The sequence below is a fragment of the Proteus sp. GOKU genome (assembly GCF_015475555.1).
In the GTDB taxonomy this organism is placed as follows: Bacteria; Pseudomonadota; Gammaproteobacteria; order Enterobacterales; family Enterobacteriaceae; genus Proteus; species Proteus mirabilis_B.
Genome location: NZ_CP034105.1, coordinates 807,400 through 922,742, shown reverse-complemented (window position 1 = coordinate 922,742; position 115,343 = coordinate 807,400). Strand labels below are relative to the sequence as shown.

Here is a 115,343-nt window from a genome sequence, read left to right as displayed (position 1 = left end):
TTTCATTAGTGTGTGTCGCTTTTAATTGGCGTATGGCATCCATCTCCATAACACCACGCACTAAGCTCCAAATAGCATCACCAAAGTGTTCAGTAATAATTTCCTGATCAATAAGATTTTCTTCAGCAAGTGGGAAAAGAAGCGCTGCCCTCATGCTGTCTTTATCCATGCTTAGTGTCGAAAGAAGCTCAACCATTTCAACACCACGCCACAATAACAGTTCGGCATCTTCACGCCCTTGAACAGTACGATGGCAGTATTCCCAGGTTTGCATGATTTCACTACCCGCATTGACATGGGTTAAGTTCAAGCTATTGACCCATTTATCAACAGCAAACTCTCCTGCAGGTGTTAAGTGAGCACTTCTTACTGCAACCATATTCTCTCCCTACACGGTATAAATCTTATTTGCGACTTATTTACTGGCTAACTGTTTATTTTCGACTAAACAGCGCCATTGATTCCAGATGACCCGTTTGTGGAAACATATCCAACATTTTTAAACCGGTTAGCTGATATCCAGAATCTAATAATATCTTACTATCTCTGGCTAACGTGGTCGGATTACAGGAGACATACACGATTTTTTCTGCGGATAACTTCACAATATGTGACATTACCTCCAAAGCGCCTGCTCTCGCGGGATCTAACAACACTTTGTTAAACCCTTCTTTCGACCACGACATCGCAGAAAAATCAGCCGATAAATCTGCATGCCAAAAATGCGCATTACCTAGTTGGTTTAGTTCTGCATTCTTTTTCGCCATTTCAACTAGCGCAGGTACACCTTCGATACCCACTACTTCACTGACATGTTTTGCGATAGGTAAAGTGAAGTTACCCATACCACAAAACAGATCTAACACGCGATCTTCTGGCGATAAATCAAGCCATTCAATAGCTTGAGCAACCATCTTAGGATTTATTTCATCGTTTACTTGAATAAAATCAGTAGGTGCAAAACGTAAATTTAGACCTTCTATTTGATAGAAGGGTTCCTTCTCAATTGAAGTTAATCGTGCTATCTCGCTATTATCACCTGCAAGATACATCGTAACTTGATGAGTTTGAGAGAAATCACGCAAACTCTGTTTATCACTCTCTGACAATGGTGATAAATGACGTAAAATCACCAACGGCCCATTATCAGCGAGCACCATTTCAACATGCCCTAAATCACGTACTGATGTTAATTGTTTAAGACATGTCCAAAGAGGAGACAATAAATCATTTAACTGAGGTTTTAATACTGGGCATTTTTTTATCATGACCAAATCATTAGAGCGTTCTTGGCGAAATCCCATTACCAACCCCTTTTCAGGCTGATAACGCAAACCCAATCTTGCTCTACGACGATAACCATATTCAGCCCCAGCAATAACAGGCTCCGCTGAAATTACCACACCCGTTTCACGTTTAATAAGATGTGATAACACACTTGCTTTTGTTGTACGTTGTAGCGCAATCGGCACATGTTGCTGCTGACAACCACCACAACGCCCATAATATTCACAATGAGGCGTTATACGCTGTTCACTGGTAGTTAAACGCTTAATAACCTCGCCTTTAGCAAACTGGCGCTTTTCTTCTGTTAAACGAATACGAGCAGTTTCTTGTGGGAGTAATCCTTTTACAAAAATCGTTTTGCCCTCAGCATGAGCAATACCTTGACCATTTGCATCCAATGCACTGGCGGTCACTTCCAGAGTTGTCGCCTGTTTTTTCACAGAGCGTTTTTTAGGGGAATAAAACTGCACCATAGTATTAAATTAAGTATCAATGACGGATTAACAGTGAAATGACATCGTTTTAGAATACGCTGTATGTTTTTCAGCGTTACATGAATGACTATGCATTTCAGAAGAAAACATGGGAAGAGTATAACATCGAACAAGTTATTTACTTAACTGATATAAGCAATATTTTTGTTAAATTGAGAAAACTTTTAATGATAACAACCTAAGACACTCGTTTTATGGATTTTATATTGTTCTATAACTAACAAATATTATATATAACTTTTATATTGAATATATTTACAATTAATAACATCTATTTTCTGTTATTTTAATAAATCTTTATTATCTCTAAGAAAAGTCTAAAAATTATCACCAATCAATTAGATAGCATTTTTCTTAATGATTACAAATTAATCACAAACCATTAATTTTCTATATTCTTCATAAGCATAATGATCAGTCATTCCACTGATATAATCTTGAATTAATCTGGTACGATAATAAAACTCTAAAATTTTTCCTCTTTCAGTATTTATATCATTTAGCTTTTCTAACATTTCGTTATAAGCCAGTTTATGTTTAACAGAAAGTTTATGATATAACCGCGTCTCAATGACATATTTAGGATGTTCGTTATATTTATGCAATCTTAAAAAATCTTCAGTTGATAATAAAAGCAAGGGCTTATAGATATCGAGTAATCCACTGATCACGCGATATCCTTTCATTTCAAGCTCTTCAACTTCAGGATGGCTAAACACCCATTTTTTAGCGACACTTTTTAAGGTTGTTAATAAACGATGCTCAGCACTATTCCCTTCCAATAATGCATGGTTAAAACTTCCTTCATAAACTTGAGGAAGATTTTTTATAAATCGATGTGCCGTATAAGGGACTAATTTCCCTGTAATATAAACTCGTAAATACATAAAAAACTGATCTTGCATACTACGTTTGGCTTCATTTTGATCAACTTTTTTATAAGCACGATTCACAGTAATATCGAATAAATCGCCTTCGGTCACATCACCATTTTCACGCCACGCATCTCGTAAAAGCTGAACAAGTCGGTTGATATCAAAAATCCCCTTTTCTACTGCATCATCTAAATCTGCAATGCAATACGAAATGTCGTCAGCAGCTTCCATAATATATGTGAGAGGAAAGCGACAGAACTCACCCATATTTAGTTTTTCTTGTACTTCTTTTACGAATGCTAATTCAGACCAGTAATACCCCGGTTTCTTCATTAAATAGCTATATTCTTTAGGGACTTCACCTTGCCAATAAGCGGGACGGGTATATTTTAATACACAGCCAATTTGAGCATAGGTTAAATTCAATTTAAGAAGATGATGCGCCATTCGAATAGCTTGAGCATTACCTTCAAATTGACATAAATCTTGGCGTAAAGTTTGTCGCAATTCATTTAATTGCACTTTAACTGAATACTGCATAGGGATAAACGGGCAACTATCGAATTCGGCTGTCGCCTCTGGTGATAATATTTTTTGAAACCAATGTTTAATCGCAGCTTCGCCAAAATGACCAAAAGGTGGATTACCAATATCGTGCATTAAGCAAGCCATCTCAATTAAACTTTCAAGACTATCGATGCGATCAATTAAGCCATACACTTCAAGCTTATTTTGTTTTTTTAATTCACTGATAATTTGTTTAGCGATATAACGGCCAATTTGCTGAACTTCAAGAGAATGAGTAAGACGGCTGCGTACTGCGGAATTTTGCTCTAAAGGAAAGACTTGTGTTTTTTGTTGTAAACGTCGAATGGCTGCTGAATTAATAATACGGCCACGATCACTTTCAAATTGACGAGAAACCTGTATTTCATCGTTAATATCGATATCACTGCTGTTATATTTGCGTTGATAATTTAACTTCAGCTTAAAATCGATCATTTCTGTCCTCTTTCTGGTTTCGATGAAACGAATTCTCTATTCTTTGTGTTATATCGTGTTTTTCCGATAGATGTTAAACTCTATTTAAATTTCTATTTATTATTAACCTACAAGTGAGTATGACACAATGAGAGTTGGCGTAATAGGTGCAATGGAGCAAGAAGTCACACTTCTGCGTGAGAAAATTGAAGATTGCCAAATCTTATCGCGTGGCGGTTGTGAAATTTATACAGGCACAATCAACGGTGTTGATGTTGCATTATTAAAATCAGGTATTGGTAAAGTTGCGGCTGCGATTGGCACAACTTTATTGCTTGAGCATTTTCGCCCTGATGTCGTTATCAATACTGGCTCTGCGGGTGGTTTAGACTCGAGATTAAATGTCGGTGATATCGTTGTTTCAACAGAAGTTCGCTATCACGATGCAGATGTGACTGCGTTTGGTTATGAACCAGGTCAAATGGCACAATGCCCTCCTGCTTTTATTGCAGATCCTAGACTTATTAGCATCGCAGAAGAGTGTATTGAATCGCTAAAATTAAATGCTGTTCGTGGTTTAATTTGTAGTGGTGATGCATTTATTAATGGTGCAGAGCCTTTAGCGCGTATTCGTCGTACATTCCCAGATGTTGCTGCCGTAGAAATGGAATCCACCGCAATTGGTCATGTTTGCCATCAATTCAACACACCATTTGTTGTGGTTCGTGCTATTTCTGATGTGGCTGATAAAGAATCGCATTTAAGCTTTGATGAGTTTTTATCTGTTGCTGCAGAACAATCGAGCTTAATGGTGACCGCGATGTTGGATAAATTAAAAGACTAATTAAGTCGAGATAATCCTAATATCATTTTATCAATACCCCACCTTTATTTTTTGTTTATTCTAAGATAAAAAATAGGTGGGTATTTCTTATTATCGGAAAAGTAATGCGTTTATTTATCAATCTTGGATTATTACTCTGTTCATTATTTGGGCTAAGCTTTGCCATTGCTATCACACCTGCTGATCGTGTTATTACGTTATCGCCATCAGCCACTGAAATGGCTTACGCCGCAGGTATGGGGGATAATATTGTCGGAGTTAGTGCTTACTCTGATTATCCAGAGGCTGCTAAAAATATTGAACAAGTCGCTAATTGGCAGGGTATTAATATCGAACGCATTCTATTATTAAAACCTGATCTAGTGATTGCATGGCAAGGCGGTAATCCACAACGTCCATTAGATCAGTTAAAAGCTTTGGGTATTCCTATCATTTATTCTGATCCACAAAGTATTGAAGAAATCGCAGACGATCTCGTTACTCTTTCCAGTTATAGCCATCATTCTGATATTGCAATAAAAAATGCCCAACAATTGCGTCAACAATATCAAGTGTTACAACAGCAATATGCATCAACTATATCGAATCACTCCAAGAAAAAAGTATTTATTCAATTTGGGATGCAGCCGTTATTTACTACATCAAACTGTACATTACAAAGCCATATTACTGAACTTTGTGGCGGTGAAAATATCTTCGCTAATAGCCCTGTGGCATGGCCTCAAGTAAGTCGTGAGCAAGTACTTACAAAGCAACCTGATTTAATTATATTCAGTGGTAAAGCAGATCAAATACCTACAGTACGAGCATTTTGGCAACCTCAGCTCACAGTACCCGTTATTGCTATTGATGAAGACAGTTTTAGCCGACCTGCACCGCGTATTATTAATGCAACACAGCAAATTTGTGAAGCAATAGCAACGAACCATTAGCAAAATAATTAATTACTCAATAGCCACTAATATACAACCTTTTAAACAACCGCATTGCACTTTATGCCCTTCTAACGCGACGGGAGTATTGCTTATTTTCATCATGGAATCCCCTTCTATTATCTTGCCTTTTTGCTGACAAGCAGGGCAATAGACGTCATCGCCTAAACAGGCAATTTCATGCGTTTGTTTTGCTAATAAAGAACCGCTTAATACGGTTCCTTTAGTATTGGTGGTATCATTTTTTAAAATGATTCTTCGTCCTTGGATTGTGCTACGCATGTTTATATATCCTTTTATAAATTATTAACAGCAAACTTAGCTAAAAAATCTAAATAGAATGCTTAATTGCTTCCGATAATTTATCTTCTATTTCTTTACAAGGTGGTAGCTCTTTATCAACCAAAACAACTTGTTGTTCTATTTGTCTATCAAGATCTTTGGGAATAGGCGCTTCTCTAAAAATAGAATATTTTTTTCTTGTGTACTTGCCTTCAATCAAAGGAGCTAATCCATAAAATAAATATTTGGTAATATATCCTAACCCCCATGCTTTATCATTGCTGCTTCCGCCGCCTAAAAAACTAAACATCGTTAAGTTGGGATAATATTTATGTTCTATTAATTTTTGATTTTCATCAACGCGATATAAAATAAGTGCTAATGTCGGCTTAATATCTGCAAAATTGACATGAGAATATTTAGCAACATAAACATTCATTTTCATATCCCAAGTATAAAATAATTGTTTTTCTCGGTCACATATTAGATAAGGTCGATTTCTTGCAATAAAACCAAAATAGATCATTGGTAATGAACATAATAGAGGGGCTAAAGATAAGAATAATTCAAGAGCAATACTTTTTTTGTATAGAAAGTCATTGTTATAGTAATTATAATGCCAAAAATCAAAAAAAGAGAGGTGGCCATTTTTTATATAAATATCTTCATAAGACTCTTTTATTTCTCTTTTTTTTGAAATAAAAAACTGCTCGCTTATTAAACTTCTTTTATATTCTAAACTATTTAGAAATCTTTTTTCAGTTTGCTTCCAGGGTTCAATATAAATTGTTTTAACGCCATAGCTGAAAGCCCAAAGTAAACCGATAACAAAAGGGATAGCTAACATAGTCCTTCCATTAGAAAAAGCATGGCGTATTACCAAACGAAAATTGTCTATTTTTTCCACAAAATCAAGCGCACCTGCTTGATATTGAGTCATTTTGGGTGTTTCTGTTTGTAATAGTGATTCACAATGATCACTGAGTTTGTGTTTTTGTTCCATCATGGATATCAATCTATATTAATCATCAATAAAGAACCGCTTAATACGGTTCCTTTAGTATTGGTGGTATCATTTTTTAAAATGATTTTTCGTCCTTGGATTGTGCTACGCATTTTTTACTTTCTTTTTATCGATTTCGGCTAAAATACGACTTATTTGTTGTTCAAAATCAGCAGGGAGTGGGTTTTTATTAAACCAAACAAGCGGTTTTCTTCGACTATAATTAGTCTGGCTAATTGCATCTCGACCTTCTTTCATGAATGTATTGATAAAAGTCACAAAATGCTTATTTTCAGCCGTTCTACTCACTAAAAGACCTGTTGAGTATGAAATATTGGGTTTAAAATAACCTTCTATTAATTTTCCTGTTTTTTTATCAAGACAATAAAGTTTTAAGAACATTAATGTACCTGCATAACCAAATTCAGCATCACAATAACGTGTTACTAATAACTGTCTGGAATTCCAGACATAAAGAATTTGCCGTTTTCTATCTACTTTTAATACCACCCAAGGCATATAAAAGATAATTAGCCCCATTAATATTATTCCAATTAATGGCATAGAAAATAATGCGATATCTTGATAGATGGCATTTTTAGTTCCTTGATAAAAGTTACCAGAATAATACGCTTTTAAGTAATCAAAATAATTAATTTTCTGGTTAAAATAGGGAGAATATTTATCATAAATTCTCTTCCAACTATTAGAGGCCTTATCATATTCTTTATCATAATTTTTCTCATATATTTTTACTCTTTCTTCAAATCTTATTGTCCCATAATGAATTTTTTCATATTTATCATGTAATAAATAAACAAAACTAAAAAAAAGCACAATAAAAATAGGTACAGCTATATTATTGATAATATTTCGATTAGGAGAATCAACTTCACATTCATCTTCTGTTAATTTATTTAGAAATTCAAAGTCTTTTAACTTAACATTTGGATTATAATTATCATTATCTTCCTTAAAAAAATTCATTTCTATTTTATGAGGATGATTTGTACCACTAAATAAATTTGTCATTATCTTCCCATAAAAATAATTAGTTATTCAATAGCCACTAATATACAACCCTTTAAACAACCGCATTGCACTTTATGCCCTTCTAATGCGACGGGAATATTGCTTATTTTCATCATGGTATCTCCCTCAATAATTTTGCCTTTTTGCTGACAAGCAGGGCAATAAACTTCATCGCCTAAACAGGCAATTTCATGTTTTTGTTTTGCGAATAAAGAACCGCTTAATACGCTTCCTTTAGTATTGGTAGTATCATTTTTTAAAATGGTTTTTCGTCCTTGGATTGAGCTACGCATTTTTTCTATTTTTAATTTTAAAAATTATTCTTTAATTAAGGAAAGTAATTTTTTATAGTCTGGCTTTCCATCTCTATTTGATGTTTTTGTACCGTCTGGGTAATAATATATTTTACTAACACCTTCAGTTTTACGCTCTGCTGGATATTCCGAGTAAACGACTATATCGGTATGAATAATGGGTTTCCAAGTGATTTTTTGAGCATTGCGGGATTTATAATAAAGATCAAGCTCTTCGCCATATAACCATAAGTTAACATTATTACTATTTTTAAATGAATTACTTACCCAAGGAAAATAATTTTTGACAATATCGATATCTCCTTTTTTATCAATAGGTTTATGGCCAGTTTGTTGAGGCTGGTTATTATCAAATATAACAATTATTCCAGCTCCCACTATACCAGTAATATTTTTTGAAAAATATTCATGATTCTTTAAATTTAGATTTAAAGTAATGTTACTTAATTGCCAATCACATTTCCCACCTCCTCTATAAGGGATTTCTGCACTATATAATGAGCTATTACCTTCTTTTTCTAACAAAACCATTTCACTATTAAAACCAGAAACAGTATATGTAGGCACTTCATTATTATTATACGTTTTTCGACAAAGGTTTGAACGATACATAACCTTCATTGGTGAAAGCTCAGCGACATCGGGTACGTCGACGGTAATTTTTACTGTTCTACCATTTTAAGGAGGGGAGAATGTCCTGTCTATTTGGGGCATTAATATATTGCACCCAGTTAAAAATAAACTCACAATAGAGATAGACAAAAGAAATAGTTTATTGACGGGGTATTTATTCATTATTCTATCGCCACTAATACACAGCCCTTTAAACAGCCGCATTGCACTTTATGCCCTTCTAATGCGACGGGAATATTGCTTATTTTCATCATGGTATCTCCCTCAATAATTTTGCCTTTTTGCTGACAAGCAGGGCAATAGACTTCATCGCCTAAACAAACAATTTCATGTGTTTGCTTTGCTAATAAAGAACCGCTTAATACGGTTCCTTTAGTATTGGTAGTATCATTTTTTAAAATGATTTTTCGTCCTTGAATTGTGCTACGCATGTTTTCAACATTTTAATTTATAGAATCATGATTGAATTAGAGATAATAACTTTTTATAATTTGGTTTTGACTCATTATTAACTTCTTTTGTACTATCAGAGTAATAAAATGTTCGTTGGATACCTTTTGTTTTACGCTCTGCAGGATATTCAGAATAAACGGTCACATCAGTATGTATAATTGGTCTCCAAGTAATTTCTTTAGCACCACGTGATTTATAATAAAAATATAGTTTTTCTCCATATAGCCACAAAATATTTCCTTTATCATTTTCATATTGTTTATTGACCCAAGGAAAATAATGAGAAGAAATATAAAAATCACCTTCTTTATTAATAGGTTTTTCGCCTATTCTTTGAGGCTGATTATTATCAAATATAATAATAACTCCAGCACCTACTACATCAATGATACTATTAGAAAAATATTCATTGTTTTTTAAATTTAGATTTAAAGTAATGTTACTTAATTGCCAATCACATTTCCCACCTCCTCTATAAGGGATTACTGCACTATATAATGAACTATTACCTTCTTTTTCTAACAAAACCATTTCACTATTAAAACCAGAAACAGTATATGTAGGTACTTCATTATTATTATATGTTTTTCGGCAAAGGTTTGAACGATACATAACCTTCATTGGTGAAAGCTCAGCGACATCGGGTACGTCGACGGTAATTTTTACTGTTCTACCATTTTCAGGAGGGGAGAATGTCCTGTCTATTTGGGGCGTTAATATATTACATCCAGTTAAAAATAGTACTGCAACGCCGAAGATAAAAATAGGATATTTATTGATTAAATATTTCATGTGTTTGTTCCTTAAATTGCATTAGCATATCCATTTCTTTAGGATTTGATTGCATTGGAATAAGAGAATTATTCATACTTTGTTGTAAATCTAAAAAATATAAATTACGTTGCCTATCTATTTCTAAAGTTCGCTTTTTATAAGGATTTGGATTGATAATATCAACCTTTTTATCTAAAGCAATTTTAAATAATTCTCGTGATTGTAAACGTTGTGGTGTTTTAGCACTATCTACTAATTCTAAAAGTTGATCATGCAAGAAAGGTAAATAACCTCTTCCCATATAATGATCTGTTACACTGGTTCCACCATTACTTTCTGGATTTTTTTGTTCAGGGAAAAGATTATTTTTATCATTTTCATTTAAGTTACTCATAATTTCTTGTTGTAGATTCATTGAGTCATTCAGCGCCAATTTATCTATCTCAGGAACAATATAAAGCTTGGTACTATTATTTTTAGAATAACTGAACCGCCATGTATTTGTAGCGGTAGGTACCTTTTCTTCATAATTTTCAATTAAGTTATATGCTTCATAAAAAAGAATAGGATTACCATGATGTAAATAATATTCTCCATATTGAGTGATAGCTTTCTGTCCCAATAAATCAATAATTGATGTAATACCACCTATGATATTGCCCAAATACCCATAGATATTAAATAACCAATTATCTAGACTTGCCTCTGGTGGTACCCTAGGCACAATATCATTATTATTTATATGGCGATAATGAGTAAACTTAGGTAACTGCTCAAGCGCAGAAATCGTAAATAATCTAGGAGCACCATAAGTATAAAGCAACGGTATATTTTTATGTAATTCAGTAGCATGTGCTAAAGCTAATGCTCCACCTAAACTATGACCACAGATAAATAATTTTTTATTTAATTTTCCTGATTCATCATTAATATTTTTAAATTCATTGGTAAAAAATTTTTTCCCTAATTGATAAGCCCCTAAAAAACCTTTATGCATTTTGCCATTTAGATTAAATTCTGGAGCGTGGGTTTTAATATCTTTCGCTCGATAGGTAAAATCATCAACCCAATCAGTTCCCTCCTGAGATCCTCTCCAAGCAACAATAAATTGTTCTTTATTTTGGACATAAAACAGTTGAGTACTACCATCAGCATCAGAACCATGCTGTCTTTCATCTTCAGTATCTAAAAAAACCACTTTGTCATAACGTTCTTCAAAAGGCACATCGATAACAATAGCGGGGTATTGAGCATTAATTTCTTTCTCCCTGACGACAGGATAACGACTTAAATCCAAGCATTGTCGTTCAAAAAAACAACTTATTGAGTTGGCATTACCAATATTATTATCTTTATAGGAAAGTTGGCTTAAAATCCCTAAATTATAAGCATTAATCATAGAATATTGTTCAGTATGATGAAGAATCAAAGACCAAGCCCTAAATGGGCAAATTTCAATTACTGTTGTGGTATTAAACTTAGAAATCGGGATCCCTTGGAACGCTTCATCTTTAGGAAAATGATAAAAAGGATATTCATCCTGATACCCTTTATTATCAATATCAATTTGATCTCTGCATAAAGCACCAATTGTTGTATAGTGGTAAGTATATTTTTTTGCCTTTGCTTCCGCTTTAATAATGGAATTATCTTCTCCTCTAAGTAATCTTAACTTTCGTGTACTCATCTCCTTTATTAAAGCTTGAGTATCTAATTTTAAGACAATAGGGAAACCAGCCAATCCCTCTTCCCTAATGATCCCATTTGCTTTTACTATTCCTTTTCTTGGTTTTTTCATCGGACCAAAAGCCTGATATAATTCATATTCAATATTCAATATGGGGTTATTAAGCTCATCCACAAGATGAATTTCAATCCATTTTTCCCCACAGGCAATACAATCCGTTTTATCCGTCATTTATAGTTCTTCCTTGTTAATTAATTTTATATTTAATAAATGATTTAATAAATTTTTATCAGTCAAATAAGCGATATCTGTATTTTTTAACTTCTCATTAGAAACCCATTTGTAGATAATGTCCCTTATATTATTCTCTCTCGAAAAAAGTGAATAAGCGAGATCACCATTTTCCTCCCAAAAATCAAGAATAAGGTTCTCAACAACTAAATTAGTTGCATATAGTGAATTACGCCAAGCCTCTAGTAAATAGAAAGGAAGTATGTATTTTAATGGGAAATTGTGTTTTTTGCTTTTTAATATATCGTTAGGACATTCAAAAAATAAGCTCTCTTTATTAACTGGAATAAAGATATCATTAATGGGATACATTAATGATAGCCAATCTTCTTTTTTTAGGTTAGGCAACAATATTTCAGCAATGCGAGGATCAAAAATCCTAAAATGTACCGACTCATTATCCACTGTAACCATTTGATAATATTTCCAATGCTTAATTTGTTCTTTCCAATTTAAGTGACTGTGATATGCCCATCCCCAATGCCTATCTTCCAATGGGCATTCATCTAGCTCTTTTGCTAAATGATAAAGGGATATTGATTTAATTTTAACTAACCAAGGACTTATTTCCGTTAAATGATCAAGCCCTGTCCCCCGATATAAAGGAATAGCTTCTTCTACCCAATTATGACTATAAAACCGTTTAATAGAATCGGATGTAGGTGGTGTATTAATAAAAAAATATACATCTCCTTTTGAAAAATCATTCACCCATTGCGTCCATGTTAAGGATGTCATTATTCTTCTTCCTTAGGTGGCTTTATTAATAAGCTACCTGTTTCGTTTGCAGTTAAAGCACAATACTTCTTAATTGCATAAGGGGGTTGCTCGAAAGGTATAACACCATCTGGAAGTTGAATAATTGGAGATTGCCCATTCCCCGGACCACTAGAGCCGATATCTAAATTACCAGAAGTAAAAATTGCACTTGGAGTAAGACGGATAAAGCTACTTCCTACTTTTAGTGTGATTTCTGTTCCTGCTTCAAGAATAATTTTTCCACCACTTTTAAAGCTCGTTTCCATACCACTTTCAACAATTAATTCATCATCAATTTTGCTATGTTTAGCACCTTTAATTTGTAATGAAACATCACCTTCAATTAATGATTTCTGTGTTCCTTTCATAATAAGGTGATCATCACCTAAAATTTCAGTAAAACGTTGATTATCAATGCGATGCTTGAAATCATGTTGAGTATGCCAATGACTATCATGTTGCACATGAATATTTAAATCTCTCTGCGCATGTAAATACACCTCTTCGCGTCCGCCGGCATCCTCAAATCGCAGTTCATTAAACCCTGTGCCTTTATGTGTCTTGGTACGAAATGTGGTTCGGGTTTTTTCTTTGGGTAAATCCAGTGGTGGGGCATTACGGCCGTTATAGGTGCAACCGGTGATAATTGGTCTATCAATATCGCCATTTAAATAAGACACAATCACCTCTTGCCCAATGCGAGGGATCGCCATAAATCCGAAGCTATCACCATTCCAACCCTGTGCCACTCGCAACCAACACGAACCACTATGATCAGGTTTTCCGCGTCTATCCCAATGAAAATAAACTTTTACCGCGCCCTGTTCATTGGTGTAAATCTCCTCACCTTCTGGACCAACGACTGTCGCCAACTCATCACCATCCGCCAGCGGTTTATAATGAAAAGGCGGTCGCCATTCCTGCGTGCCGGGAATAAAAGTGACATTATTTGAAAGTTGAGTTCCCTCACCGCCACCGTTATCCGCAGAGGGTTGTACGCCATGATGTGAAACGCTGATCACTTGCCAACGCGAATTCATTTTCGCGCTTGGGTGATTGGTTAAGGTAAACACTTTGCCCGGTATTAACGCAAAACAGTTAGTGTTTGCTGAGCCTGTTTGACGATAATTTTGAGATTGCTCATAGCGTAATTGATTTAGCGGCTGCGCTTCTGCCTCTTCTTGAAAACGGCCATAGCTTTCAAAAACAGGGTGTTGTTGATGGACGTCACCCGTTGTGTTTTGTGATAACGGGTAAGAAGGACGTATTGGGTTATAATCTTTGTCAATACGCACATCACTGCATAAACGTTCGGTATAGCGCCATGTGGTGGCAGTGGTATCCGTAATATCGGTTTCTGCTTGTGGGTTATAGGTTAGCGTGATCCCCGCGGTCATACCTAAATGATTGTCGCTATAAAACAGTTTTGGCCCTTCTTCAAACCAAAAATTGATCCCTTCTTCAAACGCTAAACGACACCAGAATGCATAAGCGGATTCACGCTTTTGCGTGATATAACGACGAGTTTGGTGCAGTTCGGGTTGATAGAACTGGTTGTCATATTTGATATGCGCTTCATCTAGTAATTGCTGAAGAATTTGAGGTACCGTTTTATGTTGGAAAATACGGCTATCTTGATTAAGCGTCATCACCCACATTTCAGGGCGAATAACAAATTGATACCACGTTTTAACGCCGTCGGTGTTGCCTTGTTCAGCACTCGCCAGTAAGCCTTGAACCGTGCGGATTGTTTTACCGTCACGACTGACAGTTAATGATGAAGCCACACCTAATTGGTTGGCAAAATCAATATCACGTTGCTCACTCACCGCGTGTATCGAAAGCGTGAAAAGCTCTGATAATCCTTCGGTTAAATCAAACTGAGTGACTTGAAAAGTGCTTTTAGGTAAATCGCCAATTTGGCAAGTAAACACTAACCCTGTATGAAGTAATCCCTTTCCTAGCGTTTCGAGTAATTCGCTGTATTTTTTAATGCGAGCTTGTTGTTCAGAGAATGTCATCCCTATTTCAAAAGGGCGAGATGATGCGGGATCATCTAATACCAAACGGGGTTTAGGGGTGTTGTTAGCGTCATTCGTTGACATAAAATCTCCCATTTAAATGTGACAAACACGCAATAAAAAAGACAAAAAATGCAGAGAACAATGGGCCCATGACAGAGCCCATAAATAAAGTGTGAAGAATTAACCTTCGAGTGGCGCACGCCAGTCATCAGAGCCTGATGTTCCTGCAACGGTGTGTTCCCAATCAATTTTGCGATAAGAAAGAGACACTTCGATCAGTTGAGTGAAGTCAGACTTAGTCGGATCTTGGCAGTGTGGCATTTGGCAATCGATATTCACGATGGTGGCATCAGTTAATGTGGTGGTGAAGAAATGCTCTTGCTTCCCTTCAACCGAGGTGCGATACCATTTTAATGTGATTTTTGGCAACATTTCGCCCGAGGCTAATGCGTTATACAGCAGAGGAACCGCTTTGTTTAACGCCACCGTAAAACGGAAAGGTTTATGCGCACGTTGACCTGAAGGCTGACCTGATTGTGGATCAGTGGGCACAGTCACTACATGAGAGAATGCTTGCACCAGCATTTCATCTTCGTGGCCTTGAACATAAATATTTCCTACTGATTCAGCCGTAAATGCACCCGCAGTAATATTGCCTTGGGTTTTTCCTTCAATGGAGATATAGCATGGAGTTGGCATGGCAAGTCCTTAATTAACTATCAGTTATTGTTTCTCAACAAAACTATTATTGTTGATGTCCTTTTCAAAAAATCAGCCAGTGCGCACCGCGATTTGATTAGAGTAGCTTAAGTAATTTTAAGGGGAAGTAAAGGGAGTGACGGAAAAGAAGGACGTTGTATCCTCGTAGGATAAGTGACTTAGCGTAAAATAATTGTTCAGACGTTATTTACTGCTTTCGTTTCTTAAAATAAGTGCATTTACTTATATCATTCTCTTTCGTAAATGTCCGAAATCTCGCTAAAGCCAGTCAGTTCTAATGTACATGGATTTTTAATATGTAACAAAATGTGTATTTTATTTCAAATTGTAACAATGTTGATTTATAAGGAAAAAATAACCCTATTTTCAAAATAATAAGCAAACTACGATTTTTATTCTCAAAGGACAAAAAATCCGCACCTAAAATTTAGCGTATCGCAGAAGATCTATTTAAATAGAGACAGAAATATCACCCACAGAGTGATTTTATGAAATAAGCTCAGAAAGAATAAATAACGAAAAGAAGAGAAGAGAAGAAAAAAGAAGAGAAGAGAAGAGAAGAGAAGAGAAGAAAAAAGAAAAGAGTAACCAATAAACTCTCACAAACAAAAGTCGTGAGCGAGCAAGCAGTGCAACAAGGCAGACAGCGCACAGTAAGCGGAGCATACATTAGTATGTGAGCATTACGAGCACTGCTCTAACGCCGTGGCACTACTGCACAGCCACGACGCCAAAGAAGGATCAGATACTGAAAGAGGAACCGCAACCACACGTACTCTTAGCATTAGGATTCGTCACAATAAAACGCGCCCCCTCCAATCCCTCAGTATAATCCACACAGCCGCCCACTAAATACTGCAAACTCATCGGATCAACCACTAAGGCAACGCCTTGTTTTTCTATGGTCATATCGCCTTCATTCATTGCATCATCAAAGGTAAAACCATACTGGAATCCGCTACAACCGCCGCCCGTGATATAAACACGTAAACGCAGATTTGGATTTTCTTCATCCGCAATCAAATCTTTTACTTTATTTGCAGCCGCGTCAGTAAATTGTAACGGCAGAGCCATATCATCACTCATTGTTCACTCCAGACTGGGTATTCCAGCAAAAAAACAGCCAGCAAAAATTTATATTTCTTGCTGATATAATGTGATGATTATCTAATACCTGCTCATAACCTTCAAGTTTGTTGTGGACAAAATACACTTTTTGCTACCTATCGCTTTTTACGATAAATCACGCACCCACAATAACAGTGATAAATCAAAATGTTGTTGTCGTGTATTTGGCTTCATCTGCGTGGTGCTTTAGAATACGCCTTAATCTTACGCTCACCCATCATTAGGAGTCTGACATGAGCAAGTCTGAAACGCTTTATAATCTCGCACAACAAGTGATCCCCGGCGGTGTCAACTCACCTGTTAGAGCATTTAACGGTGTAGGTGGAACCCCTCTTTTTATTGAACGTGCTAATGGTGCGTATATTTATGATGTTGATGGACGAGCTTACCTTGACTATGTCGGCTCATGGGGACCAATGGTTTTAGGCCACAACCACCCTTCCATTCGCCATGCTGTTACTGACGCGGTACAAAAAGGCCTCAGTTTTGGCGCACCAACTGCGGCTGAAGTCGAAATGGCAAACCTAGTTACTGAACTTGTGCCTTCAATGGACATGGTTCGCATGGTGAACTCAGGTACAGAAGCGACAATGAGCGCTATTCGCCTTGCTCGTGGTTACACTGGTCGCGACAAAATCATTAAATTCGAAGGTTGCTACCACGGTCATGCAGATTGCCTATTAGTAAAAGCAGGCTCTGGCGCATTAACGATGGGACAACCAAATTCACCGGGTGTACCCGCTGATTTTGTAAAACACACTTTAACCTGTACTTACAACGATTTAAATTCCGTACGCCAAGCATTTGAAAACTACCCTGAAGAAGTCGCTTGTATCATTGTTGAGCCTGTTGCGGGCAATATGAACTGCGTACCACCAAAAGCTGACTTTTTACCGGGCTTGCGTGCATTATGTGATGAGTTTGGTGCATTGCTGATTATTGATGAAGTTATGACTGGCTTTCGCGTGGCATTAGGTGGCGCACAAGCTTATTACGATGTTGATCCTGACTTAACATGCTTAGGTAAAATCATTGGTGGCGGTATGCCAGTAGGTGCATTTGGTGGACATATGGAAGTGATGTCTAAACTCGCACCAATTGGTCCTGTTTATCAAGCTGGTACTTTATCTGGCAACCCAATTGCGATGGCGGCAGGCCTCGCGTGTTTACACGAAGTATCACAACCCGGTGTTCATCAAACATTAAATGAACTAACAACAATGTTAGCTGATGGTTTACTTGAAAAAGCACAACAAGCGGGCATCCCAATGGTTATCAATCATGTAGGCGGGATGTTTGGTTTATTCTTTACGGATGCAAAAGAAGTCACTTGCTATCAAGATGTGATGAACTGCGATGTTGAACGCTTTAAACAATTCTTCCATTTAATGCTAGAAAAACGCGTCTACCTTGCACCTTCTGCATTTGAAGCCGGCTTTATGTCTATTGCTCATACTAAAGAAGATATTCAACGCACTATTGATGCAGCGGAATATGCTTTTTCTCAGATGAAGAGCTAAGATCCCATTAATTTTTTGATATAAACTTTCTATTGTGAATGCCATTCAATTTTTTGAATGGCATTTTTGTATGTTTCACCACCCTGCCACCTCCTAATATCATAAGTATCAAATTTGATACTTTTGTATTAAAAATACTCAAATAATACATTTTTCTTTTAAAAATAAAAACAGAAGTATCAAGTTTGATACTAATTAAGTAAAATAGCTCAAAATACAAACTAAATTTCACTCGCTGAATAAAAAGTATCAAATATGAACCTTTATGAAATCCTGAACCTTATTCGTAAGCTACCTGATGAAGAGCAAGCTATTGTATTTTCAGATTTAGAATATCATTTGAAACTAAATAATATTAAATCTAACCAATTGAAATTAGATAACAAAAAAATAAAACTTTCTGATTTAAACACACTCGAATTAAAAAAAATAATTACTGCTGAATTAAAACTGCAATGTGTTACTTATGAAGAGATGGCAATGCAAATCGGAGTTTCTATCGCAACATTTAAAAGAATGATAGCCAATCCATTAATGGCAAAGTCTGTCAATCTTCATACCCTACTTAAAGAATTAGGATTTAAATTATGCCTAGAAAAGTAGAAGTCTGGCTTTATGACATAGCGGTCGGTGTTTTAAGTGAAGAAAAAGAGGGTTTTGTTTTTTGTTATTATGAAAATTATATTGGTTGTGCAATTTCTCTAAGTATGAAAGTTAGAAAAGAGCCTTACTGGAGCAAAGAGTTACACCCTTTTTTCAAAGGATTAGCACCAGAGGGTTGGTTACTCAAACGATATTCTGAAATACAGAAAATAGATGATAAAGATTTATTTGGACTATTAATAAACAATGGCAACGACTTGCTTGGTGCTATAATACTAAAAGAGATAACCAATGAATTCAAAACGTTGTTTAATTAATTTATCTGAATTAAAAAAATCAGAAATAAATACAGGATATTCCTTAGAAGGGATCAAATATCTTTTTGATAACATTGATGTCTCCCTTGAACTACCTTTTACTCGAAGTCAATTTATCCAAGAACTACCTGAACGCCAAAAAGGGATGAGCATTTCAGGTTATCAGCCAAAGCTCTCTCTATGCATAAAAAATAACACTCTACAAGTTGTTAATAATAATGGTACTTATATTCTCAAGCCTTCACCTGAAGCATACCCTTACCTTGCTGAAAATGAACATGCAACTATGATGGTGATGCAACGGCTAAAGTTTAATATTCCTCCTTTTGGTCTTTTTCGTTTTAAACAAGAAAATGATAACCCAAAAGAACTTGTTTTTGTTGTCAGACGTTACGATCGACTGGGATCTGACGCAAATCGATTACATCAAGAACAATTGGATGGAGCGATGGGAATACATGATAAATATGGACTTTCTGAAGGTAAAAAAGCTATTAGTTATGAATCCGCGGCAAAATATTTAATTACTAATATAGATAATAGTCTTAAAAGCAAACGAGATATTTTTCTACGTATAGTTTATGCCTATGTTTTAGGAAACAATGATTATCACTTAAGAAATATGGGTATCATTTTACCTAATGACGCGCCTCCATCAGTAGCTCCTATCTATGATTTTGTCAGCGTTGTTCCTTATCCATCTGCATTTACAGAATACCTTGCTCTCCCATTACTAGCATTAGAAGAACATGATGCAGGTATAGCACCAGGCCTAGACTCAGAGTATGGCGAATATTTGGGCCTTGATTTCATCCTACTCGCAGAAAATATTGGTATTAACCTTAAACTAGCCCAGAAATTAATACATGACGTCATAAAAAGTTATCAACTCATTATTGATACATATAATGAAAGCCATATGCCTGAAGAACAAAAAAAGTTAGTCTTAGATTATGTTGCTAGAAGAATAAATTTACTAAAAATAACCACATTATAGTCAATAAAAACGGCACTTATGTGCCGTTTTTATTTTAGCTAATCTATGTGATTACTTACTCAGAAAACAGATCTTGTAACCACTTAGGTGCGTCATTTTCATTAGTGTCTTGCTGAACAGGTGTGCATAATCCATCTGGATTTGCTGTCCATACAGGTAAAGTACGAACACCACCGCCATAACAAGCAAAGTTACCTTGAGCATCGACAGACATCTCTGCGATATCTTCTGGTGCTGGTGGATTTAATTTCAACGGTGCCTGATTTTCTAAATAATTACGGTACAGTAACAATGCCCCGGTTGAACCCGTTAAGTTCGTTGGGCCATTATTATCGCGTCCCATCCACGAAATCGTCACTTCTTTGCCATCTATTCCCGCAAACCAACTATCACGGAGATCGTTAGTGGTACCGGTTTTACCTGCAAGGTTGTAATTACCAAATTTTGGTTTTAATACGCGCCATGCTGTTCCCGAATTCACCACTTGTTGCATACCAAATAGCGTCATATAAGCAGCTTGAGGTGAAACAGTTGTTTCAGCTTGAGGATAACTTTGGTAAAGCACTGTACCATCTTGGGCAATCACAGAACGCAATGATGATAATTTTGCACGATTACCTAAACTACCAATTGTTTGGAAGGTTTGAGCCACTTCCATTGGCGTTAAGTTTAATGCACCTAATAACATCGCTGGCACTTTTTCTAGATTTTCCGCTGGTGCACCTAAGTTGATCCATGTTTTGATCACTTGGTCTAATCCCACTTCTAAACCAAGATTTACTGTAGGTATATTACGTGAGGTTGCTAACGCATCCACCAGCATTAATTTACCTTTATAACCACGATCGTAGTTACGAGGTTGCCAAGGTTTCCCCCCCGGAATAGGCACTGAAATCGGTTCATCAGCAAGCCATGTATTTAAACGAAAACGCTCTGGTTCACTTAATGCGGTTAAATAGGTCGCGGGTTTTGCCAAAGAGCCGATTGAACGACGGGCTGATAATGCACGGTTAAAACCTGCATATTGTGGTTGAGATCCCCCCACTAAAGCTCTTACTTCACCACTTAAGCGATCCACAACAACCATCGCCCCTTCAAGATCGTCAATTTTACGAACTTTACGGATATCCGCGACACCCACTTCAACCGCTTTTTCAGCTGCATCTTGTGAGACAGGATCTAATGTGGTGAAAATTTTTGTACCTGATAAATCTTTAACTTTATCGCCCAAAGTTGTTTGTAACTCTTGGCGCACCAGTTGCATAAACGCAGGTTGAGGCGTTAACGCTTCGCTACGTGGCTTCACACCTAAAGGACGCGCACTAAGCACATTATAAAGCTCTTGGTCGATTATCTCTTGGGTTTGCAGTAGTTTTAATACCACATTACGACGTTCTAACGCTGCTTTAGGGTTACGCCAAGGATTATAAGCAGATGCACCTTTAACCATACCCACTAAAAGTGCTTGCTGATCAAGGCTTAATTCATCAACCGGACGACCAAAATAATAAAGGCTAGCTAAAGGGAAGCCTCGAATTTGCTCATCACCACTTTGCCCTAAAAAAACCTCATTAAGATACAGCTCTAAAATGCGATCTTTGCTATAACTCGCATCCATAATAATCGCCATATAGGCTTCATTAAGCTTTCTTTTTAACGTTCTTTCATTAGTTAAAAATAGGTTTTTCACTAGCTGTTGCGTTAAGGTACTTCCGCCTTGAACCGCTTTACCCGCGGTAAAGTTCGCTAATACAGCACGGCCAATAGAATAAAGGCTGATACCGTCGTGCTCATAGAAACGACGATCTTCCGTTGCAATTAACGTATCCACTAATAATTGTGGAAATTTATCTCTTGCTAAGAATAAGCGTTGTTCACCATTTGCAGATTGCATCATGGTAATTAATTTAGGATCAAGACGGAAAAAGCCAAATTGCCGTTGATTATCCATGTTAGTAATACTAACCAAGGAATTTTGCTCAAAGGCTAATTTAGCTAAAATTTGTTCTTCACGACCATCAGGAAAATCGAAAGGTCGGCGCAACATTTCAATCGTGTTGCCTCTTACCACAAATTCGCCGGGACGAGTGATTTTGTTAACATTGCGGTATTGCATACCCTCAAGTAAGCTCACCATCTCTTTTTGGCTATAATTCATGCCCGGTTCTAAGTTAACGGTACGTCCGTAAACCGCGGCAGGTAATTCCCAAACATTGCCATCAAGGCGCTCTTTAATTTGAGAATGTAAATAAACACCATAAATGCCCATTAAAACCGCAACCACAATGGCGATTTTGACAAATAACCAAAACCAAGAACGACCTCTTTTGGTTTGTTTCGCTGGTCTTTTCTTTCTACTCATGAACTGTATCTCTCATTAAAACCCCTTTATCACGGGATAAAGAAGCCTAACATTGTCGCTATTTTTCTGTGTGATCCCACAAGAAAGCTCTCAAATACGAATAAAACTAGGGTAAAACTAATATTCATTTATTGGCTATATTTTTTTACTCGTCGTGTAGGTGCGGTATCTGCGGGTGAGTCAGGCCATAAATGTTTGGGATAACGCCCTTTCATCTCTTTTTGCACCTCTTTATAACTTCCTGCCCAAAATGTCGCCAAATCTTGTGTTTTCTGAATAGGTCGATGAGCTGGTGATAATAACTCCATCACAACGGGTAATTGACCATTCGCCACAATAGGGCTTTGCTGTTCGCCATAAACCTCTTGAATGCGGATAGCGATCACAGGAGGTAACTCCAAATCATAGTTGATAATCACTTTTGTGCCTGTTGGCGCAAAATAATGCGTCGGAAATAAGCTTTGAAGCAACTGATTTTCATGCCATGTTAATTGGTTTTTTATAATCGTATTAATATCAATTTGTTGTAATGCTTTTAATGTCTGAACTTCTCCCAGTTCAGGCAATAACCATGTTTCTAACGTTTCAAGTAACACCGTTTCTTCTAAATCAGGTAATAAGGCTTCTGGGCACCATTTTTTCGCCAAAGAAAGGCGTATAAAAAGCTGTTGAGTTTCTTCATTCAGTGCTAAAGCATTTAAACCGTTATCTCTCAGCCAATTCAATAATGCTTGCTGCATTTGCTGTTTATTGGGTTTGTCTAATTGGCGCTGGCTTAAGGTTAATCGCCCTAATTGGCGTTGTTGCCATGCGACCAACGTACCGCGTTTTTCATCCCATTCAACAGTCGTATTATTTTCAATAAGCTCTGGAAAAGTAGCTGATATTTCATCGATATCAATCGGTAGTGCTAATAAAATGCGGACATCAGCATAATGCACATTTTGTAGTAATAATGGTGCTAAGATCCACGGTGTATCACTTATTGAGTGCGAATGTTCCATCATGGCACCTTGCCCATTCGCTAAACGAAAACGACCTTGATTATCTCGATTTTTAGCAATCCTATCAGGAAATCCAACCGCTAATAATAAACCTAACAATTCAGGGCAAAACGTCCCTTTCCGGTGTTGAGAAAGCTGTTTTTCACGTCGCGTCCAGAAGGTGTTTTTTTGTTGAGCAATCCACTCCAGATTAATTTCTTGTCCTCGGGGTGGCTCTTCTAAGATTGCACATAAGCGTGCTGCCGTCGCGAGATGATTATCACTTTGCTCACTTGCATAATCTAATATCGCAGCGAGTCGAGGCTCTATGCCCCATTGAGCCATGCGCGAGCCTCGTGCGGTTAATCCACCTTGTTTATCTATTGCACCTAAACGATACAATAAATCTTGAGCGGCATGTAATGCTTGAGGAGTTGGCTTATCCAACCAATTCAACTGATTAATGTCGCGACAACCCCACTGCAAAACAGAAAGCCATAACGACGATAAATCACTACTTAAAATTTCAGGTATTTGGTGAGAAGCAACACGCTCAGCCTGCTCTTGGCTTATTAAATGCCAGCAAATACCAGCCTCAAGACGTCCTGCTCGTCCAGTTCTTTGTGTCTGTGATGATTGGCTAATTCTTTGGCGCAATAAACTAGTGACACCGCTTTTCAAATCAAATTGAGCTCGTTTTTCAATAGCACTATCAAGAACCAAGCGAATACCTTCAATAGTCAGGCTGGTTTCTGCAATATTGGTGGCAAGGACGACTTTTCGATAGCCTTTTTCTGTCGGCTCAATCGCTTTTTGTTGTTCTGCTAATGAAAGCGCACCATAAAGCGGAAATAGCAAAACATTGTTATCTACTTTATCTTTTAGTATTTCTGCAACACGCACTATCTCTGCACTACCCGGCAAGAATATCAACATAGAACCGGTTTCTTGTGCTAATAATCGCAACGCCATTGTGGCAATTTCTTGTTCAAAAGGTTGATGCGTACTGATAGGAGAATACACTCTTTCGACAGGGTAACTGCGCCCTTGAGCACTGATCATGGGGGCATCTGGTAATAGTGAAGTGAGTTTTTGGTTATCTAAGGTTGCAGACATAATCAAAACACGCAAATCATCACGTAACCCTATCTGCACATCAAGCAATAGAGCCAGTGCTAAATCTGCCTGCAAACTACGTTCATGAAATTCATCTAAAATCACTAGGCTTACGCCAGCCAACTCCGGATCTTGCTGTAACATCCGGTTTAGTACTCCTTCTGTTACCACTTCAAGTCGAGTTTGTGAGCTGACTTTGCTTTCCGCCTTCATTCGATAGCCTACCGTATTTCCAACATCTTCATTTAATTGACTGGCTAAACGGTAAGCAATACTTTTAGCGGCAATTCGTCTTGGCTCTAATAAAATAATTTTGCCATCAAAGCAATTTTGCTCCAGCAAATAGAGCGGAAGCGCCGTGGATTTACCTGCACCAGTGGGTGCATGAAGCAAAACTTGTGGGGATTGTTTTAATGCAGTAACGATTTTTTCTGTTACATCAAAGATTGGCAATAAATGCACACAGGCTCCATGGCTCATTAACTTTCTTGGCTAGGCATTGTAGCATTAGCGCTTTATTAAAGGTCGTATTTTCATCGGAGTCGTCATGAAATTTGAGCAACCACTACAATCTGCCACTTTACTAAAACGATATAAGCGTTTTTTAGCAGACGTTGTTACCCCAAATGGGGAAGAATTCACGCTCCATTGCGCCAACACAGGTGCAATGACGGGATGTGCGACACCCGGTGATACCGTTTGGTACTCCACCTCTTCAAATGCAAAAAGAAAATATCCGCATAGTTGGGAACTGACTCAAACTCAAACCGATGATTGGATTTGTGTAAATACCTTAAGAGCGAATGGAATTATTGCTGATGCTATTGAGGCGGGTGACATTCCAGAATTATCTGAGTATGACGAGATAAAACGAGAAGTGAAATACGGTAGTGAGAACAGCCGTATTGACATTTTACTTAAATCAAATCATAAAGTTGACTGTTATATTGAAGTGAAGTCAGTCACCTTGCTAGACAACGGTATGGGCTATTTCCCTGATGCAAAGACAGAACGCGGTCAGAAACATCTTCGAGAGTTGACGGCTATCGCAAAATTGGGTTTAAGGGCTGTCTTATTCTACGCAGTTCCCCATACTGGGATTACGGAAGTGACTGTTGCTAAAGAGATTGACCCAGCCTATGCTTCACTGCTAAAAGAAGCCAGTGATGCAGGGGTTGAAATCTTGTGTTATCGCATCAATATTAGTGAATACAATTTAACAATTGGACAGCAATTACCTTTTATTTCAAATAGTTAATTTGAAACCGTGGTATTAGTTAAGCATTTTTTAACTAAAAAGGGACATTTACTTGCGTGCCTTCACACCATGAGAAAACTTATTGAAGGAATAATTGCTATCCTCGCGGGCATCTGCTATTTATAGCGCCCTATTTTTTCCCCTTCCTGTTTTGAAGGTGGGGATTATTCAGAAATGCGTATGTAGGAGAAGCATTATGCAAGAAGGGCAAAAGCGTAAAACATCGTCCATGAGCATTCTCGCTATTGCTGGCGTTGAGCCATATCAGGAAAAAGCGGGCGAAGAGTACATGAACGAAGCCCAATTAGCGCATTTTAAGCTAATACTTGAATCTTGGCGCAATCAGCTCAGGGATGAAGTCAACCGCACCGTTACTCATATGCAAGATGAGGCGGCAAACTTCCCCGATCCCGTTGACCGTGCTGCACAAGAAGAAGAATTCAGTCTTGAGCTGCGTAACCGTGATCGTGAACGTAAACTCATTAAGAAAATCGAGAAAACACTGAAAAAAGTCGAAGATGATGACTTTGGTTTCTGTGAATCTTGTGGAGTGGAAATCGGTATTCGCCGTTTAGAAGCTCGTCCTACAGCCGATTTATGTATCGACTGTAAAACATTAGCTGAAATCCGTGAAAAGCAGATGGCTGGCTAATAATGAGCAAACGCCTCGACCTAATACGTTGAGGCGTTAATCTGAATCTTTCGATGCACGAGATTACAGACTATATTGGGCGCTTTGCGCCATCGCCAACGGGTCAACTTCATTTTGGCTCATTGGTTACTGCACTTGGCAGTTATCTTCAAGCTCGCGCACACCACGGGCGTTGGCTTCTGCGCATCGATGATATCGACCCTCTTAGAGAACCTCCCGGCACTGCATCCCTAATTATTCGTACATTAGAACATTATGGTTTGTTCTGGGATAAAGAGATCCTCTATCAATCGCAACGCCATGATGCTTACCGTGAAATTTTACACACACTTTGGAAAGAAGGTGTTTGCTACCACTGTCATTGTAACCGTCATCGTTTACATGACTTAGGGGGCGTGTATGATAACCACTGTCGTCATCGTGAGCCGCTCACCAATAATGTGACACCTTTTGATAAAGAGAGTGCATGGAGGTTGATCCAACAGCATCCTGTTTATCATTTTGAAGATGTTATTCAAGGTACATATTATTCAAAGAGTACGTCTATCGTGTTAGAAGATATGATTATTCACAGAAAAGATAACTTATTTGCGTATAATCTAGTGACGGTGATTGATGATAGTTATCAGGGTGTGACCGAAGTTGTTAGAGGTGCCGATCTACTTGATCCTACGTTGCGACAAATCAGTTTACATAAACAACTGAATTTACCTATTCCGCGTTATGCTCATTTACCTTTAGCAATAAATCATGACGGTAATAAATTATCGAAACAAAATCACGCGCACGCGTTGCCAGATACTGATCCAAGACCCGTCATTATCGATGCGTTACAGTTTCTTAATCAGCCTATTATTGTGGGTTGGCAAGATTATTCGTTAGCATCATTGTTAGAGATTGCGACTGCGCAGTGGTCACCTTCTGAGATTTTAAAACAAAATCATCAGCAACAAGGGTATGAATAAACCACACAAAGCATTCTCAAAAAATGTTCAGTAGGCTATGATTAGCCGCTTAATTTTTTTAATTATTAGAATTTATTATTCGAGGTGTCATATTTTTAATCGAGTAGCACATTTCTGCCGTAATCTGCTAGGGCGACAAACAACGTCATCAGACACACAACCGGTAGCAAGTGAAAGGCCAGTCACTGCATCTGACCGACCAATACAAGAAACACAGAAACCTGTGCGTCGGCGTCCTGCTATATCCGCAGACCGTCCCCGTAAAAAAAAGAGTAATAAAGAAAAGGCGAACGGGAGTGATTTGCCAATGACTGTGATCCCAAGAGATCAACACCCAATTTCACGTAAAGACATCAGTGATAATGCATTAAAAGTGCTTTATCGCCTCAACAACTCAGGCTTTCAGGCTTATTTAGTGGGTGGTGGTGTCCGTGACTTATTACTGGGAAAAAAACCAAAAGATTTTGATATTGCCACTAATGCAACACCTGAAGATGTACGTCGATTATTCCGCAACAGCCGTTTAGTCGGTCGTCGTTTCCGTCTTGCTCATATTATGTTTGGCCCTGAAGTGATCGAGGTTGCGACTTTCCGCGGCTCTCATGAAGATCATGAGGTTTCAGACAATAACCAATCTCAGCAAGCACAAAGCGGCATGTTACTGCGCGACAATATTTTTGGCTCAATTGAAGAAGATGCCATTCGTCGTGACTTTACATTAAACAGCCTTTATTACGGTGTTGATGATTTTGCTGTACGTGATTACGTTGGCGGTTTAGCGGATCTAAAAGCGGGTATTATTCGCTTAATTGGCGATCCTGAAACGCGCTATCGCGAAGATCCCGTCAGAATGCTTAGAGCCATTCGCTTTGCCAGCAAATTGGATATGCAAATTGCGCCTGAAACCGCAGAGCCAATTGGCAGACTCGCCCCTTTATTACGTAATATTCCATCGGCTCGCCTTTTTGAAGAGTCACTAAAATTATTACAAACAGGGCAAGGCTACAAAACTTACAAGTTAATGTGCCGCCATCAATTACTTGAGCCACTGTTTCCGCTGATTGCTTCTAAAATGACGGAGCAACATGATACGCCGATGGAGAGAATGTTAGATCAAGTTCTCAAAAATACAGACTATCGCATTAATAAAGAGATGCGAGTCAATCCGGCGTTCTTATTTGCGGCAATGTTGTGGTATCCATTAATTGAACATGCTGAAAAGTTAGTCCAAGAAAGTGGTCTTTCTTACTATGACTCTTTCTCTATGGCGATGAACGATATTTTAGATGAGCAATGCCGTACTATTGCGATACCAAAACGTATTACCACAACAATGCGTGATATCTGGCAATTACAGCAACGTTTACCTAAACGCCAAGGTCGTCGTGCGAATAAATTACTTGAGCACCCTAAATTCCGTGCAGCGTTCGATTTACTGGAATTACGTGCCAATGTACAACACAATCCAGAGCTTGAAGCGTTAGCAAGTTGGTGGGCTGATTTCCAAGCGTCTAACAATACGCAACAGCGCTCAATGGTATCTGAATTAGGTCAAGCACCCGTTCGCAGACGTCCGCGTCCACGTAAACGCCCTCGTCATCCAAGTGCAAAACCGGCATCTAGACAAGAGAGCACCAATGAATAAACAGAAGAAACGTGTTTATATCATTCTGGGAAGTAATTTGAATTCACCTGACGATCAGGTGAATTCAGCGATTAAGGCAATCAGTGAGATCCCACAAACAACATTGATTGCACAATCATCTTGGTATCGTACCCGTCCAATGGGGCCACAAGATCAGCCTGATTACCTTAATGTCGCTGTTGCGGTTGATACAACATTAGCGCCAGAAGCGTTACTTGATAACACTCAAGCTATTGAATTAGCGCAAGGTCGTGTTAGAAAAGAAGGTAATCGTTGGGGACCAAGAACGCTTGATCTTGATATTATGTTATTTGGTGATGACGTGATCCAAACCGAGCGATTAACCGTACCTCATTACGGACTTAAAGTACGTGAATTTATGCTTTATCCATTAGCTGAATTAGCACCTGACCTTCGCTTTCCTGATGGTGAGTTATTAGCAGATAGACTGGCGTTAGTGCCTGAAAATGGCATGGAAAAGTGGTAACTTCACACTAATACGCTCTTAATGCTAAAGGTTGATACTGCAAAAAACATAAACAGTATCAGCCTATCTCTTCTCTTTGGCTTTCCCTCAATTTTTCAAACGCACCTCACTGCCTCAATCTCTAAACTCTTTTATATTTATTTTTTACATATAACCAATTGATGAATATAAATAAAAATTATCATTTGTTATTTTTTATTACTCATTTAGTTACTTTTTCTTCGTTTTTAGTCCTTAAATGCTACAATCGAAAGCGGCTTTATTTTGATAATCCAATATTTTCTTTAATAAACAAACAATTATGTGAAGTAATTAATTTTATCTACACACAAAAAAACGACAATGATGGAGTTTGTTACAATGAAACCCACTACGCTTTCAACGCTAAATCGCTATAAGCAAGAAAAGAAAAAATTCGCCACCATCACCGCTTATGATTCAAGTTTTGCTCGCCTTTTTGAACAAGAAGGTATTCAAGCCATGCTGATTGGTGATTCGTTAGGAATGACACTACAAGGTCATAACAGCACGCTACCCGTTACTGTTGAACAAATTGCCTATCACACCCGCTGTGTAAGAGCTGGCGCACCTAATGCCTTCTTAATTGCTGATATGCCCTTTATGTCTTACTCAACACCTGAACAAGCTTGCCTTAATGCCGGCATTTTGATGCAAGCGGGTGCTAATATGGTGAAGATTGAAGGTGGAAGTTGGTTAATTCCTACCGTGAAAATGCTGGCTGAGCGTGCAGTTCCTGTCTGCATCCATTTAGGATTAACGCCCCAGTCAGTTAATGTTTTCGGGGGTTATAAAGTCCAAGGCAGAGAGCACGATGAAGCCGAACAATTAAAACAAGATGCTATCGCTCTTGAAAATGCAGGTGCTCAATTGGCGGTATTGGAATGTGTTCCGGTTACTCTAGCGAAAACAATTACAGACGCATTAACAATGCCCGTTATTGGTATTGGCGCGGGTAATGTCACTGATGGGCAAATTCTTGTGATGCATGACTTATTGGGCTTAACTCCTCAAGCACCTAAGTTCTCAAAAGATTTTTTACAAGAAGCAGGTTCATTAAAAGGTGCGGTCAGCCTTTATGTTCAACAAGTTGAACAAGGCCTGTTTCCCGAAGAAAAACATTCATTTAACTAATTTATTATCTTAATTATCAATATCGTTTAAAGGAGTCACGCCATGCTAATTATTGAAACTACGCTTATCTTACGCAGAGAAATCAAGCGATTAAAGCAAGAAGGTAAACGCATTGCATTGGTTCCAACAATGGGTAATCTTCATGAAGGTCACCTAAAATTAATTGAAGAAGCCCGTATTCACGCGGATGTCGTGATAGCTTCTATATTTGTGAATCCACTTCAATTTGATAGAGAAGCGGATTTAGCAAACTACCCGCGCACGTTGCAAGAAGATTGCGAATTACTGCGAGATAAGCATGTCGATATTATCTTTGCACCGTCAGCGAAAGAGATGTATCCACACGGTATGGAAAATCAAACCACCGTTGATGTGCCTGTATTGTCTACCGTATTAGAAGGTGCAAACCGTCCTGGTCATTTCCGTGGTGTTACAACGGTTGTTAGTAAGCTTTTTAATCTAGTACAACCTGATGTTGCGATGTTTGGAGAAAAAGATTTCCAACAGCTGCAAATTATCAAAAAGATGGTAAGCGATTTATGTATGGATATCAGCATCGTTCCTGTTGCTATCGTACGTGACAAAAATGGTTTAGCGCTCAGTTCACGCAATCGCCTATTATCTGATAGCGAAAAACAACAAGCCCCTGCACTTTATCAAGCGATGCAAGAAATCGCAGAACAATTAAAGTCGGGTGATTATGATGTTAATCAGTTACTGCAAACTGCAAAAAACACCTTAGAGCAACAAGGTTTTCGTGCCGATGAGTGCTTTATTTGTGATGCAGATACACTCACACCATTAAATGAAGAAAGCCGTCGAGCGGTTGTTTTAATGGCGGCATGGCTGGGTAATACGCGTCTTATCGATAACCAGCAAGTTAATCTTGTGTAATTCATTATTAGAATATAGGAAACACAACAATGCTACGCACTATGTTACAAGGCAAACTTCATCGCGTAAAAGTGACACAAGCCGATCTTCATTATGAAGGCTCTTGTGCAATCGATCAGGATTTTATGGATGCTGCTGGCATTCTTGAAAATGAAGCTATCGATATTTATAACGTTGATAATGGCGAACGTTTTTCAACTTATGCCATTTGTGCAGAAAGAGGTTCACGAATTATTTCTGTCAACGGTGCAGCCGCTCGTCGTGCCGCTGTTGGCGATCGCTTAATTATTTGCTCTTATGTACAAATTCCTGATAGCGACGCGCGTAGCCATAAGCCAAACATTGCGTATTTTGAAGACAACAATGAAATGAAGCGCATTGCCAAAGCGGTGCCTGTTCAAGTTGCTTAATCAATAAAATATTGCCCACTTCCCATAGGCAGAGGTTCCCTGCTTATGGGAAATAATAACAAGAACAATAAATAACCTATTGTTATTACTTGCTTGTCACGATTCACCTTGATAAAAACGAGATATAAGGTTCAAAACCGGGTTTCTTCTCCATTTTTCCTCGCTTATCTTTCTGTAGCTTGTTATAAATCATATAAGTATTGTCTGACTACTCTCTGACTAATAAAAAATTATGATAAAAGTTGCTTTAGTAGATGATCACATTGTTGTGCGTTCTGGTTTTGCACAACTCTTAATGCTAGAACCCGATATTCACATCGTGGGTGAATATTCTAATGGGCAAGAAGCATGGCCTTATTTAGCACATGACGATATTGATGTTGCCGTTATGGATCTCTCTATGCCCGGCGAAAGCGGTCTACAACTCCAAAGCCGTTTAAAACAAAAACGCCCTGATTTCCGAACGATTATTTTAAGTATCTATGACACTCCAGCCTTTGTTCAAAGTGCACTAGACTCTGGTGCTCGCGGTTATTTAACCAAACGTTGTGGCCCTGAAGAGTTAGTACAAGCGGTACGCGCTGTACATCAAGGTGGCTGTTATCTCTGTTCTGATGCCATGAAAGCATTGCGACAAACACCTGAAAAAGAAGATGCACTACATACCTTAACACCGCGTGAAAGAGAGATTTTTAATCTGTTAGTTCAAGGTGTTAATGTCAAAACTATTGCCGTACAGCTTAATCTTAGCCATAAAACCGTACACGTTCATCGAGCCAATGTACTAGGCAAATTAGGCTGTGAAACCACCATCGATTTAGTTCATTTCGCCTTAAAGAATCAGTTGATCACAGGCTCGCTGTAATATGAAACGGGGACTACGTTTTCTTCTTCAATCCCTCTTTTTATTACTCACCTACTCTCTACTTTGGCTATCACTTTGGGTAATTGGCTTCTATTTAAGTAAAAATGGGCAACAAGCCGCCCTTTTCTTACCCCAAGGTCTGCGATTAGCCCTGATAATTTTACTCTGGCGTCGCTTTTGGCTTCCGATGTTATTTGCAGAATGGGGGCTTTATTACTGGTTGGCGCAAGAGCAATTAATTACCCACACCATTATTTATCTGTCTCCAATACTAAGCCTCGTTGTTGCGCTAGAAGTTCAGCGTATTTGGTGGCGATATCCTCTTTATTGGCAACGCTTAACCCTATTAATTGGTGCCGTAGGTTTTAATAGCCTACTACAAGCCTTTATTCTCGGTTTCTTTATTAATACCACCAGCGGGATTTTCCTCACATCGGTAACGGGCGGCATATTACTCGCGCCTTTTGTCTTTTTACTTTATGAATATCTTCGTGAATTACAAAGTCGCGCCTTAGTCTCTGATGGTACTCCCGATCCTCCGTTAAGAACGTCCTTGCTGATGTGGGGATTTCTATTTTGCCTGATCGGGTTAAGTGCTCAATTTTTCTTAACCCCTGAAATAGAGCGCTTATTAGTTATCCTTGTATTTATTCCTAATGTCTTTATGGCTTACCGTTATGGCTGGCAAGGTGGTGTTTTATCCGCACTGTTAGGCAGTTTGATTATTACTTTTGCTCGCCAAGTTAATGGCGCTTTTAATGATTTGCGTGAGTTAGAAATGTTCTTAACCACACAAGCCATTATCGGTATTGGCTTAGGGATCGCGATCAGTCGCCAACAGCAACTTGCTCATAATTTACGTCATTACCGTTTACGCCTAGAACAAGAGTTACAAGCTCGCCGTGACTTAATGGAAAAACTGGTTCATACCGAAGAGGATGTTAAAAAAGCCATTGCTCGCGAATTGCATGATGAAATTGGGCAAAATATTACAGCGATCCAAATTCAATCGATGCTAATCAAAAGAACTGCGGATAACGACAAAACACGCCAAACCGGAGAGCAAATCGAACGACTCGCCCTACAAATTCATCAATCTACACGTCAACTACTCCGACAATTACGCCCTCCTGTTTTGGAGGAGATGTCGCTTGAAAAAGCCCTTCATCATTTAATCAATGAGTTTGCTTTTGATGACAATGGCATTACCTGTAATTTTAATTACTCGTTAGATAAAGAGCCTGAAAACGAAACTATTATTTTTACCCTCTACCGTTTGGTGCAAGAGCTGTTAAACAACATTAGTAAACATGCTAACGCAACCTATATCCAAGTCTCACTGACTCAAAATCAAAACCGTTTACGGCTAATTATTAGTGATAATGGCGTTGGTATGTTGCCGACATCATTATCAGCACAACAAAGCAGTGGCTTTGGATTACGCGGCATAGAAGAACGCATTCGCGCTTTAGGCGGAGAATGGGAAGTGATTAACCATCACGGTACGAAAATAATTGTTAACTTACCCACAAATTCAAAAGAAAACAGTGAAAACTAAGAATAAGTCTTAGTCATCTACAACCTTATCTCATTCTTTTTCGCGACATTTTTTTTACATTTGCAACATCAAAGAGGATGTTATGTCAGGTAAAAATTCGGCATCAATTAATAAGACCTATAACTTTTGGCGCAAAAATTTAATGCTGTCGATGATTATCGGTTATGCCACTTTCTATCTCACACGTAAAAGCGTCAACTTTGTGATGCCCGTTATGCAGGTTGAATTGAATTTAGATAAAGGGGATATCGGTTGGATAGCCAGCCTTTTTTATCTCACTTACGGTTTATCTAAATTTGTTTCCGGTATTTTCCATGACAAATGGGGATACCGCTGGTTTATGGGTGTGGGATTAGTCATGACAGGCATTATGAATATTATTTTTGCCTATTGTCTTTCGTTTCCCGCACTGCTTTTGGTCTGGGCACTAAATGGTTTCTTTCAAGGCTTTGGCTGGCCTCCTTGTGCAAGGTTGTTAACACACTGGTATTCACGCAATGAACGCGGTTTCTGGTGGGGATTATGGAATATCTCAATCAACCTTGGTGGGATGAGTCTTCCCATTTTAACTGCGTGGCTAGCGACGCATTATAGTTGGCAAGTCGCACTGCTTGTTCCCGGTATTATCGGCATCATCATCGGGTTGTGGTTGTGTGTACGATTAAAAGGTACTCCCGCAGAGGAAGGGCTTCCTACTGTGGGTGTGTGGCGGCGCGATGTTTTTGAATTACGTCAAGAGCAGTCATCTCCCCCTAAACCTATGCTAACTATTTTGAAAGAGACCATTTTATTTAACCGAATGATTTGGTTACTGGGTTTTTCCTATATTTTGGTTTATCTCATACGTATGGCGATTAACGATTGGGGAAATATCTGGTTATCAGAAACACATGGCGCCAACTTATTGAGTGCTAATGCCATTCTCTCTTTGTTTGAAGTGGGTGGCTTACTCGGGGCGTTATGTTCAGGCTGGGGCTCGGATTTATTATTCCGTGGCCAACGAGCACCAATGATATTGCTGTTTTCACTCGGACTTTTTACCGCAGTAACAGCACTTTGGTTAATTCCAATTCATCATTATGCTTTGCTCGCAGCTTGTTTTTTTAGTATCGGTTTTTTTGTGTTTGGACCACAGATGTTAATCGGGCTTGCTGCAACAGAATATTGCCATAAAAACGCAGCAGGCACGGTAACTGGCTACTTGGGATTGTTTGCCTATTTAGGGGCGGCAATGGCAGGTTGGCCATTAAGTCAGGTCATGGCGCATTATGGTTGGACTGGGATGTTTGCGTTATTAACCAGTGCTGCGGCCTTAATGGGACTCTTACTAATGCCGTTGTTGATTGCTGATGTTAGCAAACAAGAGCATTTAGTTGGCCCACTTTCATTTTCCGATGACGACACATTTAAAAGGTTCTGAACATGAAATTGAAAACCCTCTCTACACTCGTTGCTGCTGGTCTGGCTCTTTCTGCGGTTAGCTTATCAACAAATGCAGCTGGTCGCTTAGTAGTTTACTGTAGTGCGACAAATGCAATGTGTGAAGCTGAAACAAAAGCTTTTGCCGAAAAGTATGATGTTAAAACGACCTTTGTTCGTAATGGTTCAGGAAGTACTTTAGCTAAAATCGAAGCTGAAAAACGTAATCCACAAGCTGACGTTTGGTATGGCGGTACAATGGATCCTCACTCACAAGCGGGTGAAATGGATCTGCTAGAGCCTTATGTTTCTCCTAATCTTGATCAAATCATGCCACAATTTCGTGATCCGGCTAAACGCAAAGGTAACTACTCTTCTGCGGTTTATGTCGGTATTTTAGGTTTTGGCGTTAATAAAGATCGCTTAAAAGAAAAAGGCATCGCCATTCCAACGTGCTGGAAAGATTTAATTAAACCTGAATATAAAGGTGAAATTCAAATCGCTGATCCACAAAGCTCAGGTACAGCTTACACTGCACTGGCAACCTTTGACCAATTATGGGGCACTGAACAAGCCTTTGATTATCTTAAGAAAATCAATACCAACATTTCTCAATACACCAAATCAGGTATTGCTCCAGCACGAAATGCAGCTCGTGGTGAAGCCGCTATTGGTATTGGTTTCTTACATGACTACTCATTAGAAGTTGAAAATGGCGCTCCACTTGAATTGATTTCACCTTGTGAAGGTACAGGCTATGAAATCGGTGGTGTGAGTATCATTAAAAATGCCCGTAATATGGATAACGCAAAATTATTCGTAGATTGGACACTCTCAAAAGAAGCTCAGGAAATTAGCTGGAAAGAAGGTAAATCTTACCAAATTCTAACCAATACCTCGGCTGAATCTTCACCAATGGCGCTGAAATTATCAGACTTAAAACTCATTAACTACGACATGGATAAATATGGCGATAGTGAAGTGCGTAAAGAGCTGATTAATAAGTGGGTTACCGAAGTAAAAATGGGTAAATAGCTCATTAATAGAGCGAGATAACCTCTCGCTCTCTTTTTCTCATAATAATAAATACATTTACTCTCGGGGGATTTATGTCTCACACACTCGCTTTACCTGAAAAAAAGAGGCGGGATCCCATATTTTTATGGATCCTAATTGCATGGATGGCATTTGCTTTACTGCCGTCATGGAGCCTTGATTACGGTCTTTTAGATTCTACCGCAGATGAATTACTCACCTCTTACGGCTGGAGTAGCGTTAATATCAGTTGGCTCTGGTTTTTATTACCAAGTTTACTGTTATTTCGCCCATTAACTGCCCCTAAGCGTGAAAATCGCTCTCGCCACTATTTTGATGCAGGTTTTGCGCTGTTTTGTGCATTTATTGCAATCGTTAGTGCAACCCTCGAAGGACGTGGTTTAGGTTATTCTGCGATCATCCTCTTTATTTCCCTGGGAATGATCATGAAAACCGCCTTAACGCGCCTTGAATGGCTGGGTGGTGATAGCTTTGTTATTGGCTCTTTAATCGCCGTTGTGGCACTGATTGGTGCCTTTATCATCTTCCCAAGTATCGCTATTTTTATTCCGATGTTTAAAGATAGCGCGGGCAATTTTGCACCTTTTGAATTTATCGCTATTTTAAGCCAAGCTCATATTGTGCAAGTGATGCTCAACTCTATTGTGCTCTCTATCGCAGTGGGTATCGGTTGTACTTTCTTTGGTTTAATTCTGGCAATTTATACGTCTCGTATTGCGGTACGTTCTGCCATTATTGGTCGTGTATTTTCTATCTTGCCTATCGTAACGCCTCCTTTTGTTGTCGGTTTGGGCGTGACATTAATGATGGGACGCTCTGGCTATGTGACAGAGTTTCTCGCCACTTACGCAGGACTTGAAAATACCAACTGGTTATATGGTTTTACAGGGATTTGGTTAGCTCAAGTGCTCGCCTTTACCCCAATGTCATTTATGATTTTAGATGGTGCGATTAAAACCATTCATCCTTCATTAGAAGAAGCGTCTTACACCTTAAGAGCCAACCGCTATCAAACTTTCTTTAACGTCTTTATGCCGTTACTTAAGCCCGCGTTAGCCAATGCGTTTTTAATTGTAATTGTGCAATCTCTGGCTGACTTTAGTAACCCGCTAGTTTTAGGGGGTAACTTTGACGTTATCGCCACACAAATTTACTTCTATATCACGGGCTCTCAACTGGATTATCAATCAGCCAGTACATTAGGTGCGTCACTGTTAGTTTTCTCACTATTAGTGTTCTGTGTGCAGTATATGTGGATTGGTAAACGCTCTTACGTCACGGTATCTGGTAAATCTTATCGCGGTGACGTTCAACCTCTTCCATCTTCACTGATTGCATTTGTGACGACCGTTTTAGGTATTTGGGTTGTCTTTAATATCCTGCTCTATGGCAGTATTTTCTACGGCAGTTTCACCGTTAACTGGGGGGTTGATTACACCTTAACACTCGATAACTTTATCAAACTATTTGGTCAAGGAATGAGTGACGGTGCATGGCCTTCGTTGTTAGATACCTTGTTATATGCAGGTATTGCAGCACCGATTACAGCCATTCTAGGACTATTAATTGCCTATATCGTGGTACGCCAAGACTTTAAAGGTAAGAAAAGTATCGAGTTCACGACAATGCTTTGTTTTGCTGTACCGGGAACCGTCGCAGGTGTCTCTTATATTCTTGCGTTTAACGACTCGCCTTTCTATTTAACGGGAACAGCTGCAATTGTCATTATCTCTATGACAATGCGTAACGTGCCTGTGGGGATACGTGCGGGTATTGCGGGATTAGGGCAAATTGATAAATCTCTTGATGAAGCCTCTCTAAGTTTAAGAGCGAACTCAATGAGAACCATTTTCTATGTGCTATTACCGTTATTGCGCCCTGCTATTTTATCTGCGCTGATTTATAGCTTTGTGCGTGCCATTACCACAGTCAGTGCCATCGTTTTCCTTGTTACACCAGATACACGCGTTGCCACTGCTTATATTTTGAACCGTGTTGAAGATGGTGAATACGGCGTCGCAATTGCCTATGGCTCGATTTTAATCGTTGTGATGTTGGCAATTATTTTCTTATTTGACTATTTGATTGGCGAAGCCCGTGTTTCACGCTCTAAAGCCAAAAATGCACAGTAATACGGAGTATAAATCATGACACAACAACATTTCGTTGAACTGAAAAATGTAATTAAGCGTTTTGGCTCTAACACGGTAATTGAAGATCTCAGTTTGTCTATTCCACAAGGCAAAATGGTTTCATTATTAGGGCCTTCAGGTTGTGGTAAAACCACCGTATTACGTTTAGTTGCAGGATTAGAAAAACCGACAGAAGGTAAGATTTTTATTGATGGTGAGGATGTTACTGACCGTTCAATCCAGCAACGTGATATTTGTATGGTGTTTCAGTCTTACGCCCTTTTCCCTCATATGTCTTTGGGGGAAAACATTGGCTATGGCTTAAAAATGCTAGGACGTCCTAAAGCTGAAATTAAACAACGTGTTTCTGAAGCTTTAGAGCTGGTGGATTTAGATGGTTTTGAAGACCGTTTTGTTGACCAAATATCTGGCGGGCAACAGCAACGTGTCGCCTTAGCGCGTGCGTTAATTTTAAAACCTAAAGTACTGCTTTTTGATGAACCATTGAGTAACCTTGATGCGAACTTACGTCGTAGTATGAGAGAAAAAATTCGTGAATTACAACAACAGTTTAATATCACCTCTCTTTACGTAACCCATGACCAAAGTGAAGCATTTGCGGTTTCTGATATGGTTTTAGTAATGAATAAAGGGAAGATAATGCAATTAGGCTCACCGCAAAATCTTTATCGCCAACCCGCATCTGAATTTATGGCAAGCTTTATGGGGGATGCCAACTTATTCCCAGCCACATTGGGCACAGATTATGTTGATATCTTCCAATATCGTTTACCAAAACCAGATACGTTTAATACGACTAAAACAGAAGTGAGAGTGGGAGTTAGACCTGAAGCGATCACCTTATCTCAACAAGGCGATGCCTGTCAGCAATGCAAAATTGTCCATGTCGCTTATATGGGACCTCAATATGAAGTCACTGTGGAATGGCAAAATCAAACCTTGCTATTACAAGTCAATGCCACACAGCTTCAACCTAATGTAGGCGATAACTACTATCTGCAAATCCATCCTTATGGCATGTTTATTTTAGAATAAGCATCTTTAGCCTATTTTCTTATTTATCTTCAAGGCGCCATTATGGCGCCTTTTTATCTCTTCTTTTTTACATCCTTTCTTTTATTTTTTTATTATTAAATTACAAAAACTTATAGTGTTTTTATTATTTTAAAAAAATCATCACTTGCTAATGATAATTATATTTACTTACAATATTTACAAAATGTTATGTTATAACATTATAAACAAAGGAGGATGAATGGTATGAAGAAATCTATTTTTAACTACACAACACTTTTTATTTCAATAAGTTACTCTTTATTTGCAAATGCAGCCCCTGCAACAAAGTCAAAAGAAAGTCAGAATAATGAGGTATTAAAGGTCTATTCAACACCTTTACAGACACCACAAGAGAAAATGGCAATCCCCGTTGCCGTTCTGACTCAAGAAGATCTACGCTCTAATCGGAGTGCATCTATTGCAGAAACGTTAACATCCTTACCGGGTTTTCATGCTAGTTTTTTTGGCGGTGGTTCGGTACACCCTGTTATTCGTGGAATGTCAGGAAATAGAGTCAAGGTATTACACAGTGGTAGTGATCTTATGGATGTTTCATCTATTGGCGCAGATCATGCTATCACTAGTGAACCCTTTTTAAGCCAGCGTATTGAAGTATTAAAAGGGCCTGCAACATTACTTTATGGAGGGGGAACAATTGGTGGTGCAATAAATGTTATTGATAGCAAAATACCTATGTCAGTACCTAAAAAAGGTTACGAGGGTGAATTACAGTATCAATACGATTCTGTTTCTAAAGGAAATACAGGATCAGCCGGATTAACATTAGGGCAAGATAATTTAGCGCTACGTATTGAAGGCACTAAACGTTATCAAAGCGATTACAAACAACCAGAATCTTTACATCAAGGAGAGCCTAGCCGTTTAGCCGGTTCTTATCAAGATAACCAATCGGCAAATATCGGTACATCTTGGATCTTCGATGATGGTTATATTGGTATTGGTTATGGCCAGCAACATCGTCGATATGGGTTACCTGGTCATACTCATTTTCACGATCACGATGAAGATCACACTCACTCACCTATTACCCCGCCTTTATCTGGTCATCATCATCACGATCACAATCATGAATACCCTGATGAACAACATGAACATGGTATTCCTTATATTGTTATGGAGAGTAAACGATGGGATCTTCGTGGTGAAAAAAACAATCCATTTGCCGGTATTGAATCTGTACGTTTCAGTGCAGCCAGAACCGATTATCATCATGATGAAAAAGAAGGCCATGAAGTCAGCACCCAATTTAAAAATAAAGGAGATGAATTAAGGTTTTCTTTTACACATCAACCAATTTTAGACTGGCATGGCGTTATTGGTGGGCAATTTAATCAACGTGATTTTAGTGCTGACGGAGAAGAAGCCTATGTTCCCGCAACAAAAACAAAAAATCACTCACTCTTTTTATTAGAAGAATATCAATTAGGTGATTTTCGCTATGAATTAGGATTTCGCCAAGAGTGGCAATCACTGTTAAATAGAGAAACTCAAAAAAACAATAAACAAAGTGCATCTTCTGTTTCTGCCGGATTAGCGTGGAATTTGACACAAGACTATTTTTTAAATCTATCACTATCACACACAAAAAGATTACCCGTTGCAGAAGAGTTATACGCGAATGGTGTTCATGCAGCAAATCGGACTATTGAAAAAGGTGATCCTAATTTAACTGCAGAGACTGCAAATAATATTGATATTGGAATAACGAAAGTAACTGGAGATACTCAATTCAATATTAGTGCCTATTACAACCGTATAAATAATTATATTTATGGCCAATTTACTGGAGCTGAATTAAATAATGGCTATCGTTCATTACAATATGTTCAACATGATGCACAATTTAAAGGTGTAGAAGGAAATATTGATTATTACTATAACCAAGACAGCTTAATTGGTATTTCTGGTGATTATGTCAGAGCAAATTTACTGCATAACAAAGGAAATATACCAAGAATACCAACTTATCGATTAAGTACTTATATTAAACATAGTTTTTCAGAAAACTTAACAGGACAAATCCGTGTTGACCATTTTGGAAAACAGAATAAAACAGCCGAGTATGAAACACCTACGGATGCTTATAACACAGTTAGCTTAGGCAGTGAATATATTGGTTATTTAGATAACACTGATTATACCTTGTATGCCAAGATTAATAATCTCTTTGATGCGAAAGGAAAAGATAGCACTTCTTATATTAAAGATGAAATGTATTTACCAGGTCGTAATATTATCTTAGGCGCTACTCTTACATTCTAATATAAATATCATGAAAAAAAGTAAACTCTCTATTATCTTACTTATGCTTTTGTCATCTCCTTTATATGGAAAAGAGAGTCATGAAGATAAAAGTAAAGAAAAAGAAATCCCAAACGATGTAATAAAAGTTAAAGGTACACTAATAAAAAATAAAGAGACCTTCTCTTCTTTACTACTTAATAATCGAGAAGAAATAAAAGGAAAACAACTTGATCAAATAAAAACGAATACTATTGGTAATACCGTTGCAAAAGTTGCTGGAGTACAAACTGAAGGTTTTGGCCCTAATGCTGCAAGACCAGTTATCCGAAGTTTATCAGGAAACCGTGTCGGCATTTTAGTCAATAATCTACCAATTAATGATATTTCATTTATTAGTGGAAATATGCCTATACCCATTGATATGAATAGAATTAATGAAATATCGATCAGTAAAAATTCTGAAGCCCTCTTTTATGGTGGTGGCACAAGCGGTGGTGCTATTCATTTATGGGATGACAGAATAATGACACAGTTACCAGAAAAAGCGATTTCAGGTACGGTGACATTTAATGGCAGCACTAATAACGGTAATGGTGGCTCTGCAAATATTAAATTCAGTGATGAACAAAATTGGATTTTTAATCTTTCTGGTGCATCAAAGCGTGTCTCTAGATATAAAATTCCAACACATTCTAAAGCGGGGGCTTGTTACAGCTTTCAGCAACTCAAAGAACACTTTGCATTACGAGATCAATGCCAAGTGGATATGAAAGTTTTTACCAGTCGTAATCCTGAAGCTTATCCTTATATTAGTGAATTTTGGAAAAAATATAAGATTGAATATGAGTTAAGTGAAGACGATAAATATACCTTTAAAGATAAAGATTATTTTTCAGGTATTGGCTATGTAGATAACGAAGCTAATTCACAATATAAACCCGGAAGTCCTACATCTATTGAACATGTTACTCCCCCTAAACATTATGTTGAAAATAATAATAAAGAGATCCCAAATAGTTTCCTAAAAAGCCAAAGTGGTAATGCATCTCTTTCTTATATTCGGGATGAAGGCTATATAGGTTTATCTGTTACTGACTTTCAGACGTCTTACGGTGTACCGGGATATGCTTATCTCACCACAAAAACCAGCCGAGAAATGTATAAACCTGTTTCGGTTTCAAACCATAATCGGCGGATAGATATACAAGGAAAACATGAACACTTAACGCCTTTTTTAAGGGACAGTGCTTTTTATTACTCTTATTCTGAATCTAAAGACGAAGAATTAGTGGGTCAAATCGCATCATCAGTCTTTGAGACTAAAAATCACCAATTAGCATTGGAAACTGCGCATGTGCCACTTTTCAATCGATTGAATGGCGCTATTGGCGTTAATGGTAATTATCGTGATCTAAAAACCTCTGGTTATGATGCTTATTTACCGAATGTATTAACCAAAGAATACGGCATATATTGGGTTGAATCTCTAACTTTATCTCCTTTTGAAATCACCGCGGGATACCGTAAAGGTCATACTCAGCACCATCTTAATATTCCAGATAATTATAATAGCGGTAGAGGACAAGGTTCGAATTTACAAAACCGTGATTTTGATACGAGTGCAAATACATTAGCATTATCTTTTACACCGATTGATGAATGGACATTAAAGCTACAACAGAATATTTCTTATCGAGCACCAGAAATTAATGAGCTTTATACACATGGACCTCATTATGCTTATCTGATTGAAGAACAAGGTAATAGTCAATTTAATACAGAGAAAAGTAAAAGTATTGAATTATCATCTGTTATTGAGATTGGTAATTTCTCTAATAAACTTAATTTATATAAAACTGACTACAGTGATTTTAAATTTAGGCGATTAACGGGTGTCAGCCGTGGTGGTGTTACCGTTATGGAATGGGATGAAACTGATCTCGAAACTAAAGGGCTAGAATACGAATTTAAATATTTATATGAAATACCTCACGAGCATAATCTTACATTTACACTATTCGGTGATTTTGTCGAAAATAAGAGTAAAAGAAAGCTGTTTATTGCCGGTAATTACTTACCAAACTTACCTAATGAAAAACATGGTATTAGTATTAATTATCAACATGATGAATTAACAGCATTTAGTAGCGCAACTTACTATAAAAAACAGAAAGAGAGTGGTGGATTAATGTATGGTGGAGATATTACTTTTCCTTCCTATACTTTAGTCGATGCAGGTATTGGTAAAAAATATCACCTTGATAATCTAGATGTTTCGGTTGATTTTATTATTAATAATCTCACCAATACTGAAGCAAGGCCCGCATCTTCTCAATTAAAATACTTAGCCCCATTACCGGGTCGAAATTATGGGGTAAATGTCAAAATTGATTTTTAATCTATACAGATCCAACAAGAGATAAAGTAAGCGAGGCACCCAATGGGTGCCTCTTTTTTATAATAATACTACGACATTTTCCCCTGGTGTGACATCCTGGTGTGAATGTTTGATGTAACACTTGGTGTAACACATTGCTACGCTATTATTGTTTTAGATACTAATTAGAGATACTTGTACTACTCCCTTTATTTTTTAAGATGCTATCAGAACAAAAGCTGATAGCACCCGTTCTACGCTCTATTTTCCTTGAGCGAGATATTTTTGCATTTCATCCGCAGGAACCATACCACCGCCAGTCGCCCATACTAAATGCGTTGCATTTTGCATTTTCTGACTGTCTAGTGATAAACCTTGCAGATAATCTTTAGCTTGAGTGACATGAACAGCACCTGTCATTCCTGCTAAAGCCGAAGGTTCTAACTTAATCCCTTCTTCTTTATTTAATAAACTGAGTAAGTCATAAAGCTCTTGGTCATCAATAGTGTAATAACCATCAATTAAGCGCTCCATTGCACGACCTACAAAGCCTGATGCACGACCAACGGCAAGACCATCAGCGGCAGTGACGTTATCAATACCAATTTCTTGTACTGAGATGCCTTCATGTAATTGGGTATAAACGCCCAATAACATACAAGGTGAGTGCGTTGGCTCTGCAAATAAGCAGTGTACTGCGTCACCAAATGCCAGTTTTAGTCCAAAAGCAACACCACCAGGACCACCACCAACACCACAAGGCAGATAAACAAACAGAGGATGTTCACTATCAACACGAACACCTTGTTCTTCAAATTGGTGTTTTAAACGTAATCCCGCTACCGCATAACCCAAGAATAATGTTTTTGAGTTTTCATCATCGATAAAGAAACAGTTAGGATCTTTCTCTGCTTCTTTACGACCTTCTTCTACTGCGATACTGTAATCTTGTTCATATTCAACAACATTCACGCCATGTGAGCGTAATTTATCTTTCTTCCACTGACGTGCATCAGCAGACATATGAACACTCACGCTAAAACCTAATTTCGCACTCATGATCCCAATAGACATACCTAAGTTGCCTGTTGAACCTACCGCGATACTATATTGGCTAAAGAATTCACGGAATTTATCAGAAAATAATTTTTCATAATTATCATCTGTATTTAATAATCCCGCGTTAATCGCCAATTTCTCAGCATGAGTCAGTACTTCATAAATTCCACCACGTGCTTTAATTGAACCTGAAATAGGCAGATGACTGTCCTTTTTCAAACGCAATTGACCGCTAATAGAGGTGTTATAACGCTTTTCAAGAGCAACTTTCATCTTAGGAATATCAATCACTTCTGATTCGATGATCCCTTTAGTAACCGCTGTTTCTGGAAATGCTTTAGCTAAATAAGGTGCAAAACGTTGTAACCGTGCTTGTGCGTCAATTACGTCATCTTGTGTTAAACCAACATATGGAAGTCCCTGGTCAGTGGTGGTCACTTTTGGGTTAAACCAAACCACTTCTTTTAAGTCCACTAAGTCATTAACTAGTGGAAAATTACTTTTTAATTTATTTATATCTATATGGCTCATAGTCGTTCTCTTTTATATGACAAAAGAAAGCATAAATGTACCGCCTAATGCGACAAAGGAGGCAATAAAGGTCGCGACACTGTAAAAACGAAAAGTTTCACTTAAAGTTGCATTACAATACTGTTTCACTAACCAAAACAGTGAGTCTGTGACGATAGTACAACCAATAGCACCTGAACCAATTGCTAATGTAATAATTTCAGGGCTAATGTCTGGGTATAAAGGCATGAGTGGTGCAACAATTGCAGTAGCGCCCATCATTGCAACAGTTGCAGAACCAACGGCAGCATGAAGGATAATGGCGACTAACCAAGCCAATAAAATTGGATGCATATCTAAGTTAGAAAGAATTAACGCTAAAGATTCACTTAAACCACTACCTTTTAAAATGCCGTTAAAAGCACCACCCGCACCAATAATTAATAAGATGTTGGCAATAGAGCTAAAGCTATCTTCTGTTTTCTTTAATAAAGTATTCATGCCCATATTACGGCGAATACCTAACACATAATAAGCAACAAAGGCAGCAATAAACATCGCAGTAATTGGGTTACCAATAAACTGTAATGCAGTATAAACCGATGTACCTTTCGTCATATTTAATTCTGCTGCCGTTTTTATCAGCATCAGAACAATCGGTAATAAAACAGTAAACAGAGTCGCACCTAATGAAGGTAAATCTTTTTCTTCACGAATTTCCATATCAGAAAATTCTTCAGGTACGGTTTTAAATGGTAAGCGCTCGCCTAATATTTTTAAGAATAAAGGACCACCAACTAAAGATGCGGCTAAGCCCACTGCAAGACCCGCAACAATAACGGTTCCCATATCTGCCCCTAATTCATTAGTCACGAACAGAGCGGCAGGATGAGGAGGAACAATACAGTGAACAGCCATTAATGCTGTACATAATGGGATAGCTAATTTTAATAATGATGTATTTGTTTTTTTCGCAATTGAGAAAGCAAGAGGAATAAGTAATACCACACCCACTTCAACAAAGAGTGTAATACCACAAATAAGACCAACCAATACCATAATAACGTCTGGAGATAACCAACGGCATTTTTGCAATGTAATACCGATGCGTTCTGCGGCACCTGATATTTCCATCATCTTACCAAGAATAGTACCTAGACCGATAATTGCTGCTAAAAATCCTAACGTACCACCAATACCATTTTCAATCGCATTTACCATTTCTAAAGGGTTCATCTTCATTGCAGTACCCACAAAGAAGCTTGCCAATAGTAAGGCTAAAAACGGGTGAAACTTAAGTTTTATTATAGTAAAAACAATGAGCAAGATACTAATTATAAGAGTACCTAGCACCCATAACGTTGAATCCATATATCCATCCCAAATATTTTATTTATTGTTAATCATATTGAATATTAATCATTCGGCACTTACAAATGATGAAAATTTACACTAAGATGAACTCAATTAACTCAAATAAGTGATCTTAACCACAAATAATCACATTTGGATGAGTGGTGGCATGGTATTTCATCTTAACATTACCTTGATTGTTAACTAACGTTACTATCAATAATAAAATGAGAATAAAAGAATGTTTGAATCTTCTAGCGTGATTTTAAGAAATAAACGATTATCCAGTTATCAATTAGCAAGACTTCACACTTTTGAAGCGACAGGTCGTCACCTTTCATTTGCTTTAGCAGCAGAAGAATTGTCATTAACTCCCAGTGCGATTAGCCATCGTATTAATACACTAGAAGAAGAGTTAGGCATTAAGCTATTTAACCGCTTTCATCGCCGAATTGAACTAACAGAAGAAGGTGAACGTATTTATTGGGCACTTAAAAAAACACTAGAAGATATTAACCAAGAGATTTTGGATATTCATAATCAAGAAGTCTCTGGTGTACTTACCGTTTATTCACGTCCTTCCATTGCGCAATGCTGGTTAGTGCCTCGTATTTCAGATTTTACTGAACGTTACCCATCCATTGAATTAAATCTACTCACAGGAAATGATGATATTAACTTTCGAGGTTATGGTATCGACCTCGCAATCTATTTTGATGATAAGCAACTGCAAAATCTTTATTGTGAAGATTTAATTTCAGAATCTATTATTCCTGTATGCAGTCCCGAATACGCGAAAAGACATGAGCTTATCGGCAATATTCATCATCTTTCTAATTGCACTTTGCTACATGATAGACAAGCGTGGAGTAATAACTCTGATTTTGATGAATGGCAAGCTTGGAGTGAATATATGGGGCTTTCACTTTTTCCTAATCGCAGTAACATCTGTTTTGACCGTTCTGATCTTGCTGTTATTGCTGCAGTGAACCACTCAGGGGTGGCAATGGGGAGAAAACGTTTAGTACAGAAACAACTGGCTAATAAAGAATTAATTATTCCTTTTGATAATAGTGAGCTGTTTTGTGCTCAGCGTTACTACCTTGTCACTAGAAATGAAAAAAATAACGCTAAAGTACAGCTTTTCATTCAGTGGCTAAAAAAACAAATCAAGGAAAGTATGTAATTTCTTAAGGAAAATCCGATGAAAGAGATGACCTTTTCAACACAACAAATTATTGCGATTGCAGAATATGCAGGACTAACTGTCAGTAATAAAGAAAATATCACAGAAAATAAACGCTATATCCTAGTTGATTTACTGGATGTAAAAACAGATGAAGGGCTTTATTACGGGGCTGCGGTGCTGGATTTTAGTAACGTTTATCGCAAAGCGCGTATTTTAGAATTTGGCGACGAAGGCTATCAACGTGCCCAAACTCGAGAGAAACAAATTCAAGACTATAAAAATAATCGAAAAGCCCAAGAGCCTGATACTTACCAGCCTTCTATTCATCGATATAGTCACTATACGGATTTTCAAATAAACCTAACCGCTATTTATCGTCGTTATGGTTATGAAATCGAATTTGATGCAGAAACCGAAAAAGTTTGGAGCTCTTTAGATCCCGATGGTGCGTCATTCGATTTACTCAAAAATGCCGATGATGCGCTTTCTTTATTAGAAGATTGTGAAATGACATGCTCTTATCATCAAGAAAACAAAGTATGGTCTGTCACTTCAGTAGAAAAAGACACTGTTGAACATAAATCACTCAACCGTGCTATTGCCGAATGCTTTTTATTAATGACTGATCATTATGCCGATGATTGGCCTAATATTGAAAATATTCTTTATTAAAACAAAAAATCATAAATAAAATCATTAATTATCAAGTCATTATAGTTAATGATTTTAGATTTTATTACTAAGAATAGAATCTAACTCAAACACCGAAAGGCATCATTCTCACGGTAATAGTTAATTTCTTCAACTACCCACTGCAAGTTTTTTTGTTGAGCTTGCTGGGTTTGATAAAATAACGCTAAATCACAAACGACCATCCAGCCTCGTAAATTTTTATCTTCAACAATTTTGGGCATTTCCAGATCTTCATCATCAAGGTAAATCTCATCATCAGGTAATTCTTGAAGATAATCCCAAGGAATATAATAAAAAATCGCCTGATTAGGATCACTATTCCAAGTTGCAATTTCCGTATAAATCCACTCATTAGATTCAAGTGTTGAAAGCGATGCTAATAACTCACTAAGCGTTTCAAATTTTTGTATCATTCTATTTCTCACTAAGTATTCTGGTTATTTTTAAAATAAACCCGCCAATTAGGCGGGTCTATTATTTCTTAATTCTAAACACCTATGATTTTATTTAGTTAAAAAGTGTTTATCTTCAATCACTATTAAAGGCTCAATATCACTCTCTTTTTTAATCACCAAAGTTGGATCTGAACGTAAACAGCAACCACCATAATGCCCGCCAACAGTAAAGGTGCAAACTTGGATATAACGATTTGCCACTTTTGGTAAGCACCATAGTTCTTGGTAAATATTTTCTTGATGATCAAACTGGCCATTGGTTTCATCTAAGATATTCTCTTTATGATCCACTAAACCAATGTTACTACCACAACGTCCCGCAATAGGTTTAATTGCATAACCACGTTGTGCAAGACGAGGAGTCACCGTGAAATCAGTATCTAATAAATAAGGGTTATCAGGGAACAATTGCCATAAAACCGGTAAAATGGCTTTATTACTAGGAATTAGTGTCCAAAGAGGCTCAAAAACTGTAATTTCAGGACGTAAAAGCACATCTACTAAACGTACTTCATCTTCAGGATGTCCTGTACGAATAGGGATCAAAGCTTGTTGTTCACTCTCTTCTCTTAGTTGGTCTAACGCCGTTTCCCAAGCCCATGTTTTCCAGACACATTCAACAACACGTTTGTCTGCATCAATTAATTGACCACGACTATTCCAATGAAGCTCGCCTAATCCACGTAGAATTTTACTGTTATAACCTGCTTGAGTCAGTGATTGTTGCATAAAGAGAGCATGATAATCTTCTTCACTATCATCATCTTGAAGAATATGCACAAAAGGTTTCGCATCACTGTGTTTCCAAGCATCGGCTAATGCATCAAGTAAGCGTTCACCTGGGTTAAAACCGTCTTTAATACCGCCTTTCTGTGCCCATTTTTCAATAATTAAGCCCGCTTCTGTATGGCAAGAGGCAGAGTCAGCATTATATTCATAAACTTTGACACCGCGTTCATCCATGCAAAAATCCAATCGTCCGGTGATCATTTGATGGCGTCTGTTTTGCCATGATAAACGGATACGAGGCCACAACACTTCAGGGATATCGAATAAACGCAGTAACTTATCGTCTTTCAACACTTTTTCTGTTGCATGTAGATACATCAAATGCATTTCATTACTTGCGCGAATAAGCTCCTGCTCTGCACTTTCTGAAATGGTGAAATATTCATAGCTATCTTGATTGATAATGTGACCGTGTTGTGCAAGGACATAGGCTTTTTCTAGAGGTGAGCTTTCATCTAACCACTTGCCATCTAATTGACCTTTATTATCAAGCTGTTCTGCATGAATATTTAACAATTCTGGCGCAATTTTAGGTTGAGGAAGGCTGTAAGCATTTGGCTCTGTTTGGATCATCCAACCTAATAGGGTGGTATTATCAAAGGTATCTTGAATAAAGTAGCCGTTATCCGTCACTTTAAGAGGTAATTCTCTTGTCCATTGTTGCCCTGCGGGTAATCGAGTGTGGATAACATTTTGTTCTGCAATACGAATTTTATCTTCAAGAACTTCAGTAACAACAGCAACATGCCCAGTTACTTTAAACTCACCACCTTCTTGCCAAATCAGCAAAGCACCGACTGCTGGAGGTTGTTTACTACCATTTGCAAAGGCTTGTAATGGCAATATATCGTCATCTATGGTTTTACGTAGAAAACGCAGTGAGAAGATCTCATAAGCCATTCCCACATCAGTAAATACAGCCCCATAATGTAAATAGAGAAAACGGCGAGCGAATTCAACACACTGCCACTTGTGCCCCATATATTCATTACCAATATAACTACGGAATGAATCATTAGCGGCATAGTCTTCTTTATCAATACTGCTGTAATCTGAAGAGTAAATCGCGACACCACCAGGCGCATAACCTAGCAATGTTCCAAATGGTTCATGACGAATGATATCTTTTACATTCATAATCTCGACCTTGACGATAAATAGATAATTACCCTGCAACACTTATAATCTTGCCTAAGTATTATAGTTAACAATCTTAACGCCGTAGCCTATTAGATGTGAATGTAATTTTATAAATTTCAATAAAGTGAGGATAGTTGTTTGAATTTAACACGAGTTTAAGAAAGGAAATCTCGACGATATAAAAAAAAACTCAAAAATAACCCATTATAAAAAAGCATAAAAGGCATTTTCGAGTATAAACACAGTCAAAGAGGGCTTTATCTTTTTTGTTATAGCCTCATTATTTACTCTTTATTAATCATAAATGCGAGCACAAATAACAGATAAAATGGCGTTTGGGCAATATATAGCACTGTTTATCAAAAAATTCTCGATTATCCTGCTAGAAAAAATAAGGATATCAAAATAGTTTAATGAAAATTAATATCATCTTATAACATGACGGGTATAAATAATTCATCCAATTAACCGATAACACATTAGTATGGATTTTACTCATTCAAGTCGGAGTGCTTGTTTATTTTGAAGATCCATCACGGAAACTTGATATTCAATTTATTGGATATTATTGGTGGTTGATAGGAAGAATGAGGTCACTAATGTCAAAGATTTATCCCATTTCTCAAATTATTGGGCATAAAATTCGTAAGCAACGCCAGCAACTTCGCTTGTCAGCAAAGGTTGTCGCTGAACGAGTCGGTATTAGCCAGCAACAATTTTCACGTTATGAGAATGGGCTATGTAAGATTGATGTTGATATGCTCTTTCATATTGCACAAGAGCTAAAAGTCACCCCTGCATTTTTCCTACCGCCAAATGAAGAACAAGTTTCTGCTGTGGCATTGACACAATCCAAACAGTTTTGGAGTGCTCAAAGTCAAATTTAATATTCTTGGTATGGAAATCTTCTGTTTTATCTTCTCATTAAGATAAATAAGATTTCCATATATCATTCTTAATTAGATGATTTCATTGAGCATTATTACCTAGAATTATTAATTCCTTTCATATATTTCTTTTAGAACAACAAATTTTTTTCTTTTATAAAATAGAATGTTAACGCTATTTTCACTGATTTTCCTGCCAACTTAAGCGATATTTTTCGTATAGATTATCTCCTATTTCTAATACAAATTATGCTAACCTTATTAAGAATAATAACAATTATCATTCAATAATAAGGGTTAAACATGAAATATCGCTATACACTCTCTCTCACTGCACTCTCATTTCTTTCTGCATCTGCATTAGCTGTTGAGTATCCAGTTGGTCACCCTATTCTTAAAAATGGTATGGAAATTCAAGGGGTTTACCTCCAACCTATCACCATGGATACTGAAGAAGGTCATCATGCGATGAATCACTTAGCTGCCGATAAAGCAGATATCCATTTAGAAGCAGATATTCATGCCACAGAAGATAATCCGAATGGGTTTGCTGAAGGCGATTGGATCCCCTACCTCACCATTGAATACACCGTAACAAAATCTGATGCACCAGCGAAAAAACAGCAAGGCACATTTATGGCAATGGTTGCCAATGATGGTCCTCATTATGGTGAAAACTTGAAGCTGGACGGAAATGGTCAATATAACGTGACCTATAAGATTTATCCGCCTTCATATAACAAAGATATCGCTTTTGGTCGCCATATCGATAAAGAAACTGGCGTTGCACCTTGGTTTGAACCCTTTGAAGTGTCATGGGATTTCACCTATAGCGGTACAGGCCGTAAAGGTAGTTACTAATTAGCTTGATAACGGATAAATCCAATCATTTGGATTTGTCCTTTTTCTCTTTTTTAAGTGAAACGCTGATGATCAAAACTCTCTCTAAATACACATTATTACTACTCCTAATGGTGACATCCTCTGTTTTTGCAGCAGAGAAATACACTGTTGAATTAGAAATGAAAGATGGCGAACTTATCCCGCAAGTACTTGAAGTACCTGCCAAAACACCGATACGAATAAAAATTCGTAATACAGGTACTAGCCCTGTTGAATTTGAAAGTACACAGCTACGAAAAGAAAAAGTATTAGCGCCGGGCGCAAATTCTGTCGTTGTAATCGCACCACTAAAACCGGGTCGTTACACCTTCTTTGATGATTTTCACCTTTCTCATCCTCAAGGTGAAATTGTTGCAACTGAAAAGGCAGAGTAAATATGGGACAAGTTCTGTTTGTTGTTTGGCGAGAAAGTTTTGAAGCACTATTAGTGGTAGGCATTATTTATGCGTGGATAAAACGTTCACCAACACCACAACAAGGTATGAAATACTTGTGGGGTGGCGTGATATTTGGGCTATTTCTTGCCGTTATTCTAGCCCTGAGTATTTATGGTGTATTTAGCTCGCTAGAAGATATGTGGCAATCTCTATTTATGATCACAATGGAAATCCTCGCCTGTGTGCTTATTGTGCAGATGGTCTATTGGATGAATGGGCAAGGAAAATCATTAAAAGCAAATATAGAAAATGAACTCACCCAAAAAACACAACAACAAAGTGCATGGGGTATTTTACTAATTATTGCCATTGCGATTGCCAGAGAAGGCAGTGAAGTGGTGGTATTCCTCTCTAGCCATATCATGGCTCTCAATACACAAACAGCACTGCCTTTCTTTATTGAAGTCTTTATTGGCTTACTGGTTGCGGCATTCACACTATGGCTATTTTTGCTGACTTCAAAAGTTATTTCATGGCGCTATTTCTTTACCGTAACAGGTTTTTTATTACTATTCCTTGCTGTTTCTCTGTTATTAAAAGCCGTAGAAGAAATTGCAAATCTACTGATTGAAATGGATTTTGAATTACCTGATTTCTTTATTTACCCACTTTGGGATATTAGCCATATTCTTGATGATTCCAGTATCTTTGGTAATTTTCTAGTTTCATTTTTCGCTTATCGTTCTCAACCTATTGGCTTAAGCGTGGTGACATTTATTGTCTATTGGGTGATTGTTGCACTGTTATTTAAGCGAGGTTCACGCCATGCTAAATAATGCAAAATCAAAAAGTAAAAAGATCACCACTTTTCTAGTTATCTTGTTATTTTCTTTTCCTGTTTATGCCGAAAAAATTATTCAGGGCATTATTCAAGATAGTGAAAACATCGTTATTGCCAAAGGGGATATCCCTACTCCCAAAAAATTCGAAACTGATATTTTAAATTATCGAGAAAAAGCGGTTGAACAATTAACGCTAGTTGAAAAATCGCTCGATAAATTAATCGAGAATAGTGAAAAAAATCAGCTTATTAATGCGCAAAATGCTTATCAACAAGCGCATTATCATTATGAGGTTATTCGCCCTATTATCGCCCTTTTTGGGTCAAGTGAACGTTTATTAAATAATCGGGCTGATTTCTTTCTTGAAAGAGAAAACTCACCTCGTTTTTCAGGATTTCATTTAGTTGAATATCAACTGTTTAAATTAAAAGATCTTCAAAAAGCCACAGAGTCGGCAAAAGCCCTTTTAAGAGACATTAGTGACTTAAAAAAACGTGTTGCGATTGAAGATATCCCTATTCCTAAATTGGTTCAATCTGCGGGTGATAGCCTAGAGTTTATTTTGACTGACAAACTCGCTGGTATTGAAAATCAATATTCAAACAGCGATCTGGGTGATAGTTATGCCAATTTATCTGGATCACGCCTAATCGTAGAGATCTTATCGAACCACATTCCAACGGCTGAATATCAATCTCTTATCAAACAATATGACGATATTGGTGCTCTACTTTTAAAATATCAGCGTAATGAAGGTTTATTCCAGCCTTTAACGGCGCTTCCTGAAACAGAAAAAAGTTGGCTTTTTTCTCAAGTGACACAATTAGCAGAGCAAGTAGCGAACTTACGTAGCACGCTCAATATTGATGTCTACTATCACTATAAAGAAGCAAGTGATGAAAAATAAAACTCTCTTTAAATCGCTATCAAAAAATCCTGTTAACCTCAATAAGCGTACAACGTTAAAGTGGCTAGGAGGAAGCTTATTACTCGCCAGTATGGGAGCTAAAGCAATAGAAAAACAAGAAACTTCATCAACTCCGCGTTATCAACGCGCTATTGCTTATTTAGGTCAACATCAAGCGGGCGTTATTACGCCAGAACAAAAACATGCCTCATTTATTGCACTTAATCTGACAGTAACAAGCGCCGAGGATGTAAAAAGAATATTCACAATACTGACACAACGAATTGCATTTTTAACTCAACCCAGAGAACTTCAACAAAGAGCTAATCCACACCTTCCTCCTGCTGAATCGGGTATTTTAGGAACACAATTACACCCCGATGAATTAACCGTCACCGTCGCTTTAGGCGATAGTTTTTTTGATAGTCGTTTTGGTTTTCATGCTAAAAAACCTAAGCGCTTAGAGCCAATGAAACCCTTTCCTAATGACCGACTCGATCCTAAATGGTGTGGTGGTGATGTATTACTGCAACTGTGTGCAAATAGCCAAGAAAGCGTGATTTATGCATTAAGAGATATTCTAAAACACCTGTCTGGTAAGGTTTATGCTGTATGGAAAATTGACGGTTTTCTTCCTGCTCGTGACATCGATAATCGACAGACACCAATTAATCTTTTTGGCTTTAAAGATGGCTCAGGTAACGCGCCTTCCTCTGATAATAGTTTGATGGACTCTCTTGTTTGGATCACTGAGAAACAAAAAGAGCCGCAGTGGTGTTTAGGTGGAAGTTATCAAGCGGTTCGCCTTATTCGTTTTGCTTTGGAATTTTGGGATAGAACGCCTCTAGAAGATCAAGAAAATAACTTTGGTCGTCATCGCTCAACAGGTGCGCCAATAGGTATGAAGCAAGAGATGGACGATCCTCAATTTGAAAAAGATCCTCACGGTGACAGAGTGCTATTTGATTCTCATATGCGACGAGCCGAACCAAGAAATCCAGAGCGTTACAGTGCAAAACTACGCCGACGTAGTTATAGCTACTCGTTAGGATTAACACCTTCAGGTCAACTAGATATGGGGCTGATTTTTATTTCGTTTCAAAATAACCTTAAAAAGGGCTTTATTGATACGCAAAAACGTTTAGACGGTGAACCTTTAGAGCGTTATATCAAACCTTTTGGTGGTGGATATTACTTCGTGTTACCCGGTATATCTCAAGAGGGTGATATTCTGGCAAAAGGGCTATTTGATTAATCAACGCACGATTTTAGGCACTTTGCTTTTTCTGCAAAAGTGCCTAAATAACGCCTTTAGCAAATTAGCGGGAGAAATGTGCCATTTTTGCTTTTAATGCATTGCCCAGTTCCATTTGCCTTTCTGGTTCAATAAATCCCATCGTCAATACTGCCGCCACCATTTCCCCTTTTTTATTAAGTACAGGGCATGAAATAGATTGTGCGCCCGGGATACCTTCTGCTGGTTCATGACGAATAGCAAAACCTTGTTGGCGAATTGTGTTTTGCTGCTTTTGTGATAAATCAGCTTCAATCTTTAAATCACTAAAGGTGGCAAAAACAGCCCCTGCGGCACTGACTTTATGAGGAACAGGAGTATCAGGTAAAAAATCGATATCAACATGTTTGAAGCTACGGTTATAGCGTGTTAAAAACAGCTGATTACCATGAGAAATTACCAATCCCGTAGACATATTATGTTCGTCTCTAAACTCACATAATAACTGATTAATCTCATCCACAAAGGATTGTGGCTTTGGCGTCGCCTGTGCTAAAAAAAGAATTTTACTGCCCAAACAATACTGGCTTCCTTCACTCTCTTGGTACAGCATTTCAGAGCGACAAAGTGAAACTAAATACTTATGTAAGCGACTTTTTGAAAGCGAACAGGCTTTTGCAATATCTGACGATCGGGCAATACCTCCATTCGAAGCAATAAATTCAAGAATGGTAATAGCGATATCAACCGAGTTAACTCCTTGAGAATTCTGCATTTATTTTTCCCACACCTATTCGTTATTTACTTTGTTTTATGACGATATCCCATTATTCTTTTTTTGTCATTTTTACTAGTTTATTTCACTGAAACCTTATTTTAAATAGGGCTTTTTAATCATTTTCTATCGATTATTTTCTTTGTCTATTTTTAGATGATCTAACTCAAGGTTAACCATATATGAATTGAGTTTATATATAGTTAACTTTTCTTGTGCGTGAGAATGTCTATGTCTAAAAATCAAAAATGGGAATTAAATAGAAGAACGTTGTTAAAAGGAATGGGCGCCATTGGCGTGGCAGCTCTTTCTCCTAACGCGTTCAGTCTAGTTAATGAAAATAAACCCATATTTAACCAGAAACCACGGATCAAATTATCCGAGTATAAAACCTTTCGTTCAACCTGTGCGATGGAATGTTTGCACTGTAACCTAACAGCTTTTACACATAAGGGGAAACTTATCAAAGTTGAAGCCTCTGAAGGCTTTAATGTGAAATGCTGTTTGCGTGGAATGAGCCGAACTAAGTGGGTATACCATAAAGATCGCCTCACCACACCTTTATTACGTGTTGGCGAAAAAGGGAAAGCAGAATTCAAACCGATCAGTTGGGATGAAGCGCTTGATCTTATCGAAAAAAATATCAGAGAAACCATTGATAAGTTTGGCAATGAGGGGCTATTTATCTCTACTCATGCGGGCAATATGGACTCAATTAAAAATGATATGGGTAAGGCATTTTTCGATTATTTGGGAGGCTCAACAAAGCAAGCGGGCTCTTTATGCTGCTCTGCAGTAACGGCAGCGATGATCCCCATGGTCGGTCTGCGCTATGCAGACACCCGAGATACCGTAAAAGATAGTCGCTATATTCTTTGTTGGGGCAATAACCCTGCTGTCACCATGCAAGCGTATTTTAAAAACTACAACCAAGCTCGTCGAAATGGCGCCAGAATGGTAGTTATTGATCCTCGCTTTAATGAAACTGCGGCTAAAGCCGATGAATGGATCCCGATTGTACCCGGTACCGATACCGCCCTCGCATTAGGTATGATCAAAATTATCATTGAAGAAAATCTCACTGATAAGCCTTTTTTACGTGCGCATACGGGTGCTGTTTATCTTGTTAACGCCCAGCAAAAACTATTACGCCAATCTGATGATGACCAAGATAGCTATCTGGTTTTTGATACCTTAAGCCAGCAACTTGTTCACCATGAAACACCCAATATTGTTCCTGCATTAACTCATGATGAACTACCCGCTAATGCTGATTACGTGACTGTCTTTGAGCAAATTTATCAACAAGCACAGCCTTGGACTATCGAAAAAACGAGCCAAGAAACGGATATTCCGAAAGAAACCATTATTCGTTTAGCTCGCGATTATGCCACCACCAAACCGGCAATGATTGTGCAAAATATGTCAGGTGCTCAACGAACAGAGTTCGGTGCTTATGTTGCTGCAAGCCAGTTTTATCTCGCTTTATTAACTGGCAATATCGGTAAAAAAGGTGCTGGAATTTGTGATGCGGGCGGTGCTCGTCAGATGGCGAAATTTAGCCCAATTATTCCACCAGCACCGAATGCAAAACCCATCAAGCCTATCCCTGTTGCAAAAGTGGGTGATTGGATTGTCAATGAAAGACCACATCCAATTAACTTTTGGTGGATCATGACAATGGGTGTGATGACGCAGCTTCCTAATACCAATATGGTGCGTAATGCACTGAAAAAAGTCCCTTTTGTTGTTGTCGCTGATAACTTGATGTCATCCACGGCTCTTTATGCTGATCTCGTACTTCCTGTTACCACTATTTTTGAAGATACCAGCTTAATGGCAGGAGTTCGTAGCCAATATGTGCAATTAATGGAAAAAGCCGTTGAGCCACCGGGAGAAGCAAAACCTGATTACTGGATCTTTGCTCGTCTTGCTGAGCGCTTTGGCTTTGGTGAAGTCTTTAATCAACCTATTGAGCATTACATTGATGCTTGCCTTAAAGGTTCTGGTATTACGCGTGAAATGCTGGAAAAAGGCCCAGTGCGTCCAGTTGAAGGTGATTGGATCCCATTTAAAGATGGTGTTTTCCGTACCTCAACGAAAAAAGCGCACTTCTTTATTGAAGAGTGGCAGGGTAAAAACTTCTCCCCTGTTGTCACCTATTACCCAGTAAAAGAGTCCACAAAAGGCTCTCCTGAACTTGCCAAAAAGTATCCTCTAATGGCAGTGCAACGCAAACTCGCCCGTAGTGTTCACTCCAGTCATGGTATGAATGAGTGGATCTTAGAAGTACAGCGTAATCAACCTAATATTCTTATCCATCCTAATGATGCCTTAGCTCGCGGTATTAAAGATGGTGAATGGGCTATCGCATTTAATGATCGAGGTGAACACCGTGCTATTGCCGTTGTGACCACTCATATTAAGCAAGGCGTTGTCTCATTGGATAATGGATGGTGGGAACAACAAGGCGGAAGTAGTAGCCATGTCACCAATGATCACGTAGAGCCTTTGGGTAATGGTCATTGCTGTAATAGCACCTTAGTTAACGTAAGACGGGAGGCATGATCATGGCGAAGAAACAGTATGGTTTTCTGATAAATACCAAAGATTGCTACGGTTGCCGTACCTGCTCTATGGCATGTAAATCTGAAAACGTAACACCTCCCGGCGTGCTATGGCGTCGTGTTCGTGAATTCAACGAAGATCAACCTAATGCACAAGCTTTTATTACTATGTCTTGTAACCATTGTGATGATCCACAGTGCCTAAAAGTCTGCCCTGCTGATACTTACACCAAACGAGAGGATGGTATTGTCGTGCAAGATCATGACAAATGTATTGGTTGCCAGATGTGTATTATGGCATGTCCTTACAATGCGCCTGTTTATGATCCGGTTGAAGGCAAAACCAGCAAATGCAATATGTGTGCAGATAGACTGGATGAAGGCTTGAAACCACGTTGCGTTGAATCTTGCCCTACGGGTGCCATTGAATTTGGCGAAATTGAAGATTTACGTAAAAAACATACGACAAACTGGGCTTTATTAGAAAAACGCTATGGCGTTCCTGATCACACCATCAGTAACCCTAATATTGTCATTATTGGTATGGAGGATTAATCATGCATGATTATCAACTGCCGTTAGTCCTGTTTACGGTAATGAGTCAATGGGGCATTGGTGCGGTATTAGCGCTTTCACTGTATCAATGGCAAAACCAGACTCAAAACGTTGCAATGCTAAGTACCAAAACATTACGAACAACCATTGCGCTGATTTGGCTGATTGAAGTTGTTGGCTCATCAATGTCAATGGGACACTTAGGTGATCCGCTTGGTGCATATCGTTCTGTTTTAGGTATTGCCCACTCTTGGTTAAGCCGTGAAGCAATTGCCTTCGTTATGCTTAATGGATTGATTTCATTATGGGCATTAGCAAGCTGGGTACAACCGAATGCTATTCGCCGTAATAGTTTGATTGGATTGTTTTGTGGTGTAATTGGTTTACCTATTATCTTGGTTACAGCGCAAATCTATTACCAAATGCAAGCACACCCGTTATGGCATACACCAGCAACACAAATTAGCTTTATTGGTACAGCGTTACTACTTGGTTTTGGCTCGATGATCCCTTGGTTACGTTTACAAGGTAAAACAATTAGCAATTCATTAAAAATAGGAACATTTATCGGCGCATTATTAGTACTTGTGGGATTAGTTATGAGAGCACAAGTACCCGGTGCTGATATCGCAAGCCTATTATTATGGTGGCAAGTCATTGCTAGTTTGATTGTGGGTATTTGTATTATTACGTTGTCTCACAGTGCTTCATTTACCAAAACATCGCTCTCTGTTATCGCTATTTTGATGCTTTTTAGCGGTGAAATCACAGGAAGAATGCTGTTTTATGGCAATGTCATGGCGCAAGCACCTTGGTTCTAAATTTGTTATTTCTCTAGGTTAAATGGCTGGGTTAAATAGCTTAGCTTGTTTGCTTATTTAACCTAGTTTTCATCCCCGATGTTTCACTTGATAATTTTATTTACCTTAACATTACCTTTAATTTTGCCCCGAATTTATTCGGGGTATTTTTTTATCTCACCCAATATTATTGATTTTGCTTTATCTGCACTCTTTTTATCTTTGATGAAATAATCATCTAGCTATCTTTATCAATAATAGGCAAAATTAACCTTAATGATTTAGCACAATTCCCTGTTTACTATTAGAAAAGAGAGCGCTTCGCATGACTGGATTAATTATTACCATCGCGTTATTGGGTCTTATTTTTTATTATTACAACCGTATTATCTCTATGCGTGAAGCTGTTATCTCAAGTGAAACTGAAATTTCAGTACAATTAGATCGTCGTGGAAAAGTGTTTGACAGCTTATTGGCCACCGTAAAAAAATACCTCAGCCATGAGTCTGAAGTCTTTACTAAAATCACTGAATTAAGAACACAATCCCAAAGCGCAAATACCAAAGAAGCCAAATCGGCTGAAGATGAGTTATCAAAAATTGTCTCAAGTGGTGCTATTAATGTTGCGGTTGAAAATTATCCTGAATTAAAATCCGACACCATCATGGCAAATTTACAAGAAGAGATTGTTTCGACAGAAAATAAACTCTCTTTTGCAAAACGTGGCTACAACCGTACTTTAGAACAATATCGCGCTTTCATCGCTTCTATCCCTGCGGTATTTATCGTCAAGATTTTCCCAAGCCTTGTTATTGATAAAGAGTACTGGCGTCTTGATGAAGGAACCATTAAAGCGGAAGAAGCGCGTCGCATTAATTTCGATTAATTTTATAGTAATAAGAGATAATTATTACTTCTAGATTGATAAAAACAGCACTTAACGGTGCTGTTTGGAGTCACTAATGGATTTCAGAAATGTTCTACGAAAAAATGCTATTCGAACTCGTTTTGTTATAGCAACATATTTACTCTTAATGCTTATGATCGGTTTGCTGGTGGATACGGCTATTGGGGCAAATCCCTATTTAGATCTTACTGATAATATGTGGGCATTTCTGACGTTTCAATCTCTTCCCATTGCTTCACTCATTATTTTAGCTATCTCGATTTTATTGCTTCTCTTTATTCATTTTAAAGGGCATAAAATCATGCTTACAGGGATGAACGCGCGATTAATTAGCCCTGATGACACCTTAAATGCACAAGAGCGCCAATTACTCAATATTGTTGAAGAGCTTAGTTTAAGTGCAACTCTGGGCTACATTCCTAAACTCTATCTTCTTGATACACCTGAAGCTAATGCTTTTGCCGCCGGTTGGTCTGAGAAAAATGCCTTTATTGGTGTAACAACGGGTTTATTAAGTCGTCTTAATCGCCAAGAAGTACAGGCTGTATTAGCTCACGAAACAGGGCATATTATTCATGGTGATTCACGACTGACGTTATATGTTGGCATATTAGCCAACGTTATTTTAACAGTAACAAATATCTTTGGCAGTCGCTTATATATTGCCTCTGGTAATCGAGGTGGTAAAAGTAATGATGCTGCAAGCAAAGCTCGATTGATTTTAATTATTCTAAACTTTGTTTTGCCGATCATTACACAAGTACTCTATTTCTATTTATCCCGAACTCGCGAATATATGGCAGACGCTGCGGCGGTTGATTTAACCCAAGATAATCAAGCGATGATTAATGCATTAAAGAAAATTTCAGCACAGCATGACACTGAAAATTTTGAAGATGGCTCAACGGGACGAGCTTATCGAAAAGCCGCTTTTATTTTTAATAAAGGTGATTCGTTTTTCTCAACGCACCCTTCCATTGAAAATAGGATCGCAGTGCTAGAAGGTCGAAAGACGTTTTAATTCGTATAGTACAATGCAGCCAAAAGAAAAAAGCGTTTGCCCCTGTTTATCAATATGGTTCAAACGCTTTTTTAATTCTTATTTCTTAGCAACAATCCGATTAACGGTGTTTTTCACCGTGATGAAAAATAGCGGTACGCAAACGCTCTTGTTGCTCATAACGTAGTGGAAATTCAATTGTTTTATCTTTACCTAATTCCACTAAAAGTTCATTCATGGTTTGAATACTGGTTGTCGCGATAGCATCATCAACCTGTTTCACCATTTCATCGTAATGAGACATTGTGATCTCCTTTTTCTCATAAAAATCTTAACCGCTATCATATTACAAGAAAGAGAAATTCTATATTTTTAGTCTCACAAAGCATGATTAAATTGAGTTAAGTGGCTTATTTTTTGTCTCTTGCCCCAATAACATCACCGCTAATATTCCAATCACAATTGAAAAACTAAAAATCAGAAATATTGAGCTTATTTCAAATTGATATTGAACCAAATATCCCACCATTAAAGGCCCTAATATTCCGCCAATACGCCCTATTGCCGTTGCAGTTCCGGCACCTGTTGTCCGAATTCCATCTGGGTATTGTTCTGGCGTATAAGCGTATAAAGCCCCCCAAGCCCCCAAATTAAAGAACGATAACAACATACCGAAAATAAGCAGTGTCGTAGTTGAATCGGCAACACTGAAGTAATAAGCACTAATGGCGGTTCCGGCTAAATAGGTCACTAAAACAAACTTTCGCCCATAACGCTCAATTAACCACGCCGCCGTAAAATAGCCGGGTAACTGCGCTAATGTCATAATAAGCACATATTGAAAGCTCTTAATTAGGCTAAAGCCTTTTAACATGGCAACACTAGGTAACCACAAGAAAATACCGTAATAAGAGAAAACGACACAAAACCATAAGATCCACAACATGAGTGTTGAACGACGATATTGCGGTGACCAAATTAATGCCATCGATTGGCGAATCGATAAACGTGTTTTTTTCTGTGAAATATGCGATGAGGTAGGTTCAGGTAATTTTGAACGTAAATAGAGAGCATATACTGCGGGTAATGCACTTAATAGCATCGCCATACGCCAGCCATAATCAGGAATAATAAAATAAGCAATCAACGCAGCAATTAACCAACCGACAGCCCAAAAACTCTCTAATAAAACAACAATTCTGCCTCGTTCATGGGTTTCAACACTTTCACTAACAAGCGTTGAGGCAACGGGTAATTCGCCACCTAATCCCATTCCAATAAAGAAACGTAAAACAAGTACCACCATCAAAGAGCTTGCTAATGCCGTTAATCCACAACCTAAGCTAAACAGTAACAAAGTAAAGATAAAGACGGGTTTACGCCCTTTTCTATCAGCCATAATGCCAAACACAAAAGCGCCAACAGCCATTCCAATTGAGTTTACACTACCAATCCAACCCAATTGTGATGCCGTTAGTCCCCAATCTTCTTTTAATGCTGTGAGTAAGAATGCAAGTAATCCCACATCCATTGCATCAAAAGTCCATCCCATACCTGCAATACATAAAAGCTTATTACGAGAGATTGCCTCAGGTGCTTTACCTGTTTGGCTTGCCGTTGTCATTACATTTCCTTTTTATCTCCTGCTAAAGTGTTTAGTATACTAAACAAGAAAATTCTCTTTGTTAATAGCAAAGTCATCATTTAAAGAAAAATTAACATTTATGCTGAAAAAATAGCTAAAAAAAATCGGTATCTCTAAATAAGATACCGATTTCAACTTTTATAACTTTCTATTTTGCTTTTTTGATTAGCTTCTTAAACCACGGCCTTTTTCGATTAAATACCATGCAATAACGTAAAACACAGCAATGAAAAGACACAAAACACTAATCGTTACGGTTAAAGAGACATCTGTAATGCCCAGAAAACCGTAGCGGAAACCACTAATCATATAAACAATTGGGTTAAGCTTGGATACACCTTGCCAAAACTCAGGTAGTAGTGAAAGTGAATAGAACACACCACCTAAATAGGTTAATGGTGTTAAAACAAAGGTTGGGATAATACTAATATCATCAAAGGTTTTCGCAAAAATTGCATTTAATAATCCGGCGAGAGAAAACACAATTGAGGTCATCAGTAATGTCACCACCACCATTGTCCAAGAATGTATTTCTAGCGGTACAAAAAAGAGTGAAACTAAGGTCACTAAAATACCAACACAAATACCTCGGGCCATACCACCACCAACAAAACCGGCAATAACAACATGCGTTGGCACTGGTGAAACTAATAATTCTTCAATACTACGTTGAAATTTCGCACCAAAGAAAGAAGAAGAAACATTTGCATAAGAGTTTGTTATTACTGCCATCATAATCAAGCCAGGAACAATAAACTGCATATAATCCACACCGCCCATATCGCCAATTCGTTTACCAATCAGGTTTCCGAAAATAACGAAATAGAGAGACATGGTTATTACTGGTGGAATTAATGTCTGTACCCAAATACGACCAAAACGGGTGACTTCTTTAATCCAAATTGTTTTGAGGGCTACCCAATACAGCTGAATCATTCCCTCTCTCCTTCTACTGTATGCTCTTCATTCACTAAGTGAACAAATAATTCTTCAAGGCGGTTGGCTTTATTTCTCATACTTAACACTTGAATACCTTGTGCATTAAGTTGAGCAAAAACACTATTTAGTCCTTGCTCTCTTTTAACATCAACTTCTAATGTAGATGTATCGACCAAGCGATATTGATAATTTTGTAATTCAGGTAGTGGGCTCTTCGGTGCTAAATCTAAAATAAAGGTTTCAGACTCTAATTTACTTAATAGCCCCTTCATACTGGTATTCTCAACCAATTCACCACGTTGAATAATACCAATATTCCGACACAGCATTTCTGCTTCTTCCAAATAGTGTGTGGTTAGAATAATAGTCGTGCCTTCAGCATTTAATTGTTTTAAAAACGTCCACATTGAGCGACGTAATTCAATATCAACACCTGCGGTAGGCTCATCAAGAATAAGTAATTTAGGTTGGTGCATTAATGCACGCGCAATCATTAAACGGCGCTTCATTCCCCCAGATAAAAAACGCGCTCTATCTTCGCGCTTTTCCCATAAATCTAACTGGGTTAAATAAATTTCGGCACGCTCTAATGCCAATTTACGAGGTACCCCATAATAACCGGCTTGATTGAGTACAATTTGTAATACGGTTTCAAAAGGGTTGAAATTGAATTCTTGTGGCACTAATCCTAATTGACGTTTTGCATTGACCATATCGGTATCAGTGTCATAACCAAATACTTTGACTTTACCGCTACTCTTATTAACTAAAGAGCTAATAATACCAATTGTGGTCGATTTGCCTGCGCCATTAGGGCCTAATAAAGCATAAAAATCGCCAGCCTCAACGGTGAGATCAATTCCTTTTAGCGCTTTTACGCCATTGTGATAAGTTTTCGTTAACTCCGTTAACTCCAATGCATACGTCATATGTGGGAATTACCTTTTATCAACTGCATTATTCAGCATTAACTGAGCTGAAATCAGAAAATAAGCTTAGTTCAAAGAATAAAATGGAATAAGTTATTCTAGAGAATATTCGGTGGCAAATAAACCGTTTTAGGGCTTATGACACAAACGAATAAATAAATATTTTTTAACTATTACAATAATAAAGAATAAGAGATGGAGAGAAAGAAAATTAGCCATCAAGGCTCAAGGTTCTTTTATTTCTTACGAATATTCTGATGTTTTAATAAATTTATCCCTTGATGCAATCATTTAGCCTAATTGATACCAATAAAATTATTGCCTTTGTTTCTCAAGTTTACTGATGAATATTATCCCTCCATTTATCACCCCAATCAATGATGCTCTTTATTTTTATCCTTTTTACTTCCAGAGTAAAAATAAAACCAATAATCACAATCATTAGTTTTATTTACGTAATATTTGCAAGTATCTATTTTTGAATAATACAACGGCAGGTTTAACAAACAGTTATCTTTTTATACATTTGATTTACATCAAGGAATGTATTGATAAATTCATTAAACAAATGCTATAAAAAGATCTATCTTATTTGAAAGCGAAAAATTACAAGCAATTATCTGTCACTTGGCTTTAAAAAGCCCTCTGATTAATTCAAAAGTAATGGTATAAAAATACCCTTTCTTAATGGATCTCTCGCATCCAACAATAACACAAGAGCTATTTCGTGTTGGCGTACTGTCAGCGCAAATGGTGGGAAACCGAATTTACAGGCAGTCACGTCATGATGAGAAAAATTGAAGAGCTGTTAGCCAATAACAAGCAATGGTCAGAATCTGTTACTGAAGAAAATCCTCAGTTTTTTAAAGATCTCTGTAAAGGTCAAAAACCTCATTTTTTATGGATTGGTTGCTCTGACAGCCGCGTTCCAGCAGAAAAATTAATCAACGCAGCACCGGGTGACTTATTTGTTCACCGTAATGTGGCAAACTTAGTCATTCATACTGACTTAAATTGCCTTTCTGTGATCCAATATGCGGTTGATGTATTACAAGTTGAACACATTATTGTCTGTGGTCACTATGGTTGTGGTGGTATTGAAGCCGCTATTGAAGGCACAGAATTAGGACTTATCAATAACTGGTTACTGCATATCCGCGATATCTGGTACAAACACAGTTCTATGTTAGGCGAACTTGCACCACAAGATAGATTAAACCTGCTTTGTGAGCTAAACGTTATTGAGCAAGTGTATAACCTTGGTCACTCGACAATTATGCAAGCCGCGTGGAAACGTGGACAAAAAGTGATGATCCACGGTTGGGTTTACGGTTTAAATAATGGTGAACTACACGATCTTGATGTCACTTCTGATAGCCGTGAGAAACTTGAACTTTCTTATCGTCAAGCAATGGCGAAATTGAGTCATCCACGTTAATAAGATACTTTCGATTAAATAACAAAAACCCGCCTTAAGCGGGTTTTTTTATAGTTTTAAAATATATAGTTGCCTATTTGGCAACAACGAAGAAAGATGCTAGTCTGTTGACAAATAGGAAACAAGGGGCAGGGAATGCACGTAATATCACGAGAGCCTTTTGATTTAGCATCTATACGTTTCCCCAATTGTGCTCAAGCACTTACCGATGCTTATAGAACGCTAAAACAGAATACTTATCAAACACCTGAAGCATTAAAAAAAGTCTTCCCAAGTTTAGATAGGATGAAGTATAGAGAAAAATGGTGGGTTATCGATATTGGTGGAAATACGCTAAGGATCCTATTTTTTGCGGATTTTGAACGCGACAAAATATTTGTGAAACATATTTCTACTCATGCTGAATACGATAAACTCATTGATTACTATCGGAGAACAAAAGAATGATGATTGTTGATGCAATTAAGGCTGCTAATAGCCTAGTCAATATAGTTCCTATTCTTGGTCGTAACCAATCTCGTAAAGACTATGAAGAGGGTGTCAAATTAGTTGAATACTTAGTAGAACACGACCCAGATAATCCTTTAATTGATATGCTTTGTCATAAAATTGACGAATATGAAAATAGCGCACCTGAATTTGGAGCTTTCAATGCAAGACTCAATCAATGTGATGATGCAATTGCAGTTTTGCGCACATTGATGGATCAATATCAGCTAAATACGACTGATTTTAAAGAAGAATTAGGCTCACGCTCTTATGTAAGTCGTATTCTCAATGGTGAACGTAATCTCACACTAGAGCATATTAAAAAACTGGCAGCTAGATTCAATGTACCTGTGTCTATTTTTATTAAGTAATGCCGATAAAAAAACCCGCCTAAAGCGGGTTTTTTAACTTCTATTTTAAGTAAATAAATTACTCATCTAATAATGTTACGTGCCCAATATAAGGCAGGTGGCGATAACGCTGTGCGTAATCAATGCCGTAACCAATAACAAATTTATCTTCGATGGAATAACCAATCCATTCAACAGGAACATCCACTTCACGGCGAGAAGGTTTATCCAATAAAGTACAGATAGAAATAGAAGCAGGCTCACGTAAGCTTAAAATCTCTTTAACACGATTTAAGGTGTTACCTGAGTCGATAATATCTTCAACAATCAGAACATCTTTACCACGAATATCTTCATCGAGATCTTTAATGATTTTAACGTCACGTGTTGACGTCATACCATTACCGTAACTTGATACAGTCATAAAATCGACTTCATGGTTCACATCAATTTCACGACATAAATCTGCCATAAAAATAAAAGAACCCTTTAACAAGCCGATTAAGACAAGATCATGTTGACCTTGACGTGGGCGGTAATGTTCTGTGATTTCACGACCTAGCTCAGCAATACGCTGTTTGATCTCTTCTTCAGAGATCATGACATCAACAATATGTTTCATGATTAATTTCGATTGGGTTAACGGGGAAAGCAAACGATTGTACCAGAACTTCCTTCATCATGCGATGATCTGATTTAATGAAAATAAAGGCACAAAATATCAATTTCATGCCCTTTATTAATTTATCTTACTGATATTAATGATTTTTACAGTGATTGATTATTTGCTAACAGTAAAACCCGCCATCATTCCGGTATCTTCATGTTCTAATAAATGACAGTGCGCCATAAATGGATGTGCTTTTGTCGCCAAATGGTCGAACTTCACTAAAATTTCGCTAAATTGCCCTTCAACTTTCACAATATCTTTCCAACCTTGGCGATGCTTCTCTGGTGCTCTACCATTTTCAGATAAAATGCGGAATTGCGTACCGTGAACATGGAATGGATGTAACATCATATCGCCACGACCAGAAACAACCCAACGCTCATAAACGCCTTGTTTCACATCAAATGCAGGTTCAGTCATTGAGAATGGTATGCCATTAATACTGTTGGCATTATAGATATCTAAATCACCACTGCCATGACCACAATTCATTCCACCGCCCATCATGCCATTGCCATTACCTTGGCGCATATGACTCATTCCATGATGAATACCCGCTAATGCTTTATCACCATAACGCTCTGTTAATAGCATCATACCTTGCATATCTAAACGCATATCCATACGTAGATGTAATGTACGCGTGGAAAGATTGCTTAATGTTGGTAGTGCAGGAATAAGTGCTAATTGCTCAGGTAAAAGACCTTGTCCCTTTTCTGCGGATGGTAACAAGCGTAATACAGGTAATACATTATCAAATGGCGCTAAAACCATTCCCATTTGGCGCACAGGTAAAGTGACAATATCAAAATCGCGTCCATCAGAGGTATCCACTAAAACTTCAAAGCGCTCACCCATTAAAATAGGTAATTCGGTCACTTTGACTGGTTCGGCGAGTAATCCACCATCACTGGCAATCACATACATTGGTCTGCCATCACTTGTGGCAAGGTTTAAACTACGCGCATTACAGCCATTTAAGAAACGTAATCTAACCCAACCTTTTGGTACAATATGCTGAGGTTGAATAGCGCCATTGGTTAACATCATATCGCCAAACCAACCAATTGCAGCACTCATTACGTCGAGTTGATAATCGATTTGTCCATCACTGTCTAAACGCTTGTCTTGTAAAATAACGGGTAAATCATCAACTCCCCAGCGATTAGGCAATTTACGGCTTGCGGTTTCATCATCTTCAATAATCACTAACCCGCCTAATCCCATGGCGACTTGTTGTCCGGTAACACCATGAGTATGAGGATGGAACCAACACGTTGATTCAGCTTGATTGGGTGTAAAAGTGACAGTACGAGATTTTCCTGGCTCAATCATTGCTTGTGGGCCGCCGTCTTCTTCACCACTGATTTCAAGTCCATGCCAGTGAACAGTTGTTGTCTCTGGTAATTGGTTATTGATATTAATTGTGACGGGTTGACCACGTTTAAGTTTCAATGCGGGGCCTAATAAACTGCCGTTATAACCCCAAGTAGTGGTATTCGCGGTAGGTATAAATTTAGAAATACCTTGTTGAATATTCAGAACAATCTTTTGTTGGGCATCGGGGGTAATTTGAGGTGGAATAGCCAATGAAGGCGTGTTACTTTGGGCAAACGCAAAACGACTCCAACTTGGTAATAATGTTACAGCACTTAATGTGGCGCCTAATTTTAAAAATTCGCGACGTTGCATAATGTATTCCTTTGAATAAAAACAAATTATTTTGTATTTATCGAAATAAGATGAATAAAGAAGTTTTGTAAACCATTACCAATGCTAAAGTTTCCCCTTACTGGAAGGTCAATTTAAAACCCAACAAAACAGCGGGTCTTTGCAAAACTTTTAACTACATTAAGTCAAATAACAAAACTTGCTAAATCATCACACAAAGGAACAGCACTCCTAATGAAAAAAATGTTCGCCTTGTTCTGCACACTAACGCTTTCTTTTACTATGCTCTTTTCTTCAAGTGCAAAAGCGTTAACTTATACACAAGCAGAAGACTTGGCAGATTTAACCGCCATCTACCTTTTTTTAAATAAAGATTGTGGTTATGAGCAGATATCAAAATCTAAAATTGAAAGAGCCTTAATGGTCTTTTCTCGCTCACAACAATGGGATGTTAGTAATTACTCGACATTGCCAATGGGTCAATTGAATGAAGATAGCTACAATGATCTAAAAGGTATTGAAGTATCACACAATAAGAAATGCCAACTGTTAGCTAATAAATCACTCAGTTTATTAAACTATTAATGCCTCTATTAAGTTGTAATTGGATTGATAAAATAAGATAACCTCTTGAAATAGCATGCTTATACTACAATATAAAGCAGCTAAATAGAGGTTATCAAAGAAACAAAACTTCCCTTCTATCTTTTATTCTTCTTTGTGCTGATTATTTTTCTTCTGTTTATATTCATTCCAATATAAAGCTACTGATGGAATACTTTGAATAATCAACATTCTAAAAATATGATTCGACATAACAAAAGCCGCATCTACATTCATCGTTATAGCCGCAAATGTCATGGCTTCCATGCTTCCTGGTGCCCAAGCTAATACTAATGTAGCCCAAGGAACACCTGTTAAATAAGCCGCTCCCCATGCAACAATCACCGTTAAAATCACATTAATAATAACCACTTGCACAGAAGAAAAAGCATTTTTAATTAGTGATGAGAGAGGGAAAACAACAAAGTGTGCTCCGATATTCATACCAATTAAAACCATGCTCAATTCATTAAGTAGCATGGGAAAAGCAATGGATTCGCTAACAAACGATTGAACCAGTATCGCACTGCCTAATGACGTTAACATAAAGGGCGCAGGGAATCGGATTTTCTGCAATAAAAGCCCTGAACCTAACCCTAAAGCAACAATCAATAATAGCCACAACAATGAAATAAGGGTCATTTCAGGTATAGCAAACTCTGGCATATTGGCTTTATCAGCTCCGACAATAAAACCCGCCATAATAATCAGCACCATTAAACGAATAGTATGAGAAATAACAATTTTTTGGGGTGGCGTTTTCGTATGATCAGTTAATGCTAAAATAGCAGCCATCGCACCGGGGACAGCTCCAAGCATTGATTCTTCTTTTGTCCAACCAATATGACGGTGGAACCAAAAATAACTCACAAAAAATTGAATGGCTAAACAAACAACAAGGGTGAGTAATAAAATCATTAAATTATCAGCACTGCCTAAATGAACTTGGTTAAACATTAGGCCAACCGATGTTCCTAAAGTAAGCTGAATAAAGGTTAATGTATGCTTAGGAACCGCAAGCTCCCATTTAAAACGATATGCAATAATGACAACAATAATTGGCCCAAACATCAAAGCCATAGGTAAGCCTGATAGTGTGAGAACACCACCAATTAAAGCACAAAATAAGATACCTGGTAGAGTTTTTAAAAACGACATGTTGTGTTACTCAGTTTTTTTAATTATGGTTTTATCCTAGCATTTATATAAATATTTAATAACCAAATAGTGATAATGTAATTATTATTTTTCTTAATATTAAGAGCCGATTATGTCGTTAAAAATGACTACAAATCCAACACCGAATGAGATCAATGAAATTTATGAAGGATTATTGACTCACAACCTTCGTTATATTCAGATGGAACAGTACACACCACTGGCTGTTTTTAAGGAAGAAAACGGTAAAAAAATAGGTGGGATCACTGGGGATATTTTAGGAAATTGGCTGCGTATTCGTTATTTGTGGGTAGATAAAGCCCATCGAGGACAAAATATAGGTACAGAATTACTGCAAGCAATGGAAAATACCGCAAAAGAGAAAGGTGCCAAATACGCTGAAGTCGATACCTTTAGCTTTCAAGCCCTGCCTTTTTACCAAAAACAGGGATTTGAAATATTTGGCACCCTAGAAAACTATCCTGTAAGTGATAAAAAATATTATTTAAGGAAAGATTTATAGTTTTCACATTACCACTATTCAACTATTCTTCTTTAGTAAGATACTGGTTTATCTCATTCACAATTTTCCCTAATAGTGGTCTTAACTCCATTTTTGATCTTATACTAATTGATTCTTTACCTTTTATATTATTCTCTATTTTCTTTATATCTTCATCACTCATTAAGCTATTAATATGGATTGCAACTTTCTTATTATCATAAATCACTTTTAAAAAAGTAATTCTTTTCTCTTTGTAATTAAATCTTATATTTTCAATGTTTTTATTTTTAACATTATTATCAAAAACTAAAATATCATTTTTAACTTCAAAATTACCTACAATTTCACTACTAGCCGCATGCTCTTTTCTTAATTTACCTATATAGTTTTCATCAAGTTTATTATAATTTTTACCTCTATCATTTCCTTTATCTTTTAAATATACCTCAGCTTTATCATTACTATTCTTATTACTATCATTATTTACTTTCACCTCAGTGTTCTCAACAGCATCTTTAACTACATTGATAATTTTTTCTTTATATTCACTATTAACTTCGCTCTCCAATAACTTACTTACTTCAAGTCTATTAATTTTATTTTTCTCCTGAATTTTCGATAAGTTCTCTTCCATCAATTTTATTTGATTAGCTCTATCATTCAACTTATCATTAATAGTAGAATATTTTGAATTTATATTATAAGATTCAATATCTATAGTTTTATAATTATTCTTTTTAGCATATTTATTTCTTAATTCATTTACTTTATCAACTTCCGATATATTACCATCCCTCTTGCTAACTAAATTTAGATTCAATTTTTTACTTATACTTTCTAATTCTTTAGATACATGATTAACTTGAACCTCTAAAGAAGAATATAAATCATCTAATATTTCTGAATTATTTATATCTTTATCAATGACAATATCATCACTTGAGTAAGTATTGGCTTCTCTACTTTTATAAAAAACAGGAGCAAGTTTTAACTCTATTTTTTCGCTATCATTTGGTTTATCCATTATATTTAATTCAACATTTGATAAATTATTTTTTAGTTTTACATATATATCATCTAAACTTTTTATAAATTCATTAATCTTAACTTTCTGCTCTTGAAGAGTTAAGGTACGCATAGTTTTTAAAATATTAGGTAAATCACCAGCATTTTCAATTAAACTAGATTCTAAAACTTGCAAATTATCTAAATTTTGTTTGTTTAATACTGAATTAAAATCTTCTAAGCTTTCATTTAATATTTTTATATCAATATCGATATTTTTATACACATCACTGTCTAATTTCAGACTATTCAAAATATTTTTTTCTTCAAAATCTATATTTTCCAAATTGGAAAGAATATCAGAAATTTGTTTTTTTATTTTATTATATTGTTTTTGTTCAATATTAGCGTCTTCATCTAACATGGAGTCAATAAAATCAGAGAGTTCTTTATTCTTTTTTTCATAATTATCAAAATTATTTCTAATCTTTTCTAAATTACCTTTAATATCATTTAAATATTTATCTTCTTTTTTTATATCTCCATTTTCAATATCCTCATTTGTAATAACTTCATTACTTAATGAAGTTGTTTTATTTACTTCACTATTAGATTCAATATCTACCTTCATTGACTCGGAAACATCTATTTTTTCATCAAGTTTTTTTTCCACCCCGTCTAAAGAATCAATTAAAATATCATCGGAATTATTATCTAAAATAGTACTCTGAGTATTATCGGAATAAAAATCACATTCATTATCAATATATATTTTTTTATACTCATCCATTAACTGATTTAAGCTAAATTCTTCATTAACATTTAACACTGTCTTTAATATAAAGGATAGTTTATTTTTCTGATTAAATTTTTCCTCTATATCAATATCCATCTCATCTTGAGCAATAACAAGAAAATTAAGAGCTCGTATAAATTTATCTCTCTCTTTTAAACTTGAAAAATTATGCATAAAATCATATTTTTTATTTAAATTCACATTTTCAAAATCAAATTTTAAACTAACTAACTTAAAAATATTCTTTATACTTTTATCATCTATTGCCTTGATTCTATTTATAGCAATCTCGTTTAACAAATCGACAATTAATTTACTGTCAGAGCACTCACCACCCGCAGTATCATTTAATGACGAGAAAAAATCTTTAGCTCTTTTTATTTCAGTCAAATAATCACAGAAACTATAAAAATCAAATTTATCATTTGCATGAGAAATTATATTCTTTATAGCTTCTAAATTTTTATTTTTTATTTCATTCTTTTCTTTTATTAAAACTCCTATTTCCATCTCTTTTTTATTTATTTCATTTTGTGCGAAAAAATCCTTACTACCAGAATCAATACCAAAAGAGCTATATAAATTTTCACTTTCATCATTTATACATTTAATTTCTTTTTTAATTTCATTTATTTTATTATCTATATTATTAAAGAAATTATTATGTTTATTTATATCAACAACACTAGATGACTTATTATTTTTTATATTTCTTATAAGAAATTTAATTTCTATTTTATGAAATAGAGAGGTTAATTTCTGAATAACTTTTTTACCAAAAGATGGAGCAACTGGTGTATTTTTTATCTTATTTATTTTTTTAGCATAAGTATAATTTTCCTTTTTTGGGATATAATGTGTTTTATTTGAAAATGACACTCCGGGTTCGAATACTTTCTTATCAATAATCATAAATTATCCATTTATATATAAGTTAATATAAATTCATTATTAAACATACAAATAAAATGTGATTTAATAAAATCATCATATATGTTCAAAATAATTTGCAAAATATTTTCTCATAACTTCATCTTTGGATTTCTCTAAATCATTTGCATCCAATCCCAAACGATTAAATATTAATTGCAAATCAACCTGCAATGATGATAATTTATTTAAATGTGAACCAGAGCCACCAATACTAGCTACGCCATCACTATGATATTTTTTTATATTTAAAGTTTGATTGGAAAAATTGTCATAATTTATCAACAATACCACGGCATCTTGAGCCCATTTATAATTAATATTGTTACTATTATTTTTAAATAAACGAATTAGTAAATCATCACCGTTATCATTTGATTTTATATTATTAAAAAAATTATTTTTAAGTGCATTAATTACTTCATCATTTGGAGCTTTAAAACTTTTTGATACATAATTACAAATATTTTCATTTTCATCTGAAATATATTTATTTATTTTATTAAAAGACTCCTCTTCACCAATAAAATGATTATCTTTAGATAAACAATTAAAAAGTTTTTTTGTTATTTTCTCTGCTAACTCTTTTTTTATATATGCTTTCTCTTCCTTATTTTCTTCCAAAATTTCTTTTTTACCTTCATCTCCCATAACTGAGTCCAACACCTCCATGATTATATTATCAAACTTATTACTTTTATGTTCATCATTTATATTTTCTTTGAGAAAAAATTTTAATTCATTAACCACATTGTAAGAAAATAGTTTATCAACATCACCATTTATATTTCCATTTAATATAAACCCTAATTTTTCTTTTATTTTTAAAGGTAAATCAGAATAGTTTTCTTCAAATTTATCTTTTGCTAAATTCAATTTCAACTCACCTTCAATCTTATTTAGATCATTAATAAATTTATATTCCAATGCTTTTTCTAAAGTATAATACTTAATTCTACTATCAGCATCACCATTATTCTCATATTTTTTAGCTCTTACTTTATTGATATTTCTAATAAATGCATTTTTTATCTGATTTAGTCCTTCTGCAAATTTATTAAACGATTCATTATCCTTTAATCTATCATCAAGATCGATCCTATTTAAATCCCCAGATAATCTAAAACTCACACTATCAGTATTAATAGGCAATGATACTCTATTTGAAAAGCTCATAAATGATGTTATTTTTTTAATTATATTTTTAAAATTCCTCACCTTTATCTTTTTAAAATGAATCTCTTCATTTGTATTTAATTTCTCTAATCCAGAGCTAGTAATCCAATTAGGTAATTTACTCACCTTTTCTTTTTTATCCGTATGGGGTTTATTTACATTACCTGGATTTTCATTACTCTCTAAAGCAGCATTTTTTTCACTTTTACTATTATTGACAGGTAGATAACTATCTTTATTCTCACCTATTTTATTATTACATTCAGTTATAAAATTAGAAAGTAATGCATTAGGTTTTATCTCTTTACTGGTTATATTTTCAAAACTCAAATTGGTATTTGAAACCGATTGAGTATTTTCTAAAGAATTTAATTTACTACTCTCAATTTTCACTCTATCAAAAAAATTAATTATTATTCCTGTTGCTTTACTAATTTCCATTGTTTATAGCCTCTAATTAAATTTATTAGAAACAGTCTATTCCTTAATTTTTCTCTATGTTTATAAAAATCACACAATAATAATCAGTCAGCTACTTTCAATAAAAATACGACATATTATAAAAGCCAAAAAACAGAAATAAAAAAAGATATCAACAAGTGATATCTTTTTTTTAGTTTATTTATTCTTTAGCAATAGCTAATAATGAGATCTCGCTACTCTTTTAAATCGTTATACACGGTCGCTCTTGAAACACCAAGATATTGTGCGGTAATTTCCATTGCCTTACGCAGTGAAAGGTAACCTTCATCCTGTAAACACAATAGCAATTCGCGTCGTTGATGCGGTTTTAATGCTCTTGGTGTCACTGAATAAGTTGCAGAAAACTCATCGATACGTTTTTTCAGCGAGTCTTCAGTCACTGAACTAAAGGTTTCGATAATGTCATTACCTTCTTCAAGGGTTGCAAATTGGTTCAGCACCATTTGTAATCCTTTGATCATTGAAATATCAATATTTAAACATAACGCAGCAACATAATTACCTTGCTTATCTTTAATACCAATAGAGGTACTTTTTGCAGTTCTGCCATCAGGAAATTGGTTTGGGTAATTAGCCACTATTTGAGGGAAATCTGACGATTCAATACGTGCCATTCCCAGCTCTGTTGCTCTATCCCCCACTTTTCTACCTGACAGATTATTTTCAATGACCATAATGGTATTTTCACTATCGGTTAGATCATGAAGTACAACTTCACAAAAAGGCGATAATGTTTTACCAATGCCTTGTGCAATAAATTGTAGTTGTTCTACCAGCCACTCTTGGTCTTCTGTTTTGTGTGACATAACGATCCCTGCAATAGCTAAAACGTAAATGATTTATACAATTTTAACTGATTTATTCAAATAATTAATCGTTATCTGCGGGATAATCAGATTTTGCCTGATTTAGAATAGCTTTTGCCATCCATTGAGTCATATCAATGACCTGTTGATCATCCATTTTCCAGATATCTTTCATTACCAAAAAGACTTCAGACCCGTAAATCAAAGAGAACGATTTAATAACCTTATCCCACATTTCTTGGGGATAGTGTGATTTTAATGGTTCAATAACTTTGAGTAAAATCTCTTTACGGTGACCGCGAATAAATCGTTTTTCTGCATATTCACTTGATTGCCTTTCTTTTGCCCATTGCTGTAATGAGACTTGCAATGCACCACGCAATGCGCCTTCATGTTTAAACATTTGCGGATAGGCAAGATTGAGCAACTCAGTAATGCGTTGTTGCGTATTATCTTCAGGAGTGGGTGTCCATGCAATGATTGGCGCTAAACTTGCGTCAACTGTGGCACTAATTAAATCACTTTGTGTGGGAAAATAACGATATGCGGTTGCTCTCGAAACACCTGCATGTGCCGCTAATTCCGACACTGTAGGTAACATTCCTTGCTCAAAAAGACCCAATGCTGTTGTCACCAATAGTTGATGGGTTCTTTTTCGTGTACCGGACATTGCATCCGTTTCATCACTGTAACTCATAGAAGATCCTTCGTTATTTCTACACTTTTATGTGTCTGGCTTATCTTAAGCTAAATACTCACAACACTTAACGTTTACTTTAGGTGATTAATCACACCTTATCGACCTTTAATGTACAAAAAATAAAAATAATGAGACAAGAGTCTCAAAACAGTGCTATGATAAATGAAACTCGAGTCTCATTATGATTATAATCTATTCGTCGATAATCATAAAAGGTATGGGAAGGCTTATGAAACAGTATTCTGGTTCTATTTATATTGCCACAACGCTTGATACTAAAAGTGCTGAGATTTTTTATGTCAGTGATTTAATTAAAAAAGCAGGCCTCCCTGTTAAAACCGTTGACTTGACTACAAAACCCACGGCATTAGCTCGAGAAGCGGATGTCACAGCAACAGAAGTTGCACGCTTTCACCCAAATGGCAAAGAAGCTGTTTTTTGTGGCGATAGAGGGAAAGCAATAGAAGCGATGTCTATCGCATTTGAACACTATTTAACTCACTGTGATGATGTCTTAGCCATTCTTGGGCTAGGCGGATCAGGGGGAACGGCACTGATTACACCAGCAATGCAATCTCTGCCAATTGGTGTACCTAAATTGATGGTATCTACGATGGCGTCTGGCGATATTTCAGGCTATATCGGTGCAAGTGATATCTCAATGATGTACTCCGTCACAGATGTATCCGGCTTAAATCGTATTTCTCGTAAAGTACTAAGAAATGCGGCAAATCAAATAGCTGGCGCTGTTTATTTTTACCAAGAAGAACAAGTCGTTGATAAACCTGCTGTTGCATTAACGATGTTTGGTGTAACTACGCCTTGTGTACAACAACTCACACAAAAACTTGAAAATAATTATGACTGCCTTGTTTTTCACGCAACAGGAAGTGGCGGTAAAGCCATGGAAAAACTGGCAGACAGTCACTTACTTCATAGCGTGCTCGATCTTACAACAACAGAAGTATGTGATTACTTGTTTGACGGTGTGCTTGCTTGTGATGAAGACCGTTTTGGTGCAATCGCCCGTACCAAAACCCCTTATATAGGTTCTTGTGGCGCATTAGATATGGTGAACTTCGGTCGCCCATCAAGTGTTCCTGAGAAATATAAAGGGCGTCAATTTTATCATCATAATGCACAAGTCACCTTGATGCGCACAACACCAGAGGAAAACCGTCAATTAGGTATCTGGATCGCTGAAAAACTCAATCAGTGTGAAGGTCCATTGCGGTTTGTATTACCACAGGGCGGTTTTTCAGCTCTGGATATTGAAGGGGCCCCTTTCTGGGATCCTCAAGCGAACCAAGCTTTTTTTGATGCATTTATAACAACATTTAAAGAGACAGAGACTCGTCAATTAGTCATCAGTCCTTATCACATAAACTCCGCTGAGTTTACTCAGCAAATTTATGATTTACACCAGGAACTTATTTGTTAACCACGGAGAAAGAAGAATGACTCATTCACGTGAAACGTTACTAAAAAAATTCAATGAAATGATTGCACGCCATGAACCGATTATTGGTGGTGGCGCAGGTACAGGACTTTCAGCTAAGTGTGAAGAAGCCGGTGGTATTGACCTTATTGTTATTTATAACTCAGGTCGTTACCGTATGGCTGGTCGAGGATCTTTAGCGGGTTTATTAGCTTATGGTAACGCTAATGAAATCGTTATGGATATGGCAAAAGAAGTATTACCGGTTGTTAAACATACACCTGTGCTTGCTGGTGTTAACGGTACAGATCCATTCTGTAACTTCGATAAATTCTTAGATGAAGTTAAAGCAACAGGCTTTGCTGGCGTACAGAATTTCCCAACAGTAGGTCTGATTGATGGTAATTTCCGCGCTAACTTAGAAGAAACAGGTATGGGTTATGGGCTTGAAGTGGATATGATCCGCAAAGCCCATGAAAAAGGTTTATTAACCACACCTTATGTCTTTAGCCGTGAAGATGCGATTGCAATGGCTGAGGCTGGCGCAGATATTATTGTCCCTCATATGGGGTTAACAACTGGCGGTAATATTGGTGCTGAAACAGCATTAACATTAGCGGACTGTGTTCCTTTAATTAATGACTGGGCAAAAGCCGCTAAAGCTGTACGTTCTGATGTTATTGTGCTTTGCCATGGTGGCCCAATTGCAACACCTGAAGATGCACAATATATCTTAGATAATTGCCCCGACTGTCACGGTTTCTATGGTGCAAGTTCAATGGAACGTTTACCAACAGAAGTGGCATTAACCGCAACTACCAAAGAATTTAAAAGTATTAAACGCTAATTCAAAATCATCAAGTTTGCCTAAGCGTTAATCCATATTGCCCACTTTATGTGGGCAATATTTTATGCAGAGAGTCTTAATTGAAATTAGACCAATTTGGCAATTAGTGTATTTAAATCACCCGCTAAGAAATCAACAGGTGGAATTTCAATAACAGTATAAGCGCCTGCACGTTGTTTCATACTGGCTCTTGCGGCAGATACCATAAATTGAGAGGTCAATGCAGGGTTGTTAATACGCATTGAGTATTCAAATAATTGATTATGAGTTTTACCTGATACCCCTTTATGGGTCATATGAACGCCATGCCCCACATCTTTTAAGCTATCAACACAATCAACTTGCTTAATATGGGTTTCATCAGAAGAGAAATAGCTATCGGCTTTAATCGCTTGCTCCACTTGATTAAAATCTGCCCCTGCTTCCAATTCCACGTAAACCATACGACGATGAACACCCGTACCTAATGGAATAGTCATTGAAAGTGCATCTTTTACACCATCAATAGCTTTAGCTGCAACACTGTGCCCCATACTCATTCCGGGTCCAAAGTTAGTATAAGTAATCCCTTTTGGTGCCATAGCTAACATTAAAGTACGAATAATAGAATCTGATCCCGGATCCCATCCAGCAGAAATTACCGCTACACGGTCATGTTTTTTCGCAACTTCATCTAATTCTGTTTTTAATGACACAATTTCACTGTGAACATCAAAACTATCTACTGTATTAATCCCTAAGCTTAAAATAGATTTTGCTAACTCTTTAATCGCGCGTGTCGGTGAGCATAAGAGCGCAACATCAACATTACCTAATGTTTTAATATCGTTAGTTACGGTAATATTTTGCAGTTCTTCTGGAATATTATTGATATCACGACGAACAACACCCATTAATTCAAAATCTTGAGCCGCTTGAACAGCTTCTAATGCAAATCGACCAATATTGCCATAACCGACAATCGCTACTTTTATTTTAGTATTCATTAATTCCCCTGACTTTAACGTTAATCATCTCTTAATGATAATAGTGATTAGTTATCAACGAATAAACCATATAAACATCTTTTTTGCCAGATAAACATTATTTGCGCTATTACCTTATAAATAAACCTTGTAGAATTCCCTATCTTCCTACGCGTTATATTAATAATTATCGATTTCACTCTGTTTTTAAGAAGGTTTTCAATGCATCAGTCTGATGTAGCGGATCGCTCGCTTTTTTCCCTTAGTTGGCCAATATTTATAGATATATTCCTACATCTAGCCACTCTTTTAATTAATACCTATATGGTAAGCCACGTTTCTACCGCTTACTTGGCAGCAATGGGTGTAGGTAACCAAGTCTTTGACCTTTTTATCACTATCTTTAGCTTTATTAGTGTGGGCTGTAGTGTCGTTATTGCACAATATTTAGGTGCAGGCAAAAGAGAAAAAGCTAGCCAAGCCATTCATATTTCTATCGCTTTTAACTCTTTGCTAGGTATTAGTAGCGCTTTGATCATTCTTTTCTTTGGCTACAATATTCTACATCTTATGAATACGCCTGAGCATTTAGTGCAAGATGGCTACAATTACCTACATATTATTGGTATTTGCCTTATTCCTGAGGCAATTTCAATTATTCTTGCAGCTTGTCTGAGAGTTTATGGCAAATCAAAAGCGGCTATGTATGTCACCTTGATTGCCAATATTGTTACCGTTATTGGTAATATGATTGTGCTTTACGGTTTCTTTGGTTTACCGCAATACGGATTAGTCGGTGTTGCTTGGTCTACAGTTGTCGGTCGTATTATTGCCGTTATTTTACTGTGTGGATTACTGTTCTACGGTTTACGTATTAAATTCGAAGCCAAACAACTCGTGGTGTGGTCTAAAAATATGTTAGGGAAAATCCTACATATCGGTTTACCCGCAGCGGGAGAAAACTTGGTTTGGATCTTACATTATATGACTGCGTCCGCCTTTATTGGGTTAATGGGTGAAGTCCCTCTTGCAGCACAAACTCTTTATTTCCAATTGTCATTATTTTTAATGCTCTTTGGCATTGCGATTAGCATTGGTAATGAAATATTAGTAGGCCATTTAGTCGGTGCAAAACGCTTTGATGATGCTTTTGTTAGAGGCTGGAAAAGCTTAAAAACAGGCGTGATATTTACGATTGGGGTAGTTATTGTTTATTGGTTTATGCGTGATCCTATTTTGTATTCCATTACAGAAGACCAACGCATTATTGACCAATTGATCCCACTGTTTATTTTGTCCGTCTTTTTAGAGCCAGGTCGCACTTTTAATATCGTAATGGTAAATGCCTTACGTGCGGCAGGCGATGCTAAATTCCCTCTTATGACAGCAATTTGCTTTATGTGGGGGGTGGCTATTCCGGTGGGTTATTTCCTCGGTATAAAAATGGAAATGGGCCTAATTGGTATATGGATTGGCTTCCTTTGTGATGAGTGGTTACGTGGATTAACTAACGCATGGCGTTGGCGATCTCGTCGATGGCAGGCTAAGCGTTTGGATATTTAATAATCGAACTTCCCCCGATATTGTTATCGGGGGAATATATTAAATAATATTATTATCTTTAAATTTTAGACTTTTTAAAAGGATAATAGAATTTATCCCTCTCTTTAAATCTTCATTTAATTTTATTTTATTATTATTTGATTTATTAAAATCCTCTATAAATCGAAAAATAAATCGACTAATTAAAAAAAACTCTTCTACTTCATACTGCTCTTCATATTCTTCACATAAAGAAAATAATTCATTTAATGAAATATTATTTAAACATTTAATTAGATTATCTTTGAAAATGCCTTTTATTTTTTTATTTTTAGAAACAACGTCAGATAAATCATTAATTAATTCTAATTTTTCACTTAAGGAGTAATCATCATTCATTGTTTCATAAATATTTTCTTCAACAATATCCTCTATAAAATCTTCAACAGAAAAATTGGTAACTCTTAGTTTATTAATATCATAATTTTTAATTTTTAGCTCACTAAATATTGACTCAATTTCTTTCTCATTTAAATCAAAAAAAAAATTACACTTCTTATTATTAATGGATAAATTCTTATTAAAGAGATAACTATCAGTATTATCATCATAATGAACTTCATAAGAATTGGTAACATTACCTACACTCTTACTCATTTCCATATAAATGGGTTCATCTTCTATTAAGCCTTTATCATTTAAATATCTCACATCAGAAATTTCATTTACTGAATTCTCTATTAATAATACAGAGCTAGGTTTAATGTTAAAATCAATACTTGATGATTGATTTGATAAATATGAAGAACTTCCTTGTAGTGACCCACTTATCTTTTCGATAATCATTATTATCATTCCATTAGTTTAACATAGATACTATTCTATATTTTGATTTTCCTATTTCTATCATTTATCTACCATCTATAAATTTAGTTTTTATAAAGAACACACTCAACAGCATTATTGATATCATCGCGTAAAAAATGTTTGTAATTATCAATACTTCCAAAATTAGATTTTATTTTATCGTCTGAATTTAATATGGTATCTACTATTGACTCTAAATAATTATTTTTAGTTTTTTCTAAAGAGATTGCATCACCAGAAAATAGAATCCATTTAGAATTAAATTTTAATTCATTCTTAAATTGTGTGATTTTTTCTTTCTCTAATGTAGATATTTCCTCCAAAGAGGAGATGATATCATTAATTACACTCTCTTTTATTTTATCACTTTTTACTTTTCTTTGGGCGTAAGAGAATGACTTATCAAAAACTTCATTAAGTTCTTCTTTATTTGTTTTTTCTTTGTTATCTAACTTTGTCGTTTTATTTTCACTCTGACTGTTTTTATTTTCAATATTAGAAATACTTTTTCTTAGCCCTAAGAAATTATTTTTTATATTAAAACTTGGCTTTATAAAACTAATGATTGTATTATAACAACTTAATACCACTCCATTTAAAACATTTTTAATTTTATCCCCTTTATTTTCAATGTTTTTTATCGCTAAAAATGTGCATCTAACCATATTATTTATATACATGTATCCCCCTAGTCATTTTAGGAGAATTAAACCGTATATCATAATTAGCTTCTATCAATAAGTTACGTTATTTTATTAATTATTCGCGATTAAATTCTATAAAAAGGTTAATAAAATATAATTATTTAATAAAATAAAACATTAAAATAAGTAATGATTGTTTTTATATTTTTAAAACATTTAATATTCACAATGCTTTTTCCATGATTAAGATCACAGAAAAACATTCCCATAAGTTAAATAAAATAACCTCACCTACAAAAAACACTATTTTTTTTAATAAAGAAAAAACCAAAAATTAAATAATAATCAACATTAAAAATTTATTGTAAAAATAATAATTTTTCTATAATTCCCTATTGTTTTTTTTATGATACAAGTAGATGTTAGTCTTTTCTAATAAGCAAAATCAGTAAGTATTAGTACAGAGAATACAATTAAAAACATAATGGAGTATTGTCATGAATCTCGTTGAACGGTTTATTTCTTATACAAAAGTTAACACCACCACAAATAGGGAAAATGGCGCAGCTGGTATTATGCCTTCTTCAGAAGGTCAGCGAGTCCTAGCTCTACAATTAGTCGAAGAGTTAAAAGCTTTAGGTGTTGAAGATATCAAAATTCGTGATACTGCGATTGTTACCGCGACACTGCCTTCTAATCTTGACTATGAAGTTCCAACCGTTGCTTTCTTTGGCCATTTAGACACTAGTGCAGAACAAACTAATGACACCAAAGCGCAAATCCTACCTTATAAAGGTGGCGATCTTTGCTTAAATAAAGAACTTGAGATCTTTTTACGTCAAAGCGAATTTCCTGAATTAGAAAACTATATTGGTGACGATATTATCGTAACCGATGGTACTAGCTTATTAGGTGCTGACGATAAAGCGGCTATCGCCTCAATTATGGATATGTTGCAGTACTTTAAACAACATCCTGAAGTGAAACACGGTACAGTTAAAATTGGTTTTGTACCCGATGAAGAACAAGGTTTACGTGGTGCAAAAGTCTTTGATACTAAAGAATTCGGTGCCGATTTTGCCTATACATTAGATTGCTGTGGTATTGGTGAATTAGTATATGAAAACTGGAATGCAGGAGATGTTGAAATTACCTTTACTGGTGCTTCAGCTCACCCAATGTCTGCAAAAGGTAAATTAAAAAATTCACTGTTAATGGCACATAAATTTGTTGCTATGTTACCGGGTGGTGAAGCACCAGAGTATACCGAAGGCCGTGAAGGTTATTATTGGGTCAAACAATTAGCAGGTAATAGCGCTCGTACTGTATTAAAAATGGATGTGCGTGATTTCACCGAAAAAGGTTATGCACAACGCATGGCATTTTTAAAACAACTTTCAGATTATTGTGAAGGTTTATGGGGTGAAGGCTCTGTAACTTGTAAACTTGCTGACCGTTATGCCAACGTCTTTAATAGCCTGCAAGGCGATAACCGTTACCCTATCGATATTGCTGTTGCCGCTTATGAAGCGAATGGCATTACACCTCGCCCAATTCCAATGCGTGGTGGTTATGACGGTGCAGCACTCTCTCAAAATGGACTGCCTTGCCCTAATATCTTTACTGGTGCTCATAACTTCCACTCTATTTATGAATATCTACCTGTTAAATCGCTTTACGCTGCCAGCGATGTCTTAAAATCAGTCGTTAAGATCACGGCTGAGCGCTTTGCACCTGGAGCTAAAGCATGATCCAAATTCTTGCGGTCTTAATTGTCGTTGTTATTGTCGCTAGAATGATCTTGAAAGGATATAAAGCAGAGCCTGTCTTGTTAGTTGCTGGTTTAGCCTTAATGGCGCTAACAATGATGTTTGGTTGGGGAGATATTCTTCCTAAAAATGTTAAAACAACAGGTATTGGCTGGTTAGATCCTTTTGAAGTAATGCGTGATCTCTTTAGTAGTCGTGCGGCTGATCTTGGTTTAATGATCATGGCACTGATGGGATTTGCGCATTATATGGATCATATTGGCGCTAATGAGGCCGTTGTACGTGTTGCAACCCGCCCATTGAAAAATATGCGCTCACCTTATGTGTTGCTATTTTTCTCTTTTTTACTCGCGAGTATTTTGCAACTTGCTATTCCTTCAGCAACTGGGTTGGCCGTTCTATTAATGGGTACGATGTTCCCGATTATGATAGGACTTGGCTTATCTCCAGCATCTGCTGCAGGTGTGATTGCGACTTCATTGGGTGTTGCTTATACCCCAACTGCCATTGATGCCATTCGTGGTGCAAAAGCGGTTGACTTAGGAGTTGTTGAATATGTGCTTTATTACCAAGGCCCTGCGGCGATTGCAACCGTATTAGCTGTTGGTATTACACATATCTTCTGGCAGCGCCATTGTGACCGCAAAGCCGGATTTGTGCCTCAGTTAGGCAAAATGTCTGAAGAAGCAAAGAGTGATAAAAATGTACCCGGCTTTTATGCCTTACTGCCAATGTTACCTATTATTATGGCAGTAAGTTCATCAAGCCTATTTGTTGAAGGCATTCACCTTGATGTAGTCACAATTGTATTGATTTCAATGGCAATTTGTATGCTGATTGAAACATTACGCTTACGTGATTTTAAATCAGTGTGTGCAGGCTTCCAGCATTTCTTAAAGGGTATGGGTTCTGCATTTAGTAACGTTGTGGGATTATTAGTCGCAGCGGGTGTTTTTGCTCATGGTATTAAAGTCAGTGGTGCAATTGACAGCCTGATCGTGATGGCTGAATCTGTTGGCTTACCACCATTTGCAATGGCATTGGTCTTCGCTATCGTAACATTAGCTGCAGCGATTATTATGGGTTCAGGTAATGCGCCTTTCCTTGCATTCGTTGAACTTATTCCACAAATTGCCCATAGCATGGGTGTAAACCCAATTGCGATGATTTTACCAATGCAACAAGCGTCACATATGGGACGAGGTATGTCTCCAGTGGCGGGGGTTATCATTGCAGTATCTAGTGGCGCGAAATTACAACCATTTGATGTTGTAAAAAGGACTGCAATACCGCTTATGGTAGGTTTTGTTTTCCATAGTGCTATTATTGCTATCTTCTATTATTGATAAATATACCTGAAGCAATATTTGTTGCTTCAGGTTGTTTTCAAATAATAAACATATTAAAAATAGACAAAGATATTTTATTGTTATTTTTATAAATAAAAACTAGTTAACTGTTTTTCTAAATATAGACTTAATTATTTATTTAAAAAAAAACATCAAAGCTATCATCATGAAAATATTAACAAAATAATAAAGCATTATTCTTATACACTAAAATTTAATGAGCCTATTATCTGCTTTGTTAAAATAAAAATGTGATATTGAAAACATTCATTATTTTTATTTTAACGATTCTGAGTTAGCCCACATTAAGTATGATGATTATACTAGCAATAGAATTGTGTATTCGTTCTATTGCCTTTTTATTTAATCTTATCGTCAATTTTTTAAATTATCTTATTTAACTTCATTTTTTATCCTCCTTAATTTATACACTAGATACAAAATATACCTTCTTTAGCACTCATAAATTACATTAAAGAGTCAGAACGTTTTCTTTTATTTTATGTGGAAAAAATTACCAATACAGAAGCTATAAAGGGTAATATTTTCTCAAAATTTGTACAATGTTAGTAAATTCAGAAAAAACTTTCTCCAATAAATTCAGTATGATGATGGTATTAAAAATAGAATAACCCTTTGAATTCTCATACTGTTTATTGGATGCATGCAATGAAAGAACAATTATCTTCTCGTTGGAAAATATTGATAGCGGCAGTTAAGCAACAAGTTAAACCCGCTTTAGGTTGTACTGAACCTATCTCGCTTGCATTAGCGGCTGCAACAGCAGCAAGTTACTTACAACACCCTATTACCCGTATTAGTGCAGAAGTTTCTCCCAATTTAATGAAAAACGGTATGGGCGTAACTGTACCAGGTACGGGTATGGTGGGATTATCCATTGCCGCGAGTTTAGGTGCCGTTGGGGGTGATTGTAATGCAGGTCTTGAAGTATTAAAGAATGCAACGCCAGATCACGTTGAACAAAGTAAAGCACTATTAGCGGCTGGCATTGTGAATGTTTCAATTAAAAAAGCATGCCAAGAAGTTCTATATAGTGAAGTGACTGTTGAAGATGCTGAAAATAGCGCAACAGTAATTATTGCCGGTAATCACACTAATATCGTTAAAATTATTCATAACGGCCATGTTGTTCTTGATAACACTTGCGATGGCGCAGAACAGTCTGCATCACCTTGTGAAATTAAAGAAACGTTAACCCAAACGAATACCCAAGAAATTTACCAGTTTGTTACCCAAACTCCAGTAGAAGAAATTTCTTTTATCCTTGAATCAGCACACTTAAATGATGCGCTATCAAAAGAAGGTTTGAACAATACTTATGGTTTACATATTGGGCAAACTTTACAACGCCAACAACAGCGTGGCTTATTAGCAAAAGATTTATTATCAGAAATCATGATCCGTACTTCTGCGGCATCTGATGCTCGTATGGGTGGTGCCGTTTTACCTGCAATGAGTAACTCTGGTTCAGGTAACCAAGGTATTGCTGCAACGATGCCTGTTGTGGTAGTTGCTGAATATTTACAAGTTGGCGAAGAAAAAATGGCAAGAGCATTAATGCTTTCCCATTTACTGGCTATCTATATTCACCATAAATTTCCTGCACTATCTGCATTATGCGCGGCAACAACAGCATCAATGGGCGCTGCTGGTGCAATTGCATGGCTTATGGATGAACGTTACGAATCTATGGCTATGGCAATTAGTAGCATGATTGGTGATATCAGTGGTGTAATTTGTGATGGTGCTTCAAATAGCTGTGCGATGAAAGTCTCAACCGGAGCGAGTGCAGCTTATAAAGCTGTATTAATGGCGCTAGATAACACTTATGTGACAGGTAATGACGGTATTGTTGCTCATGACGTTGATTCTACAATTGAAAATCTGTGTGCATTGGCAAGCCGAGCAATGCAACATACCGATATTCAAATTATTGAGATCATGGAATATAAAGTTGTTGCCAATGGCTAATTTGAGCGTTTAAAAAAAAGCACCCCATAATGTTGGTTATTATGGGGTGAAATATAAGATCCTAGGAACAGGATCCTCCTCAAGTCAGGAGCTTATCAATATTCGTTACTGCTATTTACAACTACTATGGTTGGTTCAATGACTACGGTTACAGCTCTACTTCTTACTACTTTCTAACACTCACTACAGGGTATTAGGTTAATGAGCCTTTTCTTCTGTACTAGGCATCAATGCATCAAAACTAGCTCTTATCTCTTGTTCTGGTAATTGAATACCGATAAAAACCAATGTGCTTTGACGAGTTTCATCTTCATGCCACGGTCTATCCCAATCAGCACTATAAAGACGTTGTACACCTTGGAATAACAAGCGATTAGGTTGGTCTTTAATATTTAATATCCCTTTATAACGCAAAAGATTATCAGCGAAGCTTAATAGTAATTTTTCCATTACGTCAGAAACTTCTTTTAACTCAACGGGATAATCAAATTTCAGCACAATCGAATTGATGTCATCTTGCTTATCAGCCTGATAACGGAACAGAGGCTGTTTTACATCGAGATTATCGTTTAACATAAAACCTTTTACGTTAAACAGTAATCCTAAATCAATTTGTCCATGAATAACGGTATGCACAGGTGCTCTGGCATTAATACGTCTTAGTCGTGCCATTAGTTCAGGAGAGGCAGGTGCAACATCTGTTTTCGTTAATAAGATGCGATCAGCATAACCAATTTGTGATTGTGCTATCGTAAATTGATCCAGTTGTTGCTGAGCGTGAACATTATCAACAAGCGTGATAATGCCATCTAATAAGTAGCGCTGGCAGATAATTTCATGAGAAAAGAATGTTTGGCTAATAGGGCCGGGATCAGCCATGCCTGTACATTCAATAACTAATCTATCAAACTCGATTTCACCGCGATCAAGGCTGTCACATAAGTCTAATAGCGTGTCTTCTAATTCATTCGATTTGCTACAACAAATACAACCATTGGTCAGCGTTTTAATTTGAGTGGCTCTATCACCAATGATTTCATCATCAATCGGTACTTCACCAAATTCATTTTCAATAACAGCAATTTTATAGCCATGCTCTTCATTGAGCATATGACGTAAAAGTGTTGTCTTTCCTGATCCTAAAAAACCGGTCAGTATTGTCACTGCAATAGGTTCCATCATTTATCTCCTTTACGGATCATTAGCAACAGCGAAAACCGCCTTTACCATCACCACCGCCATAACGGGCTTCCTGACGCTCACGGAAAAACTCGTTATAGGTCATAACAGGCTTATCTGGATGGTTATCTTTCATGTGTTGCACATAATTATCATAATCAGGAATACCTATTAGCATACGTGCTGCTTGTCCTAGATATTTTCCAGCTTGTCCTAAATTACCAAACATAAGTTTCTCCTAAGCCCCGCACTGGCAAGCCAGCACGGGGGTTAACCTAACTACCTAAAATTAGTGACCTGAGGACACTTTTACATCTTTTGGCATAGGAACATATGGTGTTTCTTCTGCTGTTACTTCTGGGTTTTTACGTGCTTTCATTGCAGTACGGAAACCGTAGAAAATGATGCTGTAAACAACCACTAAGAACAGAATACTTAAGCCCGCATTGGTGTAGTTGTTAATTACAATATGATTCATATTGGTAATTTCAGCCGCAGTTAAGTCGGCACCACCTGCTAAGATCTTCGCTTTGTACTCATTTGCTAAATAGAAGAAGCCTTCCATTTGTGGGTCATCACTGAGAAGTTTCAGACCTAATGCCCATGTTGTACAAATTAATAACCATACTGCAGGAACCACTGTCACCCAGATATATTTAGTACGTTTCATCTTAATTAAGATAACAGTACCTAATACCAGAGCAACCGCCGCTAACATTTGGTTTGAAATACCAAACAGAGGCCACAAGCTCTTAACACCGCCTAATGGATCAACAACACCTTGATATAACAGATATCCCCATAAACCTACGCAACCCGCTGTACCAATCACACCCGGAATGAATGAGTTTGTTTTCTTCAGGTAAGGGATAAAGTTACCTAACAAGTCTTGGAACATAAAGCGGCCAGAACGTGTACCTGCATCCAACGCTGTTAAAATAAAGAGCGCTTCGAACAAGATACCAAAGTGATACCAGAAACCCATATCCGCAGCAGGAATGATTTTATGGAATACCATTGCAATACCAACTGCTAAGGTAGGCGCACCGCCAGCACGGTTTAACACAGAAGGCTCACCAATATCTTTCGCCGTTTGTAGAATTTCTTCTGGCGAGATAACAAAGCCCCATGAACTAACCGTTGCAGCAGTATGTACAGTAACTTCTCTCAACTGCTCCATAATAACTGCTGTATTTTCACCACCTAATTCATGAAGGTTTGGCATAGTAATACCTAAACCTGCTGGCGGTGTATTCATTGCAAAATACAGACCTGGCTCAATGATAGATGCAGCTACTAACGCCATGATCGCAACGAATGATTCCATCAACATTGCACCATAACCGATAAAACGCGCATCCATTTCATTTGCGATAAGCTTAGGTGTTGTACCTGAAGCAATCAGTGCGTGGAAACCAGAAACGGCACCACAAGCGATAGTGATAAATAAGAATGGGAATAAAGCCCCTTTCCATAATGGACCTGTACCATCGACATATTGAGTAACCGCTGGCATTTTCAGTTCAGGGTTTAGGATAACAATACCAATTGCTAAACCAACGATAACCCCAATTTTCAGGAACGTCGCTAAGTAGTCACGAGGCGCAAGGATCAACCAAACTGGCAGTAATGCAGACACGAAAGCATAACCGATAAGACCAAAAGTGATGGTTGTATCTTTAAAGGTTAACGCAGGTCCCCAGTATGGGTCGTGAGCAATAACGCCACCAAACCAAATCGCAGCAATCAGTAATACAATACCGATAACAGAGACTTCACCGACACGACCTGGACGGATATAGCGCATGTAGATACCCATAAACAGGGCAATTGGTACTGTTGAACAAACAGTGAACACACCCCATGGGCTTTCTGCTAATGCTTTAACAACGATAAGTGCAAGTACTGCAAGAATGATGATCATGATAAGGAAACAGCCGAATAAAGCGATAGTACCCGGAATAGGACCCATCTCTTTCTTTATCATCTCACCAAGTGAGTTACCATTACGGCGTGTTGAAATAAACAACACCATAAAGTCTTGTACGGCACCAGCAAGCACAACCCCAGCTAATAGCCAAAGTGTACCCGGTAAATATCCCATCTGCGCAGCAAGTACTGGACCCACTAAAGGACCTGCACCCGCGATAGCCGCAAAGTGGTGACCAAATAAAACATAACGGTTAGTCGGAACATAGTTCAAACCGTCATTATTAAGAACAGAAGGTGTTGCTCTAGTTGGATCAAGTTTCATCACTTTTTGAGCGATGTAAAGACTGTAATAACGATAAGCAACTAAATAAACGGCAACAGAAGCAACAACTATCCATAGCGCACTGACGTGTTCACCACGGCGAAGTGCAACCACTGAAAGACAAAAAGCACCGATAATCCCGAGGATCACCCAAGGTACGTGCTTTAAAAATGCATTTTTGTTCATGAGACACCTTTTTTTCAGGCAAGACCGAACAGCCAAAGAGTAATGCGGGACAGCAGAGAATGATTTGAGCGAATCTGAGAAATAACTGCCCGCAGCTACATAATAAGAATTCTGACACGGGAATGGTGTGACTAAATCTCTTAGCGGTTGTATAACGAATTAAGCGGTCTGTTTTCTCAGTTAAGTGGTTTTGCTATTTTTAAATAGTGATTTTTTTGTGATCGAGATAACAAATTTATGACTTTCAATAAGTTAGAAAATCTCCAAATAGAATAAAACCTCCTTTTCTCTAACAAAAAAGGAGGTTTTTTATAACATTATTTAATTGAATGATAATTATTGGGTGACTGCTCCCCGCCCTGTCGGGCGAAGCTTCCCACTTCTCAGGCCGCAACCGTCTGTGTGACGGATTTACGCTGGCCTCCATGGACAGAAACGACGAGTCCCGCCGCTTGTAATTCCAGTATGCCCTTGCGTTCGATGTTGATCGCCGCATTGATATCACGGTCATGCTCAACTCCGCATTCAGGACATTGCCAGATACGCTTATGTAATGGCATTTCCGGCATCCTGTGACCGCAGCAATGGCAGGTTTTCGAACTGGCAAACCATTGATCCAGTTTCACCACATGAACACCTTTTTCTGCTGCTTTGTATTCCAGTTTGGTGATAAATCCAGACCATCCCGCATCACCTATCGCACGAGCCAGATGGTGGTTTTTCATCATATTTGCCACTTTCAGCATCTCGACAATTATCGCTTGGTTTTCGTCAACAATTGCGCGAGATAACTTGTGCTGGAAATCGGCACGGGCATTGGCTACACGTTCGTGAACGGTTGCTAGTTGTATTCTAGCTTTGCGTCTGTTAACGCTCCCTTTTTTCTTGCGGGAGAGGGTTTTCTGCTTCCGGCGCAGATTGTGGCTGGCGTTGATAAGATGGCACGGATTGGCAATTTTATTGCCATCCGATTTGATGACAAAATGCGTCAGCCCCATATCGAGCCCCGTCACGTTTGATATCAGTGCAGGCTTCGCTGGCGCTTCCATTCCGTCGTCACAGAGTAGCGAGGCGTAATATTTCCCCGTTGCGGAACGGCTGATAGTAATACTTTTTAACGTGCCCGTAATTTCACGATGCAATCGTGCTTCAATCGCCGGGATTTTCGGAATTTTGACTGCATCATCCAGTACTTTCACCCCAACACAGTGATAGCTCGATTGTTTACCGTGTTTACGTTTGAATGCAGGGAAACGCGCTTTTAATTTCGGATTAAAGAAATTGGAAAAAGCCACATCGAGATTAATCACCGCCTGCTGCAACGCAATAGAATCATATTCTTTAAGCCATTCATATTTGCGGGATTTCTTCGCCACAGCAAGCAGTGGCTTGAGGTCTTTACGCGGGTTTAAATTTACGCCATGTCGCTGGTAAGCGTGTTTCTTGATATGCAGCGCTTTGTTGTACGCGAAACGAACCGCACCAAACTGAGCATTGAGATATTCAGCCTGTTTTGGTGTCGGGTAAATGCGTACTTTTGTTGCTCTTAACATAATCAGCGCTCATCGATATAATGCTGTTATTTTAACATGTTAGGTGAGTATATCAATTGAGTAATCATGATGATTTTCTGGCTGAATTCCTCCACAAGCGCCACAGTGTCAGCAAACTGGTTGTGCATCTGATCTTTACGACAAAATACCGCCGAAAACTTTTTGACGGGCGAATGATAGAGCAACTGCGTGATGCTTTTAGTTCTGCTGCGGGAAAACTTGAATGCGAAATTATTGAGATGGGCGGAGAGCCTGACCATGTGCATCTGCTGGTTGCTTACCCCCCAAAACTGGCGGTCAGTGTGATGGTAAACAACCTGAAATCGGTATCCTCACGCCTACTGCGCCAGCAGAATACACATTTACGATGCAAGGCAAAACTGGGCTTCTTTGGTCAAGATCGTACTTCGTCTGTAGTGCCGGAGGTGCGACGATTGAAACACTCAGAGCCTATGTTGAGAGTCAGTCAACACCTGACTGATCTTTAAAGCCCTTCAGTCATCCCCGCCCATATTGGGCGAGAGTTCACGGCAGATTTTGCTAAATTGAACGGATATCAAAAGTACATTACCTTTTCGAGCGGGTGAACCATTAAAACGCCATTGATATGCAGCATCAATAACAGCATTGTCTATGCTCATATCACCACTGCCTGATTTCAATAACACCACAGTAGGAATACCTTGAGGATCAACATCAAGTTGTAAGATCATATCCCCTGTTTTAGGTGCCGAGTCAGGTGCATTTACTTTTGGTAATGCCTGATCACTACCTTTGATACTCGCTGATGAGAAATCAATACTAAATGTCCGATTTGATTGCTCAATTTTATCGGTATTTAACGGTAAGCGAACAGCTTTACTATTCGGATCTGATGCGGGTATTGCACGTTGAGCCAATTGAATTTGTGTTAAGTCATCACTGAGATAATCATCTGAAGGCTTAACTTCAACACCTTCCGGTAAATAGCGCATATCCATTCTCGCTCGTAAGGTCTGATAGCGCTCTAATCGAGCACCTTCAAGTGTAGCTATCACCATTCTCATTTCTAGCATTTGCATTAAAGAGCTAACACTCTCTTGGGATTTTTGCTGTGTTGCCTTAGCAAATGCACCTGCCGCAATTTCAGGATCTTCGTCTAACCATGTTATTCCCCACCCTAACCAAACATCTTCACGAACGGGTTCTAATGCAATAGCCTGTTCAAAGTGAGTACGCGCATTAAGTAATAAAGTTTGCCAATACTCTTTATCTTGAGGATAAATTTTAGGAGAGCGGGATAAATTATTTGTCCCGATGTTGTAATATTGCAATTCAAAACGTGCCACTGTTCTCACGATATCAGCATTATCCTGATGAAGAGCGAGTTTTTCATTTAAAAAGCGAATGCTATTATCCCAACTTTCATGGTTATTTTTACCATCAGGCAATGTTTGCAACTCTTTTAAGATAGCTTGTAACGCTGCACGCTTTTCTTGCTGTTGTTTAGATAATCTAGGGTAATAAGAAGCATAAGGATCATAGTTAGAGCGAGTTACTTCTCTTCCATCTTCTAATTCAGGTGCTTGCTTTTTCAGTTTTGTATAAGCATTTTCAGTCAGTGTTATCCCTTTTGCATCTTGTCTCGCATAAGCTTTAACCAATGTTATCAATGTTGATTGTTGCTTAACCGCATACTCTTTCCAACCAAGACGGGTACTTTCAAAACGGACTGTCACACGTTGGCGATATCCATCTTTGTTTGGCATAAAACGCCAATAACGAGCGGCTTTAACCGCTTGATCATCAAAAACATTAACACCACTACTGTTTTGCACCCAAAGCCCTGAAATACGCCCTTGAGGATCAACATCAACGGATAAAATAACATCTGCTCGAGGGATATATTTTCTGATTGTTGGATAACGTATCTCAGTTAAGTTTTTCACTTCATTAGGTGATTCAACTATCACTTCTCCGGGATACTCTTTTCCCATCATTGATTGCATTTCAATATAAGTGGTTAAATCATTATTAATTGCATTACTCACTGGTAATCGCTGATTAGCAAGCTTAGTAACTTCTTCTGGTGGTGTACTGTTTTGTCGATAAAAACGATCTTCAATAACACGCGCTTGTAATATCTGATAAATCTGGCGCTGATTTTCACTAAGCTCTGAAATTGCTTTTTTCAACAATTGTTGTGCCGAAATATCATTATGACCTTGCTTAGCTTGCTTGAGTGTATCTGCCACCATTAAAGCTAACATCGCTTTTTCAATTTGTGCATCCAAAGAACGATGAGCAATATAAGTAAGTGCTAAAACTTGCCATGCCTCAGGTGATAATGGTGCAACAGCAATAACATTAATACCTGATTGCGTTAATTGAGCATCATTACTATTTGAAAGGGAAGCTAATGCCTGAGCAACCATAATCTCAGGTTGATTTAATAGCCAGTCGCCATAAAAATTGAGTGTTTTTACAGCTTCCGCACGTTCTGGTGTTCCCTTGGTATGAACTAAATAAGCTTCTTTCGCTTTTGTCGCTGCAGTCACATCATCACTAAAATAATCCAATCCTGGTAAAGCAATCCGCGCTTTTTCAATAGCGCTAATAGATGCCAGCGCCTTCGGTTGATTAGACCGAATAATATTACGGATCTCATTTTCACTATTAACAACAAAATAATGATAATTTTGCCATTCAGACTGTTCGATATTTTGTAAAACAAAACGACGACGATCTTCTAATTCACTCGTTGGGATCACTGAAAATGACACGCCCAACGTCATTAAAAGTACTAATCCACCACCACATAAATAGTAAATATTTTTAGCTCGCCACGATTGCAATAACATAACAATCGTCATAATAAGAGAGCCTAGCCATAATCCCAGTAAAAAATTACGCTCATCAAAGCGAACAGATGAGGGGAGAATTTTGCTATTAAAACTATCAATCAAGCTAAAGGTTGAAACTAAGAAGGCTGGCAACCAGAAAGGGAACAGTAACGTTATAACGCCAATAATAATCAGGATCAGCTTTATTCTTTTTGTCATGTTATTTTCCCTAAGTTATGGCTTTCTTTTCAAAATATGCATTGAAGGAAAAACAAAAAGAACTAACACAATAATGGCTGAAACCATTAAAAACATCACACTTAACATCGTTATTAATATTTGCTCAATATAATCCGCTTTGATTAAATCTGTGATCCAGCTAGAACCTAAACTACCGCTGGCTCCTTGTGGAATAAAATTCATTAGTAATACCCCAAAAAACACAGGGACTATCATGGCAATAGCCGTATGTAATATGACTTTGGGTACTTGGTTTATTGCATTTTTAACCGCTATAAATATCGCTGGCGGTTGAATCGGTTTCGCTGGCGTAGTTTGAGTTGGTGCTTGTCGGATATTCGCATTTTGTACTCTTTTTTGACGACTTTGTTCACGTTGCGTTTGGTTTTGTTTCTGAATAATTGCAACTTGCTGTAACTTCGCCTCTCTTGCACATGCTGCGCAAGCTTTACCTGCAAAATGCTGGTGGTTTTTATCTTTCTGACAAACCAACATTTGCTGCTTTTCAGGTTGTGCATATTCATAAAGCGCCGTCGCCCATATTTTGGCGCTTGGTCTTAATGAAGGCGCACCGGAAAACGCTTTATCAAAAAGAGTTCTTAATTTATCAGGTAATTGTTTATGTCCACTCGCCACACTGGGTGTAATTAAATTATGCGCTTTTACGCCATAACCATAAAAGCGCCCAGCAATACGCCTTGGGATATCCGTAGGTACAGTGTCGTTTTTAGGACGACCACTAAAAGGATGAATACCAAAATTAAGTAATTGAAAAATAATTACCGCTAAGGCAAATCGATCTTGCCACTCTTCTTCTGCTTCTGGAATAGTTTGCTTGGCTTGAAATTCAGGCGCTAAATATTCGACGGTAAATTGCCCAGCAGGATAACGTGTATTCTCGCCTTGAATACTAAATCCATCACAATCGAGAAGAGATATATACAAGCTTGATTTATAAAACCGCAAATTCAGCGGTTTCATATCAATAATGCGGTGCCCTTGTTGGTGCAAAGCATCAATCAATGAACAAAGGTTATAAGCAAGGCTAACTTTCGCCCCCATTCCCGTAGGTAAGCCATGAGCTTTAGCTTGGCGTTCTTGAAGAATGTATTCCAACTCAATCGTATTTTTGACATCAAGTTCAGGCATCACAAAGCCAACAAATTGCTTTTGGCTATTGTATAAACGAGCTTGAGGCCATGCGAGTTGGATAATAGGTGTATCGTTAACAGAGACAGGCTTTAATGCAGGTTCTAACTTCTGCATCGCCGTGATCTTTTTCAGATAATAGGCTTTATCAATTTTGTCATGATAAACTTTTGATACTTGGAAAGGTGCGTTATTAATATGGCTAACGCTACCTGCACCACCGCTTTTTATCAAATTACCTATTTGATAAACCTTGCCGTTTTCATCTTGTAATTGCGTAGATACTGATTGAGCTATCCCTTTCTTTCTCGCTTTTACCACAACTCTTCATCCCTGATGCAAATAACTAAGGTTTTATCATCGCCTGTGATTGAGTGTGTTCGAGGATCAGCTAAAGTCCCTGCTAATGCCTCACTTCCGCTATCTTCTGAGACCGTTTTTAAATAACGGATCACAGGGGTGATAAACGGTTCATAAAGGGCATCACACGCTTTATTCATAGCAAAAGGCTGTACACCATCAGACATCAAAACAACCTGTTTTACCGGTTTATTTAGGGGAATAACACGCAAATGTGCTTCCCAATTTTCTGATGTTACAAACCACGTTTGATTCGCATATTCTCCATTTTCAGGCTGTGATACATAACTTGTACCATCGCAGTATTCCACAACAGCAATACCATCACCTAAATGGAACAAATAGCCATTATCATCACCAACCCAACATGCAACCAGTGTTGATGCATATTCATTAAGCGCACACTGTTTTATTTCTGCATATTCGGCGAGCTGGAGGCGAATATCTTCAATAAGTTGCTTAGCCCCCTGTGTTATCTGTTTTTCGGTTAACAAATCAATATTTGGCCACTCTGTAATTCGTAGCGTAAATAACCGAGCAACCAGTTGAGCACCTTGTTCACTATAACGAGAAGAGCCAGCACCATCACAAACCGCAGCAATAAGATATTCACCTTTGCGACGAATAAAATAAGCATCCTGACAGGGGATTTGACGTTCTTGATGGGCAACGCCTGTCGCAGATGCCCCATAAGCTAACCAATCATTCATCAAACAGGTACACTCGCCCAAGAATCAGTTGAAGGTAATTGTGCTGTGCCACCCGGTGTTGATTGAGAAACCACCTGCATGCTGGCACTTAGCCATAAGAACAGTTCTTTAAATTGTAATCCCTTGAGCATTTTTACACCGTTAACACCATTACGACTAAAACTTCCCATCACTTCAGCTGATGCACCATCAACCATAATAGGAAATACCGCTGTTTTTTGACTTTCTTCGGCTTGGCGACAAAGTTGCGCCGCATGTTCCCATTGATCTGTCGGAACACCATCAGACATTAAAAATAACCAAGGACGAGTATAAGCAACGCCGGCTTGTTTAAAGCGTTGTTTTTCAGCTTCAATTTCTTCAAGCGCCAGCGTAATGGCTTGCCCCATCGGCGTTGTACCATTTGCCTCTAAAACAGGTGCCGTAAAGTCCATAGCATCTTTCCAATCACCATGAACTGTACATTGGTCGTATCCGCCATATTCAATCACTAAAATACGCACACGTTTCGCTGCAATAACGTCATTTTTTAGTTCTTGTTCAAGTAGCTTAAGACCTTCATTTAGTTGTTGAATTGGCTGTCCATACATACTACCAGAGCTATCTAGTACTAAGATCAGTGGGGTTCTTTGTTCACTATTATCAACCAAGGCTACGTCAGGGATCATAAGATGCTCCATCATTCAGTTATTATTTTTCATGATAATGATTAATGTAACATAAAGACGCAAAATTCATCAGAAAGAAAAAAGCGATAAATTGAAGATAAAGATATTTCTTAGAAAAAGCCCGTCTAAAAGCTTAACAAGCTGATTTTTGGCTAAAATTGCGAAGCTTTTCAAGTCTTAAGATGAAAAAAAAGCACCTCATTACATTGAGTAAAAAGGTGCTTTTTTAATAAACTATTTATGATGTTAATAGTGGATTTTTTGGCGTCCAGCAATAGAGTGCGAAAGCGTTGTACCATCAACCATTTCAAGCTCGCCTCCCACAGGAACTCCATGGGCAATTCGGCTAGCAGCAATATCATACTGAGCACAAATTTCAGCAATGTAATTGGCTGTAGCTTCACCTTCAACGGTCGGGTTAGTTGCCAAGATCACTTCTGAAATAGTCTCTTGGCTTAAGCGCTCTTCAAGTCTATCTAAACCAATATCCATCGGTCCAATGCCATCTAACGGGGATAAATGCCCCATTAAAACAAAGTATCGACCTGCAAACTGCCCTGTCTGCTCGATAGCATGAATATCCGCAGGACTTTCGACAACACAAATTTGCCCATTTTGCTGACGGCGAACATTGGCACAGATGGTGCACCGCTCTTCTTCAGTAAAGGTTCGGCAATCACTACAATGACCAATTTCAGACATTGCACGTGTGAGTGCTTGTGCAAGTCGCATACCACCGCTTCTATCACGTTGAAGCAGTTGGAAAGCCATTCGTTGCGCTGATTTAGGCCCGACACCGGGTAAACAACGTAACGCTTCCATTAATGATTCAAGAAGTGGGCTGGTTTGCATTAGAATGGCATCTTAAAGCCTGGTGGCAATTGCATACCGTTAGAAACAGAGGCCATTCTCTCTTTTTGCGTTTCATCAATACGACGCGCAGCATCATTAAAGGCAGCAGCAATCAGATCTTCCAGCATCTCTTTGTCATCTTCTAGCAGGCTAGGATCGATTTCAACACGACGGCAATTATGAGCACCATTGATAGTGATCTTAACTAAGCCAGCGCCAGATTCACCTGTCACTTCTAAGTTTGCGATCTCTTCTTGCATTTGTTGCATTTTTTCTTGCATTTGTTGGGCTTGCTTCATCAGATTACCCAAACCACCTTTTCCGAACATAATTGTCTCTCTTTGTAAAAGCCACACAGTATGAAGTCATACAACATGTTGCGATTAAACAGGTCGGATACTCTCTTCATCCAGTTCAGCATCAAAATATTGCTGTAATGTTTGAATCGTTTTATCCGTAATAATCGATTGACGCGATAACGCCAATTTTTCATCATAAATGGCTTGTCGCCACTCCAACGGTGTTTTTACCGCTGGATCATCATCTTCTATAATTGTGAGTGAAATTGCTTTTCCATGCAATTCACTTAACGCATTAGTGAGCGTGCGTAACGCATTTGCTGAATTTAAATGTTTCTGTTTAGTTCGTAAATGCAAAATAACGTTTTCTTCGCTTACTGTCTCTTTATACGCATTTAATGCCAGTTGTTGCACTAATTTAGGTAACGGCATTTTGTCAATTTCGGCAGCCCAAGCATCTCTTTCTTGTGATTCTTTAGCAATTTTCGCCGCTAATTCAGGTGTTTTTTCATATTCGAGAACTTCTTTGATCTCTTTTGGTGAAGAAACAACCTCTTGCGTTGACATTAATTCAGGATTTTGTGGACGCCACTGATACTCTTCTTTTTTCTTCTTTTCAGGCGCATTAGTCTGACGCTTAGCAACTTGCTGGCGTTTTTCACTCACGGCTGCTAGCCGCTCTAATGCACTAGCAGCCGGCTTAGCCCGATTAGGCGTCGCCGGTTCAGACTTTTTTGGCGGGGTTTGTTGTTCCGTCCCCTTTATTGCCTGCCTTGCTCTTAAAAGTTGTGCTGCGGGGCTATTGCCTAATGAAGCACTATTTTCTATTTGTGAAGAAGGTTGATGAGCCTTTTGAGACGAATGCGTTTGCGCCATTTGCGGTGCATTATGCTCAGACATCCTATTTGCTGGTAATGATGCTGACGGTAAAGTTTGTGCTAATGGCGCGGAAGGTATTTCATCAATCACTGTTTTAGGATGAAAAGCAAGCGCACGTAGCAGCGTCATTTCAACGCCCATACGTCTATCTGGCGCATAAGCCAGCTCTTTTCGCCCTACTAATAAGGTTTGATAATAGAGTTGTAAATCTTGTGGAGAAACAGATTTAGCCAATAAACGTAAGCGTTCTTGAGTAAATTGCTCTTGAGGATTTTCTTCACTAGGCAATAATTGCAACATTGCAATTTGATGCAGTAATGAGAGTGTTTCAACCAAGAAGTTTTCCCAGTCAGTACCTCTTGAAGCCACTTCATTAACCAGCGACATGACCTGTTGGCCATCGGCTTTTACCAGCGCTTCAATCAATGCCAAAGGCTGCGCATCATCAATCGTGCCTAGCATTTGGCTAACCACTTCTGCACTAACAACACCTTCGCCACTTGCAATAGCTTGGTCTGTTAGGCTTAACGCATCTCGCATACTGCCATCAGCAGCACGCGCAATAAGTTGACGCGCTCTTACGTCATTTTCAATATGCTCGGCTGAAAGTACTTTTTCGAGTTGTGTCGCAATCTGGTCGATATCTAATGCACGCAGATGAAATTGCAAGCAACGCGATAAAATCGTGACAGGTAATTTTTGTGGATCAGTCGTCGCTAATAAGAATTTAACGTGTTCTGGCGGCTCTTCTAATGTTTTTAATAGCGCATTAAAACTGTGGCGAGAAAGCATGTGAACTTCGTCTATTAGATAGACCTTAAAACGTCCACGAGCTGGCGCATATTGCACATTATCAAGCAGTTCACGGGTATCTTCTACCTTAGTACGAGATGCGGCATCGATTTCAATTAAATCGACAAAACGCCCTTGTTCTATTTCAAGGCAATTTGCACATTGACCACAAGGTTTACTCGTAATGCCAGTTTCACAATTAAGCCCTTTGGCAAATAATCGGGCAATAGTGGTTTTCCCGACACCTCTTGTGCCAGAAAAAAGATAGGCGTGATGAAGTCGCTGATGATCAAGACCATTAGCTAAAGCCGTCAACACATGACGTTGACCAACAACATCGTTAAAAGTTTGTGGGCGCCACTTACGGGCAAGTACCTGATAGCTCATTGATTCCGCTAAATTTGAACAAGATTTATCTCTATGCTAACACAGGGACGACCTATTGAGCGAGATTTGTAAGAAACAAATGAGATATTGATGAAAGAAGTAGCAGAAATTTAAGATAAAATAAGAGGTAACAATTGTGCGGGCAATATACATTTATAAAATAGAAAAACTTATAAACGATATATAAACACCCGCACTCTTACTTATGTTTACGATAAGAGCTCATTCGCCCTTCTCTAAACAGTGAAGATATTAATGTCCTGGAAAATCAACCAGTGTAAAGCTGTGAACACCTTGTTTTTCTAAGCGTTCGATACCGCCTAAATCAGGTAAGCAGATAATGAAAGCAGCTTCTGTCACAGTGCCACCTAAACGGCGGATAAGACGAGCAGTTGCTTCAATGGTGCCACCCGTTGCCAGTAAATCATCAACCATTAATACTTTGTCTTGATCCGTAATGCTATCTTTGTGGATCTCTAAAGTATCTGTGCCGTATTCCAGATCATAAGTTTCACTGAGCGTTTCGCGAGGCAATTTACCTTTTTTACGAACAGGAACAAAACCAACACCTAGGCGTAAAGCAACCGGAGCACCAAATAAGAAGCCACGCGCTTCGGTACCCACAACTTTAGTGATACCCTGACCTTGATAGTGTTCTACCAATAAATCAATGGTTGCCTGATATGCAGCAGGATTATCCAATAACGTAGTGATATCACGGAATAATATCCCTTCTTTTGGATAATCAGGAATGGTTTCAATACTGTCTTTAATAAATTGCAGTTGTTGCGCGTTAGCAGTCATAATCAGTGCCATAATAAAAAACGAAACGATAGAATCTATGCAATATGCCGTTAAAATGCAACAGAAAGCCAATTAACAACTCTTTTTTGTTGCTTTAAGTCAATTCATGTTTTTATCAAAACAGGGACAAGAACCAGATGAATAAACCCGATCCTTTAAGCTTGTTTAAAAAACAGATAGACAATCTTGCCGAAACAGTAGCACCTATTGCAAACAAAAAAATTGCAGCACCTTGCTTCGACACAGCACTGTTCCACCGCCGAAGTGATTCCCTTGGTGGCTATATGCAACAGATCCGCGATAATTTTACCCAGTTAATCGCTTGTGTTGAGGCACAACGAAGCCAGCAGGTTAAATTTCTGGCCACACAAATCCTACAACAAATTGAAGCATTAACTCGTGAATTATCGACACAAACACTAAGAAAGCAAGAGAACCAGCTTACTCAACGAAAAAAAAGTGTCGATTTATACCAAAAGCTTGCCCAACATCAGGATTATGAGCGTCGATTACAAGCCATGATCCAAGATAGAGAGCTTTCATTAACGCAAGCACAAAGCTTTATGAAGCAACAAGAGTTACAAAAAGAGATTGCTGCTCTTGAAAATCGCCTTGCACGCTGCAAAAACGCCCTGTTTTCTATCGAAAAGAGTATTGAGAAACAAGAAGATAAATTTTAAAGGGAGTGACAATGAGTTTAAAAGAAGCACCTGAGTCTGTTCAATTGGCAGTCGATCTTATCTATTTACTTGAAAGCCACCATATTGATCCTAAAACAGCACTAGAAGCCCTTGAGATTGTGCGCCAAGATTATGAAAAAAAATTGGCGGCACAATCTCCCCATTCATCTCTTTAATTAAGCAAAAGGCGTATTGGCTTCAGGTGTTGAGCCATCAAGAGGACGTTTTATCTCTTGTACTTCATCACCTTGTTTATTATGTAAATAGACATCAAGTTGGTTAAACGCGATATTGATATTATTTTCATTACATAGTTTATCAATAGCACGGTTAACTTCATCTATTGCAATACTTCTATCACCTAATGTTCTGACATAAAAACGCAAATCATGATTTAGGGTACTTGCCCCAAATTCAGTAAATAGCACCACAGGTTCTGGCTCTGTCATCACCCTGACATTATCTTTAGCCGCTTTCATTAAGATCTCTTTGACCTTATCGAGATCAGAGCCATAAGCAACACCTACTTGAATAATAATACGTGTCACCGTATCAGATAATGTCCAGTTAATAAGCCGTTCGGTTACAAACGCTTTATTTGGAATAATCACTTCTTTGCGATCGAAGTCAGTCACTGTGGTTGCCCTAATACGAATTCGGCTAACTGTGCCGGAATAAGTACCAATAGTAACCGTATCACCAATTCTGACGGGTCTTTCGAACAAGATAATTAAGCCAGATACAAAGTTGGCAAATATTTCTTGTAAACCAAACCCTAAACCAACCGTTAAAGCCGCAGCTAACCATTGCAATTTCTCCCATGCTACACCTAATATTCCCAGTGATACGATGGTTCCGATAGCAATAATAATGTAGGTCAAAATGGTTGTGATCGCGTAAGAAGCACCTTGTTGCAGTTTTATACGGGATAAAATTAATACTTCTAATAAACCCGGTAAGTTTCTCGTCATAAACCAAGAAATTGCCATAATAGAAACAGACAATAATAGATCAGCAACAGTAACTGCCTTAACAACATTACCGAGTTCTGTTGGTAAATTGTAACTCCAGAGCGTTATTCCATCTAAATAGGTAAAGACCGTAATAAAATCAGACCAGATTCCATAGAAACTAGAAGCAAAGATGATAAATAAGATCATCGTTGTCAGTCTTAATGATTGCTGATTGATTTGATCCATATCCATAGGTGGCTCTTGAATAGGTTCAAGGCTGTTATCTTCACCTTCTTTTTTCTCTTTTAACATAGCTTGTCTACGTTCAAGAGCTCGGCGATAAGCAAGCCTTCTAGCCGCAACAGTTAATCCGCGTAAACTGGCGTGGTAAGCAATAAACCACAACATAAGCAGATATAAACTGTCGATCCAACGATTTGCCAAACGTAACGCCGTATAGTAATAACCAAAAATAACCAGACCCATTAGAATTAAAGGTGAAAACGTTAATAAGGTAATCACAACGGTTCTAACAACATGGTTGCCTTTCTCTTGCCACATTTCACGGCAAAATGGCAGTGCGAAGAAACTAATACCAAATAACGAAATAATCGCAACCAACTGCCCAATAACATCGCCCACCAGTAATAATGGATTATTAATCCCATAAGCAGAAAGCAGAATAATAGGCAACATAGGAAGAGAGAGTCGCAATAAACGTCTACGGTTTTGCTGGACCCGTTCTACTGGAATTTTGAAATGTTTTACTGCAACACCATTGTCAGACATTAAGCGATAAGACCATTCAAACATCAGCCAAAATACCGCAAATTGCCAAGCGAAAGACCAGATAAATTCTTGCTGTACATTAAAGCTATTGATTAGCCAATATCCTATCGCTAAGACGAAACAAGAGAGCGGTAATGTTTTTAGAAAGACAATTCCCAGCGCGAGTGGTGTATGTAGCTGTGAATCTTTATTGAGTTTATTAATATCCCCATTGAGTTTTTCAAACTGGATATCAAGTTTCTTACGCTGCCAAATCAGTATTGAACCGAACAAAATTAGTGCAATAAGAACAGGAAGTGATTTCTTAGCCCCGATCAGCAGATTTTCATTTGACCAATTAAGTTTAAAACCTTGAAATTCGGCAACAGCCTGAGCAGGAAATGTTGAGAACCAATTGAGATTAATCGGCTTATTACTGCTTACCCAGAAAATTTGCTGAGCCAATGTATTTTCGAGTGAGCTCACTACACTGCGTAATTGCTGTTGATCCATTTGCAGGTTAATCGAACCTGAGATTTGATTACCCAATTGATTATTGAGCTTATCAAGTAATTCACGTCGAGCGTCAACAAGCAATTCTAATGCACTACGTAGCTCTTTTTGCGCATTAGGATCTGTCACTTCAGGATGGGCGACTTGGTATTCATGCATCAACTGATCAATATAAATACTCGGCTGTATTATCTGATCACGTTGTTTGTTTATTTCAAATTGTTCTAAGCGTAAGTCTGCAATTTTATCGGGTAGATTATTAATAAAAATGCCATCAGGTAAATCGACCTGCTCTTCAAATAAAATACGAGAAAGCAATAAGCTTCCTTTGAGCACATCAATTTGTTCTTTTAAATTTCGCTCAGATTGAATGGCTCTGTCTAAACGGTTTTTAACCATTAAGCTATGGCGATTTAACTCATTATTATTTTGCGTTGTAACAATCAGCTTATCACTAAGCTGCTTATTGATTTCTGTTTGCGCTAAATAAAAAGGATTACTATTAATGACCTGATTTTCAAGCCCTGCGCTTTGCGCTTCTTTCGCTGTTTCTTCTGAACTGTCTAAACGCTTATCACTAATCGCGTCTTGAATTAGTTGAGCATGTTCTTGGGAAAGATCGATGTAAGCAGAACTATAATCACGTTGAAGTTGTAATAGGCTTTGCAACTGCACATTAGATTGTAAGGTGCGCTTTTGATAATTATTCTGTTGTTGAAGATAGTATTGCTCCAATTGCAATAACTGTACTGCTGAAGGTCGCATTTGCGCTTTATCTGCACTGCTTTTATTCAATAATGTTCTTATTTGTTGCAGTCTTTCTGAGTTATTAAATAACACAGATTGCGCCCTTTCTGGTTGTGTTTGTAACACAATAAGTTCATTGCTGTAATTTGCTAAATCATCTTGAGCTTTTTGTAATGATTGTAAAACGCTCTCTAATTGTGACTCTAACGTTGCTAACGGCAATGCTTCCAGTGACTTTTGATAGTCTTCCGTTTCTTTATTAGCGACTTTCTGTTTTAATTGATTAAGTTGATATTGTGCATTACGCAGTTTTTCAGGTAATTGCTCTACGGTTTTGTCATAACTCGCTAATTTTTTTTCTAACTGTTGAATGTTATCAAGTAATAAGAGCGATTGTTCAAGGTCAGCAATCGTTAATTTATCTTCTGCACTTAACTCACTACGTTTGTTTAATAAATTAAGCTGGTTTTGGATGCTTTCTTGAGTAGGTAAATTACTGGGGACCGCAGCTAAAACAGAGGTGATGGAGAAACTCCAAATAATAAAAATAATAACCGAGACAGAAACAACCGTCATTATTCGATTATTAAACTGAGAGAAAAAAGTTTGATTACGCATCGTTAAGCAACTTGTTCAATTAATATTGAAAAACTGTTCATTATTATAATCCAATTGCTTTAAATTGGCAGTGTAAACAGCACAAGTTGCTTGATTTGTTTCTCGCCTGAGAAAACGAAATGGCGATCAGAAAGTCAGTATTTTATCAGCGTCTAATGTCCACTGAGCTAAATCTACTAATGTGCCTAACTCTGCGCCATCAACAAGTGGTAACTCACTGATGCCACGGGTATCTGTGCATGTTTTACAGAGTTTAACTGGAACATTCTGTGCTGTTAAAATTTCCAACATTTGCTGTAAGTTATAACCTTCTTTAGGTTGTTGACGAGCTAAAGCCCCTGTTACGGCATCTGACATTAAAAAAATATTTAATTCAGTTTCTGGATGCTGCTCTTTTAATGTTATTGATAAACGCAGGGCGTTAAATAATGATTCATTACCATAAGCTGCACCATTAGCAATAACTAATACCTTACTCATAAACATCTTCCTCAAGTTTAATAAGAAATTAAGATGGCGTTGATATTCTCATATTTGCGCTGTGCTTTATCATATCAATAAAGCTATCAACCAAATATTGACATTCATCTTTGATAGAAAAACTTTCTGGTGAAAATAACCAGTTTTCGGCAAGGCCTGTCATCATTGCTCTTAACATGATGGCAGATCTTCTTAAATTAAGGTCGGCAGGAAGTTGTTTTTTTTCAATACAACGAGATAAAGACTGTTCTATTCTGGAGTGATCGGCTGCACACAATTCTCTGCGAATTTCAACAATTGGTGTCATTTCACCGACAAATTCGCATTTATGGAAATATATTTCTAAAAGTGCATTATGTTTGGGATCTTCGACAATCGATGTCAATATGTAAATAAGCAATTCTCTTAATACAAATAGTGGATCATCTGGATATTTTGTTTGATACTCTATTTCTAAAGATTCTATTTTTAAGTCGGTGAGTTCGCACGCTTCAGTAAATAAATCCACTTTATTTTTAAAGTGCCAATATATTGCGCCACGGGTAACACCTGCCGCGGATGCAATATCTGAAAGTGATGTGGCAGAAACGCCTTGCACAGTAAACAGCCTAAGTGCAGCATCAATAATCTGCTGTTTTGTTTCTTGTGCCTGCCGTTTAGTTTTTCGTGCCATTAATCCTCGATTTTGACTGAAGTTAATTTACATACATTCATGTATGTTTGTACTATACATCGCAACCAATCATCAACTTAATTATTTTTATCCCGGGAAACAACGTTTGAATAGAGGTTTTCTTATGCGAAAAAACAGAGGGGTTTTGCCTCTGGCTCTGTTAGTGCTATCAGGCAGCTTGGTTCTTGCTGGATGTGACGACAAAGCTAAACAGTCTGCTGGGGGTCCACCTCCTGCACCGGCTGTCGGTGTTGTGACTTTAGGGGCGCAAGCTCTGACAATCACCACTGATTTACCTGGTCGTACATCAGCCTTCCGTATTGCTGAAGTTCGTCCTCAAGTTGGCGGCATTATTTTAAAACGCAATTATACCGAAGGTAGCTATGTAGAAGCAGGTACATCTTTGTACCAAATCGACCCAGCTATGTTTGAAGCAACTTTAAATAGTGCACAAGCTGAACTGGCTAAAGCTAAAGCTAATGCTGAAATAGCTCGTCTCACTGTGGAGCGTTATAAGCCTCTGCTGGGTACAAACTATGTCAGTAAACAAGATTTTGACTCTGCAACTTCTCAGTATGCACAGGCTGTTGCCGCTGTTAGAGCAGGCGAAGCTGCTGTAACAACAGCAAAAATTAATCTTGGATATACCAAAGTAACGGCACCAATTTCAGGCCGTTCAGGTAAGTCCAGTGTCACCGAAGGTGCGCTTGTCGCTCCGGGTCAACAAGTTGCACTGACGACTGTTCAGCAAATTGATCCGATCTACGTCAATGTGACTCAGTCGAGTGAAGATTACCTGAAGCTCAAAAATGAAATTGAAAGTGGTGTTATTCGTCAAGAGCAAGGCAAACCTGTTGTTCATTTAACACTGACTAATGGGCAAGCTTACGCAGAGAAAGGTCATTTAGAATTTTCTGATGTAACTGTTGATGAGACAACAGGCTCAATTACTATGCGTGCTATCGTACCTAACCCAAATGGGGAATTATTACCAGGTATGTTTGTTCGCACTAAATTAGAAAATGGTATTCGCCAAAATGCAGTTTTGATCCCACAACAAGCTGTTGTTCGTACTGCTCGTGGTGATGCAACAGCAATGGTTGTTAATAAAGACAACGTTGTTGAAGTTCGTACCATCGAAGTGTCACAAGCTGTTGGTAATAAATGGCTCGTTAATAGTGGTGTTCAGGCTGGTGAGCGCGTTATCGTTTCTGGATTGCAAAAAGCAAAACCAAAAATGACAGTAACGCCTCAAGAAGAGAATTTAGATGCGAAGCCATCACCTGAACAAACTGAGCCAGCTAAGAATCCTCAATAAGGAGTCGGTGATCCATGCCTAAGTTTTTTATAGATAGACCGATATTTGCGTGGGTAATTGCGATAATTACCATGCTCGCAGGTCTTCTGGCACTCATCAAACTGCCTGTTGCCCAGTATCCAACGATTGCGCCGCCAGCGATTTCTATCTCTGCGGTTTATCCTGGTGCTGACGCCACCACTGTGCAGAACACTGTTACCCAAGTTATCGAACAGAATATGAATGGTATCGATAACATGGTGTATATGTCTGCGACCAGTGACTCAGCAGGTATGATGAATATCACTCTGACCTTTGAAGCAGGTACTGACCCTGATATCGCGCAAGTACAGGTGCAGAATAAACTGCAACTTGCCATGCCGTTATTACCTCAGGAAGTGCAACAACAAGGGATTAGTGTTGATAAATCCTCAAGTTCATTCTTGATGGTTGCAGGGTTCATCTCAAGTGACGGCTCAATGTCACAAGATGATATTGCAGACTATGTGGGTGCAACGATTAAAGACCCGTTAAGCCGTGTAACTGGCGTGGGTGAAACCCAATTATTTGGTACCCAATACGCAATGCGTATTTGGTTAGATCCAGATAAATTGGTGAAATACAACATGACAACACTTGACGTTATTGGTGCAATTAGAGCGCAAAATAACCAAGTGGCAGCAGGTCAATTAGGGGGTACACCTCCTGTTCCTGGTCAGCGTTTAAACGTATCAATCATTGCTCAAACTCGACTCAATAACGCAGAGCAATTTAGCGATATCCTGATGAAGGTCAACACAGACGGCTCTCAGGTTAAGCTAAAAGATCTCGGTGTAGTTGAAATGGGTGCTGAAAGCTATAGTACCATTGCTCGCTTTAATGGCTTACCTGCTTCTGGTATCGGTATTAAATTAGCAACGGGTGCTAACGCATTAGATACAGCCACCGCTGTGCGTGCTGCATTAGCTGAAATGGAGCCGTTCTTCCCTGCAGGATTAGAGGTCGTTTATCCTTATGATACAACGCCATTCGTTAAGATCTCTATTTTTGAAGTGGTAAAAACGCTTGTTGAAGCTATCATGCTGGTATTCGTAGTTATGTATCTGTTCTTACAGAACTTCCGTGCTACGTTAATCCCAACAATTGCAGTACCTGTTGTATTATTAGGTACCTTCGCCATACTCTCAGCGTTCGGTTATTCGATAAATACCTTGACGATGTTCGCGATGGTACTTGCCATCGGGCTTCTGGTGGATGACGCCATCGTTGTGGTAGAAAACGTCGAACGTGTTATGCAAGAAGAAGGTTTATCACCTAAAGAAGCAACACGTAAATCCATGGGACAAATCCAAAGTGCATTGGTCGGTATCGCCCTTGTACTTTCTGCGGTATTTATTCCAATGGCATTCTTTGGTGGTTCAACAGGTGCGATTTATCGCCAGTTCTCTATCACCATCGTATCAGCAATGGTTCTGTCTGTTTTCGTTGCCTTGATTTTAACACCTGCACTTTGTGCAACCATGTTAAAACCTGTACCGAAAGGCAGTCATGGTGTGCAAACTGGTTTCTTTGGTTGGTTTAACCGTACCTTTGAAAAGAGTAGCCATCACTATACTGACAGCGTATCCCGTACACTTCGTGGTACTGGTCGTTACTTATTGATTTACGTTTTATTAGTAGCGGGTATGGCATTAATGTTTATTCGCTTACCTGCATCGTTCTTACCTGAAGAAGACCAAGGTGTATTACTGACAATGGTTCAGTTGCCAGCTGGTTCAACGCAAGAACAAACGCAAGACGTATTAGAAAGAGTAAACGACTACTTCAATACCGATGAAAAAGAACTCGTTAAATCTGTCTTTACCGTTAGTGGCTTCGGCTTCGGTGGTCAAGGTCAAAATATGGGTCTGGTTTTCGTTGTATTGAACGATTGGGATGAACGTAAAGCAGATGAAGACAAAGTTCCCGCAATTGTAGGTCGTGCCAATATGGCATTATCCCAAATTAAGGAAGCCTTTGTTTACTCATTTAATATTCCAGCGATTGTTGAGTTAGGCTCTGCGGGTGGTTTCGAATTCGAGTTAGTGGATAAAGCTAACCTCGGTCACGAAAAACTCATGGAAGCTCGAAATCAACTACTTGGAATGGCAGCACAACAGCCTCAAATGTTAATGGGTGTGCGTCCTAACGGTCAGGAAGATACTTCACA

Annotated in this window: 101 protein-coding genes and 1 pseudogene (2 of these 102 only partly in view); 51 read left to right on the top strand and 51 right to left on the bottom strand. The window is 37.6% G+C overall.

All coding sequences use genetic code 11. From position 1 onward, the window contains the following. The 3 genes from relA to dgt all read right to left on the bottom strand — a co-directional run. Positions 1-379 carry the start of a GTP diphosphokinase gene (gene relA / locus EHE21_RS04220; RefSeq protein WP_088493589.1) on the bottom strand. It extends 1,859 nt beyond the left edge of the window, so 379 of the gene's 2,238 nt are visible here — the first part of the coding sequence; its start codon is at positions 377-379; its stop codon lies off the left edge, out of view. A gap of 55 nt (positions 380-434) precedes the next feature. Beyond that, the gene (gene rlmD / locus EHE21_RS04215; RefSeq protein ID WP_194951938.1) at positions 435-1,760 is read right to left on the bottom strand and encodes a 23S rRNA (uracil(1939)-C(5))-methyltransferase RlmD; all 1,326 of its coding nucleotides are present in this window, start codon (positions 1,758-1,760) and stop codon (positions 435-437) included. Between the two features lie 389 nt (positions 1,761-2,149). Next, positions 2,150-3,658, bottom strand: coding sequence for a dGTPase (dgt, locus tag EHE21_RS04210; protein WP_194951937.1), 1,509 nt, complete (start codon positions 3,656-3,658; stop codon positions 2,150-2,152). Positions 3,659-3,785: 127 nt separating this feature from the next. Between dgt and mtnN the strand changes: the two genes are divergently transcribed. Then, positions 3,786-4,481 carry a 5'-methylthioadenosine/S-adenosylhomocysteine nucleosidase gene (mtnN, locus tag EHE21_RS04205; RefSeq protein ID WP_194951936.1) on the top strand — a complete coding sequence of 232 codons (696 nt, stop codon included), beginning with the start codon at positions 3,786-3,788 and terminating at the stop codon, positions 4,479-4,481. 104 nt (positions 4,482-4,585) lie between these two features. Further along, entirely contained in the window at positions 4,586-5,413 is an 828-nt protein-coding gene (gene btuF / locus EHE21_RS04200; protein WP_194951935.1) for a vitamin B12 ABC transporter substrate-binding protein BtuF, read from the top strand. 12 nt (positions 5,414-5,425) lie between these two features. Here the strand turns inward: btuF and EHE21_RS04195 are convergent, their stop codons facing one another. The 12 genes from EHE21_RS04195 to erpA all read right to left on the bottom strand — a co-directional run bounded on the left by EHE21_RS04195 (position 5,426) and on the right by erpA (position 16,471). Further along, positions 5,426-5,695 carry a PAAR domain-containing protein gene (locus EHE21_RS04195; RefSeq protein WP_194951934.1) on the bottom strand — a complete coding sequence of 90 codons (270 nt, stop codon included), beginning with the start codon at positions 5,693-5,695 and terminating at the stop codon, positions 5,426-5,428. Positions 5,696-5,744: 49 nt separating this feature from the next. Further along, positions 5,745-6,701 (bottom strand): hypothetical protein, encoded by a 957-nt coding sequence (locus EHE21_RS04190; RefSeq protein ID WP_194951933.1) that lies wholly within the window; start codon positions 6,699-6,701, stop codon positions 5,745-5,747. Between the two features lie 102 nt (positions 6,702-6,803). After that, positions 6,804-7,730, bottom strand: coding sequence for a hypothetical protein (locus tag EHE21_RS04185; RefSeq protein ID WP_194951932.1), 927 nt, complete (start codon positions 7,728-7,730; stop codon positions 6,804-6,806). 23 nt (positions 7,731-7,753) lie between these two features. Continuing rightward, positions 7,754-8,023 (bottom strand): PAAR domain-containing protein, encoded by a 270-nt coding sequence (locus EHE21_RS04180; protein ID WP_194951931.1) that lies wholly within the window; start codon positions 8,021-8,023, stop codon positions 7,754-7,756. Positions 8,024-8,047: 24 nt separating this feature from the next. Beyond that, entirely contained in the window at positions 8,048-8,656 is a 609-nt protein-coding gene (locus EHE21_RS04175) for a hypothetical protein (protein ID WP_228766732.1), read from the bottom strand. A gap of 182 nt (positions 8,657-8,838) precedes the next feature. Continuing rightward, on the bottom strand, positions 8,839-9,108 hold the full coding sequence (locus EHE21_RS04170; protein WP_194951930.1) for a PAAR domain-containing protein: 270 nt from the start codon (positions 9,106-9,108) through the stop codon (positions 8,839-8,841). A 25-nt stretch (positions 9,109-9,133) separates the two neighbouring features. Continuing rightward, complete coding sequence (locus EHE21_RS04165; RefSeq protein WP_194951929.1) at positions 9,134-9,922, bottom strand: hypothetical protein; 789 nt, start codon at positions 9,920-9,922, stop codon at positions 9,134-9,136. Continuing rightward, positions 9,903-11,822, bottom strand: a complete 1,920-nt coding sequence (locus EHE21_RS04160) for a lipase family protein (RefSeq protein ID WP_194951928.1) — start codon at positions 11,820-11,822, stop codon at positions 9,903-9,905. The genes EHE21_RS04165 and EHE21_RS04160 overlap by 20 nt, the downstream gene beginning before the upstream one ends. Next, the gene (locus EHE21_RS04155) at positions 11,823-12,620 is read right to left on the bottom strand and encodes a DUF4123 domain-containing protein (RefSeq protein ID WP_194951927.1); all 798 of its coding nucleotides are present in this window, start codon (positions 12,618-12,620) and stop codon (positions 11,823-11,825) included. After that, positions 12,620-14,746, bottom strand: a complete 2,127-nt coding sequence (locus tag EHE21_RS04150; RefSeq protein WP_194951926.1) for a type VI secretion system Vgr family protein — start codon at positions 14,744-14,746, stop codon at positions 12,620-12,622. Before EHE21_RS04150 ends, EHE21_RS04155 begins: the two co-directional genes overlap by 1 nt. 99 nt (positions 14,747-14,845) lie before the next feature. Further along, positions 14,846-15,364 carry an Hcp family type VI secretion system effector gene (locus EHE21_RS04145; protein ID WP_036933014.1) on the bottom strand — a complete coding sequence of 173 codons (519 nt, stop codon included), beginning with the start codon at positions 15,362-15,364 and terminating at the stop codon, positions 14,846-14,848. 762 nt (positions 15,365-16,126) lie between these two features. Beyond that, positions 16,127-16,471, bottom strand: coding sequence for an iron-sulfur cluster insertion protein ErpA (gene erpA, locus EHE21_RS04140; protein ID WP_161671049.1), 345 nt, complete (start codon positions 16,469-16,471; stop codon positions 16,127-16,129). A 275-nt stretch (positions 16,472-16,746) separates the two neighbouring features. On the opposite strand from erpA, the gene hemL reads away from it, so the two are divergent. From hemL to EHE21_RS04120, 4 genes are all read left to right on the top strand, one after another. After that, entirely contained in the window at positions 16,747-18,033 is a 1,287-nt protein-coding gene (gene hemL, locus EHE21_RS04135) for a glutamate-1-semialdehyde 2,1-aminomutase (protein WP_194951925.1), read from the top strand. Positions 18,034-18,288: 255 nt separating this feature from the next. Beyond that, positions 18,289-18,636 carry an XRE family transcriptional regulator gene (locus EHE21_RS04130; protein WP_194951924.1) on the top strand — a complete coding sequence of 116 codons (348 nt, stop codon included), beginning with the start codon at positions 18,289-18,291 and terminating at the stop codon, positions 18,634-18,636. Further along, entirely contained in the window at positions 18,621-18,953 is a 333-nt protein-coding gene (locus EHE21_RS04125; RefSeq protein ID WP_194951923.1) for a HipA N-terminal domain-containing protein, read from the top strand. The genes EHE21_RS04130 and EHE21_RS04125 overlap by 16 nt, the downstream gene beginning before the upstream one ends. Continuing rightward, positions 18,928-19,950, top strand: a complete 1,023-nt coding sequence (locus tag EHE21_RS04120) for a type II toxin-antitoxin system HipA family toxin (RefSeq protein ID WP_194951922.1) — start codon at positions 18,928-18,930, stop codon at positions 19,948-19,950. The genes EHE21_RS04125 and EHE21_RS04120 overlap by 26 nt, the downstream gene beginning before the upstream one ends. Positions 19,951-20,005: 55 nt before the next feature. Here EHE21_RS04120 and mrcB read toward each other — a convergent pair whose 3' ends face one another. Beyond that, complete coding sequence (gene mrcB, locus EHE21_RS04115; RefSeq protein ID WP_194951921.1) at positions 20,006-22,312, bottom strand: bifunctional glycosyl transferase/transpeptidase; 2,307 nt, start codon at positions 22,310-22,312, stop codon at positions 20,006-20,008. A gap of 128 nt (positions 22,313-22,440) precedes the next feature. Next, positions 22,441-24,873 carry an ATP-dependent helicase HrpB gene (gene hrpB / locus EHE21_RS04110; RefSeq protein ID WP_194952579.1) on the bottom strand — a complete coding sequence of 811 codons (2,433 nt, stop codon included), beginning with the start codon at positions 24,871-24,873 and terminating at the stop codon, positions 22,441-22,443. Positions 24,874-24,958: 85 nt separating this feature from the next. Between hrpB and sfsA the strand changes: the two genes are divergently transcribed. The 16 genes from sfsA to EHE21_RS04030 all read left to right on the top strand — a co-directional run bounded on the left by sfsA (position 24,959) and on the right by EHE21_RS04030 (position 44,644). Next, positions 24,959-25,669, top strand: coding sequence for a DNA/RNA nuclease SfsA (gene sfsA, locus EHE21_RS04105; protein ID WP_088493604.1), 711 nt, complete (start codon positions 24,959-24,961; stop codon positions 25,667-25,669). A 196-nt stretch (positions 25,670-25,865) separates the two neighbouring features. Then, on the top strand, positions 25,866-26,321 hold the full coding sequence (gene dksA / locus EHE21_RS04100; RefSeq protein ID WP_023580786.1) for an RNA polymerase-binding protein DksA: 456 nt from the start codon (positions 25,866-25,868) through the stop codon (positions 26,319-26,321). Positions 26,322-26,374: 53 nt separating this feature from the next. Further along, positions 26,375-27,286, top strand: coding sequence for a tRNA glutamyl-Q(34) synthetase GluQRS (gene gluQRS / locus EHE21_RS04095; protein WP_194951920.1), 912 nt, complete (start codon positions 26,375-26,377; stop codon positions 27,284-27,286). Positions 27,287-27,377: 91 nt separating this feature from the next. Beyond that, positions 27,378-28,931: a polynucleotide adenylyltransferase PcnB gene (pcnB, locus tag EHE21_RS04090; RefSeq protein ID WP_412178888.1), complete on the top strand. Its 1,554-nt coding sequence runs from the start codon at positions 27,378-27,380 to the stop codon at positions 28,929-28,931. Then, positions 28,924-29,418: a 2-amino-4-hydroxy-6-hydroxymethyldihydropteridine diphosphokinase gene (gene folK, locus EHE21_RS04085; protein WP_194951918.1), complete on the top strand. Its 495-nt coding sequence runs from the start codon at positions 28,924-28,926 to the stop codon at positions 29,416-29,418. Before pcnB ends, folK begins: the two co-directional genes overlap by 8 nt. 360 nt (positions 29,419-29,778) lie before the next feature. Beyond that, on the top strand, positions 29,779-30,570 hold the full coding sequence (gene panB, locus EHE21_RS04080; RefSeq protein WP_194951917.1) for a 3-methyl-2-oxobutanoate hydroxymethyltransferase: 792 nt from the start codon (positions 29,779-29,781) through the stop codon (positions 30,568-30,570). Between the two features lie 42 nt (positions 30,571-30,612). Then, a complete protein-coding gene (gene panC, locus EHE21_RS04075; RefSeq protein ID WP_194951916.1) occupies positions 30,613-31,464 on the top strand; it encodes a pantoate--beta-alanine ligase in 852 nt (283 codons plus the stop codon). A 29-nt stretch (positions 31,465-31,493) separates the two neighbouring features. Beyond that, positions 31,494-31,874, top strand: a complete 381-nt coding sequence (panD, locus tag EHE21_RS04070; RefSeq protein ID WP_064719124.1) for an aspartate 1-decarboxylase — start codon at positions 31,494-31,496, stop codon at positions 31,872-31,874. 232 nt (positions 31,875-32,106) lie between these two features. Beyond that, positions 32,107-32,739 carry a response regulator transcription factor gene (locus EHE21_RS04065; protein ID WP_023580792.1) on the top strand — a complete coding sequence of 211 codons (633 nt, stop codon included), beginning with the start codon at positions 32,107-32,109 and terminating at the stop codon, positions 32,737-32,739. A 1-nt stretch (position 32,740) separates the two neighbouring features. Beyond that, positions 32,741-34,297 carry an MASE1 domain-containing protein gene (locus tag EHE21_RS04060; RefSeq protein ID WP_194951915.1) on the top strand — a complete coding sequence of 519 codons (1,557 nt, stop codon included), beginning with the start codon at positions 32,741-32,743 and terminating at the stop codon, positions 34,295-34,297. A gap of 82 nt (positions 34,298-34,379) precedes the next feature. Beyond that, the gene (gene uhpC / locus EHE21_RS04055) at positions 34,380-35,717 is read left to right on the top strand and encodes an MFS transporter family glucose-6-phosphate receptor UhpC (protein ID WP_194951914.1); all 1,338 of its coding nucleotides are present in this window, start codon (positions 34,380-34,382) and stop codon (positions 35,715-35,717) included. Between the two features lie 2 nt (positions 35,718-35,719). After that, positions 35,720-36,751, top strand: coding sequence for an ABC transporter substrate-binding protein (locus EHE21_RS04050; RefSeq protein WP_069368510.1), 1,032 nt, complete (start codon positions 35,720-35,722; stop codon positions 36,749-36,751). 74 nt (positions 36,752-36,825) lie between these two features. Continuing rightward, the gene (locus tag EHE21_RS04045; RefSeq protein ID WP_194951913.1) at positions 36,826-38,904 is read left to right on the top strand and encodes an ABC transporter permease; all 2,079 of its coding nucleotides are present in this window, start codon (positions 36,826-36,828) and stop codon (positions 38,902-38,904) included. A gap of 15 nt (positions 38,905-38,919) precedes the next feature. Next, positions 38,920-39,960 carry a ferric ABC transporter ATP-binding protein gene (gene fbpC / locus EHE21_RS04040; protein ID WP_194951912.1) on the top strand — a complete coding sequence of 347 codons (1,041 nt, stop codon included), beginning with the start codon at positions 38,920-38,922 and terminating at the stop codon, positions 39,958-39,960. 225 nt (positions 39,961-40,185) lie between these two features. Continuing rightward, positions 40,186-42,264, top strand: a complete 2,079-nt coding sequence (locus tag EHE21_RS04035) for a TonB-dependent receptor domain-containing protein (protein WP_194951911.1) — start codon at positions 40,186-40,188, stop codon at positions 42,262-42,264. A 10-nt stretch (positions 42,265-42,274) separates the two neighbouring features. Continuing rightward, complete coding sequence (locus EHE21_RS04030) at positions 42,275-44,644, top strand: TonB-dependent receptor domain-containing protein (RefSeq protein WP_194951910.1); 2,370 nt, start codon at positions 42,275-42,277, stop codon at positions 44,642-44,644. A gap of 240 nt (positions 44,645-44,884) precedes the next feature. On the opposite strand, the gene EHE21_RS04025 is transcribed toward EHE21_RS04030, so the two are convergent. Together EHE21_RS04025 and dsdX are read right to left on the bottom strand one after the other, a co-directional pair. Next, the gene (locus tag EHE21_RS04025; RefSeq protein WP_194951909.1) at positions 44,885-46,213 is read right to left on the bottom strand and encodes a D-serine ammonia-lyase; all 1,329 of its coding nucleotides are present in this window, start codon (positions 46,211-46,213) and stop codon (positions 44,885-44,887) included. A 12-nt stretch (positions 46,214-46,225) separates the two neighbouring features. Beyond that, positions 46,226-47,563, bottom strand: a complete 1,338-nt coding sequence (gene dsdX / locus EHE21_RS04020) for a D-serine transporter DsdX (protein ID WP_100159298.1) — start codon at positions 47,561-47,563, stop codon at positions 46,226-46,228. Between the two features lie 223 nt (positions 47,564-47,786). Here dsdX and dsdC point away from each other — a divergent pair, with 223 nt between their 5' ends. Together dsdC and EHE21_RS04010 are read left to right on the top strand one after the other, a co-directional pair. Then, positions 47,787-48,731 (top strand): DNA-binding transcriptional regulator DsdC, encoded by a 945-nt coding sequence (gene dsdC, locus EHE21_RS04015; RefSeq protein WP_194951908.1) that lies wholly within the window; start codon positions 47,787-47,789, stop codon positions 48,729-48,731. A gap of 18 nt (positions 48,732-48,749) precedes the next feature. Continuing rightward, a complete protein-coding gene (locus EHE21_RS04010) occupies positions 48,750-49,406 on the top strand; it encodes a hypothetical protein (protein ID WP_194951907.1) in 657 nt (218 codons plus the stop codon). A gap of 80 nt (positions 49,407-49,486) precedes the next feature. Here EHE21_RS04010 and EHE21_RS04005 read toward each other — a convergent pair whose 3' ends face one another. Next, positions 49,487-49,840, bottom strand: a complete 354-nt coding sequence (locus EHE21_RS04005; protein ID WP_194951906.1) for a hypothetical protein — start codon at positions 49,838-49,840, stop codon at positions 49,487-49,489. Between the two features lie 90 nt (positions 49,841-49,930). After that, positions 49,931-51,808 (bottom strand): bifunctional glutathionylspermidine amidase/synthase, encoded by a 1,878-nt coding sequence (gss, locus tag EHE21_RS04000; protein WP_194951905.1) that lies wholly within the window; start codon positions 51,806-51,808, stop codon positions 49,931-49,933. 602 nt (positions 51,809-52,410) lie between these two features. On the opposite strand from gss, the gene EHE21_RS03995 reads away from it, so the two are divergent. The 6 genes from EHE21_RS03995 to efeB all read left to right on the top strand — a co-directional run bounded on the left by EHE21_RS03995 (position 52,411) and on the right by efeB (position 56,982). Further along, positions 52,411-52,698, top strand: a complete 288-nt coding sequence (locus EHE21_RS03995) for a helix-turn-helix domain-containing protein (protein ID WP_072063612.1) — start codon at positions 52,411-52,413, stop codon at positions 52,696-52,698. 303 nt (positions 52,699-53,001) lie between these two features. Next, positions 53,002-53,559 (top strand): iron transporter, encoded by a 558-nt coding sequence (locus EHE21_RS03990; RefSeq protein ID WP_075673477.1) that lies wholly within the window; start codon positions 53,002-53,004, stop codon positions 53,557-53,559. Positions 53,560-53,627: 68 nt separating this feature from the next. Beyond that, entirely contained in the window at positions 53,628-53,975 is a 348-nt protein-coding gene (locus tag EHE21_RS03985) for a cupredoxin domain-containing protein (protein WP_088493623.1), read from the top strand. 2 nt (positions 53,976-53,977) lie between these two features. Continuing rightward, entirely contained in the window at positions 53,978-54,814 is an 837-nt protein-coding gene (locus tag EHE21_RS03980) for an FTR1 family iron permease (protein WP_194951904.1), read from the top strand. After that, on the top strand, positions 54,804-55,727 hold the full coding sequence (locus tag EHE21_RS03975) for an EfeM/EfeO family lipoprotein (RefSeq protein ID WP_194951903.1): 924 nt from the start codon (positions 54,804-54,806) through the stop codon (positions 55,725-55,727). The genes EHE21_RS03980 and EHE21_RS03975 overlap by 11 nt, the downstream gene beginning before the upstream one ends. After that, positions 55,717-56,982: an iron uptake transporter deferrochelatase/peroxidase subunit gene (gene efeB, locus EHE21_RS03970; protein WP_194951902.1), complete on the top strand. Its 1,266-nt coding sequence runs from the start codon at positions 55,717-55,719 to the stop codon at positions 56,980-56,982. The genes EHE21_RS03975 and efeB overlap by 11 nt, the downstream gene beginning before the upstream one ends. Before the next feature lie 64 nt (positions 56,983-57,046). On the opposite strand, the gene EHE21_RS03965 is transcribed toward efeB, so the two are convergent. Then, positions 57,047-57,736, bottom strand: a complete 690-nt coding sequence (locus EHE21_RS03965; RefSeq protein WP_194951901.1) for an IclR family transcriptional regulator — start codon at positions 57,734-57,736, stop codon at positions 57,047-57,049. 231 nt (positions 57,737-57,967) lie between these two features. Here EHE21_RS03965 and EHE21_RS03960 point away from each other — a divergent pair, with 231 nt between their 5' ends. The 5 genes from EHE21_RS03960 (at position 57,968) to htpX (ending at position 63,586) form a co-directional block, all read left to right on the top strand. After that, complete coding sequence (locus EHE21_RS03960; RefSeq protein WP_194951900.1) at positions 57,968-60,304, top strand: molybdopterin-containing oxidoreductase family protein; 2,337 nt, start codon at positions 57,968-57,970, stop codon at positions 60,302-60,304. Between the two features lie 2 nt (positions 60,305-60,306). Further along, positions 60,307-60,858 (top strand): 4Fe-4S dicluster domain-containing protein, encoded by a 552-nt coding sequence (locus EHE21_RS03955; protein ID WP_072070981.1) that lies wholly within the window; start codon positions 60,307-60,309, stop codon positions 60,856-60,858. A 2-nt stretch (positions 60,859-60,860) separates the two neighbouring features. Continuing rightward, complete coding sequence (locus tag EHE21_RS03950) at positions 60,861-61,679, top strand: dimethyl sulfoxide reductase anchor subunit family protein (RefSeq protein WP_194951899.1); 819 nt, start codon at positions 60,861-60,863, stop codon at positions 61,677-61,679. Positions 61,680-61,983: 304 nt separating this feature from the next. Next, complete coding sequence (locus EHE21_RS03945; protein ID WP_194951898.1) at positions 61,984-62,544, top strand: LemA family protein; 561 nt, start codon at positions 61,984-61,986, stop codon at positions 62,542-62,544. Positions 62,545-62,620: 76 nt separating this feature from the next. Continuing rightward, positions 62,621-63,586 (top strand): zinc metalloprotease HtpX, encoded by a 966-nt coding sequence (gene htpX, locus EHE21_RS03940; protein ID WP_194951897.1) that lies wholly within the window; start codon positions 62,621-62,623, stop codon positions 63,584-63,586. 100 nt (positions 63,587-63,686) lie between these two features. Here the strand turns inward: htpX and EHE21_RS03935 are convergent, their stop codons facing one another. The 4 genes from EHE21_RS03935 to EHE21_RS03920 all read right to left on the bottom strand — a co-directional run bounded on the left by EHE21_RS03935 (position 63,687) and on the right by EHE21_RS03920 (position 67,078). Beyond that, positions 63,687-63,869, bottom strand: coding sequence for a DUF2526 family protein (locus EHE21_RS03935; RefSeq protein WP_194951896.1), 183 nt, complete (start codon positions 63,867-63,869; stop codon positions 63,687-63,689). An 87-nt stretch (positions 63,870-63,956) separates the two neighbouring features. Next, the gene (locus EHE21_RS03930) at positions 63,957-65,189 is read right to left on the bottom strand and encodes an MFS transporter (protein ID WP_109393286.1); all 1,233 of its coding nucleotides are present in this window, start codon (positions 65,187-65,189) and stop codon (positions 63,957-63,959) included. Positions 65,190-65,375: 186 nt separating this feature from the next. Continuing rightward, positions 65,376-66,146, bottom strand: a complete 771-nt coding sequence (locus EHE21_RS03925; RefSeq protein WP_088493634.1) for an ABC transporter permease — start codon at positions 66,144-66,146, stop codon at positions 65,376-65,378. Next, positions 66,143-67,078: an ABC transporter ATP-binding protein gene (locus EHE21_RS03920; RefSeq protein WP_075674123.1), complete on the bottom strand. Its 936-nt coding sequence runs from the start codon at positions 67,076-67,078 to the stop codon at positions 66,143-66,145. Before EHE21_RS03920 ends, EHE21_RS03925 begins: the two co-directional genes overlap by 4 nt. Before the next feature lie 784 nt (positions 67,079-67,862). On the opposite strand from EHE21_RS03920, the gene can reads away from it, so the two are divergent. The 3 genes from can (at position 67,863) to EHE21_RS03905 (ending at position 69,376) form a co-directional block, all read left to right on the top strand. After that, positions 67,863-68,516: a carbonate dehydratase gene (gene can / locus EHE21_RS03915; RefSeq protein ID WP_036932822.1), complete on the top strand. Its 654-nt coding sequence runs from the start codon at positions 67,863-67,865 to the stop codon at positions 68,514-68,516. A gap of 135 nt (positions 68,517-68,651) precedes the next feature. Further along, positions 68,652-68,963, top strand: a complete 312-nt coding sequence (locus EHE21_RS03910; protein WP_194951895.1) for a type II toxin-antitoxin system HigB family toxin — start codon at positions 68,652-68,654, stop codon at positions 68,961-68,963. Beyond that, the gene (locus EHE21_RS03905; protein WP_088493636.1) at positions 68,960-69,376 is read left to right on the top strand and encodes a helix-turn-helix domain-containing protein; all 417 of its coding nucleotides are present in this window, start codon (positions 68,960-68,962) and stop codon (positions 69,374-69,376) included. The genes EHE21_RS03910 and EHE21_RS03905 overlap by 4 nt, the downstream gene beginning before the upstream one ends. Before the next feature lie 58 nt (positions 69,377-69,434). On the opposite strand, the gene hpt is transcribed toward EHE21_RS03905, so the two are convergent. Continuing rightward, positions 69,435-69,977, bottom strand: a complete 543-nt coding sequence (gene hpt, locus EHE21_RS03900; RefSeq protein WP_036932823.1) for a hypoxanthine phosphoribosyltransferase — start codon at positions 69,975-69,977, stop codon at positions 69,435-69,437. A gap of 159 nt (positions 69,978-70,136) precedes the next feature. Next, positions 70,137-71,717 (bottom strand): multicopper oxidase CueO, encoded by a 1,581-nt coding sequence (gene cueO / locus EHE21_RS03895; RefSeq protein ID WP_194951894.1) that lies wholly within the window; start codon positions 71,715-71,717, stop codon positions 70,137-70,139. 213 nt (positions 71,718-71,930) lie between these two features. Between cueO and EHE21_RS03890 the strand changes: the two genes are divergently transcribed. Beyond that, positions 71,931-72,281 carry a YacC family pilotin-like protein gene (locus tag EHE21_RS03890; protein WP_088493638.1) on the top strand — a complete coding sequence of 117 codons (351 nt, stop codon included), beginning with the start codon at positions 71,931-71,933 and terminating at the stop codon, positions 72,279-72,281. A gap of 123 nt (positions 72,282-72,404) precedes the next feature. Here the strand turns inward: EHE21_RS03890 and EHE21_RS03885 are convergent, their stop codons facing one another. Then, on the bottom strand, positions 72,405-73,457 hold the full coding sequence (locus tag EHE21_RS03885) for an AbrB family transcriptional regulator (RefSeq protein ID WP_088493639.1): 1,053 nt from the start codon (positions 73,455-73,457) through the stop codon (positions 72,405-72,407). Between the two features lie 112 nt (positions 73,458-73,569). On the opposite strand from EHE21_RS03885, the gene EHE21_RS03880 reads away from it, so the two are divergent. Next, on the top strand, positions 73,570-73,980 hold the full coding sequence (locus EHE21_RS03880; RefSeq protein ID WP_194951893.1) for a GNAT family N-acetyltransferase: 411 nt from the start codon (positions 73,570-73,572) through the stop codon (positions 73,978-73,980). Between the two features lie 22 nt (positions 73,981-74,002). Here the strand turns inward: EHE21_RS03880 and EHE21_RS03875 are convergent, their stop codons facing one another. The 4 genes from EHE21_RS03875 to EHE21_RS03860 form a co-directional block, all read right to left on the bottom strand. Further along, positions 74,003-76,675, bottom strand: a complete 2,673-nt coding sequence (locus EHE21_RS03875; protein WP_194951892.1) for a hypothetical protein — start codon at positions 76,673-76,675, stop codon at positions 74,003-74,005. Positions 76,676-76,750: 75 nt separating this feature from the next. Continuing rightward, on the bottom strand, positions 76,751-78,310 hold the full coding sequence (locus EHE21_RS03870; protein WP_194951891.1) for a hypothetical protein: 1,560 nt from the start codon (positions 78,308-78,310) through the stop codon (positions 76,751-76,753). Positions 78,311-78,525: 215 nt separating this feature from the next. After that, the gene (locus EHE21_RS03865) at positions 78,526-79,158 is read right to left on the bottom strand and encodes a helix-turn-helix transcriptional regulator (protein ID WP_006535016.1); all 633 of its coding nucleotides are present in this window, start codon (positions 79,156-79,158) and stop codon (positions 78,526-78,528) included. 64 nt (positions 79,159-79,222) lie between these two features. Continuing rightward, the gene (locus EHE21_RS03860; protein WP_072063633.1) at positions 79,223-79,855 is read right to left on the bottom strand and encodes a TetR/AcrR family transcriptional regulator; all 633 of its coding nucleotides are present in this window, start codon (positions 79,853-79,855) and stop codon (positions 79,223-79,225) included. A 232-nt stretch (positions 79,856-80,087) separates the two neighbouring features. On the opposite strand from EHE21_RS03860, the gene EHE21_RS03855 reads away from it, so the two are divergent. Continuing rightward, complete coding sequence (locus tag EHE21_RS03855) at positions 80,088-81,299, top strand: Tm-1-like ATP-binding domain-containing protein (protein ID WP_194951890.1); 1,212 nt, start codon at positions 80,088-80,090, stop codon at positions 81,297-81,299. A 16-nt stretch (positions 81,300-81,315) separates the two neighbouring features. Continuing rightward, a complete protein-coding gene (locus tag EHE21_RS03850) occupies positions 81,316-82,143 on the top strand; it encodes a phosphoenolpyruvate hydrolase family protein (protein ID WP_088493647.1) in 828 nt (275 codons plus the stop codon). Positions 82,144-82,229: 86 nt separating this feature from the next. Here EHE21_RS03850 and EHE21_RS03845 read toward each other — a convergent pair whose 3' ends face one another. After that, positions 82,230-83,129 (bottom strand): diaminopimelate dehydrogenase, encoded by a 900-nt coding sequence (locus EHE21_RS03845; RefSeq protein WP_194951889.1) that lies wholly within the window; start codon positions 83,127-83,129, stop codon positions 82,230-82,232. 201 nt (positions 83,130-83,330) lie between these two features. Between EHE21_RS03845 and EHE21_RS03840 the strand changes: the two genes are divergently transcribed. Next, positions 83,331-84,671 carry an MATE family efflux transporter gene (locus tag EHE21_RS03840; protein ID WP_194951888.1) on the top strand — a complete coding sequence of 447 codons (1,341 nt, stop codon included), beginning with the start codon at positions 83,331-83,333 and terminating at the stop codon, positions 84,669-84,671. Between the two features lie 39 nt (positions 84,672-84,710). Here EHE21_RS03840 and EHE21_RS03835 read toward each other — a convergent pair whose 3' ends face one another. Both EHE21_RS03835 and EHE21_RS03830 read right to left on the bottom strand, forming a co-directional pair. Next, a complete protein-coding gene (locus tag EHE21_RS03835; RefSeq protein ID WP_194951887.1) occupies positions 84,711-85,496 on the bottom strand; it encodes a hypothetical protein in 786 nt (261 codons plus the stop codon). An 83-nt stretch (positions 85,497-85,579) separates the two neighbouring features. Further along, positions 85,580-86,197, bottom strand: a complete 618-nt coding sequence (locus tag EHE21_RS03830) for a hypothetical protein (protein WP_194951886.1) — start codon at positions 86,195-86,197, stop codon at positions 85,580-85,582. 461 nt (positions 86,198-86,658) lie between these two features. On the opposite strand from EHE21_RS03830, the gene pepT reads away from it, so the two are divergent. The 3 genes from pepT to EHE21_RS03815 all read left to right on the top strand — a co-directional run bounded on the left by pepT (position 86,659) and on the right by EHE21_RS03815 (position 91,271). Next, positions 86,659-87,912 (top strand): peptidase T, encoded by a 1,254-nt coding sequence (gene pepT / locus EHE21_RS03825; RefSeq protein ID WP_194951885.1) that lies wholly within the window; start codon positions 86,659-86,661, stop codon positions 87,910-87,912. Next, the gene (dcuC, locus tag EHE21_RS03820; protein WP_088493653.1) at positions 87,909-89,276 is read left to right on the top strand and encodes a C4-dicarboxylate transporter DcuC; all 1,368 of its coding nucleotides are present in this window, start codon (positions 87,909-87,911) and stop codon (positions 89,274-89,276) included. The genes pepT and dcuC overlap by 4 nt, the downstream gene beginning before the upstream one ends. 672 nt (positions 89,277-89,948) lie before the next feature. Next, a complete protein-coding gene (locus EHE21_RS03815; protein ID WP_194951884.1) occupies positions 89,949-91,271 on the top strand; it encodes a serine dehydratase subunit alpha family protein in 1,323 nt (440 codons plus the stop codon). A 198-nt stretch (positions 91,272-91,469) separates the two neighbouring features. On the opposite strand, the gene yjiA is transcribed toward EHE21_RS03815, so the two are convergent. From yjiA to EHE21_RS03795, 4 genes are all read right to left on the bottom strand, one after another. Next, positions 91,470-92,450, bottom strand: coding sequence for a GTPase (gene yjiA / locus EHE21_RS03810; protein WP_194952578.1), 981 nt, complete (start codon positions 92,448-92,450; stop codon positions 91,470-91,472). A 22-nt stretch (positions 92,451-92,472) separates the two neighbouring features. After that, positions 92,473-92,679: a YbdD/YjiX family protein gene (locus EHE21_RS03805; protein ID WP_004245057.1), complete on the bottom strand. Its 207-nt coding sequence runs from the start codon at positions 92,677-92,679 to the stop codon at positions 92,473-92,475. 60 nt (positions 92,680-92,739) lie between these two features. Continuing rightward, complete coding sequence (locus EHE21_RS03800) at positions 92,740-94,890, bottom strand: carbon starvation CstA family protein (protein ID WP_194951883.1); 2,151 nt, start codon at positions 94,888-94,890, stop codon at positions 92,740-92,742. 383 nt (positions 94,891-95,273) lie between these two features. Continuing rightward, positions 95,274-96,443: an RNA-guided endonuclease InsQ/TnpB family protein gene (locus EHE21_RS03795; protein ID WP_194951882.1), complete on the bottom strand. Its 1,170-nt coding sequence runs from the start codon at positions 96,441-96,443 to the stop codon at positions 95,274-95,276. A 56-nt stretch (positions 96,444-96,499) separates the two neighbouring features. Here EHE21_RS03795 and tnpA point away from each other — a divergent pair. Further along, positions 96,500-96,924: pseudogene (gene tnpA, locus EHE21_RS03790) on the top strand (IS200/IS605 family transposase). A 13-nt stretch (positions 96,925-96,937) separates the two neighbouring features. On the opposite strand, the gene EHE21_RS03785 reads toward tnpA, so the two are convergent. The 8 genes from EHE21_RS03785 to apt form a co-directional block, all read right to left on the bottom strand. After that, positions 96,938-99,484 (bottom strand): TonB family protein, encoded by a 2,547-nt coding sequence (locus EHE21_RS03785; protein WP_194951881.1) that lies wholly within the window; start codon positions 99,482-99,484, stop codon positions 96,938-96,940. A gap of 15 nt (positions 99,485-99,499) precedes the next feature. After that, on the bottom strand, positions 99,500-100,975 hold the full coding sequence (locus EHE21_RS03780) for a DNA-binding protein (protein WP_194951880.1): 1,476 nt from the start codon (positions 100,973-100,975) through the stop codon (positions 99,500-99,502). Beyond that, entirely contained in the window at positions 100,969-101,724 is a 756-nt protein-coding gene (locus EHE21_RS03775) for a PP2C family serine/threonine-protein phosphatase (protein ID WP_194951879.1), read from the bottom strand. The genes EHE21_RS03780 and EHE21_RS03775 overlap by 7 nt, the downstream gene beginning before the upstream one ends. Then, positions 101,724-102,392, bottom strand: a complete 669-nt coding sequence (locus tag EHE21_RS03770) for a vWA domain-containing protein (protein WP_228766731.1) — start codon at positions 102,390-102,392, stop codon at positions 101,724-101,726. The genes EHE21_RS03775 and EHE21_RS03770 overlap by 1 nt, the downstream gene beginning before the upstream one ends. A gap of 246 nt (positions 102,393-102,638) precedes the next feature. Continuing rightward, on the bottom strand, positions 102,639-103,244 hold the full coding sequence (recR, locus tag EHE21_RS03765) for a recombination mediator RecR (RefSeq protein ID WP_194951877.1): 606 nt from the start codon (positions 103,242-103,244) through the stop codon (positions 102,639-102,641). Beyond that, positions 103,244-103,573, bottom strand: coding sequence for a YbaB/EbfC family nucleoid-associated protein (locus tag EHE21_RS03760; RefSeq protein WP_023580840.1), 330 nt, complete (start codon positions 103,571-103,573; stop codon positions 103,244-103,246). Before EHE21_RS03760 ends, recR begins: the two co-directional genes overlap by 1 nt. Before the next feature lie 54 nt (positions 103,574-103,627). After that, positions 103,628-105,601, bottom strand: a complete 1,974-nt coding sequence (gene dnaX / locus EHE21_RS03755) for a DNA polymerase III subunit gamma/tau (protein ID WP_088493662.1) — start codon at positions 105,599-105,601, stop codon at positions 103,628-103,630. Between the two features lie 252 nt (positions 105,602-105,853). Further along, complete coding sequence (gene apt, locus EHE21_RS03750) at positions 105,854-106,405, bottom strand: adenine phosphoribosyltransferase (protein WP_036911661.1); 552 nt, start codon at positions 106,403-106,405, stop codon at positions 105,854-105,856. Between the two features lie 137 nt (positions 106,406-106,542). On the opposite strand from apt, the gene priC reads away from it, so the two are divergent. Both priC and rsmS read left to right on the top strand, forming a co-directional pair. Then, positions 106,543-107,085 (top strand): primosomal replication protein PriC, encoded by a 543-nt coding sequence (priC, locus tag EHE21_RS03745; RefSeq protein WP_088493663.1) that lies wholly within the window; start codon positions 106,543-106,545, stop codon positions 107,083-107,085. Positions 107,086-107,096: 11 nt separating this feature from the next. Further along, positions 107,097-107,261, top strand: a complete 165-nt coding sequence (gene rsmS, locus EHE21_RS03740) for a pleiotropic regulatory protein RsmS (RefSeq protein WP_194951876.1) — start codon at positions 107,097-107,099, stop codon at positions 107,259-107,261. Here rsmS and mscK read toward each other — a convergent pair whose 3' ends face one another. The 3 genes from mscK to acrR all read right to left on the bottom strand — a co-directional run bounded on the left by mscK (position 107,262) and on the right by acrR (position 111,837). Beyond that, on the bottom strand, positions 107,262-110,684 hold the full coding sequence (mscK, locus tag EHE21_RS03735; protein WP_194951875.1) for a mechanosensitive channel MscK: 3,423 nt from the start codon (positions 110,682-110,684) through the stop codon (positions 107,262-107,264). Between the two features lie 126 nt (positions 110,685-110,810). Beyond that, complete coding sequence (locus EHE21_RS03730) at positions 110,811-111,164, bottom strand: DsrE/DsrF/TusD sulfur relay family protein (RefSeq protein ID WP_088493666.1); 354 nt, start codon at positions 111,162-111,164, stop codon at positions 110,811-110,813. 28 nt (positions 111,165-111,192) lie between these two features. Then, entirely contained in the window at positions 111,193-111,837 is a 645-nt protein-coding gene (gene acrR / locus EHE21_RS03725) for a multidrug efflux transporter transcriptional repressor AcrR (protein WP_088493667.1), read from the bottom strand. Between the two features lie 124 nt (positions 111,838-111,961). Here acrR and EHE21_RS03720 point away from each other — a divergent pair, with 124 nt between their 5' ends. Together EHE21_RS03720 and EHE21_RS03715 are read left to right on the top strand one after the other, a co-directional pair. Further along, positions 111,962-113,155, top strand: a complete 1,194-nt coding sequence (locus EHE21_RS03720; protein WP_088493668.1) for an efflux RND transporter periplasmic adaptor subunit — start codon at positions 111,962-111,964, stop codon at positions 113,153-113,155. 14 nt (positions 113,156-113,169) lie between these two features. Continuing rightward, positions 113,170-115,343, top strand: the 5' portion of a protein-coding gene (locus EHE21_RS03715; RefSeq protein WP_194951874.1) for an efflux RND transporter permease subunit. It continues 976 nt past the right edge of the window; only the first 2,174 of its 3,150 coding nucleotides appear in the window; it begins with the start codon at positions 113,170-113,172; its stop codon lies off the right edge, out of view.

Bases quoted from the DNA above. Each gene is read 5' to 3' on its own strand.
- EHE21_RS04130 (WP_194951924.1), top strand. From the start codon at position 18,289: ATGAACCTTTATGAAATCCTGAACCTTATTCGTAAGCTACCTGATGAA.
- EHE21_RS03850 (WP_088493647.1), top strand. From the start codon at position 81,316: ATGACTCATTCACGTGAAACGTTACTAAAAAAATTCAATGAAATGATT.
- EHE21_RS03930 (WP_109393286.1), bottom strand. From the start codon at position 65,189: ATGACAACGGCAAGCCAAACAGGTAAAGCACCTGAGGCAATCTCTCGT.
- EHE21_RS03770 (WP_228766731.1), bottom strand. From the start codon at position 102,392: ATGATCCCTGACGTAGCCTTGGTTGATAATAGTGAACAAAGAACCCCA.
- EHE21_RS03805 (WP_004245057.1), bottom strand. From the start codon at position 92,679: ATGTTTGGTAATTTAGGACAAGCTGGAAAATATCTAGGACAAGCAGCA.
- EHE21_RS03920 (WP_075674123.1), bottom strand. From the start codon at position 67,078: ATGACGTATGCATTGGAGTTAACGGAGTTAACGAAAACTTATCACAAT.
- EHE21_RS04145 (WP_036933014.1), bottom strand. From the start codon at position 15,364: ATGCCAACTCCATGCTATATCTCCATTGAAGGAAAAACCCAAGGCAAT.
- cueO (WP_194951894.1), bottom strand. From the start codon at position 71,717: ATGCAACGTCGCGAATTTTTAAAATTAGGCGCCACATTAAGTGCTGTA.
- EHE21_RS03795 (WP_194951882.1), bottom strand. From the start codon at position 96,443: ATGTTAAGAGCAACAAAAGTACGCATTTACCCGACACCAAAACAGGCT.
- EHE21_RS03925 (WP_088493634.1), bottom strand. From the start codon at position 66,146: ATGATTCAGCTGTATTGGGTAGCCCTCAAAACAATTTGGATTAAAGAA.
- mrcB (WP_194951921.1), bottom strand. From the start codon at position 22,312: ATGAGTAGAAAGAAAAGACCAGCGAAACAAACCAAAAGAGGTCGTTCT.
- EHE21_RS03855 (WP_194951890.1), top strand. From the start codon at position 80,088: ATGAAACAGTATTCTGGTTCTATTTATATTGCCACAACGCTTGATACT.
- EHE21_RS03880 (WP_194951893.1), top strand. From the start codon at position 73,570: ATGTCGTTAAAAATGACTACAAATCCAACACCGAATGAGATCAATGAA.
- EHE21_RS03760 (WP_023580840.1), bottom strand. From the start codon at position 103,573: ATGTTCGGAAAAGGTGGTTTGGGTAATCTGATGAAGCAAGCCCAACAA.
- mscK (WP_194951875.1), bottom strand. From the start codon at position 110,684: ATGCGTAATCAAACTTTTTTCTCTCAGTTTAATAATCGAATAATGACG.
- EHE21_RS03815 (WP_194951884.1), top strand. From the start codon at position 89,949: ATGAAAGAACAATTATCTTCTCGTTGGAAAATATTGATAGCGGCAGTT.
- EHE21_RS03875 (WP_194951892.1), bottom strand. From the start codon at position 76,675: ATGATTATTGATAAGAAAGTATTCGAACCCGGAGTGTCATTTTCAAAT.
- can (WP_036932822.1), top strand. From the start codon at position 67,863: ATGATGAGAAAAATTGAAGAGCTGTTAGCCAATAACAAGCAATGGTCA.
- dcuC (WP_088493653.1), top strand. From the start codon at position 87,909: ATGATCCAAATTCTTGCGGTCTTAATTGTCGTTGTTATTGTCGCTAGA.
- EHE21_RS04120 (WP_194951922.1), top strand. From the start codon at position 18,928: ATGAATTCAAAACGTTGTTTAATTAATTTATCTGAATTAAAAAAATCA.
- EHE21_RS04010 (WP_194951907.1), top strand. From the start codon at position 48,750: ATGAAAGAGATGACCTTTTCAACACAACAAATTATTGCGATTGCAGAA.
- dsdX (WP_100159298.1), bottom strand. From the start codon at position 47,563: ATGGATTCAACGTTATGGGTGCTAGGTACTCTTATAATTAGTATCTTG.
- EHE21_RS03980 (WP_194951904.1), top strand. From the start codon at position 53,978: ATGGGACAAGTTCTGTTTGTTGTTTGGCGAGAAAGTTTTGAAGCACTA.
- EHE21_RS03860 (WP_072063633.1), bottom strand. From the start codon at position 79,855: ATGAGTTACAGTGATGAAACGGATGCAATGTCCGGTACACGAAAAAGA.
- EHE21_RS03945 (WP_194951898.1), top strand. From the start codon at position 61,984: ATGACTGGATTAATTATTACCATCGCGTTATTGGGTCTTATTTTTTAT.
- EHE21_RS04060 (WP_194951915.1), top strand. From the start codon at position 32,741: ATGAAACGGGGACTACGTTTTCTTCTTCAATCCCTCTTTTTATTACTC.
- EHE21_RS03905 (WP_088493636.1), top strand. From the start codon at position 68,960: ATGATGATTGTTGATGCAATTAAGGCTGCTAATAGCCTAGTCAATATA.
- EHE21_RS04050 (WP_069368510.1), top strand. From the start codon at position 35,720: ATGAAATTGAAAACCCTCTCTACACTCGTTGCTGCTGGTCTGGCTCTT.
- EHE21_RS03830 (WP_194951886.1), bottom strand. From the start codon at position 86,197: ATGTATATAAATAATATGGTTAGATGCACATTTTTAGCGATAAAAAAC.
- EHE21_RS04005 (WP_194951906.1), bottom strand. From the start codon at position 49,840: ATGATACAAAAATTTGAAACGCTTAGTGAGTTATTAGCATCGCTTTCA.
- priC (WP_088493663.1), top strand. From the start codon at position 106,543: ATGAATAAACCCGATCCTTTAAGCTTGTTTAAAAAACAGATAGACAAT.
- gss (WP_194951905.1), bottom strand. From the start codon at position 51,808: ATGAATGTAAAAGATATCATTCGTCATGAACCATTTGGAACATTGCTA.
- EHE21_RS03870 (WP_194951891.1), bottom strand. From the start codon at position 78,310: ATGGAAATTAGTAAAGCAACAGGAATAATAATTAATTTTTTTGATAGA.
- EHE21_RS04160 (WP_194951928.1), bottom strand. From the start codon at position 11,822: ATGACGGATAAAACGGATTGTATTGCCTGTGGGGAAAAATGGATTGAA.
- EHE21_RS04170 (WP_194951930.1), bottom strand. From the start codon at position 9,108: ATGCGTAGCACAATTCAAGGACGAAAAATCATTTTAAAAAATGATACT.
- panD (WP_064719124.1), top strand. From the start codon at position 31,494: ATGCTACGCACTATGTTACAAGGCAAACTTCATCGCGTAAAAGTGACA.
- EHE21_RS03955 (WP_072070981.1), top strand. From the start codon at position 60,307: ATGGCGAAGAAACAGTATGGTTTTCTGATAAATACCAAAGATTGCTAC.
- EHE21_RS03840 (WP_194951888.1), top strand. From the start codon at position 83,331: ATGCATCAGTCTGATGTAGCGGATCGCTCGCTTTTTTCCCTTAGTTGG.
- EHE21_RS03950 (WP_194951899.1), top strand. From the start codon at position 60,861: ATGCATGATTATCAACTGCCGTTAGTCCTGTTTACGGTAATGAGTCAA.
- EHE21_RS03975 (WP_194951903.1), top strand. From the start codon at position 54,804: ATGCTAAATAATGCAAAATCAAAAAGTAAAAAGATCACCACTTTTCTA.
- EHE21_RS04155 (WP_194951927.1), bottom strand. From the start codon at position 12,620: ATGACATCCTTAACATGGACGCAATGGGTGAATGATTTTTCAAAAGGA.
- EHE21_RS03800 (WP_194951883.1), bottom strand. From the start codon at position 94,890: ATGAACAAAAATGCATTTTTAAAGCACGTACCTTGGGTGATCCTCGGG.
- hpt (WP_036932823.1), bottom strand. From the start codon at position 69,977: ATGAAACATATTGTTGATGTCATGATCTCTGAAGAAGAGATCAAACAG.
- fbpC (WP_194951912.1), top strand. From the start codon at position 38,920: ATGACACAACAACATTTCGTTGAACTGAAAAATGTAATTAAGCGTTTT.
- EHE21_RS04190 (WP_194951933.1), bottom strand. From the start codon at position 6,701: ATGATGGAACAAAAACACAAACTCAGTGATCATTGTGAATCACTATTA.
- EHE21_RS04195 (WP_194951934.1), bottom strand. From the start codon at position 5,695: ATGCGTAGCACAATCCAAGGACGAAGAATCATTTTAAAAAATGATACC.
- EHE21_RS04165 (WP_194951929.1), bottom strand. From the start codon at position 9,922: ATGAAATATTTAATCAATAAATATCCTATTTTTATCTTCGGCGTTGCA.
- EHE21_RS04030 (WP_194951910.1), top strand. From the start codon at position 42,275: ATGAAAAAAAGTAAACTCTCTATTATCTTACTTATGCTTTTGTCATCT.
- sfsA (WP_088493604.1), top strand. From the start codon at position 24,959: ATGAAATTTGAGCAACCACTACAATCTGCCACTTTACTAAAACGATAT.
- dgt (WP_194951937.1), bottom strand. From the start codon at position 3,658: ATGATCGATTTTAAGCTGAAGTTAAATTATCAACGCAAATATAACAGC.
- yjiA (WP_194952578.1), bottom strand. From the start codon at position 92,450: ATGGAACCTATTGCAGTGACAATACTGACCGGTTTTTTAGGATCAGGA.
- EHE21_RS04180 (WP_194951931.1), bottom strand. From the start codon at position 8,023: ATGCGTAGCTCAATCCAAGGACGAAAAACCATTTTAAAAAATGATACT.
- EHE21_RS03885 (WP_088493639.1), bottom strand. From the start codon at position 73,457: ATGTCGTTTTTAAAAACTCTACCAGGTATCTTATTTTGTGCTTTAATT.
- EHE21_RS03960 (WP_194951900.1), top strand. From the start codon at position 57,968: ATGTCTAAAAATCAAAAATGGGAATTAAATAGAAGAACGTTGTTAAAA.
- EHE21_RS03845 (WP_194951889.1), bottom strand. From the start codon at position 83,129: ATGAATACTAAAATAAAAGTAGCGATTGTCGGTTATGGCAATATTGGT.
- EHE21_RS03730 (WP_088493666.1), bottom strand. From the start codon at position 111,164: ATGAGTAAGGTATTAGTTATTGCTAATGGTGCAGCTTATGGTAATGAA.
- EHE21_RS03910 (WP_194951895.1), top strand. From the start codon at position 68,652: ATGCACGTAATATCACGAGAGCCTTTTGATTTAGCATCTATACGTTTC.
- EHE21_RS04150 (WP_194951926.1), bottom strand. From the start codon at position 14,746: ATGTCAACGAATGACGCTAACAACACCCCTAAACCCCGTTTGGTATTA.
- dksA (WP_023580786.1), top strand. From the start codon at position 25,866: ATGCAAGAAGGGCAAAAGCGTAAAACATCGTCCATGAGCATTCTCGCT.
- uhpC (WP_194951914.1), top strand. From the start codon at position 34,380: ATGTCAGGTAAAAATTCGGCATCAATTAATAAGACCTATAACTTTTGG.
- EHE21_RS04045 (WP_194951913.1), top strand. From the start codon at position 36,826: ATGTCTCACACACTCGCTTTACCTGAAAAAAAGAGGCGGGATCCCATA.
- EHE21_RS04185 (WP_194951932.1), bottom strand. From the start codon at position 7,730: ATGACAAATTTATTTAGTGGTACAAATCATCCTCATAAAATAGAAATG.
- pepT (WP_194951885.1), top strand. From the start codon at position 86,659: ATGAATCTCGTTGAACGGTTTATTTCTTATACAAAAGTTAACACCACC.
- EHE21_RS03985 (WP_088493623.1), top strand. From the start codon at position 53,628: ATGATCAAAACTCTCTCTAAATACACATTATTACTACTCCTAATGGTG.
- dsdC (WP_194951908.1), top strand. From the start codon at position 47,787: ATGTTTGAATCTTCTAGCGTGATTTTAAGAAATAAACGATTATCCAGT.
- acrR (WP_088493667.1), bottom strand. From the start codon at position 111,837: ATGGCACGAAAAACTAAACGGCAGGCACAAGAAACAAAACAGCAGATT.
- EHE21_RS03865 (WP_006535016.1), bottom strand. From the start codon at position 79,158: ATGTCACACAAAACAGAAGACCAAGAGTGGCTGGTAGAACAACTACAA.
- panC (WP_194951916.1), top strand. From the start codon at position 30,613: ATGCTAATTATTGAAACTACGCTTATCTTACGCAGAGAAATCAAGCGA.
- EHE21_RS04025 (WP_194951909.1), bottom strand. From the start codon at position 46,213: ATGAGCCATATAGATATAAATAAATTAAAAAGTAATTTTCCACTAGTT.
- btuF (WP_194951935.1), top strand. From the start codon at position 4,586: ATGCGTTTATTTATCAATCTTGGATTATTACTCTGTTCATTATTTGGG.
- EHE21_RS03965 (WP_194951901.1), bottom strand. From the start codon at position 57,736: ATGCAGAATTCTCAAGGAGTTAACTCGGTTGATATCGCTATTACCATT.
- rlmD (WP_194951938.1), bottom strand. From the start codon at position 1,760: ATGGTGCAGTTTTATTCCCCTAAAAAACGCTCTGTGAAAAAACAGGCG.
- hemL (WP_194951925.1), top strand. From the start codon at position 16,747: ATGAGCAAGTCTGAAACGCTTTATAATCTCGCACAACAAGTGATCCCC.
- EHE21_RS03890 (WP_088493638.1), top strand. From the start codon at position 71,931: ATGAAAAAAATGTTCGCCTTGTTCTGCACACTAACGCTTTCTTTTACT.
- EHE21_RS03785 (WP_194951881.1), bottom strand. From the start codon at position 99,484: ATGACAAAAAGAATAAAGCTGATCCTGATTATTATTGGCGTTATAACG.
- EHE21_RS03835 (WP_194951887.1), bottom strand. From the start codon at position 85,496: ATGATTATCGAAAAGATAAGTGGGTCACTACAAGGAAGTTCTTCATAT.
- apt (WP_036911661.1), bottom strand. From the start codon at position 106,405: ATGACTGCTAACGCGCAACAACTGCAATTTATTAAAGACAGTATTGAA.
- htpX (WP_194951897.1), top strand. From the start codon at position 62,621: ATGGATTTCAGAAATGTTCTACGAAAAAATGCTATTCGAACTCGTTTT.
- recR (WP_194951877.1), bottom strand. From the start codon at position 103,244: ATGCAAACCAGCCCACTTCTTGAATCATTAATGGAAGCGTTACGTTGT.
- EHE21_RS03775 (WP_194951879.1), bottom strand. From the start codon at position 101,724: ATGAATGATTGGTTAGCTTATGGGGCATCTGCGACAGGCGTTGCCCAT.
- folK (WP_194951918.1), top strand. From the start codon at position 28,924: ATGAATAAACAGAAGAAACGTGTTTATATCATTCTGGGAAGTAATTTG.
- EHE21_RS04175 (WP_228766732.1), bottom strand. From the start codon at position 8,656: ATGTATCGTTCAAACCTTTGTCGAAAAACGTATAATAATAATGAAGTG.
- EHE21_RS03720 (WP_088493668.1), top strand. From the start codon at position 111,962: ATGCGAAAAAACAGAGGGGTTTTGCCTCTGGCTCTGTTAGTGCTATCA.
- EHE21_RS03990 (WP_075673477.1), top strand. From the start codon at position 53,002: ATGAAATATCGCTATACACTCTCTCTCACTGCACTCTCATTTCTTTCT.
- dnaX (WP_088493662.1), bottom strand. From the start codon at position 105,601: ATGAGCTATCAGGTACTTGCCCGTAAGTGGCGCCCACAAACTTTTAAC.
- EHE21_RS03995 (WP_072063612.1), top strand. From the start codon at position 52,411: ATGTCAAAGATTTATCCCATTTCTCAAATTATTGGGCATAAAATTCGT.
- gluQRS (WP_194951920.1), top strand. From the start codon at position 26,375: ATGCACGAGATTACAGACTATATTGGGCGCTTTGCGCCATCGCCAACG.
- EHE21_RS04125 (WP_194951923.1), top strand. From the start codon at position 18,621: ATGCCTAGAAAAGTAGAAGTCTGGCTTTATGACATAGCGGTCGGTGTT.
- panB (WP_194951917.1), top strand. From the start codon at position 29,779: ATGAAACCCACTACGCTTTCAACGCTAAATCGCTATAAGCAAGAAAAG.
- rsmS (WP_194951876.1), top strand. From the start codon at position 107,097: ATGAGTTTAAAAGAAGCACCTGAGTCTGTTCAATTGGCAGTCGATCTT.
- EHE21_RS04035 (WP_194951911.1), top strand. From the start codon at position 40,186: ATGAAGAAATCTATTTTTAACTACACAACACTTTTTATTTCAATAAGT.
- efeB (WP_194951902.1), top strand. From the start codon at position 55,717: ATGAAAAATAAAACTCTCTTTAAATCGCTATCAAAAAATCCTGTTAAC.
- erpA (WP_161671049.1), bottom strand. From the start codon at position 16,471: ATGAGTGATGATATGGCTCTGCCGTTACAATTTACTGACGCGGCTGCA.
- mtnN (WP_194951936.1), top strand. From the start codon at position 3,786: ATGAGAGTTGGCGTAATAGGTGCAATGGAGCAAGAAGTCACACTTCTG.
- EHE21_RS03935 (WP_194951896.1), bottom strand. From the start codon at position 63,869: ATGTCTCATTACGATGAAATGGTGAAACAGGTTGATGATGCTATCGCG.
- EHE21_RS04065 (WP_023580792.1), top strand. From the start codon at position 32,107: ATGATAAAAGTTGCTTTAGTAGATGATCACATTGTTGTGCGTTCTGGT.